This is a genomic window from Actinoplanes lobatus, assembly GCF_014205215.1.
Taxonomy (GTDB): Bacteria; Actinomycetota; Actinomycetes; order Mycobacteriales; family Micromonosporaceae; genus Actinoplanes; species Actinoplanes lobatus.
Map to the genome: position 1 here is coordinate 8,001,090 of NZ_JACHNC010000001.1, position 114,591 is coordinate 8,115,680.

104 protein-coding genes and 1 pseudogene (2 of these 105 running past the window's edge) are annotated in these 114,591 nt (G+C 71.0%); 51 read left to right on the plus strand and 54 right to left on the minus strand.

Translation table 11 applies throughout. The features are described 5' to 3' along the window. The 4 genes from BJ964_RS36760 to BJ964_RS36775 form a co-directional block, all read right to left on the minus strand. On the minus strand, positions 1-1,445 hold the 5' portion of the coding sequence (locus BJ964_RS36760; RefSeq protein WP_188124954.1) for a serine/threonine-protein kinase. 364 nt of this gene lie to the left of the window's left edge; 1,445 of the gene's 1,809 nt are visible here — the first part of the coding sequence; its start codon is at positions 1,443-1,445; its stop codon lies beyond the left edge, outside the window. Between the two features lie 592 nt (positions 1,446-2,037). Next, positions 2,038-2,331: a hypothetical protein gene (locus BJ964_RS36765; RefSeq protein ID WP_188124955.1), complete on the minus strand. Its 294-nt coding sequence runs from the start codon at positions 2,329-2,331 to the stop codon at positions 2,038-2,040. Positions 2,332-2,367: 36 nt separating this feature from the next. Next, the gene (locus BJ964_RS36770) at positions 2,368-2,694 is read right to left on the minus strand and encodes a hypothetical protein (RefSeq protein WP_188124956.1); all 327 of its coding nucleotides are present in this window, start codon (positions 2,692-2,694) and stop codon (positions 2,368-2,370) included. Positions 2,695-2,707: 13 nt separating this feature from the next. After that, positions 2,708-3,412, minus strand: coding sequence for a DinB family protein (locus BJ964_RS36775; RefSeq protein WP_188124957.1), 705 nt, complete (start codon positions 3,410-3,412; stop codon positions 2,708-2,710). A gap of 131 nt (positions 3,413-3,543) precedes the next feature. On the opposite strand from BJ964_RS36775, the pseudogene BJ964_RS49625 reads away from it, so the two are divergent. Beyond that, a pseudogene (locus tag BJ964_RS49625) lies at positions 3,544-3,921 on the plus strand (DedA family protein); the annotation flags it as partial. Positions 3,922-4,083: 162 nt separating this feature from the next. On the opposite strand, the gene BJ964_RS36785 reads toward BJ964_RS49625, so the two are convergent. Both BJ964_RS36785 and BJ964_RS36790 read right to left on the minus strand, forming a co-directional pair. Further along, complete coding sequence (locus BJ964_RS36785) at positions 4,084-4,866, minus strand: class I SAM-dependent methyltransferase (protein WP_188124958.1); 783 nt, start codon at positions 4,864-4,866, stop codon at positions 4,084-4,086. Positions 4,867-4,933: 67 nt separating this feature from the next. Further along, the gene (locus BJ964_RS36790; RefSeq protein WP_188124959.1) at positions 4,934-5,794 is read right to left on the minus strand and encodes a hypothetical protein; all 861 of its coding nucleotides are present in this window, start codon (positions 5,792-5,794) and stop codon (positions 4,934-4,936) included. A gap of 160 nt (positions 5,795-5,954) precedes the next feature. On the opposite strand from BJ964_RS36790, the gene BJ964_RS36795 reads away from it, so the two are divergent. Then, on the plus strand, positions 5,955-6,326 hold the full coding sequence (locus BJ964_RS36795) for a nuclear transport factor 2 family protein (protein ID WP_188124960.1): 372 nt from the start codon (positions 5,955-5,957) through the stop codon (positions 6,324-6,326). 4 nt (positions 6,327-6,330) lie between these two features. On the opposite strand, the gene BJ964_RS36800 is transcribed toward BJ964_RS36795, so the two are convergent. The 5 genes from BJ964_RS36800 to BJ964_RS36820 form a co-directional block, all read right to left on the minus strand. Beyond that, positions 6,331-6,792 (minus strand): SRPBCC domain-containing protein, encoded by a 462-nt coding sequence (locus BJ964_RS36800; RefSeq protein ID WP_188124961.1) that lies wholly within the window; start codon positions 6,790-6,792, stop codon positions 6,331-6,333. Further along, positions 6,789-7,127: an ArsR/SmtB family transcription factor gene (locus tag BJ964_RS36805; RefSeq protein ID WP_188124962.1), complete on the minus strand. Its 339-nt coding sequence runs from the start codon at positions 7,125-7,127 to the stop codon at positions 6,789-6,791. Before BJ964_RS36805 ends, BJ964_RS36800 begins: the two co-directional genes overlap by 4 nt. A 953-nt stretch (positions 7,128-8,080) precedes the next feature. Then, positions 8,081-9,031, minus strand: coding sequence for a hypothetical protein (locus tag BJ964_RS36810; RefSeq protein WP_188124963.1), 951 nt, complete (start codon positions 9,029-9,031; stop codon positions 8,081-8,083). Positions 9,032-9,099: 68 nt separating this feature from the next. Further along, positions 9,100-10,404: a M20/M25/M40 family metallo-hydrolase gene (locus BJ964_RS36815; protein WP_188124964.1), complete on the minus strand. Its 1,305-nt coding sequence runs from the start codon at positions 10,402-10,404 to the stop codon at positions 9,100-9,102. Further along, positions 10,401-11,672, minus strand: a complete 1,272-nt coding sequence (locus tag BJ964_RS36820) for a radical SAM protein (protein ID WP_229806656.1) — start codon at positions 11,670-11,672, stop codon at positions 10,401-10,403. The genes BJ964_RS36815 and BJ964_RS36820 overlap by 4 nt, the downstream gene beginning before the upstream one ends. Positions 11,673-11,779: 107 nt before the next feature. Between BJ964_RS36820 and BJ964_RS36825 the strand changes: the two genes are divergently transcribed. Continuing rightward, the gene (locus BJ964_RS36825) at positions 11,780-12,307 is read left to right on the plus strand and encodes a flavin reductase family protein (RefSeq protein ID WP_229806657.1); all 528 of its coding nucleotides are present in this window, start codon (positions 11,780-11,782) and stop codon (positions 12,305-12,307) included. Between the two features lie 77 nt (positions 12,308-12,384). Here BJ964_RS36825 and BJ964_RS36830 read toward each other — a convergent pair whose 3' ends face one another. The 3 genes from BJ964_RS36830 to BJ964_RS36840 form a co-directional block, all read right to left on the minus strand. Continuing rightward, a complete protein-coding gene (locus tag BJ964_RS36830; protein WP_223149673.1) occupies positions 12,385-13,179 on the minus strand; it encodes an alpha/beta fold hydrolase in 795 nt (264 codons plus the stop codon). 78 nt (positions 13,180-13,257) lie between these two features. Then, positions 13,258-14,151, minus strand: coding sequence for a serine hydrolase (locus BJ964_RS36835; RefSeq protein WP_307838008.1), 894 nt, complete (start codon positions 14,149-14,151; stop codon positions 13,258-13,260). Positions 14,152-14,323: 172 nt separating this feature from the next. Further along, entirely contained in the window at positions 14,324-14,770 is a 447-nt protein-coding gene (locus tag BJ964_RS36840) for an NUDIX domain-containing protein (RefSeq protein WP_188124966.1), read from the minus strand. Positions 14,771-14,843: 73 nt separating this feature from the next. Here BJ964_RS36840 and BJ964_RS47545 point away from each other — a divergent pair, with 73 nt between their 5' ends. Further along, entirely contained in the window at positions 14,844-17,873 is a 3,030-nt protein-coding gene (locus BJ964_RS47545) for a serine/threonine-protein kinase (RefSeq protein WP_229806658.1), read from the plus strand. Here BJ964_RS47545 and BJ964_RS36850 read toward each other — a convergent pair. Continuing rightward, complete coding sequence (locus BJ964_RS36850) at positions 17,870-18,547, minus strand: DUF4190 domain-containing protein (protein WP_188124967.1); 678 nt, start codon at positions 18,545-18,547, stop codon at positions 17,870-17,872. The two genes, BJ964_RS47545 and BJ964_RS36850, sit on opposite strands and share 4 nt — an antisense overlap. Positions 18,548-18,579: 32 nt before the next feature. Between BJ964_RS36850 and BJ964_RS36855 the strand changes: the two genes are divergently transcribed. Together BJ964_RS36855 and BJ964_RS36860 are read left to right on the plus strand one after the other, a co-directional pair. Then, positions 18,580-18,972 (plus strand): hypothetical protein, encoded by a 393-nt coding sequence (locus BJ964_RS36855; protein ID WP_229806675.1) that lies wholly within the window; start codon positions 18,580-18,582, stop codon positions 18,970-18,972. A gap of 108 nt (positions 18,973-19,080) precedes the next feature. Then, positions 19,081-20,064, plus strand: a complete 984-nt coding sequence (locus BJ964_RS36860; RefSeq protein ID WP_188124969.1) for an Hsp70 family protein — start codon at positions 19,081-19,083, stop codon at positions 20,062-20,064. Between the two features lie 6 nt (positions 20,065-20,070). Here BJ964_RS36860 and purU read toward each other — a convergent pair whose 3' ends face one another. Beyond that, positions 20,071-20,988: a formyltetrahydrofolate deformylase gene (gene purU / locus BJ964_RS36865; protein WP_188124970.1), complete on the minus strand. Its 918-nt coding sequence runs from the start codon at positions 20,986-20,988 to the stop codon at positions 20,071-20,073. Between the two features lie 186 nt (positions 20,989-21,174). Further along, a complete protein-coding gene (locus tag BJ964_RS36870) occupies positions 21,175-22,359 on the minus strand; it encodes an RCC1 domain-containing protein (RefSeq protein WP_188124971.1) in 1,185 nt (394 codons plus the stop codon). Positions 22,360-22,668: 309 nt separating this feature from the next. Here BJ964_RS36870 and BJ964_RS36875 point away from each other — a divergent pair, with 309 nt between their 5' ends. Continuing rightward, complete coding sequence (locus tag BJ964_RS36875) at positions 22,669-23,307, plus strand: hypothetical protein (protein ID WP_188124972.1); 639 nt, start codon at positions 22,669-22,671, stop codon at positions 23,305-23,307. Here BJ964_RS36875 and BJ964_RS36880 read toward each other — a convergent pair. The 3 genes from BJ964_RS36880 to BJ964_RS49335 are packed head-to-tail and all read right to left on the minus strand — an operon-like array spanning position 23,298 to position 26,033. Next, positions 23,298-24,266, minus strand: coding sequence for an asparaginase (locus tag BJ964_RS36880; protein WP_188124973.1), 969 nt, complete (start codon positions 24,264-24,266; stop codon positions 23,298-23,300). The genes BJ964_RS36875 and BJ964_RS36880 overlap by 10 nt on opposite strands. 4 nt (positions 24,267-24,270) lie before the next feature. Then, a complete protein-coding gene (locus tag BJ964_RS36885; protein ID WP_188124974.1) occupies positions 24,271-24,909 on the minus strand; it encodes a response regulator in 639 nt (212 codons plus the stop codon). Further along, positions 24,906-26,033 carry a sensor histidine kinase gene (locus tag BJ964_RS49335; RefSeq protein ID WP_188124975.1) on the minus strand — a complete coding sequence of 376 codons (1,128 nt, stop codon included), beginning with the start codon at positions 26,031-26,033 and terminating at the stop codon, positions 24,906-24,908. Before BJ964_RS49335 ends, BJ964_RS36885 begins: the two co-directional genes overlap by 4 nt. A 91-nt stretch (positions 26,034-26,124) precedes the next feature. Between BJ964_RS49335 and BJ964_RS36895 the strand changes: the two genes are divergently transcribed. Next, complete coding sequence (locus BJ964_RS36895) at positions 26,125-26,778, plus strand: GAP family protein (protein ID WP_188124976.1); 654 nt, start codon at positions 26,125-26,127, stop codon at positions 26,776-26,778. 7 nt (positions 26,779-26,785) lie between these two features. Here the strand turns inward: BJ964_RS36895 and BJ964_RS36900 are convergent, their stop codons facing one another. Continuing rightward, positions 26,786-28,345, minus strand: coding sequence for an ATP-binding cassette domain-containing protein (locus BJ964_RS36900; RefSeq protein WP_229806659.1), 1,560 nt, complete (start codon positions 28,343-28,345; stop codon positions 26,786-26,788). A 229-nt stretch (positions 28,346-28,574) separates the two neighbouring features. On the opposite strand from BJ964_RS36900, the gene BJ964_RS36905 reads away from it, so the two are divergent. Genes BJ964_RS36905 through BJ964_RS36920 form a run of 4 tightly spaced genes read left to right on the plus strand, consistent with a single transcriptional unit; the run spans position 28,575 to position 32,221 of the window. Next, positions 28,575-29,744 (plus strand): helix-turn-helix domain-containing protein, encoded by a 1,170-nt coding sequence (locus BJ964_RS36905; protein ID WP_188124978.1) that lies wholly within the window; start codon positions 28,575-28,577, stop codon positions 29,742-29,744. After that, the gene (locus BJ964_RS36910; RefSeq protein ID WP_188124979.1) at positions 29,741-30,322 is read left to right on the plus strand and encodes a transcriptional regulator; all 582 of its coding nucleotides are present in this window, start codon (positions 29,741-29,743) and stop codon (positions 30,320-30,322) included. The genes BJ964_RS36905 and BJ964_RS36910 overlap by 4 nt, the downstream gene beginning before the upstream one ends. Beyond that, positions 30,319-31,824 carry a PEP/pyruvate-binding domain-containing protein gene (locus tag BJ964_RS36915; protein ID WP_188124980.1) on the plus strand — a complete coding sequence of 502 codons (1,506 nt, stop codon included), beginning with the start codon at positions 30,319-30,321 and terminating at the stop codon, positions 31,822-31,824. The genes BJ964_RS36910 and BJ964_RS36915 overlap by 4 nt, the downstream gene beginning before the upstream one ends. A gap of 4 nt (positions 31,825-31,828) precedes the next feature. Beyond that, positions 31,829-32,221 carry a VOC family protein gene (locus BJ964_RS36920; RefSeq protein ID WP_188124981.1) on the plus strand — a complete coding sequence of 131 codons (393 nt, stop codon included), beginning with the start codon at positions 31,829-31,831 and terminating at the stop codon, positions 32,219-32,221. Here BJ964_RS36920 and BJ964_RS36925 read toward each other — a convergent pair. Beyond that, a complete protein-coding gene (locus tag BJ964_RS36925) occupies positions 32,212-32,739 on the minus strand; it encodes a hypothetical protein (protein ID WP_188124982.1) in 528 nt (175 codons plus the stop codon). The genes BJ964_RS36920 and BJ964_RS36925 overlap by 10 nt on opposite strands. Positions 32,740-32,792: 53 nt before the next feature. Here BJ964_RS36925 and BJ964_RS36930 point away from each other — a divergent pair, with 53 nt between their 5' ends. Further along, positions 32,793-33,512, plus strand: coding sequence for an aspartate/glutamate racemase family protein (locus tag BJ964_RS36930; RefSeq protein ID WP_188124983.1), 720 nt, complete (start codon positions 32,793-32,795; stop codon positions 33,510-33,512). Between the two features lie 43 nt (positions 33,513-33,555). Here the strand turns inward: BJ964_RS36930 and BJ964_RS36935 are convergent, their stop codons facing one another. Then, positions 33,556-33,936, minus strand: coding sequence for a winged helix-turn-helix transcriptional regulator (locus tag BJ964_RS36935; RefSeq protein WP_229806660.1), 381 nt, complete (start codon positions 33,934-33,936; stop codon positions 33,556-33,558). A 96-nt stretch (positions 33,937-34,032) separates the two neighbouring features. Between BJ964_RS36935 and BJ964_RS36940 the strand changes: the two genes are divergently transcribed. Beyond that, positions 34,033-34,380 (plus strand): DoxX family protein, encoded by a 348-nt coding sequence (locus tag BJ964_RS36940; protein ID WP_188124985.1) that lies wholly within the window; start codon positions 34,033-34,035, stop codon positions 34,378-34,380. 139 nt (positions 34,381-34,519) lie between these two features. Here the strand turns inward: BJ964_RS36940 and BJ964_RS36945 are convergent, their stop codons facing one another. Beyond that, positions 34,520-35,161: an HAD family hydrolase gene (locus BJ964_RS36945; RefSeq protein ID WP_188124986.1), complete on the minus strand. Its 642-nt coding sequence runs from the start codon at positions 35,159-35,161 to the stop codon at positions 34,520-34,522. Between the two features lie 413 nt (positions 35,162-35,574). On the opposite strand from BJ964_RS36945, the gene BJ964_RS36950 reads away from it, so the two are divergent. The 4 genes from BJ964_RS36950 to BJ964_RS36965 all read left to right on the plus strand — a co-directional run bounded on the left by BJ964_RS36950 (position 35,575) and on the right by BJ964_RS36965 (position 37,946). Then, a complete protein-coding gene (locus BJ964_RS36950) occupies positions 35,575-36,030 on the plus strand; it encodes a hypothetical protein (protein ID WP_188124987.1) in 456 nt (151 codons plus the stop codon). Continuing rightward, on the plus strand, positions 36,027-36,521 hold the full coding sequence (locus tag BJ964_RS36955) for a hypothetical protein (protein WP_188124988.1): 495 nt from the start codon (positions 36,027-36,029) through the stop codon (positions 36,519-36,521). The genes BJ964_RS36950 and BJ964_RS36955 overlap by 4 nt, the downstream gene beginning before the upstream one ends. Positions 36,522-36,703: 182 nt before the next feature. Next, entirely contained in the window at positions 36,704-37,465 is a 762-nt protein-coding gene (locus tag BJ964_RS36960; RefSeq protein WP_188124989.1) for a hypothetical protein, read from the plus strand. A gap of 61 nt (positions 37,466-37,526) precedes the next feature. Then, entirely contained in the window at positions 37,527-37,946 is a 420-nt protein-coding gene (locus tag BJ964_RS36965; RefSeq protein ID WP_188124990.1) for an SRPBCC family protein, read from the plus strand. Here BJ964_RS36965 and BJ964_RS36970 read toward each other — a convergent pair. Both BJ964_RS36970 and BJ964_RS49340 read right to left on the minus strand, forming a co-directional pair. After that, a complete protein-coding gene (locus BJ964_RS36970; RefSeq protein WP_188124991.1) occupies positions 37,930-38,565 on the minus strand; it encodes a class I SAM-dependent methyltransferase in 636 nt (211 codons plus the stop codon). The genes BJ964_RS36965 and BJ964_RS36970 overlap by 17 nt on opposite strands. Before the next feature lie 189 nt (positions 38,566-38,754). Then, a complete protein-coding gene (locus BJ964_RS49340) occupies positions 38,755-39,465 on the minus strand; it encodes a GNAT family N-acetyltransferase (protein ID WP_188124992.1) in 711 nt (236 codons plus the stop codon). Between the two features lie 42 nt (positions 39,466-39,507). Here BJ964_RS49340 and BJ964_RS36980 point away from each other — a divergent pair, with 42 nt between their 5' ends. The 3 genes from BJ964_RS36980 to BJ964_RS36990 are packed head-to-tail and all read left to right on the plus strand — an operon-like array spanning position 39,508 to position 42,704. After that, entirely contained in the window at positions 39,508-40,179 is a 672-nt protein-coding gene (locus BJ964_RS36980; protein ID WP_188124993.1) for a hypothetical protein, read from the plus strand. Positions 40,180-40,232: 53 nt separating this feature from the next. After that, complete coding sequence (locus BJ964_RS36985) at positions 40,233-42,005, plus strand: substrate-binding and GGDEF domain-containing protein (protein ID WP_188124994.1); 1,773 nt, start codon at positions 40,233-40,235, stop codon at positions 42,003-42,005. 30 nt (positions 42,006-42,035) lie between these two features. Continuing rightward, positions 42,036-42,704 carry a GTP pyrophosphokinase gene (locus tag BJ964_RS36990; protein ID WP_229806661.1) on the plus strand — a complete coding sequence of 223 codons (669 nt, stop codon included), beginning with the start codon at positions 42,036-42,038 and terminating at the stop codon, positions 42,702-42,704. A 185-nt stretch (positions 42,705-42,889) separates the two neighbouring features. Here BJ964_RS36990 and BJ964_RS36995 read toward each other — a convergent pair whose 3' ends face one another. Genes BJ964_RS36995 through BJ964_RS37015 form a run of 5 tightly spaced genes read right to left on the minus strand, consistent with a single transcriptional unit; the run spans position 42,890 to position 48,827 of the window. Beyond that, positions 42,890-44,302 carry an RICIN domain-containing protein gene (locus tag BJ964_RS36995; protein WP_188124995.1) on the minus strand — a complete coding sequence of 471 codons (1,413 nt, stop codon included), beginning with the start codon at positions 44,300-44,302 and terminating at the stop codon, positions 42,890-42,892. A gap of 13 nt (positions 44,303-44,315) precedes the next feature. Beyond that, entirely contained in the window at positions 44,316-45,704 is a 1,389-nt protein-coding gene (locus tag BJ964_RS37000) for a pectinesterase family protein (protein ID WP_229806662.1), read from the minus strand. Between the two features lie 30 nt (positions 45,705-45,734). Next, on the minus strand, positions 45,735-46,622 hold the full coding sequence (locus BJ964_RS37005; RefSeq protein ID WP_188124997.1) for a carbohydrate ABC transporter permease: 888 nt from the start codon (positions 46,620-46,622) through the stop codon (positions 45,735-45,737). 10 nt (positions 46,623-46,632) lie between these two features. Further along, complete coding sequence (locus BJ964_RS37010; RefSeq protein WP_188124998.1) at positions 46,633-47,511, minus strand: carbohydrate ABC transporter permease; 879 nt, start codon at positions 47,509-47,511, stop codon at positions 46,633-46,635. Continuing rightward, positions 47,508-48,827, minus strand: a complete 1,320-nt coding sequence (locus BJ964_RS37015) for an ABC transporter substrate-binding protein (protein WP_188124999.1) — start codon at positions 48,825-48,827, stop codon at positions 47,508-47,510. Before BJ964_RS37015 ends, BJ964_RS37010 begins: the two co-directional genes overlap by 4 nt. A gap of 132 nt (positions 48,828-48,959) precedes the next feature. Here BJ964_RS37015 and BJ964_RS37020 point away from each other — a divergent pair, with 132 nt between their 5' ends. The 6 genes from BJ964_RS37020 (at position 48,960) to BJ964_RS37045 (ending at position 56,290) form a co-directional block, all read left to right on the plus strand. Next, positions 48,960-49,808: a DUF6807 domain-containing protein gene (locus tag BJ964_RS37020; protein ID WP_188125000.1), complete on the plus strand. Its 849-nt coding sequence runs from the start codon at positions 48,960-48,962 to the stop codon at positions 49,806-49,808. Continuing rightward, positions 49,805-51,289, plus strand: a complete 1,485-nt coding sequence (locus BJ964_RS37025; RefSeq protein WP_188125001.1) for a glycoside hydrolase family 43 protein — start codon at positions 49,805-49,807, stop codon at positions 51,287-51,289. The genes BJ964_RS37020 and BJ964_RS37025 overlap by 4 nt, the downstream gene beginning before the upstream one ends. Next, positions 51,286-53,403 (plus strand): pectinesterase family protein, encoded by a 2,118-nt coding sequence (locus BJ964_RS37030; protein ID WP_188125002.1) that lies wholly within the window; start codon positions 51,286-51,288, stop codon positions 53,401-53,403. Before BJ964_RS37025 ends, BJ964_RS37030 begins: the two co-directional genes overlap by 4 nt. 8 nt (positions 53,404-53,411) lie before the next feature. Next, on the plus strand, positions 53,412-54,302 hold the full coding sequence (locus BJ964_RS37035) for a DUF6807 domain-containing protein (RefSeq protein ID WP_203832420.1): 891 nt from the start codon (positions 53,412-53,414) through the stop codon (positions 54,300-54,302). Then, positions 54,299-55,537 carry an ROK family transcriptional regulator gene (locus tag BJ964_RS37040; protein ID WP_188125003.1) on the plus strand — a complete coding sequence of 413 codons (1,239 nt, stop codon included), beginning with the start codon at positions 54,299-54,301 and terminating at the stop codon, positions 55,535-55,537. The genes BJ964_RS37035 and BJ964_RS37040 overlap by 4 nt, the downstream gene beginning before the upstream one ends. Positions 55,538-55,678: 141 nt before the next feature. After that, complete coding sequence (locus tag BJ964_RS37045) at positions 55,679-56,290, plus strand: hypothetical protein (RefSeq protein ID WP_188125004.1); 612 nt, start codon at positions 55,679-55,681, stop codon at positions 56,288-56,290. On the opposite strand, the gene sigJ is transcribed toward BJ964_RS37045, so the two are convergent. Further along, on the minus strand, positions 56,267-57,136 hold the full coding sequence (gene sigJ, locus BJ964_RS37050) for an RNA polymerase sigma factor SigJ (RefSeq protein WP_229806663.1): 870 nt from the start codon (positions 57,134-57,136) through the stop codon (positions 56,267-56,269). The genes BJ964_RS37045 and sigJ overlap by 24 nt on opposite strands. A 96-nt stretch (positions 57,137-57,232) precedes the next feature. Here sigJ and BJ964_RS37055 point away from each other — a divergent pair, with 96 nt between their 5' ends. Further along, on the plus strand, positions 57,233-58,348 hold the full coding sequence (locus BJ964_RS37055) for an amidohydrolase family protein (protein WP_188125005.1): 1,116 nt from the start codon (positions 57,233-57,235) through the stop codon (positions 58,346-58,348). 29 nt (positions 58,349-58,377) lie between these two features. Here the strand turns inward: BJ964_RS37055 and BJ964_RS37060 are convergent, their stop codons facing one another. Together BJ964_RS37060 and BJ964_RS37065 are read right to left on the minus strand one after the other, a co-directional pair. Then, positions 58,378-59,562 (minus strand): threonine synthase, encoded by a 1,185-nt coding sequence (locus BJ964_RS37060; RefSeq protein ID WP_188125006.1) that lies wholly within the window; start codon positions 59,560-59,562, stop codon positions 58,378-58,380. Further along, positions 59,549-60,985, minus strand: coding sequence for an MFS transporter (locus tag BJ964_RS37065; RefSeq protein WP_188125007.1), 1,437 nt, complete (start codon positions 60,983-60,985; stop codon positions 59,549-59,551). The genes BJ964_RS37060 and BJ964_RS37065 overlap by 14 nt, the downstream gene beginning before the upstream one ends. Positions 60,986-61,061: 76 nt before the next feature. Between BJ964_RS37065 and BJ964_RS37070 the strand changes: the two genes are divergently transcribed. After that, positions 61,062-61,730 carry a TetR/AcrR family transcriptional regulator gene (locus BJ964_RS37070; protein ID WP_188125008.1) on the plus strand — a complete coding sequence of 223 codons (669 nt, stop codon included), beginning with the start codon at positions 61,062-61,064 and terminating at the stop codon, positions 61,728-61,730. Here BJ964_RS37070 and BJ964_RS37075 read toward each other — a convergent pair. From BJ964_RS37075 to BJ964_RS37085, 3 genes are all read right to left on the minus strand, one after another. Further along, positions 61,712-61,948: a hypothetical protein gene (locus BJ964_RS37075; protein WP_188125009.1), complete on the minus strand. Its 237-nt coding sequence runs from the start codon at positions 61,946-61,948 to the stop codon at positions 61,712-61,714. The two genes, BJ964_RS37070 and BJ964_RS37075, sit on opposite strands and share 19 nt — an antisense overlap. A gap of 65 nt (positions 61,949-62,013) precedes the next feature. Then, positions 62,014-62,205, minus strand: coding sequence for a helix-turn-helix transcriptional regulator (locus tag BJ964_RS37080; protein ID WP_188125010.1), 192 nt, complete (start codon positions 62,203-62,205; stop codon positions 62,014-62,016). Between the two features lie 190 nt (positions 62,206-62,395). Next, positions 62,396-62,839, minus strand: coding sequence for a MarR family winged helix-turn-helix transcriptional regulator (locus BJ964_RS37085; protein WP_188125011.1), 444 nt, complete (start codon positions 62,837-62,839; stop codon positions 62,396-62,398). 31 nt (positions 62,840-62,870) lie between these two features. Here BJ964_RS37085 and BJ964_RS37090 point away from each other — a divergent pair, with 31 nt between their 5' ends. Continuing rightward, positions 62,871-63,905, plus strand: coding sequence for a GNAT family N-acetyltransferase (locus BJ964_RS37090; RefSeq protein ID WP_188125012.1), 1,035 nt, complete (start codon positions 62,871-62,873; stop codon positions 63,903-63,905). Between the two features lie 130 nt (positions 63,906-64,035). On the opposite strand, the gene BJ964_RS37095 is transcribed toward BJ964_RS37090, so the two are convergent. Beyond that, the gene (locus BJ964_RS37095; protein WP_203832422.1) at positions 64,036-66,291 is read right to left on the minus strand and encodes an Orn/Lys/Arg family decarboxylase; all 2,256 of its coding nucleotides are present in this window, start codon (positions 66,289-66,291) and stop codon (positions 64,036-64,038) included. A gap of 193 nt (positions 66,292-66,484) precedes the next feature. Here BJ964_RS37095 and BJ964_RS37100 point away from each other — a divergent pair, with 193 nt between their 5' ends. From BJ964_RS37100 to BJ964_RS37125, 7 genes are all read left to right on the plus strand, one after another. Then, positions 66,485-67,771, plus strand: coding sequence for an APC family permease (locus BJ964_RS37100; RefSeq protein ID WP_188125013.1), 1,287 nt, complete (start codon positions 66,485-66,487; stop codon positions 67,769-67,771). Between the two features lie 715 nt (positions 67,772-68,486). Then, positions 68,487-68,990: an ArsR/SmtB family transcription factor gene (locus BJ964_RS37105; RefSeq protein WP_188125014.1), complete on the plus strand. Its 504-nt coding sequence runs from the start codon at positions 68,487-68,489 to the stop codon at positions 68,988-68,990. Between the two features lie 126 nt (positions 68,991-69,116). After that, on the plus strand, positions 69,117-69,530 hold the full coding sequence (locus BJ964_RS37110) for an SHOCT domain-containing protein (RefSeq protein WP_188125015.1): 414 nt from the start codon (positions 69,117-69,119) through the stop codon (positions 69,528-69,530). 365 nt (positions 69,531-69,895) lie between these two features. Beyond that, positions 69,896-70,243, plus strand: a complete 348-nt coding sequence (locus BJ964_RS47550) for an effector-associated constant component EACC1 (RefSeq protein ID WP_223149675.1) — start codon at positions 69,896-69,898, stop codon at positions 70,241-70,243. Positions 70,244-70,245: 2 nt separating this feature from the next. Next, positions 70,246-73,587, plus strand: coding sequence for a caspase, EACC1-associated type (locus BJ964_RS48630; protein ID WP_229806677.1), 3,342 nt, complete (start codon positions 70,246-70,248; stop codon positions 73,585-73,587). Between the two features lie 147 nt (positions 73,588-73,734). Then, positions 73,735-74,301: a DinB family protein gene (locus BJ964_RS37120; RefSeq protein ID WP_188125017.1), complete on the plus strand. Its 567-nt coding sequence runs from the start codon at positions 73,735-73,737 to the stop codon at positions 74,299-74,301. A gap of 108 nt (positions 74,302-74,409) precedes the next feature. Then, positions 74,410-74,886: a hypothetical protein gene (locus BJ964_RS37125; protein WP_188125018.1), complete on the plus strand. Its 477-nt coding sequence runs from the start codon at positions 74,410-74,412 to the stop codon at positions 74,884-74,886. A gap of 160 nt (positions 74,887-75,046) precedes the next feature. On the opposite strand, the gene BJ964_RS37130 is transcribed toward BJ964_RS37125, so the two are convergent. Both BJ964_RS37130 and BJ964_RS37135 read right to left on the minus strand, forming a co-directional pair. Beyond that, positions 75,047-77,029 carry a beta-1,3-glucanase family protein gene (locus tag BJ964_RS37130; RefSeq protein WP_188125019.1) on the minus strand — a complete coding sequence of 661 codons (1,983 nt, stop codon included), beginning with the start codon at positions 77,027-77,029 and terminating at the stop codon, positions 75,047-75,049. Between the two features lie 103 nt (positions 77,030-77,132). Further along, positions 77,133-78,125 carry a LacI family DNA-binding transcriptional regulator gene (locus BJ964_RS37135; RefSeq protein WP_188125020.1) on the minus strand — a complete coding sequence of 331 codons (993 nt, stop codon included), beginning with the start codon at positions 78,123-78,125 and terminating at the stop codon, positions 77,133-77,135. Positions 78,126-78,287: 162 nt separating this feature from the next. On the opposite strand from BJ964_RS37135, the gene BJ964_RS37140 reads away from it, so the two are divergent. The 9 genes from BJ964_RS37140 to BJ964_RS37180 all read left to right on the plus strand — a co-directional run bounded on the left by BJ964_RS37140 (position 78,288) and on the right by BJ964_RS37180 (position 88,196). Further along, on the plus strand, positions 78,288-79,595 hold the full coding sequence (locus tag BJ964_RS37140) for an ABC transporter substrate-binding protein (protein WP_188125021.1): 1,308 nt from the start codon (positions 78,288-78,290) through the stop codon (positions 79,593-79,595). After that, positions 79,595-80,521, plus strand: a complete 927-nt coding sequence (locus tag BJ964_RS37145; RefSeq protein WP_188125022.1) for a carbohydrate ABC transporter permease — start codon at positions 79,595-79,597, stop codon at positions 80,519-80,521. Before BJ964_RS37140 ends, BJ964_RS37145 begins: the two co-directional genes overlap by 1 nt. Further along, positions 80,518-81,351 (plus strand): carbohydrate ABC transporter permease, encoded by an 834-nt coding sequence (locus tag BJ964_RS37150; RefSeq protein ID WP_188125023.1) that lies wholly within the window; start codon positions 80,518-80,520, stop codon positions 81,349-81,351. Before BJ964_RS37145 ends, BJ964_RS37150 begins: the two co-directional genes overlap by 4 nt. A 21-nt stretch (positions 81,352-81,372) precedes the next feature. After that, positions 81,373-83,610, plus strand: a complete 2,238-nt coding sequence (locus BJ964_RS37155; RefSeq protein WP_188125024.1) for an alpha-L-rhamnosidase — start codon at positions 81,373-81,375, stop codon at positions 83,608-83,610. A gap of 15 nt (positions 83,611-83,625) precedes the next feature. Then, positions 83,626-85,782, plus strand: coding sequence for a beta-glucosidase (locus BJ964_RS37160; RefSeq protein ID WP_229806664.1), 2,157 nt, complete (start codon positions 83,626-83,628; stop codon positions 85,780-85,782). A 439-nt stretch (positions 85,783-86,221) separates the two neighbouring features. Then, positions 86,222-87,394: a helix-turn-helix domain-containing protein gene (locus BJ964_RS37165; protein WP_188125025.1), complete on the plus strand. Its 1,173-nt coding sequence runs from the start codon at positions 86,222-86,224 to the stop codon at positions 87,392-87,394. Positions 87,395-87,547: 153 nt separating this feature from the next. Beyond that, positions 87,548-87,715, plus strand: a complete 168-nt coding sequence (locus tag BJ964_RS37170; protein WP_188125026.1) for a hypothetical protein — start codon at positions 87,548-87,550, stop codon at positions 87,713-87,715. Next, entirely contained in the window at positions 87,712-87,957 is a 246-nt protein-coding gene (locus tag BJ964_RS37175; RefSeq protein WP_188125027.1) for a hypothetical protein, read from the plus strand. The genes BJ964_RS37170 and BJ964_RS37175 overlap by 4 nt, the downstream gene beginning before the upstream one ends. Then, positions 87,954-88,196: a hypothetical protein gene (locus tag BJ964_RS37180; RefSeq protein ID WP_188125028.1), complete on the plus strand. Its 243-nt coding sequence runs from the start codon at positions 87,954-87,956 to the stop codon at positions 88,194-88,196. The genes BJ964_RS37175 and BJ964_RS37180 overlap by 4 nt, the downstream gene beginning before the upstream one ends. Here BJ964_RS37180 and BJ964_RS37185 read toward each other — a convergent pair. From BJ964_RS37185 to BJ964_RS37210, 6 genes are all read right to left on the minus strand, one after another. Further along, on the minus strand, positions 88,186-88,956 hold the full coding sequence (locus BJ964_RS37185) for a MerR family transcriptional regulator (RefSeq protein WP_188125029.1): 771 nt from the start codon (positions 88,954-88,956) through the stop codon (positions 88,186-88,188). The two genes, BJ964_RS37180 and BJ964_RS37185, sit on opposite strands and share 11 nt — an antisense overlap. Beyond that, the gene (locus tag BJ964_RS37190; RefSeq protein WP_188125030.1) at positions 88,953-90,026 is read right to left on the minus strand and encodes a serine hydrolase domain-containing protein; all 1,074 of its coding nucleotides are present in this window, start codon (positions 90,024-90,026) and stop codon (positions 88,953-88,955) included. The genes BJ964_RS37185 and BJ964_RS37190 overlap by 4 nt, the downstream gene beginning before the upstream one ends. Before the next feature lie 93 nt (positions 90,027-90,119). Continuing rightward, positions 90,120-91,187: a hemolysin family protein gene (locus BJ964_RS37195; protein WP_188125031.1), complete on the minus strand. Its 1,068-nt coding sequence runs from the start codon at positions 91,185-91,187 to the stop codon at positions 90,120-90,122. Between the two features lie 73 nt (positions 91,188-91,260). After that, complete coding sequence (locus BJ964_RS37200; RefSeq protein WP_188125032.1) at positions 91,261-92,622, minus strand: hemolysin family protein; 1,362 nt, start codon at positions 92,620-92,622, stop codon at positions 91,261-91,263. Positions 92,623-92,640: 18 nt separating this feature from the next. Next, positions 92,641-97,461: a DUF4011 domain-containing protein gene (locus BJ964_RS37205; protein WP_188125033.1), complete on the minus strand. Its 4,821-nt coding sequence runs from the start codon at positions 97,459-97,461 to the stop codon at positions 92,641-92,643. A 66-nt stretch (positions 97,462-97,527) separates the two neighbouring features. Beyond that, a complete protein-coding gene (locus BJ964_RS37210) occupies positions 97,528-99,351 on the minus strand; it encodes a nucleoside-diphosphate sugar epimerase/dehydratase (RefSeq protein WP_188125034.1) in 1,824 nt (607 codons plus the stop codon). Positions 99,352-99,439: 88 nt separating this feature from the next. Here BJ964_RS37210 and BJ964_RS37215 point away from each other — a divergent pair, with 88 nt between their 5' ends. Genes BJ964_RS37215 through BJ964_RS37225 form a run of 3 tightly spaced genes read left to right on the plus strand, consistent with a single transcriptional unit; the run spans position 99,440 to position 103,283 of the window. Next, entirely contained in the window at positions 99,440-100,819 is a 1,380-nt protein-coding gene (locus tag BJ964_RS37215) for a polysaccharide biosynthesis tyrosine autokinase (RefSeq protein ID WP_188125035.1), read from the plus strand. Beyond that, entirely contained in the window at positions 100,816-102,093 is a 1,278-nt protein-coding gene (locus tag BJ964_RS37220; protein ID WP_188125036.1) for a lipopolysaccharide biosynthesis protein, read from the plus strand. The genes BJ964_RS37215 and BJ964_RS37220 overlap by 4 nt, the downstream gene beginning before the upstream one ends. Continuing rightward, positions 102,090-103,283, plus strand: coding sequence for an O-antigen ligase family protein (locus BJ964_RS37225; RefSeq protein WP_188125037.1), 1,194 nt, complete (start codon positions 102,090-102,092; stop codon positions 103,281-103,283). The genes BJ964_RS37220 and BJ964_RS37225 overlap by 4 nt, the downstream gene beginning before the upstream one ends. On the opposite strand, the gene BJ964_RS37230 is transcribed toward BJ964_RS37225, so the two are convergent. Genes BJ964_RS37230 through BJ964_RS37245 form a run of 4 tightly spaced genes read right to left on the minus strand, consistent with a single transcriptional unit; the run spans position 103,202 to position 106,892 of the window. After that, positions 103,202-104,473 carry a glycosyltransferase family 4 protein gene (locus tag BJ964_RS37230; RefSeq protein ID WP_188125038.1) on the minus strand — a complete coding sequence of 424 codons (1,272 nt, stop codon included), beginning with the start codon at positions 104,471-104,473 and terminating at the stop codon, positions 103,202-103,204. The genes BJ964_RS37225 and BJ964_RS37230 overlap by 82 nt on opposite strands. 13 nt (positions 104,474-104,486) lie before the next feature. Beyond that, positions 104,487-105,119 carry a NeuD/PglB/VioB family sugar acetyltransferase gene (locus tag BJ964_RS37235; protein WP_188125039.1) on the minus strand — a complete coding sequence of 211 codons (633 nt, stop codon included), beginning with the start codon at positions 105,117-105,119 and terminating at the stop codon, positions 104,487-104,489. After that, positions 105,112-105,753: a sugar transferase gene (locus BJ964_RS37240; protein WP_188125040.1), complete on the minus strand. Its 642-nt coding sequence runs from the start codon at positions 105,751-105,753 to the stop codon at positions 105,112-105,114. The genes BJ964_RS37235 and BJ964_RS37240 overlap by 8 nt, the downstream gene beginning before the upstream one ends. Next, positions 105,753-106,892 carry a DegT/DnrJ/EryC1/StrS family aminotransferase gene (locus tag BJ964_RS37245; protein ID WP_188125041.1) on the minus strand — a complete coding sequence of 380 codons (1,140 nt, stop codon included), beginning with the start codon at positions 106,890-106,892 and terminating at the stop codon, positions 105,753-105,755. The genes BJ964_RS37240 and BJ964_RS37245 overlap by 1 nt, the downstream gene beginning before the upstream one ends. Before the next feature lie 174 nt (positions 106,893-107,066). Between BJ964_RS37245 and BJ964_RS37250 the strand changes: the two genes are divergently transcribed. Continuing rightward, on the plus strand, positions 107,067-108,554 hold the full coding sequence (locus tag BJ964_RS37250; RefSeq protein WP_229806665.1) for a Na+/H+ antiporter NhaC family protein: 1,488 nt from the start codon (positions 107,067-107,069) through the stop codon (positions 108,552-108,554). Here the strand turns inward: BJ964_RS37250 and BJ964_RS37255 are convergent. After that, the gene (locus tag BJ964_RS37255) at positions 108,551-109,999 is read right to left on the minus strand and encodes an FG-GAP repeat domain-containing protein (protein ID WP_229806666.1); all 1,449 of its coding nucleotides are present in this window, start codon (positions 109,997-109,999) and stop codon (positions 108,551-108,553) included. The genes BJ964_RS37250 and BJ964_RS37255 overlap by 4 nt on opposite strands. A 117-nt stretch (positions 110,000-110,116) precedes the next feature. After that, the gene (locus tag BJ964_RS37260; protein WP_188125043.1) at positions 110,117-111,760 is read right to left on the minus strand and encodes an FAD-binding protein; all 1,644 of its coding nucleotides are present in this window, start codon (positions 111,758-111,760) and stop codon (positions 110,117-110,119) included. Between the two features lie 63 nt (positions 111,761-111,823). Between BJ964_RS37260 and BJ964_RS37265 the strand changes: the two genes are divergently transcribed. After that, positions 111,824-112,390 (plus strand): TetR/AcrR family transcriptional regulator, encoded by a 567-nt coding sequence (locus tag BJ964_RS37265; protein ID WP_188125044.1) that lies wholly within the window; start codon positions 111,824-111,826, stop codon positions 112,388-112,390. A 30-nt stretch (positions 112,391-112,420) separates the two neighbouring features. Here the strand turns inward: BJ964_RS37265 and BJ964_RS37270 are convergent, their stop codons facing one another. Next, the gene (locus BJ964_RS37270) at positions 112,421-113,608 is read right to left on the minus strand and encodes a glycosyltransferase family protein (RefSeq protein ID WP_188125045.1); all 1,188 of its coding nucleotides are present in this window, start codon (positions 113,606-113,608) and stop codon (positions 112,421-112,423) included. 146 nt (positions 113,609-113,754) lie between these two features. Then, a protein-coding gene (locus BJ964_RS37275; protein WP_188125046.1) for an FAD-dependent monooxygenase crosses the window boundary here: on the minus strand, positions 113,755-114,591 show its 3' portion. The gene runs 618 nt beyond the window's last position; 837 of the gene's 1,455 nt are visible here — the last part of the coding sequence; the start codon falls outside the window, past its right edge; the stop codon is at positions 113,755-113,757.

Here is a 114,591-nt window from a genome sequence, read left to right on the forward strand (position 1 = left end):
GGCGTCACCTCCCGGGTCGAGATGATCTTCGTGCCGGTCGCGGCGGTGCGCGGCGCATGGCTGTTCTCGGGGCTCACCGCCGACGGTTGCGCGGCACCGGCGGATTCCGCCGCGACCACGGTTCCGGCCGCGCCGTCCGCGCCGTCCTCTCGCAGAAACAACCAGCCACCGGCGCCCGCGGCGATGAGCAGCGCCGCCGCAACCGCCCAGCGGGTCACCCGTGGGCGGTCGCGGGCCGCCGGTTCGCCACCCTGCGCTGCCGGTGCAGGCGGTCCGGTCAAGCCGTCCTCCGGCTCCACCACCACCGCCTTGAACGGCTTGAGCGAGTGGGCCGAGTCAACCAATCCAACCGCATCGACTGCATTGACTGGGTCGACTGCATTGACTGCACCGACTGGGTTGACTGCATTGACTAGGTCGACCGAGCCGACCGGGCCGAGCCGGCTGACCGGATTGACTGGGCTGGCCGGATTGACTGCATTGAGCGGACCCACTGGGCTGAGCGGACCCACTGGGCTGAGCGGACCCGCAGGGCTGAGCGGGCCGACCGGGCGATCTTCCGGCAACGGGCGCAATCCGGCGCTCTGCGAGAGGATCTCGGTCGCCTCCTCAGCGCTGGGCCGCTGGTCCGGGTCCTTCGCGAGACACCGGTTGCACAGGTCGATCACCCGGTCCGGCACCCCGTCCACCGGCGGCAACGGCAGCGGCGGCACGTAGAGGTGCGCCTCCAGCATCTGCCGGGTGTTCTCGCTGTTCCACGGCGACCGCCCGGACAGCATGAGATAGAGGACGACACCGAGCGCGTAGACGTCCGACGCCGGCACCACGGCGTCGCCGACGAGCCGCTCGGGCGCCAGATAGGCGGGGGTCCCCAACAGCTCACCCAGGGCGTCGTCATCCGCCCCGGACGGCGCCGGCCACTCGGGCCGCGCCGCCGCGGCGATCCCGAAGTCGACCACCTTCGCCCCGGTCGGCGACAGGATCACGTTGCCCGGCTTGATGTCGCGGTGCACCAGCCCTTCGGCATGTGCCGCAGCCAGCGCCGCCGCGATCTCCGCCCCGACGCGCATGGCGAACCCGGCCACCACCGGCCCGGCGGACAGCCGTTCCAGCAGCGTCGCGCCGGTGACCAGCTCCATCACCACGTAGGGCAGCACCCGTCCGGCGATCTCCACCTCGCCGTAGTCGTGCACATGGGCGATGTTCGGATGCGACAGCGCGCCGGCCGCCCGGGCCTCGAGACGGATCCGTTCCCGCGACCGGACGTCCACCGCCTGCCCCGGTTTGATCATTTTCACGGCGACGGACCGGGCCAGCACCGAATCGTGCGCCTGCCAGACCACCGCCATCCCACCGGTACCGATCGGCGCCAGCAAACGGTACCGGCCACCCAGCACCAGTCCTGCTCGCGCGCCGTTCTCCGATGCACCGCCGGGATCATTCATTCCCGGCATCCTGCCGTGATCCGCGCCGATTCGCATCCCACGTCGAGACAGCCCTTGGTCATTCGGCCGCAGTTGGCAGTGATCGGGGGTCTCCTAACGTTTCGTGGGCCGGTTTCCGGATCGTCCGGGCAGTGGCGAGGCAGAGTCCGGGCAGTGGCAAGACAGAGACGGCCACGGCGCAGCATAGCGATGGCGATGAGCGCGTTCGCGAGGTGGTGACCGTAGCCCCGGCGGGCCGGACTCCTCGCCGGCCCCGGCGTGTCCCGCTCACCCAGCGCTGCACACCTGGACCCGGCGGTGCCGGCACCACGGTGCTTCGGCAGATCGCCGATCTTCTGCGAAGAGTGCACCAGGGCGTTTCCGGTGAGCCCGCCGAAGGTCGGCGACGTGGTCGCCGTTCTCGACGTGGGCGGTCACGGGGAGCGTGGGTGAGCGGCGGCAGGGCCGAAAGCGGACACCCGGGCCGGCCCGCCCGGGCACCGATCTGAGCCCGGCGGGCGCGGCACAGGCGCGAGCGGGCAGCCCGCTCGCGTGGCAGGGCGGAACGGTCCACAGGAACGGGACGGCGTCGGGCGTACCGAAATGTTTGGGTTCAAGAGCCGACGCCGAGGCTCATGGTCTTGCCGATCGGGTCGAGATCGAACGTGATCAGGCCCTGCTGGACGGCGGTGAGGCCGGCCAGGACGGCGGTGGCCTCGTCGGCCGACTCCGTCTCCAGGAACAGCACGACGCCGGGGACGTCGCCCACCTTGAGGGCATATTCGGTCACCACGCGGTGACGCACCAGGTTCCATGCCGCCGCCGAGAACCCGTGCTCGTCGAAGAATTCGGCGAGCTGGCTCGCCGTGACACCGTCTGCCGGACGGGAGTTCGCCATGAACCGCATACCCACCATGGTCGGCGGCCCGAGGGAGACGGGTCCTCATCCGTCGTGGGTGAGATCCGCCAGCGTGATTTCGATCAGCGCCGCCAGATCCCGGTCGTGCCCGGCGGCCGGCACCGCTCGCAGCGCGGCGGCCGCAGCCGGAGCGAGAGCAGGATCCGCCCTGGCGGAAGTGCCAATGAGATCGATACTGCTGTATATATCCGGCTTTGGGCCGTCGACGTGAAGCACCGCCTCGCAAAAGGAGTGTCCACCCGCGACGGTCCGCCGGATCCGGTCCATGTCGAACGTGCCGATCTGCTCGTGAGGCGGCAAGGTCACCTCGGCGGCACCGATCAGCGACGTGGACCCGGTCGATCTCGTCATCGAGGACGCCCACCTACGCGCGGTCGATGTCGCGGAGGGCGAAGCGGAGGTGTTCCCACTCCTCGGCGAGGATCACGTGCAGGCAGTGCAGGACCGGCTCCTCGTGGTCGGGGGACCAGGGGACGACGCGGGGCTCGGCGAGCACGTCCGGGGTGGCGGTGGCGAGGAAGTCGCGGACCATCGCCTGGCGTTCGGCGCGGACGGCGAGGACTTCCGGGTACGACGGGGGCTCCTTCACAAAGATGGACAGGTCGTAGCCGTCCGATTCATATTCGACGTGCGGCTGGCCGAACCGGTGGAACGGCTCCGGACGGCGCAGGATGCCCTTGCCGAGCCACGCGTCGGTGGCGAACGCCAGGTGGCGCAGCGTCTGCGCGAACGACCACTCGCCGTCGACCGACACGTCCGCGGCGCCGGGCGGCATCGCCGCGACCTGGGCGAGCGCGGACCGCCAGGCCGCCTCGACCGCCGCCCACGCCGCCCGCAACCCGTCCGGATCGGTCGCCGTGCGCAGGTCACGGCCCGGGAAGCGGCGGTTCAGCTCGGCCTCGACCAGCGGCGCGACGTCCACGCCGTTGACCAGCAGCGGGCCGTCGGCGAGCCAGGGGGCGTCGATGTCCAGCCCGCGTACGTCGACGCCGCGCATCACGGCGCCGGCCAGCGTCGAGCGTTCGAACCGGGCACCCCGTAGGTCCTGGTCGGCGAATTCGGTCACCATGTGTCCCCGTCTCCTTGGTAGTGCCAGCCCTACCTCCGAGGGGAGGCGTACACCATGGTTCAGAGTCTCTCCGATTCGTACGGTCGATGGCAGCACACCGACGGGGAGGAGAAACCATGGCGGACCATCTGATGCCGCTGATCTGCTCGCCGTGGCTGTATGTGATCGTGGCCGTGGCCGTGGCGGTCGACGGATTCCTGCCCGTCGTGCCGTCCGAGGCCGTGGTGATCGGGCTGAGCGCCCTGTCCACGGCCGGGTCGCCGCACCTGCTCTGGCTCTTTGCGGCGGTGGTGGCCGGCAGTGTGGCCGGTGACCGGGTGGCCTACCTGATCGGCAGCCGGGCGGGCGCCCGGATCAGGAACCGGGGCCTGGCGGTCGCCCGGGCGCGGGCCGAGCGGGCCCTGTCCCGGTACGGTGCGGCCGCCCTGCTGGCCGGCCGGTTCCTGCCCGGCGGGCGTACCGCCACCACCATGACGTCCGGCCAGGTGGGGCTGCCGTCGGGGCGGTTCCGGCTGTTCACCCTGGTGGCCGGGGTGGTGTGGGCGGGGTACACGATCGGGCTCGGGCGGTTGGGTGGTGCCCGGTTCGCCGACTCGCCGCTGCTCGGCGCCGCGTTCGGGATCCTTCTCGGTGGCGTTCTCACCGGGATACAGACTCTCGTGGGCCGGGGGTCAGAGCGGCGGGCGGCGGCCGGACCAGACGCACGTCCGGCGGCGCAGCAGGCCGTCGGAGAGGGGCAGGGTCAGCAGCCGCTCGCGGAAACCGGCGCGGTAGGGGTCCGGCAGATCCTCGATGAAGGCGCGGTACCCGTGCGACAGCGCCCACGCCCACAGTTGCGCGGTGTCCTCGAAGACGATCTCCACCGTGGCGTGCTCCTCGTGCAGGTCCACGAAACCGGCCCCGTCCAGCAGGTCGGCCGCGTCGATCGGGGAGCCCAGACTGCCACCGGGCGGGATGTGTGGCGCGAACTCCAGGAACAGCGAATCCACCCGGTCGGCCAGTGGGGACGACCAGACCGCCGGTTCGGCGTCGTGGTGGCGGGCGCTGCCGCCGGTCAGTGAGAACCGGCCGCCCGGGCGCAGCACCCGGAAGGCCTCGGCCACCCCGGCCGGCGGCGAGTCCAGCACATGGATCACGAAGGAGGCCGCCACCTCGTCGAAACAACCGTCCGGCAGGGTCAGGGCCTCGGCGTCCATCACCCGGGCGTCCACCCCGGGATGGTCGGTGGCCAGCAGCGCGACCATGGTGGGCGCCGCGTCGACGGCGGTCACCAGGCATCCCCGGGCGAGCGCGGCCGCGGTGAGGGCGCCCCGGCCGGCGCCGAGATCGAGGAACCGGCTGCCCGCGGGTGGGCCGAGCACGTCGACGATGGCCGCGCCGTACTCCGCGAAGAACGGCACCACCGTGTCGTAGTCGGCCGCCACCCGATCGAAGATCCTCCACGTCGATACCATGCCGCCATCCGACAACGCCGCCGCCACGGTGGCAACCCGACCGGCGGGCGCGGCTGTCGGCGGAGCCTCACCCGCCGCGGTGGTGCTTCTTCACGAAGGTGTAGCCGGGCTCCAGCGTGAAACCGTCGATCTCCTCGGTCTCCATGGCCTGCTGATGCAGGTTGAGCTGCTTCTTCGACGCGTTGGCGCCGGCCGGCAGCCGCCGGACGAATCCGCTGACCCAGTGCGCCCGATGCTCCCCGCCGGCGCCGTCGCCGTGCTCGCCGGGCTCCCCCGGCAGCGACGCCGGCTCGACCAGCGGCGCGTAGAAGAGCAGGTCGAGGGTCTCCTCACCGTCGACGGCCGGATAGTTGAGCTCGCCGTCCGGCCCGGTGCTGCCGGCCACCCGGGTGACGTAGCCCTCCCGCAGCAGCTGGTCGACGGCGTTCCGGAGCAGGAACTGCCCCTTCTTGCCACGGCCCAGCCCGCAGTGGGCCGGCAGTTCGGCCTCGGCGAAGACGGCGCTGCCGTCCTCGAAGACCCGGCCGAGCCGCCGCACCGCGTTGAGCACCTGACCGCGATTGGACACTCCCGGGTCGAACTCGCGGGTGATCACCCGAGGGTCGTACTCATGGAAGTAGTCGACGCCGTCCACCCGCATCGGCTCGTCCAGCGTGACGGTCCGCAGATGCACCTGCTGGTCCCGCACGCTGATGGTGACCAGCACCCCGGCGTGCAGGTCGGCGGGCCAGGCGATCCCGGTGAGCCGCCACCCCGGGTCCTGGACGACCCCGGCCTCGTACGTCTCCCGGCCGGGCGCCATCCCCAGCGCCCGATGGTCGAGCACCACGGCGACCGTCTCCGGCAACGTCTCGCCGAGATCGTCGGGCAGCGGGCACACGGCCTGATCCAGGTCCGCCCGCACCAGGGGAAACCTGCGCGTTCTCACGCAGAGAAAGATACCTCCCACCTGGTCAGGGCAGCCCGTCCGCGTCGTCACGCCGGTCGCCACCACCGTCACGCGCGGTTTCACCACAGGATTGTCCTTCAGCGCCGCGACAGGGCAGGATGGCCAGAAGTAGAACGCGTTCTATATCGGGAGGGGCGCCATGACCATCCGTGACCTGGCACGGCGATCGCAGGCGGCGGCCGGGGCGAAGGACCGCGAGGGCTGGCTGGGGCTGTTCGCCGAGGACGCGGTCGTAGAGGACCCGGTCGGGCCGTCACCGCTGTGCCCGGACGGTCGAGGGCATCACGGGGCGGCGGCCATCGCGAAGTTCTACGACACCGTGATCGGGATGGTCGACGGGATGCGCTTCGAGATCGAGCGCTCCTACCTGTGCGGTGACGAGGTCGCCGACGTCGGCAGCATCCACATCACCCTCCCCGGCGGTCAGGCCGCCCAGGTGAACGGCGTCTTCACCTACCGGGGCGACGGCGCGGGCCGGATCGCCGCACTGCGGGCCTACTGGGAGTTCTGACCCGCTACTCGACGGACTGGGCGAGCTGCGTGGTGACCATGTTCCAGCCGTCGAAGAAGCCGAGCTTCTCGTGCCGCTCACGGGCGGACGGGTCACCGTGCCGGACCACGACCCGGTAGTCGGTGCCCTCCGGATGATCGGCCAGCACGATCTCGGCGGTCATCGGCACCGGCGCGGGCAGGGCCGGCCGCCAGGCGCTGTCGATCGCGTTGGTGAAGACGATCCGTTCCAGATTGTCGACGACCAGGAAGATCGCGTCGACGTGCGGGACGAACGCCACGCCGTCCTCGCTCATCCGGGTCACGAGGGCGCCGCCGGGCCGGGCCTCCAGCCGGTCGACGACGCACACCATGGGCGCCGGAATGAACCACTTCGCGAAGCGGTCCGGGTCGGTCCAGGCGCTCCACACGACGGCCCGCGGGGCGCGGATGGTCCGTTGCAGGGTCAGGTCCAGGTCGGGGTTCATGACGGATCCTCCTCGGTGCCGGCGACGAACTGTTCGAGCCGGTCGGTGCGTTCTTCCCAGATGCGGCGCTGCTCGGCCAGCCAGTCCTCGGCGAGCGCGAGACGCTCCCGGTTGAGCACACAGGTGCGGACCCGGCCGGCCTTGCTCGTCCGAATGATCCCGGCGGATTCGAGCGCCCGCACGTGTTTCAGGAACGACGGGAGCGTCATCGGGAACTCGCCGGCGAGATCACCCACGCTGGCCGGGCCGCGCCCGAGCCGCCGGATGACCCCACGCCGCGTCGGATCGGCAAGGGCGTCGAACAGCCCGTCCAACTGAGCCGAATACTGTGCCACGCGGCTAAGTATTGCCCGGCCGGATAGTTAGCGCAAGGGCTAACTATTGAAACGCCGGCAAGGCCACACCGACATGAACCACATCCGGTACGCGTGTCCTCGTCGCCGTCTCACCAGGGCCGTTCCGTCCGCCCGGCCCCTCTCGCTGCCCGCTCCAGCCTGTGCCGCTCCCGCCGGGCGTAGACCGGTGGGACACCCCCGCATGTGCCGCCGCTCGCGCCGGGTGGGTGGTTGCGGTCGTGCTCGCCAGGCACCCTGGGCGCCGCTCCCGGCCGTCCCGCCGCTCACGCCGGGTGGGTGATGGCGCTTGGTGCCGGTCGCGCCACAGGAACCCGCCGGAAGTCACTCACCGTGACCGTAATCTTGGGGTATGTGAGGGTGCGTGGTACATCCGTGCTGTTCTGGCTACCTTTATCCTCCACAAGAGCCGGTGAACCGGCTTCATCGCTCACGCGGAGTTCCGGCCGGCCGGGCTTTCGGCGGTGAACGCACACGAAAGCCGCCACGTGGGCGGCCATCGCCCCGATAGGGCACGTAGGCGACCACGACACCGCCACCGTGCGCGCCCACCCACCCTCAGGCAAGCGCGACCACCCGCACCGGGCGACCGGCGTGACGGCCGCAAGCGGGCAGCCCCGTTGCCTGGCCAGCAAACCGCAACCACCCACCCAGCCCGACCGGCGCAACGGCCGCAAGCAGGCACCCCGTGCCTGGCCAGCACAACCGCAACCACCCACCCGGGCGACCGGCGCTACGGCAGAGGGCAACCCGGGAGCCCGGCCGGCAACACCGCGACCACCCGCCCAGCGTGACCGAAAGCAGGGGCACCCGCCCAGGCACCGATCTCCGCCCGGCGGGCGCGGCACAGGCCGGAGCGGGCAGCGAGATCGCGCCGACCGGACGGGACGGCCCTGATAGAGGCGGGACGAGGACACGCGTACCGGGAAGGAGTTCTAGCGTGGGGTCTCCACGCCCGCGCTGGACGGCTCGGGTTCGCCGGACAACTCAGGCGGGAGGGTCATCGCGTTCGGGCCGCCGGCGAAGGGGGCCAGCGCGGGCGGGGTGAGGCTCCGTACGGTGACGCCGTCGTCGAAGCCGCGGTGGTCGCAGCCGGAGTAGCGGACCACGATCTCCGAGACGCCGGCGGCCGAGCCCACCCGCAGCACGATCGTGTCGTCGCCGTAGGAGACCTCGGGCAGGCACTGGTCCGCGTGGTCGGGGCCGCCACCGGCCGGGGCCGCGGCGATGACCTCGACCGCCCGGGCGGCGGCCGCCCCGTCCAGACGCAGGCTGGACTCCAGCATCGCCGGGGCGCCGAGCATGTATTTGCAGGCCGAGACCGTGGTGACGGCCCGCAGCGAGGTGATGTCGACAGGGTTCGACGGGCGGGCCGCCGGGCTTCCGCTGATCGGGTGGCGGGCCGGGCAGCCGTTGTGGTCGACGGTCACCTGGTGGATGGTGGCGGAGATCCGTTCCCGCCACGCCGGCGGGGCCTGCACGATGACCTCCACCCCGGCGAGGCGGACCGTGGTGCGGTCGTCCTGCACCTCGGTGCCGTCCGGGGCGCCGGGGTCGGTGGGCTGGAATCCGACGACCCAGCCGGTGTTCTCGATCAGGGTCTCGCCCTCACCGCAGTAGATGGCCGGGACGATGCCGCTGGGCCGGGCCACAGCCGGCGGCTGGTCCTCGCCGGCCTTGATGCAGAAGGCGTCGACCCGCAGGCCGCGTTCCGCCCATTGCCAGTCGCCGGGTACGCCGACCTGGACGCCGCCGTACGACTCCCACCGCCAGCCGCCGGGCAGTGTCCCCGGGGCGACCGGCGCCGGCGGGTCCGCGACCGCCTCGCTCGCACACCCGGTGAGCAGCAGCAGTCCGGCCATGGCCAGCGTTCGCACAGCGCGCATGACATCCCCGTCTCTTGATCTTGCTGATGCAGGGTGGGACGCGGCAGCCTGTGCCTTGGTTCCCGGGGTTACAGGCGTTCGATGAGGGTGCGGTACCAGGCGATGCCCTTCAGGTAGGCGTCGACGGTGATGTGCTCGTCGTGGGTGTGGATCGACTCGCGCTGCGCCTTCGTCATCTCGAACGGCGTGAACCGGTACACCCGGTCGCTGATCCTGGTGAAGTGGCGGGCGTCGGTGGCGGCCATCATCACGTACGGCGAGGTCACCGCGTGCGGGAAGTGCTCCTCGGTGGTGGCCGCGATCAGGTCGAACGCCTCGTCCAGCGGTGAGGACGGCGACGGCTCGCCCGCGTCGACCACCCGGATCTTCACCTCCGGGTCGTCGATCACCTTGCGGACGTGCGCGATCGCCTCGGACATCGTGTCGCCGACCAGGATCCGGATGTTCACCCCGGCGGTGGCCCGGGCGGCGACCACGTTGAGCGCCGGCGAGCCGCTGAGTGTCGTGACCGCGATCGTGGTGCGGGCCATGGCCGCCGGCTCGGGCCCGGCCAGGAGCAGCAGCCGGGTCAGCAGCGCACGGCTGCGGACGGCGGCGCTCAGCGCGTACCGTATCGGGGTCTTGGCATGGGGTGCCGCCCGGCGGAAGAGTTCGACGGTGGCGTCCGGCGCGGAAGCCCGCATGGGCGACCGGTCGAGCCGGGTGATGGCCCGCGCGAGCCGGGCGGTCGGCCCCATGGGGGCCGGGGTGGAGGCGTGCCCGCCGCGGCCGTCGACGCACAGTTCGAGGGAGGTGACGCCCTTCTCGGTGACGCCGATGACCGCGATCGGCTTCTCGACGCCGGGGAAGGCGCCGTACGCGACCGCGCCGCCCTCGTCGAGCACGAACCACGGGATCACTCCGCGCCGCCGCAGCTCCTCGACGGCGAGCGGGGCCGCGTCCCCGGCGACCTCCTCGTCGCAGCCGAACGACAGCCACACGTCCTGCGCCGGGGTGTGCCCGCCGGCGAGCAGGTCCTCGACGGCCTGGCAGATCGCGGCGAGGCTGCCCTTGCAGTCGAGGGTGCCGCGGCCCCAGATGATGCCGTCCTCGACGACCGCATCGAACGGCGGATGGGTCCACTCGCCCTCGACCGGCACGACGTCGATGTGGGCCATCAGGACGACCGGCCGGTCCCTCGACGTGCCCGCCCAGTGGAAGAGCAGGCCGTGGCTGCCCACGCGCGTCAACGAAAGATGTTTGTGCAGCAGGGGGAACAGTTCACGTAAAGACGAGTGGAACGCGTCGAAGGCCTCGTGGTTCCAGGCCTCCGCATCCCGGGTGGAGACGGTCGGGATGCGGAGCAGGGCCTGGAACGATGCGATCGGTGTCACTCGGCGGGCAGGCTGTCCATGAAGGAGCTGACCGAGAAGACCGCGTTGCCGGCGCCGGGGGGACCGTAGCCGGGCGGGCTGGACAGCCCGTTGGCCTCCATGGTCGCCCTGTACGCCTCCAGGAGCCGGATGTGGTACTCCAGCGGGGCGCCCTCCGGGTTCATCTTGCCCAGCGGGGTGGTCGGCTCCGGGCACCAGGTGGTGAACCGCGGCGTGATCCCCCGGGACATGAAATATTGCAGGCCCTCGGTGGTCGACTTGATCGCCTCGTCGACGGTGGTGAAGCCGAACGGCGCGGCCATCTCGATGCCGGCCACGAAGTTCGGGATCACGTTGCGGGGCCCGAAGACCTCGGCCGAGGTGAGGATGCGGCGGTGCCACTCCTCCCGGCCGACATACCGCTCCTTACCGGGGCAGTAGCGCTCGAAGAGGTATTTGTCCCACACCTCGTAGTTCGGGTGGTAGATCCGGATGCCGTAGTCGTAGAAGCGCTGCACATCCTCCTTCGGCAGCGCCTGGGCCACGACCTTGCCGATCCACCGGCCGGGGAAGCGCTCCTCGATGGCCTGCGCGTACCGCCCGTAGAAGTCGGCCTCGGCCAGCCCGTCGACCTTGCTGGTGACACTGCCGCCGGTCAGCGTGTAGGCGTGCGACGTCTTGGCGGTGTCGTACTTGTCGATGATCGCCAGCGCCTCGAGCACCTCGTCGACCGGCTTCACACCCGTGTAGGGGCGGCCGGCCGCCTTGTGCTGGCGCCAGTTGTGGTTGATGTCGCAGTACTGGCACTCCTCCTTGGCGCCGAAGTACTGGCACACCCGGAAGACCGTCAGATAGACCAGGTAGCCCCACTGGATCGTCGGGGCGACCTCCATCACCTGCTTGCCGTTGGCGAGCGTGTGCCGGTAATAGTCCGGCATCGGCGGCAGCCCGACCTCGGCGATCTCCCGCCCGTCCAGGAACAGCTTGAGCTGCCCGTCGTCGCCCGGCTTCACCCGGTACGGCGAGGTGGGGTTGATCCGCACCGACACCACGGTGCGGCGCAGGTCGTAGGGCCCGCCGGTGAGCACGATCTCCTCCGGCGGCCGGCGCAGCGCCGCCTCACCCAGCTCGGGCAGGGTGCGGTGGTCGAACGAGAAGATGAAGTACGACTTCGGCTTCACGTCACCGTTCTCGTTGTCGGTGAGCGCCGAGTCGTCGAACGCCAGCCCGCCCCGCAACAGGTCTTCCTTGATCACCGCCTCGCGCGGCACATGCGGGAACCGCCCCATGAGATCTTCAATGAGATCCGTACGCGTCTGCATTGTTGACGTCCTCCCGCGTCGGACCGTAACACGCCAGTTGACCTCAACCGGGCTTGAGGTTCTACCGTTGCCCCGTGTCAAGTATCACGGTGCGTCCCCCGGAGTCCCAGGTCAGCGAATTGTTCCGCGCCGCCTTCCGCCGCCACGCCGCGGGGGTGGCGGTGATCACCGCCGCGGGCCCGGCCGGCCTCACCGTCTCCAGCGTGGCGTCCGTCTCAGCCGCCCCGCCCGCGCTGTCCTTCTCCGTGATGGGCTCCCGCTCCGGCCGCGCCCTCCTCGAAGCGCCCAGCCTGGTGATCAACCTGCTCGGCCCCGGGCACGCCACGCTGGCCCGCGACTTCGCCTCCTCCGGCGGCGCCCGTTTCACCCCCGGCCAGGGCTGGGCCGACCTCCCGACCGGCGAGCCCTATCTGCCGGACGCGGTCGCCGCGCTGCGCGCCACTCCCCTGCACCGCATCCCGGTCGGCGAATCCACCCTGGTCATCGCCGAGGTCGTCGCGGTCCTCCTGGGAGAACCGGACCACCCTCTCATTCATCACAACAAAGACTTCTTCATCGGTACGGGCAAACCAGCCCCCCACCACATCAACCCCGCCCCGTAGCGCACGGCGACCCGGCCGCCCCTCCAGCCCGTGCCGCCCGCGCCGGGCTGAGCTGCCCCTCCGGCCGCTGCGCGGCCTCACCCGTGCACCACCCGGTCGAGCCACTCGTGCATCAGCGCCTCGAACAGGGCCGGCTGGTCGATCTGGAGGTTGTGCCCGGCCACGTCGAGGATCGCGAAGGTGGCGCGTGGGTAGTGCGGCAGCAGCGCGACATGGTCCGCCCAGCCGACGACGTGGTCCTGCCGCCCGGTGAGGATCAGCGCCGGCCGGGTGAACGGGTCGCCGCCCTCCGGTGGGCTGCTCAGCTGCCACCGCCGCTCGACACGGGCGATCGCCTCCTGATCGCCGATGCGCAGGCCGACCATGATCTCGTCGCGGAAGCGGGCGGCCGTCTCCGGGCTCTGCACCACCGCCATCTCGGTGAAGGCGGTGGCCGTCGCCTCGTCCAGCCCGGCGACCGCGGCCGGGTCGGGCCGCAGCACCTCCGGGCCGGGCAGTGTGCGGCGGGAGCGCTGCACCTCGGTGCCGATCGGGCAGATCAGCGCCAGGCCGAGCACCTGATCACGGCGGTCCCGGGTGACGGCCCGGCTCAGATAGCCGCCGTACGACTCCCCCACCAGCAGGAACGGCTCGTCGCCGAGCACCTCGCCGATGAACTCGTGCACGGCCGCCAGCTGATCGTCGGAACCGGCCAGTGCGGGCGCCGCGGGCGAGTGGCCCATCCCTGGCAGGTCGAGGTAGATCCGCCGGTAGCCGGGCCGGCCGGCGAAGACCGGCTCCAGGCACCCGAGCATCAGCCGGTGATCGGCCGTCCACCCGTGCACGGCCACCACCGGGACCCCGGCCCCGAACTCCACATGGTTCAACGTCACCCGAGGATGCTCCCACCCGGGTACGACAACTGGCCGTCTCCGGTCCTGCGCCGACGGTCACGCCGGGCGCAAACGATCTCAGTACTTGAGGTGGGTCCGGGTCAGCTTGGCGATCTTCTCGACCAGGGTGACGCCCGCGGTCATCGTCCTGTTGTTGTGGGAGAGGACGGCGACGGACACGTCCACGGCGCCGTTCTTCGTGGTGATCCGGCCGATCGTGTTGACCGCCCACAGACCACCGTCGGCCGACCGGGTGTCCCAGCCGTTCTTGACCGTGAAGATCTCGCCCTTGCGGGCGACCGCCGGAACACCCCAGTCCTGCGCCTTGTCCACGGTGTTCATCAGGGTGAACGCGGTCTTGCGGGACGACGCGCTGAGCGGCCCCTTGGTGTCGACCAGTTCGGACAGCAGCCGCACCTGGTCGGCCGCGGTGGTCCGGGTGAGACCCCACCGGCTGTTCACGACCGTGCTCGTCAGGCCGAGCCGCTTGTTGCACCTGGTGACCGCGGTCCGCCCGCCGAGCTTGTTGTAGAGGCTGGTGGTGGCGTTGTTGTCGCTGAGCCGGATCATCGGCTTGGCCAGCGCCATCTCGGCCGACGTGGGCTTGCGGCCGGCGTCCTGGGCCTTGAGCAGCATGCAGGTGAGGATCTGCACCTTGACGATGCTGGCCGTGTCGAACCTGACCTTGCCCCGGTAGTAATAGGACCGGCCGGTCTTGCGGTCGAGGACCGCCACCGAGAAGTCGGGGGTGGCGCCGGCCAGCTTCTTCAGCGCGGCGTCCAGCTGCTTGACCTGTTTCGCCCGGTCGGCGGCCGCGAGTTCGGCCACGGTCGGCGTGGGCATCGGCATCACGACCGCCACGGTCGTCGTCGCCGGTTCCGCCCCGCTGTCCGTCCGGGTCACGTCAAGGCCGCCGCCGCCCACGACCGCGGCCACAGTCACTCCCAGGATCACGAATCGGGTGAACGCCACGGCGGACACTCTATCGACCGGGCCCGCCCGCCGGCGGGAACTCACCGGTCCGGCGGCCGGCCCTGACCGAAACCGCCCACTCACGCCCGGCGGGCGCGGCACGGTCCGGACCCGCGCCGGCTCGCGGAAATTCACGATCGGGTACGCGTAGCGCGTACGAAATCGTGGTTTGTCACCAGCCGCTGAGCCGCAGCGGCGCCGCCGAACGCCAGCCCTCGACGCAGGCCGCGGAATAGGGGTAGGTCTCGGGTGGGAGGGCGTCCCAGCGGAACCAGGCGATTCGCGCGCATTTGTGGGGTTCGGCGTTGACCGGGCGGCCGTGGCGTTCGGGCGTGAACGTGACCGCGAAGGCCAGGCCGATGCGGGCGTGCCCGGACGGGGTCCGATGGTGGACGGTGGTGACGAGCCGGGGTTCGTCGGGGGTGAGGCGCAGGCCGATCTCCTCGGCGGTCTCCCGGCGTACGGCGGTCAGGGCGCTCTCGCCGTGTTCCATCTTGCCGCTGGGCAGGTTCCACCGGCCGTCGGCGTAGCCGGTGCCGGAGCGCAGTGCCAGCAGGACGCGGTCGCCGTCGGCGAGGATCAGCAGGACGTCGACCGGGTGCAGCGGCGAGGCGGCCATCGCTCCAGGTTAGGCGGTCGGCGTTGACTCCGGGGGCGGTGGCTGCCGAGACTTCTGGTATGAGGGCAGACGCGTGCCGGTGACCCCGCTGGTGGCCGGCGACCCGGCCCGGCTCGGCGACGTCGTGCTGCTCGGGCGGCTCGGGTCGGGTGGCATGGGGACCGTCTACCTGGGACGGGATCCGGACGGGCGGCAGGTCGCGGTCAAGGTGGTGCGGCCCGAGGTGTCGGCGGATCCGAGGTTTCTGGCCCGGTTCCGCAGCGAGGTGAAACGGGCCCGGCAGGTGCCGCCGTTCTGCACGGCCGCGGTGCTGCACTCGGATCTGGAACACGATCCGCCCTATCTGGTGGTCGAGTTCGTGGACGGGCCGAGCCTGGCCGAGGTGGTCCGGGACCGCGGCGCGCTGACCCCCACCGATCTGTACGCGGTGGCCGTCGGCGTGGCCACCGCGCTGGTCGCCATCCACGGCGCGGGCGTCGTGCACCGGGATCTGAAGCCGGCCAACGTACTGCTCGCCGTCGGCCTGCCCAAGGTGATCGACTTCGGGATCGCACGGGGCGAGGACCTGAGCGCGGATCTGACCGGTCCGGATCAGGTGGTCGGGACGATCGGCTATCTGGCGCCGGAGTGCCTGGACACCGGTGATCGCGGACGGGTCGGTCCGGCCGCCGACGTGTGGGCGTGGGGTGTGCTGGTCGGGTACGCGGCGACCGGCCGGACCCCGTTCGACGGGGACTCGCCGCTGGCCACGATCGGCCGGATCCTCACCCAGCCGCCGGTGCTGGACGGACTGACCGGTCCGCTGCGGCACCTGGTCGAGCGGGCGCTCGCCAAGGACCCGGAGCGGCGGCCCGCCGCCCACGAGCTGCTGGACGCGCTGCTGACCGCCGGGCGGCCGGGGCCGGACATGACGCCGGAACTGCGGAAGGTGGCGCTGGCCGCGCAGGCCGCCGGGCGCCCGGCCCGCCGGTGGATCGCCTGGTCGCTGGCGGCCGGCCTGGTCACCGCGCTGGTGGCCGGGTCGGGGGTGGCGCTGGCCCGCTCCTACGACCGGGCCGAACGGCAGGACCGGGCGCTGGTGCAGCGGGACCTGCTGAACCGGTCGGCGGAGGTGCTGGACACCGATCCGGGGCTGGCCGTACGGCTGGCGGTCAGCGCGGAGGCGATCAGCCCGTCGGCGCGCGGCCGGGCGGCCGTGACCCGGGCGCTGGCCACCGGCTACGACGGCGAGGTGGGCAGGTCGGCGGTCTACACGGTGGAGTACCGGCCGGACGGGGCGATGGTCGCGACCGGCGGCACCGACCGGGTGGACCTGTGGACGGTCGCCGATCACCGGTTCACCCCGGCCGCGTCGCTGCCGGCCGACGGTGGGGAGACCACCGATCTGTCGTTCAGCCCGGACGGCAAGCTGCTGGCCACGGCCGGTGGGAAGCTGCGGATCTGGGACGTGGCCGGTGCCCGGGTGCTGTCCGAGATTCCGGGCGGGGCCTGGGACAGCGTGCAGTTCAGTGGGGACGGTAAACGGCTGCTGACCGCCTCCGACCGGATCGAGCTGTGGGATGTGCGGGAGCCGGCACGGCCGCGGGCGGTGTGGCGGATGGACGCGGGCGCGGTCACCCGGGGCGGGGCACGCCTCCGCCCGGACGGGAAGGTGCTCGCGGCGGTCGCGGCCGGGGAACTGCTGACCGTCTGGTCGACGCCGCCGGACGGGCCGGCCCGGCAGATCGCGGTGATCGAGGACGCGAACGCGGTCCTGCATCTGGCGTTCAGCCCGGACGGCAGGACCCTGGCGGTGGCGACGGTCACCGACGGGATCCGGTTCTACGACGTGGGCGATCCGGCGCGGCCCCGCTATCTCGGTGCGCTCGGCGAGGAGGACGAGCCGCCCACGGCGATGGCGTTCGACCGGACCGGGACGGTGCTCGCCGTCGGGAACGGCGAACGCACCGTCGCCCTGTGGAGTGTGGCCCGGCCCGGGCAGGCGGCGCCGATCCGGATGCTGCGCCGCGACGGCGGCTGGGCGTCGTCGATCGACTTCGCGCCGGACGGCAGCCGGGTGCTGACCGCCGGATGGGAGGGGGCACGGACGTCGGCGGCGCTGTGGCGGCTGGACCCGCTCACCCCGCCACGGCTGGCCGGCCTGCCCGGCGAGGTGGACCGGTTCCGGCAGGTCACCGTCGCCGCGGACGGGGTGGTGGCGGTGTCCACGGCGGCGCGGACCACCTTCCTGGACGTACGGGATCCGGCCCACCCGGCGCAGGCGCGGGCCCCACTCGCGGTGCGCGGGGCGTCCCGGCTGCGGCTCGGGCACGACGGGACACTCGTGCTGACCGGCGGTGCGGTGATCGACCTGTCCGGAGAGAAGCCGCGGGTGCTGCTCGACGGGGTGCTCCCGGTGCTCGACCTCGATCCGGAACGGGGGCTGGCCGCCGTGCTGGACCGGGGGTCGCGGGTGCTGATCTACCGGGTGACGCCCGGCCCGGAACTCCTCGGGGCCGTTCCCGCGTCACCGAACGCGGTGGCGGTGTTCGATCCGCGTACCGGGGCGCTGGTCGTGGCCGACGACAACGGCGGCACCGAGTCGGCACTGACCATCTGGGACCTGACCGACCCGGCCGGTCCACGGCGGACGGCGTCGCTCGGCGGGCAGGGCGGCTTCCTCCAGGTCACCGCCCGCGACGGGCTGGTCGTGGGGGTGCACCGCGACGTACTGACCTGGTCGTCACGGGGCGGCGTGCCGGTGATGCGGTCCACCCCGCGCGAACGTACGCCGGGCGCCATGGTGACCACGCTGTCGCTCAGCGAGGACCGGTCGCTGCTGGCTCTCACCTCCTCCTCCGGCACCGAGCTGTGGGCGCTGCCGGAAGAGGAGGATCCGCTGCTGGTGGCGGTGCTGCCGGGCGCGCACACCGGGTCGGCGTTCAGCCCGGTCCGGCCGCAGCTGGTGGCCGCCGACGTGGACGGCATCCAGATCTTCGACCTGGCCGGGCTGCGGGCGGTGCTCACCGATCCGCTGGCGGCCGCGTGCGACCGGGCGGGCGGCCTCAGCCCCGCCGAGTGGCCGGCGCACGTGCCGTCCCTGCCGTACGAACCGGCCTGTTAGCGTTTGAGCGAGCCGGTGGTGGTGCCGGTCAGCTGGTGGGCGAAGCACAGCACGGTCGGGTCGTCCGTCGTGCCGAGTTCGGCCATCCGGGCGGTGAAGAGGAAGAATTTCGCGTCCTCCGGCACCTTCTGGCCGGTGTAGGTCTCGTACGCCTTCTCGCATCCGGCCTCGGCGGCCGCCTCCGGGTCGGTGACGCCGGTGGCCGGCAGGTCGAAGACGGCGATCACCTCGCTGCTGTGCGGCGAGGAGCAGGGCAGCACGTCGACGGAGGTGCCGGTCTGCTCCTCGAGGTCCTTGGCGCAGTCGCCGGCGCGCAGGTCGCTGAGCGAGATGGAGCGTTCGCCGCGGATGACGCCGGCCGCGTCCCGGTCGGGCCCGTCGGCGATGTCACGGGCTACGGCGACACCGATGGCGACGGCGAAGACGAGAATCCACAGCCCGGTGATGCTCAGCGCGATGATCGCGAAGACCTTGCCCCGCTTGTCGCCGTTGCGGCGGCTCTGGTTGAGGCCGACGATGCCGAAGACGATGGTGAAGATCCCGAAGCAGCCGAGGAGCGACATGGTGAGCGCGGCGATGGAGAAGCCGTTGGTCTTGCCGTTCCACTGCGGTCCGGGTGGCGGCGGCGGGGGCGCGTATCCGAACTGTGCCGGGGGATGACTCTGTTGATCCACCCGGGCACTCTACAGTCTTCGATATGTTCCGGATCTTGGTGCCGCGCTCGGTCGCGGGGTGGACGATCGCCGTCTTCGGGGTGATGGCCGTGTTCTTCGGTGTGGCCGGGTTGATCTCACCGGAGACGGTGGCGGCCGGCGCCGGTTTCGACACTGTGGACGGCGCGGGCCGCACCTTCGCGACGGCGTCGTCGATGGCGTCGCTGAACATGGGCGTCTACTACCTGGTGGCGACGGCGACCGAGTGGCGGCCGTTCTTCATGTTCACGGTGCCGTTCCGGTTGCTCACGTTCACGGTGTTCACCGGCCTGGTGGTGACCGAGGTGGCGCCGGCGGCGTTCTTCGGGGTGGCGGCGTGGGAGGCGGTCGGCGCGGTCGCCACCGGCCTGGGGTTGTGGTTCGACGCGCGGCGCCGCAGTTCATAAGTGAACAAACTATTGCTGAGCAGTGACGAAAGAGTCGATCTCTCAGCATCTGGGGAAAAATCCGGACCGAGGCCGTGAAACGTCAGTCCATTTGGGACACTTCCCGGCATGGCCGCGACAGATCTTCACCTCGTCGTCGACATCGGCGCCTGGTGGATCACCGCGGTGTTCGAGTCGGCCGGCACGGTCCAGCCACTGGTCGTCGACGGCCGCGGCCGCTCCCCCAGCGGGGTCTTCCATGACGGCCAGGCGTTCACGGCCGGCACCGCGGCGCTGACCGCCGGCGCCTTCCGCCCGGACGGCTACCGGCCCGACCCGATGACCCTGCTACGGCACGGTGGCACCTCGGACCCGAGTTTCGACCCGGTGACCGCCGTGGCCGCGGTCCTGGCCCACGTCGCCGACCACGCCGCCGGCCGGATCACCGCCCTCACCGTGGTGACCGCCCAGTCCTGGGGTCAGCCGGCCCTGCAACGGCTGTCCCGGGCCGCGGCCACGGCACGCCTGCCCCGACCACGGGTGACCACCGCGGGCGCCGCCCTCGCCGCCCTGGCCGGCACCCGGGTCGTGCTGGTCGCCCTCACCGGCACGGCCTGGCCGGAGCTGTCCGTGCTGGCCGCGGCCGACGACGGCTACCGGCAGCTGGCCGCCGCCCCGGTCCGCGCCCCCGGCGCCCCGGCCGTCGACGAGGCGCTCCTGCGGATCGCCGCGGCCCGCGCCGGCTTCGAGGCCGACCCCGACGACTGGCGGCTCACGCGCGAGATCGAGCAGACCCGGGCCCTGCTGGCGGTGCAGCCGCGGGCGCCGATGCTGCTGCCCGAACCGCATGAGGCGATCGTGCTGTCCCGCGACGACCTGGCCATCGCGGTCGCCGCCCACGTGGACCGGCTGCCCGAGGTGATCAAGCAGGTGCTGGCCGACGCCGAGGTCACCCCGGCCGAGGTCGGCGCCGTGGTGCTGGCCGGTGAGGAGACCGGGCTGGCGACCGCCCTGCGCGGGGCCGGCCTGCCCGCGCCGATCACCGTCATCGACCCGCACGCCGCCGTCCGCGGCGCCGCCCAGACGCCACGCCGCCCCTGGTGGCGACGGTAGAACCGGCTACTGGAAGACGATGGTGTGGTTGCCGTGCCGGATGACCCGGTCCTCGGCGTGCCACAGCACCGCCCGCGACAGCACGTCCCGCTCCACGTCCGCACCCCGGCGGCGCAGCTCGGCGACGGTGTGCGCGTGGTTCACCCGGACCACGTCCTGCTCGATGATCGGGCCCTCGTCGAGGTCCGCGGTCACGTAGTGCGCGGTCGCCCCGACCAGCTTGACGCCACGGTGCGCGGCCTTCGCGTACGGGTCGGCGCCGATGAACGCCGGCAGGAAGCTGTGGTGGATGTTGATGATCGGCACGCCGACCCGCTCGATGAAGCCGGCGGACAGGATCTGCATGTAGCGGGCCAGCACGATGAAGTCGACGTTGCCGGTGAGCAGCTGGAGGTGCTGCGCCTCGGCGGCCGACTTGTCCGCGCCCTGCGACGGCACGTGGAAGAACGGGATGCCGAACGAGCGGACCTCGTCGGCCGAGTGCGCGTGGTTCGAGATCACCATCGCGATGTTGATCGGCAGCTCGCCGCGCCGGTGCCGCCACAGCAGGTCGAGCAGGCAGTGGTCGGTCTTGGAGGCGAAGATCGCCACCCGCTTCGGCGCCGACAGGTCGCGCAACGTGTACTCCAGCTCGAACCCGCCGGCCAGCTCGGCACGCAGGTCCGCCTCGATCGCCGGGAGCGCCGCCTTGAGGTCGGCGCGCCCGAAGACGGTCCGCTGGAAGAACGCCCCACCGTGCGGATTGTCCGAGTACTGGTCCAGCGAGACGATGTTCGCCCCGTGCCGCCCGAGCACCGCGCTGATCGCCGCCACGATGCCGGTCCGGTCCCGTCCGTGCACGATCAGCACGGCCTGGTCGGCGGTCTGCGGCAGCTCCGCCCGCGGGTGGATGTGCGGCGCGGGAGCGTGCTGGGTCAGCGTCACGTCGAGGCGTCCTTCCTCAGGGTCGTCGGGCCGGCGGCCACGGCCACCGAAGTCTAGAAACCTATCCCGATCTTGCCGACCCCTATCCCATCAGGGCGGCGCCACGAGGTGCGGGTCACCCGAGAAGACCCATTTCCGGTACGGACGTGCCGAGTTCCGCCTGTTCGCACCGGGCCGGCTGCCGGGTCACGGCCGCGACGCGGCCGCCGGGCTTTCCGGGGTGGTCACCGCCGTCGGAACCAACCGGTACGCGTTGGTGCCGTCACCCAGCCGGCCGGCCAGCCCCTCGCCCCAGCAGTAGACCCGGACTCCGCCGACCAGCCCGCACGTGTGGCTCTCCCCGGCGGTGAGCTGGGTGAACACGACCCCGGTAGGGGTCTTCACCGCGACCGGCACCGCCCGGTTCGCCCGGCCGCCGTAGCCCAGTTCACCGGACCCGCCCTGACCCCAGCAGTAGGTCCTGGCGTCGCTGCCCAGCCCGCAGGTGTGCCCGCTGCCGGCGGCGAGCCGCACGAATCTCACCCCGGCGGGGGACTTCACCGGCACCGGCCGGGACCGGTTCACCGTCCCACCGTCACCGAGTTCACCGGACGTACCCTGGCCCCAGCAGTAGGTCTTGGCGTCGCTGCCCAGCGCGCACGTGTGATAGCGGCCGGCGGCGACCCAGGTGAGACGCACCCCGGCAGGGGCCGGCACCGCCACCGGGCGCGACCGGTTCACCGTCCCGCCGTCGCCCAGCTGACCGTAGACGCCGTTGCCCCAGCAGTAGACCCGGCCGTCACCGGCCGCCCCACAGGTGTGTACGCCACCGGCGCTGAGCTGCGTGAACCGGGCCGGGGCCGGCACCACCCCGGGCACCGACCGCCGGCCGAGCGCCCCGTCGCCCAGCTGGCCGTACTCGCCGTTGCCCCAGCAGTAGGCCCGGCCGTCGCCGCTCAGGCCGCACGTGTGGTCGTCACCGGCCGTGAGCTGAACGAAAACCGGTCCTTTCACCGCCGTCGGGGCCCGCCGGTCCGCGGTGGCGCCGTCACCCAGCTGGCCGAGCCGGCCGTCGCCCCAGCAGTAGGCCCGGGAGTTGCGGGCCAGCGCGCACGTGTGCCCGTCACCGGCGGTGATCTGGCGGAACAGGACCCCGGCCGGCGTCCGCACGGCGATCGGGCGCGACCGGTTCGCGGTGCCGCTGCTGCCCAGCTGACCCTCGTAGTTGTAGCCCCAGCAGTAGGCCCGGCCGGCGCCGTCCACCACGCACGTATGGGCGTTCCCCGCGGCCAGCCGGACGGCGGGCTCCCCCTGTCGCAGGCCGGTGGCCGATCCCGCCGTCACCGTCAGCATCATCAGGGTCCCGATCAGGGCCATGGTCGTCGTCAGCACAGGATCGACCCGATCACGACCCGCGGCTCCCCGACCGGCACCCGAAGAACTTCCACCTGTGTGGGTGCCTCTCGTAGGGTTCCGGGGTGCCCCGAACCTCACCGCCACGCCCACCGATCCCACCCGCAGAGACGGCCGTGGCCGGACCCGGCCTGGAGTCCGAGGGCCCGGATCTGATCAGGCCGGTGTCGTGGATGGCCCGGCCGCCGGCACCGTCGCGCCGTTATCGACCCGTGACCCGGGATCGCGAACCGGGTCGCCGGTGGGGGCATCGCATCTCATGACGAACAGACAGAGAGGTTGACGGAGATGCGCCGCACGATCCTGATTATCGCGACCGCCGCCGGTGTCGCCGCTGCCGCCGGTTGCGCCGGCTCACCGCAGCGGTTGGACGGTCAGGCCTCGCCGGCGGGCGCGGCCACCCCGGCACCGCCCTCCGCCACCACGGCGGCCCCGGCGGCCTCCCCGAGCGCCACGCCGTCGTCGGCGTCGCCGAAACCGTCGAAGACCTCCCGTACGCCCACGACGGCGGTGCTCGGTCCCACCGGGTTCGGCAAGCTGAGCATCGGCATGTCGATCAAGGCGGCCGCGGCCACCGGCGAGGTGGACGCCACCGGAACCGGCTGCGGCTCGGCGCCCTTGAAGTCGGCGAACGACGCGGACGTCACCGTCGTCTACTCGGACAGGGGCCTGCTCTACATCCCCGCCTACGGACGCGTCGCCACCCCCGAGGGCATTCGCATCGGCAGCACGTACGCGCAGGTGGACCGGGCCTACTCCGACTTCATTCTGCGCGCTATCGACGCCGAGGGCGGCTTCAACGGCAGCGGGACCGCCTTCGCCGGGGAGAAGGACGGGCACGAGGGCGTCCACTACCGGTTCGCCTTCAAGGACAGCAAGGTCGTCGAGCTGGCTCTCGAACACGACGACCAGAACTGCTACGAGTGAGCGAAGGCCGCCGGGATGTCGGGGTGGCCGGCGGTGAGCAGGAGTTGCAGGAGGAGCCGGGCCTTGTACGGGTCGAGGAACCCGGCCGGGATCAGCCCACGGGCGATCAGGTCGCGTTCCGCGCCGGGGTAACCGTAGGTGCTGGTCGCGACCCGGCCGCCGCCGGTGCGGGAGGCCAGGACCACGGGGATGCGGCGGGCGGCCGCTTCCAGGTGGGGCACCCAGGACTCGGGCACGTGCCCGACCCCGAGCGCGGCGATCACCAGCCCGTCGGAGCGTTCGGCGAGCAGCGGCAGCAGGTTGCCGTCGTCGCCGAGTGTGGCCGTGCAGAGGGTGACCCGGGCGGGTGCGGCGAGCGACTCGACCGGCACGGTGTGGCGGCGGGCCGGACGGTTGAGCAGGTGGGCACGGCCCTCGGCCAGGTAGCCGAGAGGGCCGCCGTTCGGGGAGGCGAACGTCGCGACGCTGGTGGTGTGGGTCTTGCGAACCCGGTCGGCGGCGTGGATCTCGTCGGCGAACACGACCAGGCAGCCGAGACCGCGCGCGCCCGGGTCGGCCGCCACCCGGACGGCGGCCAGCAGGTTGGCGGGACCGTCCGCGCCGGCCAGGGTCGGGTTGCGCATCGCTCCGGTGACGACGATCGGTTCGTCGCCGGTGTGGAGAAGGCTCAGCGCGTACGCCGTCTCCTCGATCGTGTCCGTGCCCTGGGTGACCACCGCTGCGGCCGCACCGGATGCGAAGCTCTCCCGGAGCAGTGAGAGAAGCTCGCCGAGGTCGCCGAGCGTCAGCGCGGCGCCCGGCCGGTTGCGGAACGACCGCACGTCCAGCTCGATGCCGGTCCCCGACAGTCCCGGCACGGCCTCGACCAGCTCGGACGCGGAGAGCGTGGGGGCCACTCCCCCATCCCGGTGCCCGGTCATCGCGATGGTCCCGCCGAGCCCCGCAACCATGATCCGCATCCGGTCAGGATATTCCGGCCTCCTTGGCGAGGATTGCGGCCTGTACGCGGGACGTGCAGCCGAGTTTCGCCAGGACGCGGGAGACGTGGGTCTTGGCGGTGGCCTCGGTGATGGCCAGTTCTCCTGCGAGGTCGGCGTTGGACAGCCCGCGCCCGAGGGCGGCCAGGACGTCGCGTTCCCGGTCGGTGAGGTGGTCGAGGGCTGCCGGGGCGGTGTTCGGCGCCGGGGTTTCGGCGAAGGCGCTGAGCAGGCGGCGGGTCACCTCCGGCGCGAGGATGCCGTCGCCGGCGGCGATGCGGCGGACGGCGTCGATCAGGGTGGCCGGTTCGACGGATTTGAGGAGGAAGCCGGCGGCCCCGGCGCGGAGCGCGCCGAACAGGTATTCGTCCAGGTCGAAGGTGGTCAGGACGAGGACGTCGGCGTGCCCGGCCGCGGTGATCTCGCGGGTGGCCCGGATGCCGTCGGTGCCGGGCATGCGGATGTCCATGAGCACCACGTCGGGCCGGAGCGCGGACGCCTGCCGGACGGCCACGGCCCCGTCGGCGGCCTCCCCGACGATCTCGATGTCGGTGGCTGTCTCCAGCATGAGCCGCATGCCGGCCCGTACGGTGGCGTGGTCGTCGGCCAGCAGCACCCGGATCATGTGTCTCCCCGTAGCGGCAGGGTGGCCCGGACCCGCCAGTGGTCACCGTCGCGGGCGGCGGTCAGGTCGCCGCCGAGCAGGGTGGCCCGTTCGCGGATCGAAACCAGCCCGGTGCCGGCGCTCAGCGCGTGGTGGTCGACACCGTTCCCGCTGGTCAGCGTGTTGGTGACGGTGACCGTCAGCCGGTCGCCGTCGGGTCGCACGTCGAGGGTCACCGGCGATCCGGGGGCGTGTTTGCCGGCGTTGGTGAGCGCTTCCCCGACGATCCGGTAGACGGTCTGCGCCACCACGGCGGGCACCTGCGGGACGCCGGCGATGTGGGTCTCGACGTGCGGGCCCGCGGCGGCGACCAGGTCCGGCAGCCGGTCGAGGCCGCCGGGCAGGGCCGGGTCGCGGGGCGCCGGGTCGTCGGCGCGCAGCAGCAGGATCATCGAGCGCATCTCCTCGAGGGCGGCCAGGCTGCTGGCGCGTACGGCCTGGAGCGCGGCCCGGTCCCGGTCGGTGTCGGGCGGCCGGGCCAGCGCCGCCCCGGAGTGCATGGCCGTGGTGGTGAGGTGGGCGGCGATGACGTCGTGCAGGTCGCGGGCCATGGCGGCGCGTTCGGCGACGACCGCCTCGCGGGCCGCGAGTTCCCCGAGCCGCCGCTGCTGGCGGATGTTCCCGGCCCACCACAGTGGCACGAGCAGCAGCGTCACCAGCTGGAAGCAGATGAAGACGGCGACCCGGAACTCCCCGGAGGCGAGCCCGCCGACGACGGTCGCCGTGCCGGTGATCACGAACACGGCGGTGGTGAGGGCGTTGCGGGCCCGGTCGGAGGCGAACAGCCCGGCCGAGAACAGCAGGTCGAACAGTACGAGGATGACCGCGACACTGCCGCCGAGGAGCGCGTCCACGCCGAGGATCACGGTTCCCGCGCCGAGGGCGAGCATCGGGTGGCGGCGTTTGCCGAGCATGACGAGGCAGCCGGCGAACAGGGTGACGTGGTGCCACACCGGGGAGAAGTCGGTCGGGATCCGCCACAGGCCGGTGAGGCCGACCAGGTTCAGCACCACGCCGGCCGCGAAGGTGGCCGCCGCGGTGACACGGTCCTGGAAACGCATGTCCTCGCGCCACCGTTCCGTCACCCGCACGATCCCATCCCATCACGGCGGCTGACGATGTCCGTACATCCTTCGACGGACGCGCGCCCGGGCTTCCTGATCGAAAGTCAGAGGCATGGATCTCGCGTCACTGGCCGTGCTCGCTCTCATCGACTCCACCAGCTTCGGCACCCTGCTGATCCCGATCTGGTTCCTGATCCAGCCGGGGCCGGTACGCGCCGGCCGGGTCCTGCTCTTCCTGGGTACGGTGGCGCTGTTCTACTTCGGCATCGGGGTGGCGGCCGCGCTGGGCGCCGACCGGTTCCTGCCGCAGCTGACCCGGCTGCTGGACAGCCGCCCGGTGCTGTGGGTACTGCTGGCGATCGGTGTCGGCATGTTCTTCTACAGCTTCCGGATGGACGGCCGGAAGAAGCCGCTGCCCACTCCCCCACTGGAGGGGAGCCTGCTGCCGCTGGCCGGGCTGGCGCTGGCGGCCGCCGCCGCCGAGGTGACGACGATGCTGCCGTACATCGCGGCGATCGGCCTGATCACCACCTCGTCGATGAACGCCGCGCAGATCACGCTGACGATGGCCGGCTACTGCCTCGTGATGATCACTCCGGCGATCGCGCTGCTGGGATTGCGCCTGGCCACCGGTAAGCGGCTCCTGCCGGTGCTGACCAGGTTCAGTGAGTGGCTGGCCAGCAGCGACATGATGGGCTGGGTGGTCGGGATCGTGGGTTTCCTGCTGGCCCGGTACGCGGCCGCCGGGCTTCATCTGATCGGCTGACCCGCTTTCAGTCGAGGCTCAGCCTCGGCCAGTCGGCCAGGTCGGTGAGCAGGCGGCGGTCGTGGGTGGCGACCACGACCGCGGCCGAGGTACGCCGCAGTGCCGCGGTGAGTTCGTCGACCAGAGCCGCTGACAGATGGTTGGTCGGCTCGTCGAAGATGATCAGATCCGGTCGTGGGGTCAGACGCGCCGCCAGGTCGAGGCGGCGCTGCTGGCCCAGCGACAGACGAGACACCGGGGTACGCCAGGCTTCCGCGTCGAGCAGGCCGGTCGCGTCGATGGGGCAGATCCGGCGTGCCGTGGCACCCGGCGGCCAGTCCGGGACCTCCTGTGCGACCAGGGCGACGCTCGCGGCGGGCGACCGGTGGACCGTGCCGGCGGTCGGGGCGAGGCGGCCGGCCAGGACGGCCAGGAGGGTGGACTTGCCGGAGCCGTTCGCGCCGGTGACCACGAGCCGTTGGCCGCCGGCGAGCTCCAGGGTCACCGGCTTTCGCAGGCGGGTGCTCACCCGTACCCCCTGGGTTCGAATGATCGGAAGGCCGGGCCGCGTCTCCGGCTCGGGCCACCGCAGAGCCGGCGGGGGTGGCGGCACGGTGATCCGGTGCGCGGCCAGGGCCTCGCGATCGCGATTCAGCGCCTGCACCACGCCGGGTGTGTGGGACTGGCGTTTGTGCTTGTTGACGCCCTTGTCGGGGCGCCAGCCGGTGGTCAGCCGGGCCCGGGCGCGGTCCACCGCCTGCTCCAGGCGGCGATGCTCGGCCTGCTGCTCCTCGTGCTCCTGCTCCCAGCGCTGCCGGTCGCGGCGGCGGCCGTCCTGCCAGGCGTCGTAGCCCCCGGCATGCCAGCGGGGCCGGCCGTCGCTGCTCGGGTCCAGGTCGAGAAACTCCCGGGCCACGTCGCGCAGCAGCTGACGGTCGTGGCTCACGATCGCCAGGCCGCCGGGGTGCTCGCGCAGGCGGGTGGTCAGGAAGGTCAGGCCGTCGGCGTCCAGGTGGTTGGTCGGCTCGTCCAGCAGCAGCAGGTCGTGGTGTGCGCCGAGCAGGCAGGCGAGCCGGACCCGGTAGCGCTGGCCCACCGAGAGGGTGGACAGCTCACGGTCGCGGTCGGCGCAGGCGTTCAGCGCTTCCAGGGCGACGTCGACGCGGCGGTCGGCGTCCCACGCCTCCAGCCGGGTGGCCGCCTCCAGCGCCGTCGCGTAGCGGTCGCCGGCGCCCGGGCGGCCCGCGGTCAGGTCGTCGGTGGCCTGATCGAGAGCGGTCAGGGCGGTGTGTGACGCGTGCAGGGCCCCACCGGTGAGGGTGCCGACCGTCTGGCCGGGGCCGGCCGCCAGCGCCTGCGCGGCCAAGCCGACGGTGCCGGCCCGGTGCACGGTGCCGGCGTCCGGGGTGAGCAGGCCGGCCAGGACGTGCAGCAGGGTGGTCTTGCCGCGGCCGTTCTCGCCGACGATCGCCAGACGGGACCGCGTGGAGACGGTGACCGAGACGTGGTCGAGGATCCGGCGGGCGCCGAGGGTGAGGGTGAGGTCGTCGGCGCGCAGTTGGGCGGCCGTGATGGTTTCCAGGGACACGGGGTTGCTCCGCAGCTCTCGAAGAGGAGCCGGGTAGCCGGAGAGGGCCGCCCGGCAGGACGCCGAGACGGCGGGCATGGTGCAGGTCGCGCCGCCGTCAGCGGCGGATCCGCAACCTCATGAAAGCGATCCCTGTGTGCATGGCGGCCACGCTAGCGGGGGCCGCCCGCGGCCGCCAACCATTTTCCGGATGTTCTCATCATCGGGATGGCGTGAGTATCCTGGTGGCATGGTTCGGTTGACGCGGGCGCAGCAGCAGGCGCGCACCCGGGCCGCGGTGCTGGGCGCCGCGGCGTCGGAGTTCGAGGAGCACGGTTATGCGGAGGCGAAGGTCGACCGGATCGCGGAGCGGGCCGAGCTGACCCGCGGGGCGGTGTATTCGAACTTCTCCAGCAAGCGGTCGCTCTATCTGGCGGTGCTGCTCGACGAATGGCCGCACCGGCCGATCACCGGTGCCGGCCTTCTGCCCTCTGAACCGGCGTTCGGCGTTGCGGCGGCGGCGGAGGCGTTCGCCCGGGTCTGGCTGGAGCGGCTGCCGCTCGCCGGGGACACGGCGGCCGGGGCGCGGTTGCGGGCGCGGTCGGTGGCCGGGGTGTTCGACGACGAGCCGGGGCGGCGGGTGCTCGGTGAGCTCACCCGCTTGGAAGGGCTCCTCCTCGGGCTGGCTCTGGAGTCGTGCCAGCCGCCGGGCGGGCGGCGGGTGCGGCTCGCCGAGACGATCCTCACCCTGCTGCACGGGGCCGACCACCTGGCCGAGTCCGCGCCCGGGTTCGGGGACCCGTTCGACCTGGCGCGCGCCTGCGGTCATCTGACATCCATCTCGCTGCACGATGAGTGGGACCCGCCGCACCTGCCGTTCATCCCGGCGGCGCTCACCTGCGACGACCCGTGGGAGCCACCCGAGGAGATCGACGACGGGGTGCTCGTGGTGCTCGGTGCCCGGCGGCTCGGCGCGGCCGAGGAGGCGGTGCGGGCCGTCTCCCGGGCTGCTTCCCCCGGCGCGGACCCGGCCTCTCCCGCCGCGGAGCCGGACCAGGCGGGCTCCTTTGGGGAGCCGGACCAGGCGGGCTCCTTCGCGGAGCCGGAGCAGGCGACCTCCTTCGCGGAGGCGGTGCGGGCCGCCGACAACGTCACCATCGCGGCCGTGACCAGCGATCCCGCCGAGATCGGGGCGCTCGTGCGGCTGCGGGTCAGCGGGATCATGGCCATGCTGCGGCAGATCTTCCCCGGCGGGGTGCGACCACCCGTCCGGATCATCCTCGACGGGGCGGAGGGGTTCGCCCACGCCGTCGGCGTGCCAGTGGGCGACGACACGGAGGCCGCGGTGCGGATACGGGATGGGCGCATCATCGCGCGCGCGGATGGCCGCGGCGCCGGGCATGCGGCGGCGACGGCATGACCGATCTGAAGGTGCTGCACACTCTGCGGTGCATGGGATTCACCGACCTCGGCCGGGTGGCGTCGGCCGCCGGGCTGCCGCCGGAGGAGACCGAGTCACGGTTGATCGACCTTGCGGTCGAGGGGCTCGTCACCCGTACGCCGGGGGCCTTCGGTGGGTGGGGACCGACCGAGGCCGGCAAGACCGAGGACGCCCGGCTGGTCGCCGAGGAGCTGGACAAGGCCGGGGCTCGTGCGGCTGTGAGCAGCGCGTACACCGATTTCATGATCCTGAATCCGGAGTTGATGGATCTGTCCACGGCCTGGCATCTGCGAACCGTCGACGGGGTCGCGGCGGTCAACGACCACACGGACGCGGCCTACGACAACCGGGTGCTGGCCCGCTTTGCCGATCTGGACCGGCGGGCCTCCCCCGTGTGCGCGGCGCTGACGGCGGCGCTGCCCCGGTTCGGCTCCTATCGGACCCGGCTCAGCGCGGCCCTGGCCCGCGGCGATCTGGCGGAGAGCACCGAGTCGTACCACAACGTGTGGTTCCAGCTTCACGAGGATCTGCTGGTCACGCTGGGGATCCCCCGATGAGCGAGATCCACGCGCTCTCGCCGGACCTGGCCCTGGACGCATCGGTGATCGGCGGAAAGGCTCACGGCCTGGTCGCCCTGATGCGGCTCGGGCTGCCCGTGCCACCCGGCTTCGTCATCCCCACGGCCGCCTGCCGTACGTTCCTGGAGAACGGCGTCCTCCCCGGCGGTGAGCTGGCCGGGGCCGTCCGTGAGCTGGAGGCCGTCACCGGTCGCCGCTTCGGCGACCCGGCCCGGCCGTTGCTGGTCTCGGTCCGTTCCGGGGCCGCCGTGTCCATGCCCGGCATGATGGACACCCTGCTGAACGTGGGTTCCGGCGGTGACCTGGACGCGGCGGTGCCAAGGGTGTTCGCCTCGTGGAACGCGTCGCGGGCGGTCACCTACCGGGAGTTGCACGACATCCCGCACGATCAGGGAACCGCCGTGGTGGTGCAGGCGATGGTCCTCGGCGACCGGGACGAGCACAGCGGCAGCGGGGTGGCGTTCAGCCGTGATCCGAGTACCGGGGAGCGGCGGCCCTACGGTGACGTGCTGTTCCGGAGTCAGGGCGACGCCGTGGTCTCCGGGGCGGTTCCGACCCTGCCGCTGGACGCTCTGGCCACCCGCGAGCCGGACGTGTGGGCGGAGCTGATGGATGCGCTGGACCGGGTGGAACGCCACTATCGGGACGTGTGCCATGTCGAGTTCACCGTCGAGTCCGGCTGCCTGTGGCTGCTGCAGGTCCGTCCCGGTGGGTTGAGCGGGCGCGCGGCCATCCGGGTCGCCGTCGACCTCGTGGACGAGGGGCTCATCGACCGGGCCGCCGCCGTCCGCCGGATCACACCGGGCCATCTGCGGGCGGCCGCCGTCCCACGGATCCGCGCCGCCGCCCCGCCGGCCCCGTCCGCGGATCCCTTCTCCCAGGACCCCGCGACCTGGGATCGGGCGGCTTCGGCTTCGGCACGCTCGGATCCACCGTCAACCGGGAAGTCGAGCCTGGTGACTGAGGCGGGCAGTGCCGCCTCGTCCGGCGCGGGACTGGAGGTTCTCGCTCGCGGGCTGGGAGCCGGGCCGGGGGTCGCGACCGGCCGGGTGGCGGTCACCGCGGACAGCGCCGTCCGGATGGCGGCCGGCGGGCCGGTCATCCTGGTGCGGCCGCACACGTCGCCGCTCGACCTGCACGGGCTGGCCGCCGCCGCCGGGATCGTCACCACGACCGGCGGCCTGACCAGCCACGCCGCCGTCGTCGCCCGGTCGATGGGCAAACCCGCCGTCGTGGGCGCGGCAGGCCTCGCCGTTCGCACCCACGACGTGGTCGTGACCGGGCAATCGATTCCGGACGGTGCCGGCGCCGACACCGATCAGGTGGTCGTGGACGGGCTGTCCATTCCGGAAGGGGCCGTCATCACCATCGACGGGACCGGGGGTGAGATCGTTCTCGGTGTCGCCGAGACGACCGCCGGCGGCACCGGGCCGCATGTGGATCGGCTGCTTCGCTGGGCCGCCGACGAGTCGGTAGCGTGACCGGATGCCGGAGAATCCGCCCGCTGACCGCTGGGCCCGTCACGACTGGTGGGGCGTCGTGCTGGATGCGCCTGATGTGCCCGTCCTCGCCCGCTTCTACTCCGAGTTGCGGGGCTGGGCGATCTGGAAACAGGACGCCACCGGGGCGGCCCTCGACCTGGGTGAGGGCGTCGCCTACCTGAGCATCCAGTACAACCCGGACTATGTGCGGCCCACCTGGCCGGAGACTCCGGGCCGGCAGCAGATGATGCTGCACCTCGACTTCGAGGTCACCGACCTGGAGGCGGCCGTGGCGCACGCCGTCGGCCTCGGCGCTGAGCTTCCCGGGCATCAGCCGCAGGAGAACGTCCGGGTTCTGCTGGATCCGGCCGGGCATCCGTTCTGCCTCTACACCTGAGCGGTCGCCCAGCCGGTCAGTGTGATGATCTCGGTGGCGATGCCGGTGACCGGACGGCCGCCGGTCGGGATGCGGTGGACCCAGGCCGGGGTGTTCCGGTCCAGGTCGCGCGCCATGAGGTCGCTTCGGGAGATGTGGTGCGCGAGGCCCGTACCCGTCTCGCGGATCTGAAGTCTTTGATGTGCCGTCGTGTCGTCGGCGGTGAGCAGGACCGCGGTGACGGCGGGATCGTCGCCCATCGCCGCGGTCAGGTCGGCGGTGAACCGTACGCTCACGGTGTTCGTGTAGATCATCCGGCGGTAGCCGAGCGCCCGGTAGTTGGCCCACATGGCGGCCAGGTTCCGTTCCGCCAGGCCGTGCTCCCAGGGTGGCGGATAGGCCTGGTCGAGGTTGTCGCCCTCGATCAGGCAATGCTTGACGCCCGCCCCGGACAGGAGCTGGTGGATCTCGAAGCCGACGGTGGTCTTGCCGACCCCGGCCCGGCCGCCCAGGAACAGCACCTCGCTTCGCGTCGCCATCCCGGCACGGTAGCGGAAAGGATCTCGGGCACGCGCTCGGATAGGGTCGGCGGATGCGTCTGATCGGGCTCCTCGGTGGCATGAGCTGGCAGTCCACCGCCGAGTACTACCGGCTGCTCAACGATCTGACCCACGAGCGGCTCGGTGGCCTGCACTCGGCGCGCTGCGTGCTGTACTCGGTGGACTTCGCCGCCATCGAGGTGATGCAGGCCGAGGGCCGCTGGGAGGAGGCGGGGACGGCGCTGAGCGAGGCGGCCCGGGCGCTGGAGGCGGCCGGGGCGGACTTCGTCGTGCTGTGCACCAACACGATGCACAAGGTCGCCGACCGGGTGGCGGCCGCCGTCGACATCCCCCTGCTGCACCTGGGTGACACCACGGCCGAGGCGGTGAAACGGCGGGGCGTGACCACGGTGGGGCTGCTCGGCACCCGGTTCACCATGGCGGAGGACTTCTACCGCGGGCGGCTGGCCGGGCACGGACTCACGGTGCTGGTGCCGTCCACCGAGGACCAGCGGATCGTGAACGACATCATCTACGACGAGCTCTGCCTGGGCATCGTCAAGCCGGAGTCCCGCGACGCCTACCGCCGGATCATCGCCGGGCTGATCGAGGACGGGGCCGAGGGCGTCATCTACGGCTGCACCGAGATCGAGCTGCTGGTCGGCGAGGGCGACAGCGCGGTGCCGGTCTTCCCGACGACCCGGCTGCACTGCGAGGCCGCCCTCGACCACGCGCTGCGACCCGATCCGCCGCGGCGTCCCGGCCAGCCCTGAGCGGGCGACCGGCACGGCGTGGCGGGAACGGTCGGGGCGGGGCTCAGGCCGTACCCCTCGAAGGCTTTTGATCGGCTCTTCGGGCCTCGATGCCCGGCACGTGCTCGATGGCCCACGTGGCCAGGGCGAGAGCGGGTGGGATGAGGCTCTTGCCGACCGCGGTGAGCGCGTATTCGACGCGCGGCGGCACCTCGGCGTAGACGGTGCGGAGGACCAGGCCGTCGCGTTCCAGGTTGCGCAGGGTGAGGGTGAGCATGCGCTGGGAGATGCCGGGGACCTGCTGGTGCAGGTCGCCGAAGCGCAGTGTGCCCTGGTCGAGGGTGGCGACGACCAGCAGCGTCCACTTGTTGCAGATCTGGTCGAGGATGGCGCGCAGCGTGCGGCCGCCGTCGCCGCGGATCTTGCAGGTGTGTTCGTAGTCCACCGGTGACAACTCTCTGTGCCTTAGGCACATGCGTGTGCCTTTTGTACGCCTCACTTTAGTACCGCATGATGTGGCTACTTACGAAAGGTAACTCTCATGCGTATCGCGTATTGGGTACTGGCCGTTCTGCTCGCGGTGTTCTACGCCTACTCGGGCGGCAAGAAGGTCACGCAGAGTCAGGATCAGCTGCGACCGATGATGGGGTGGGTGGATCAGATCCCGATGCGGCTGGTCCGGGTGATCGGGGCGCTGGAGCTGCTGGGGGCGGCCGGGCTGCTGCTGCCGCCGTACCTCGGCGTGGCGGCCGCCGTCGGGCTGACACTGTTGCAGGTGGGTGCGATCGTCACCCACCTGCGCCGGGGTGAGGCCCGGCTGATCGGCCTGAACATCGGCCTGCTGGTGTCGTCGGCGGTCACGGCCTGGCTGGCCACCGCCTGGCTGTGAGCCGGGTCAGAGCGCCGGCCCCGCATCGTGGGCGGTCACGGCCTGACTGTGAGCCGGTTCAGAGCGCCGGCCCCGCGTCGTGGACGGTCACGGCCTGGCTGTGAGCCGGTTCAGAGCGCCGGCCCCGCGTCGTGGACGGTCACGGCCTGGCTGTGAGCCGGTTCAGAGCGCCGGCCGCGTCGTGGGCGATGTGGGTGGGGCGGTGGCCGGGGGCCGTCCAGGGGCGGCCCGCGGAGATCCAGACGCTGGGCAGGCCGCAGGCGGCGGCGCCGGCGATGTCGGCGTGCGGGGAATCGCCGATCACCCACGCGTCGCGCAACGGCAGGCCCGCGACGGCGGCCGCGGCGTGGAAGATCTCCGGGGCGGGCTTCTTGTGACCGGCTGCCTCGGAGACGATCCAGCCGTCGACCAGCCGGTCCAGGCCGGTGTTGCGGATCTTGGTCTCCTGCTGGGCGGTGCGGCCGTTCGTGACGATCACGCACGTCCAGCCGGTCGCCCGGACGGTCGCGAGGGCGTCGGCGGTGGCCGGGGCGAGGGTGACACGGTCGGCGGCGCCGGTGTCGAGCAGGGCGCGGACCGTGGCGCCGGAGACGCCGTACCGGTTGACCATGGCGGTGCCGACCAGGTCGCGGGGCGTGTATCCGCCGGCGTCCACACCCATCAGCCAGGAAAGATCGCCGGCGGGCAGCCCGTGTGCGGCCAGGAACGCGGCGGCGGCCTCACGGAAGGCGGCGTCCCGGTCGATCAATGTGTTGTCGAGATCCACCAACAGCAATGTCACGTAGGGAGTAGACCATGGAGCCGCGGCACGACGACTCCACGCGGTGCCGCCGACCACGGCGCTGGTGGAGCTGGACTACGCCGCGGGGCTGTCTCCCGGAGGGCGCGTGGATGGTGACGTTCCGGATCCGGCAGGGCCGCGAAGATCTCACCGGCGCTGTCGTCCGGGCGGTTCACGGCCGGCTGCTCACGGAGCGTAGTGCGCACGTTTTCCGGATCCTGCCGGGCGAGCACGCCTCCCGGGTCGCCCTCGCGGGGCTCGGGCTGCGCGAGCGGGTGCTGTCCCCGGCCTTGGAGCCGCGACCCTATCCATGGTTCACATCTTGAGCGTACGTGTTGAGCGTACTTGACGGTTGAGTTGATCATCGTCAGCATTGACCGTCCTGACGTGCACGAAATCGAGGCTGAACACTGTTGAAGGCGTACCCGCTCGCACTCGTTCCGCTGATCCCGGCCGTACCCGTCGCCGCCTGGTGGCTGGTCGGCGACCTGACCGAAACCTCCGGCGACATCGTCCTGGACTACGCCTACCAGCCGGTCACGTTCGGTGAGGCCGGCGACGTGGTCCTCGGCGTCGTCGCATTCCTGACGGCGCTGGCCGCATTCGGCGTCCTGATCCACGGTGCGGTCACCGGGCGTATGCACCGCGCCTGGTGGGGTGTCGCGGTGTCGATCCTCGCGATCGGCGCCTACCTCGGATGGGCCGAGCGGATCTGGACGGCCGGGGTGATCGGCGCCAACTTCGGCGTCGGCCTGACCTTCCTGTTCGGGGTGCCGTTCGTCGTCACGTTCCTGCTGCCGTCGGTGTGGTCGCTGGTGGTCCTGCGCCGCGCCCGGCGCACCGAGGCGCAGCCGGCCGGGCGCTCGTGAGGCCGCTCGGCTGGCCGTTCGCGGTCACGCTGATCCCGCTGTTCCCGGCCGCGGCGGTCGCCTGCTGGTGGCTGCTCGGCGACCAGACCAACGACGCCGCCCGGGAACTCGCCGCCCAGGGCGTGAAGCTCGACTACGACATGGAGCCGATCACCCTCGGCCCGACCGGCGACCGGCTCCTCGGCATCGCCGGTTGCGTGGCTTTCGTGGCGCTGGTCGCGATCCTGGTCGCCGGCAGCGCCACCCGCCGGATGCACCCCGCCTGGTGGGGTATGGCCGCGTCGGTTGCACTGTTCGGCGCCTACCTCGGGCTCGTGGAACGGACCTTCACGGCGGGCGGGATCGGCGCCAACATCGGCTCGGGCCTGATCGTCCTGTTCGCCCTGCCGTGCACGGCCGCGTTCCTGGTTCCGGCCGTCGGCTCCACGGTGACGCTGGTCAGGGAACGGCGCCGCGCCCGTGCCGAGCGGTGGCCGGTGGCCGCCGCCTGAAAACGGCGCCCCGACCGCCCCGAGCAGCGGGGGTCATCGCCAGCCGAGCAGGAAACGGCGCCGCGCCCGCGCCCAGCGGTGGGTGCCGGTCACCGGCCGAGCACGACGTCAAGATGTGGGCCCGATTCGCGCGCTGCACCCCGTACCCAATTATGATCTTGATTTTATCGATGGACCCGGGGGTGCTCGTGCGAATCGGGATCGCGCTTTCCACGGTGGGTTTGCTGGCCGGATGCACGGCGCAGGTCCCGCCCGGGCCGCAGGTCGACGCCTCGCGGGTTCCGGACCCGGCCATCCGCCAGGAACTGCTGGCGGCGATCCCCGACATGGCCGACGGGGCCTACGCCTTCCGGATCAGCGGGCCCGGGGCCCCGGTGTCCGGGGTGTTCTCCGACCTGGACAGTGTCATGCAGGTCACGCAGGAGCGGACCGTACCGGGACGCGACCTCCGGATGACCGTGACCGCGCGCCGGGTCGGCGCCCCGGTGTGGGTGCGGGTGGCGCTGGAGCCGGCATCGTGGCACCGCCGGCTCGGCGTGCCCACCGGCTGGACGGCGATCGACCAGAACCGGCTGCCGGCCGAGAAGCTGTTTCCGGTGCTGGTGGACAGTGACGGCGGAGACGTCGCCGAGATCCGGGACACGGTGAGGTTCGCGACCGAGGTTTGGAAGGCGGCGCCCGGCCGGTTCACGGGCACCGTCGATCTGCGCACCGTGGACCGCACCGACTCGATCGTGCCGCGGGACGTCGTGGACCGGCTGGGCGAGCGGGCCGCCGCGGTGCCGTTCGAGGTGACCGTCACCGGCGGTGTCGCGTCGGGGATGACCGTGACGCTGCCGGACGGCGCCGTCTACCGGGTGGAGTACTCCGGATTCGGAGCCACCACGGCGCCCGGGAAGATCGATGCGGGGCGGGCGCCGAAGAGCGTCTACGCATTGCTGTGACGGCCGGCCTTCTTCGCGCACCGCCGAGGCCTGCCCGGTGAGCGCCGATTAGGGTTGGCCGGTGGCCACCGTACGCGTCGATGCCGTCCTGTCCGTTCCGGTTCAGCAGGTGTGGGAGGCGGTGGCCGACGTCGGGGCGGTCCACCAGCGGATGCTGCCGCGCCGGGTGCTGAACGTGCGGCTCGACGGCGACCACCGGATCCTGACCATGCCGGACGGTGTGGAGGTCCGCGAACTGATCGTCGCCGTCGACCACGAGTTGCGGCGGATGGCGTACACCGTGGTCGAGGGCCAGCGGATGCCGCTCACCTACCATCACGCGTCGTTCCAGGTGTTCGAGGACGAGGCCGGCAGCCGCCTGGTGTGGCAGACCGACGTGCTGCCGCACGCCATGGCCGCCCACGTCCGCCCCCGGGTGGAGGTCGGCATCCGGGAGATCCGCGACGTCATCGAAGCGGCCGCCGTCAGCGCGCAAAGCTGAACAATCGCCGCCCCGCGAGTGTGGCCACCGGCTGCGGGGCGGCGTTCAGCCGGTGCACGCCCACCCGGAAGCGGGCGTCGTCCGGGCGGGTGAACGCGACCTCCTCGAAACCGTTGCGGTCGAAGCAGGCGCGCAGCGCGTCGCTGGGGTCCGGTCCGATGCCGCCGTGCCCGCGCGTCCAGACGACCACGCCGCCGGGATGCAACAGGGCGGGAAGAGCGGCGATCGTACGGGCGGCGTCCGCTTCGGAGATGTTCCCGAAGACGCCGCACGTGGTGACGATGTGCGCTGGGGCGGCGTCGAGGTAGGTGCCGGCCAGGCCCGCGTCGCCGGTTCGCACGTCGACGCCGGTCAGGTCGAGTTCGCGGGCCGCCTCGCGGGCGCGCTGTGCCAGGCCGGGGTTCAGTTCGGCGAGGGTTGCCCTGGCCGGGCCGGGGTAGCGGGCCAGAACCGGCAGCACGTCGCGGCCGTCGCCCGCGCACAGGCTGATCACCCGGACCTCACCGGGGAACTCGGCCAGCGCCCGCGCGAGGTGCTCCCGGACGACCACGAGCCGCCGGGCCAGCGAGGAGCCGGGGTCGTCGTAGTCGCGGTGCCACCCGATCCAGTCCGTCACCATCGGGTCATCGTGCCTCATCACCCATCCCCGAGCGGCCGCTGGAGACAGCGCTGACGGCCGGCTGGGCACGATCCGCGGATGCGACGTTGGCCGGCCAACCGGTCACGCCCGGCGGGCGCGGCACGGTCCGGTGTGGCAGGGGCTCGCGGGTATTGGGGATCGGGTTCGCGTGGCCCGTACGAAATTGGGTTAAAGGATGCGGTAGTGATAGCTGTGGGAGTGCGTGAAACCGGCGGCCTCGTAGAGGCGTCTTGCCTGGTCGTTGTCGTCTTCTACCTGTAGGTAGAGGGTGTGGGCGCCGTGGGTCAGGGACCAGGCGGCGCCGGCGTGGAGGATGGCGGCGGCGTAGCCGCGGCGGCGATGGGCCGGGGCGGTGGCCATGCAGAACACGCCGGTGAGGCCGTCGCCGGCGACGAAGAGGCCGAACGCGGCGATCTCGCCGTCGACCGTGATGCTCGCGAAGCCGGTGGGGGCGGTGATGCGGGACAGGACGAGGTCGCTGACCGTCTCGGAGCCGTAGGCGGCGCGCCACGCGGGGGTCAGTTCGGGCGTGATCTCCACCGGGGTCGGCGGTGTGAGCCGGTCGGTGATCGTGGCCGCTGGGGCGGTCATGACCAGTGTGGGCGCGTCGTGGCGGTAACCGCGCTCCGCCAGCGCCGCGTCCAGCGTGGCGTGTTCCTCGGCGGGGCTCACCTGGACGATGACCGCCGCGCCGCGGGTGCGGTAGTAGGACTCGACCGCGTCGAGGGACCGCTCCGGGTGACGGTCGGCGGCCGGGGGCAGTGCGGCGTTGTTGCGGCGCCTGGTCACGCCGGGGGTGTGTCGCAGCAGCCAGCCGCCGGCCCGCTCGTTGTCGATGGCGGGCCAGGCCGTCACGGCATGCTGTTCGATCTTGATCACTTGAACACCGTAGTCGTTTGCGGTATCGGCTACCTTGAGCGCGTGCCGAACATCGATCAGTCCCGCGAATCCGATCTTCCGTGGTTTCTCTGGCCGATCCGGGCGGTCGCCATCGTCGTGGTGCTGCCGTTCCGCCTGTTGTTCGAAGCGCTCGCCTATCTGATGACGCCGGTCGTCTGGCTGTGGCGTCATCTCGTGGTCATCCCGCTCGCGTGGCTGTGGCGTCATCTCGTGGTGGTTCCGCTCGCGTGGCTGTGGCGGGCCGTGATCGCGCCGGTGCTGCGCTGGGTGGGCAAGGGTCTGCTGATCGTTTTCGCATGGCTCTGGGCGGTGCTGGCCGTGCCGCTGCGGTGGCTGTGGCGGGCCGTGATCGTGCCGGTTGCGGAGGCCTTCTATCGCTGGGTGCTGCGTCCCATCGGGATCGCGATCGCGGTGAGCCTGGAATTCGTGTGGCGGTGGGTGCTGGCCCCGGTGGGCCGGGCGCTGCTGTGGTTCCTCAAGATCGGCTGGGACGGGGCCTACCGGTTCGTGCTGCGACCGATCGGGATCGCGATCCGGTTCGTCTGGCGGTGGACGTTCGGACTGCTGTTCCAGGGCGTGGCGTGGGTGTGGCGCGCCATCGTGGCCCCGGCCGGGCGCTGGGTGCGTGACGAGGTCCTGCGGCCCGCGGGTGCGGCGGTGCGTTCCGCGCTGTCGGCGCTCGGCCTGCGCTGACCATCGTCCTGACCTGGGCATGAGCCCGCGCGGTTTGCGGAATCATGGGCGGTGTGAGTGGGCGTGTGTTCGGGATTCTCTCGCCGTTCGTCGGCGGTGACTACTACGGCGCGATCATCGAGGCGGTCAACGCGGCCGCGGTGGCCGCCGGCGACCGGGTGATGGCCGTGCAGACCCTGAACCCGGGTTCGCACAGTGCCGACCGCAGCGGTCTGCCCGATTTCGATCGGCCGCTGGGGTGGCGGCACCTGTCCGGGCTGGCGGTGCTGCCGGGCGCTGCCGCGACCGGCTACGCCACGGACGCCCGGCAGGCCGGGCTTCCGGTGGTCTTCGTCGCGCAGGAGGTGCCGGCTTCGTCGGTGGTCCTGGCCGATAACCGCAGCGGGGTACGGGACGCGGTCGCACATCTGATCGAACACGGTCACGAGCGGATCGCGTTCGCCGGCTATCTGGCGCACTTCGACCTGCGGGAACGGCATGCCGGGTACGCGGAGGCGCTCGCCGCGAACGGTCTGGAACCGCTGGTGATGGACACCGGCGACAACCACGAGAGCGGCGGGGAGGCGGTCGCCGACCTGCTGATCCGGGCCGGGATGCCGGTGTCGGCGATCGTGCTGGGCACCGACCGGAACGCGATCGGGTTGATCGGGCGGATGCGGGCGGCCGGGTACGCGGTGCCCGGCGATCTCGCGGTGGTCGGGTTCGACGACATCGCCGACGCGGCCTACCTGCGGCCGGCACTGTCCAGCGTGCGGCAGCCGCTCGACGAGCTGGGCCGGGCGGTGTACGAGCTGATGGATCAGCCGGTCACCCACCGCGAGGTGCCGACGGTGTTCGTGAACCGGGAGTCGTGCGGCTGTTCCGGTGGCGGTCTGCCGGTGTCCGAGGCACACACCCGGGCACTGTTTCAGCAGGTCAGTTACCTCCAGGAGACGTTGAACATCCAGTACGAGCTGGGTGTGGCGCTGCTCGGCGCCCAGGAGCGGGACCCGCGGGACCTGGCCTGGCTGGAGCTGACCCCGGCGACGGCCGGATGCCTCGGACTGTGGCATCCGGATCTTCCGGACACGCTGCATGTGCGAGGCGGGTACCGGTTCCCGGCCGGCGGTGTCCTCCCGGTGGATGAATTCCCGCCGGCGGACCTGTTCGAGCGGGCGTACGGCGCGGACGGGGAGATCGTGTTCGTGGTGCCGGTCCGGACCCCGGCGCAGGACTGGGGCATGTTGGCGGCGGTCGGCCGTATCCAGTCGACCACCCCGCCGGGCCGGGAGATGATGAACCATTCCGGGTCGTTGCTGGCCAAGGCTCTGGACTACGGGGTGATGCAGGAGAAGCTGCGGCAGGCGGCGCTGCGTGATCATCTGACCGGGCTGCCGAACCGGGTGCTGCTGGAGGACCGGATGGCGCAGGCGGAACGGCGGGCGGCCCGGGAGGCGGGATACCGGTTCGCTATCCTGCTGCTCGACCTGGACGGGTTCAAGGCGGTGAACGACACCCACGGTCACGCTGTCGGCGACCAGCTGCTGATACAGGTGGCGCGGCGGTTGACCAGGCGGTTGCGGCGCACCGATACGGTGGCCCGGCTGGGTGGGGACGAGTTCGTCGTACTGATCGACGGGGTGTCCGGGTCGGGTGGGGCTCACGAGGTCATCGCCGCGATCAAGGCCACCGTGACCGAACCGTTCACCATCGACGGGCACGTCGTCGAGGTGGGTCTCAGCATCGGGGCGGCGATCTCCGGCGACGGCACCTCGGACCCCGATTACCTGCTCCGCGAGGCGGACGCCGCCATGTACCGGGCGAAGTCCGTGGAGCGGCAGCGCTGACGTGCCGCTATCGGTAGAGAGAGATGCGACGTGACGACCGATTATCCCGGACAGATCGCCCGCCGGGTCCATCCCGAGACGTGGCACGAGCAGCTCACCGACCTCAACCACCTCCTCATGGTGTACAAGTTCGGGCTGGCCGAGATCAACACGAAGGTCACCATCCTGGCCGAGGAACTCGCCCATCGGGGCAGCGGTAACCCGATCGAGCACGTGTTGCCGCGGCTGAAGTCGCCGGCCAGCATCACGGCGAAGGCCCGGCGGCTGGGCTGCTCACTCACGTTCGAGGACCTGCGGGACCAGATCCGGGACATCGCCGGGATTCGGATCGTGTGCAGTTTCGTGTCGGACGTCTACACGGTGGCGAAAATGTTGACCCGGCAGCCGGACGTCCACCTGGTCGTCGAGAAGGACTACATCGCCAACCCGAAACCCAACGGGTACCGCAGCCTGCACCTGATCGTGGAGGTCCCGGTCTTCATGTCGGACCGGGTGGTGGCGGTGCCGGTCGAGGTGCAGCTGCGGACCGTGGCCATGGATTTCTGGGCCAGCCTGGAACACAAGATCTACTACAAGCACGATCCGGACGTGGTGCCGCCGCGGCTGCGTGACGAGCTGACCGCGGCGGCTGAGGATGCGGCGCGGCTCGATCTGCGGATGGAGCGGCTGCATCGCGAGATCCACGGGCCCCGGCGTTAGCGAGCCGGCCCGCGGATCGTGGGTTCCGCGGGCCGGCTCTGGAGCGAGCCGGCCCGTGGCCCGTAGGTCGGCGGGCCGGCTCGGGGTCTGCCGGGCCTGCGTGCCCGTGGGTCCGCACGCCGGTCCGGGGTCTACCGGGCCTGCGTGCCCGTGGGTCCGCACGCCGGTCCGGGTGACCGGGTCGTTCAGGTTCCGATGTTGGCCTGCGGGCCGGCGTAGGTCCGCAGCATGGCGGGCACGTCGGCGGCCGCGTCGAGGGTGTAGGAGTAGAAGCTGGCCGGGGTGAAGGCCGACCCGAGGGTGGTCTGGTTGCCGGTGCAGTTGACCAGGATGCTGCCGGACTGGCGCAGTTGTGCCGTGGAGTCCGGGTAGAAGGGGTCCTTCACCCCGTCGAAGTAGCTGTTCTCCAGGACCATCTTCGTGGCGCCGCGTGAGTAGTTGCCGTAGCCGCTGATGGTTTGCAGGTAGTTGTTGTAGAGGTGGGCGTAGGCGACGTTGTCGGTGCTGGGGTTGCGCTGGCCGGTGTTGTGGATCCAGTTGTGGTGGATCGTCATCCGGGCCGTGACGTTGTCGGTCCAGCCGATGCCGAAGGCCTTGTTGCCCTCGGCGAGGACGTTCCATGACACGGTCAGATAGCTGGTGTCCTTGCGGGAGTCGATCAGGCCGTCGTTCATGCGGGTGATGAGGTTGTGGTCGATCCAGATGTGGTCGGCGGTGTCCATCTGGATGCCGTCGTAGTCGTAGACGTCGTCGCCCGGGTCGTCGTCGGCCATCCGGGTGTCGCGGATGGTCAGGTTCCGGATGATCACGTTGCGGGTGCCGGCGCCGAGGAAGAAGCCGCCGCCGACGAGCTGTCCGCTCGTGCCGACACCGACGATCGTCTTGTTGGAGGTAACCGGGATCTCGGTGCCGATCGGGCTGATGGTGATGGCGGCCGCCACCCGGATCACGTAGGAGCCGGACGCGGCGGCGTATCGGGCCAGGTCGGCCTGGGTGGTGACGGTGACCGTGGTGCCGCCCGCTCCCCCGGTGGTGCCGCCGCCGGTCGACGCGAAGCCGTCCGGGGTCGACGGCCAGGTGCGTGCGCTCGTGGAGACGAAGCCCCACTGCTTGTTGGTGTTGGCGGTGCACGTCTCCTGGATGATCGCCGCACCTGATGCGGTGGAGGCGTCCTTGTCCGACATGCACAGGCCACTGTTCACATTGATGACCTGATACGTGTTGGATCCACTCGACACCAGTCGCCACTGTTGATTGGCTTGACTGGATACACACGTGTACTGCTGCAGTTGAGTTCCGGACGCCGTCGACCAGCCCGGCACGTCAACACACTTGCCACTGTTGACGTTCTTGATCAAGTAGTTGGAACCGGACGCCACCAACGTGAACTGCTGCCACGTCGAGTTGACCGTGCAACCCCACTGCTGCAACAGAGCACCGTTCGCGGTGGACGCGCCCGGCACGTCGAGACACATGCCGGACTTGGTCACCTTGAGCTGATAGACCACACCCGTCGCCGGGGCGGCCTGGGCCGGGGAGGGACCGAGACCGATCAATACGGACGCCACCAGCAACGCGGACGCGAAGAACCTGCGCATGATCACTCCCCTCTCATCCGACCGGGTTCCAGCCGTCGGTGCCGGCCAGATACTTCTGCGGGGTGTAGTTGACCGCGGTGGCGTCGCTCATCTGCGGCCGGTTGCCGTTGATCGTGGCGCCGGATCCGGTGTTCTTGTATTCGAAGAACCGGGCGTTGGTCCACACGTTGGAGGACATGTTGATCCACGGCTGGGCGGTGGCGATGGTGGCGCTCAGGCTGGTCTCCCGGTAGAGGACCTGGGCATCCGGTCCCCACGGGCGGCCCAGCTGCGTGGTGTTGCTGGTCGCGCCGGTGACCGTGCACTTGTAGAAGAGGAATCCGTAGGCGTTGGCGGCGTCGGTCCGGGCCGCCGTGATCGGGCCGCCGGTACTGCGTTTCTGGTAGACGGCGGTGTTCTGGAAGACGGCCGTGCCGCTGCCGAAGATGAAGTCGACGGTGCCCTCGACGTAGCTGTTCTTCACGTAGTGCCGGTAGTTGTTGACCAGCAGCGTGTCCTGGGCGCCGAGGAAGCGGACGTTGTCGAAGACCGACCGGTCGCCGTTGAGGTTGGCGGCGACGGCCTGGCTGCCCTCGCCGTAGTCGTTGGAGAGGGTCAGGTTGGTGGCGGCGAAGTTCGCACCGTTGACGAATACGGTGGCGCTGCCCGAGGTGCCGTAGCCACCGGCCGAGCTGTGGTTGTTGACGATCACCGTCTGGCCGGGGGCGCTGCCGAGGCCCTGGAGGGTGACGTAGGGCTTGTTCGACGGGATGGTGACGATCTCGCGGTAGGTGCCCGGGGCGATCGTGATGACGCGCCGGGTGGTGTTGTTGGCCGGGACGGCGTCGATGGCGGCCTGCACGGTGGTGTACTGACCGCTGCCGTCGGCCGCGACCGTCGCACCGGCCGTGCTGGTGGTGACGAAGCCCCACTGTTTGTTCGTGTTGGCGGTGCACGTCTCCTGGATGATCGCCCCACCCGACGAGGTGGAGGCGTCCTTGTCCGACATGCACAGGCCACTGTTCACATTGACGACCTGATACGTGTTGGATCCACTCGCCACCAGCCGCCACTGTTGATTGGCTTGACTGGATACACACGTGTACTGCTGCAGTTGAGTTCCGGACGCCGTCGACCAGCCCGGCACGTCAACACACTTGCCACTGTTGACGTTCTTGATCAGATAGTTCGAACCCGAGGCGACCAGCGTGAACTGCTGCCACGTGGAGTTCACGGTGCAACCCCACTGCTGGAGCAGAGCACCATCGGCCGTCGACGCGCCCGGCACGTCGAGACACATGCCGGACTTGGTCACCTTGAGCTGATAGACGACACCCGTGGACGGTGCCGCTTGGGCGGGCGCCGTGGGCATGCCGAACAGCACACCCGCGGCGAGGAGCGCGAGGACCAACACCTTGCGCATCATGGGGATCCTTCCTTCCGGGTTTGGGGGTTACCGGAGGCCGGTGGTGGCGATGCCCTTCACCAGGTATTTCTGGCCGGCGATGAAGAAGCCGATGACCGGCGCCAGGGACAGGAACGACATCGCGAACATCTCGCCCCACTGGCTCTGCCCTTCGGAGTCCATGAACTGCCGCAGGGCGAGCGGGACGGTGTACAGCTCGGGGTCGGTGAGGTAGAGCAGTGGGCCGAAGAACTCGTTCCACACCGAGATGAAGGTGAAGATCGCGGTGGTGGCGAAGGCCGGCAGGCAGAGCGGCATGATGACCTTCCAGAACGTACGGAAGGGGCCACACCCGTCGATGCGGGCCGCGTCGTCGAGCTCCTGCGGCAGCGATCGCATGAACTGGACCATCAGGAAGATGTAGAACCCGTTGGTGGCCAGGAAGTGCGGGACCAGCAGCGGGTAGTACGTGTTGAGCCATCCCAGCCGGTCGAACATGACGTACTGCGGGACGACCAGCACATGGCCGGGCAGCATCATGGTGCCGAGCATCATGGCGAAGAACAGCTTGCGGCCGGTGAAGCGCAGCCGGGCGAAGGCGTACGCGGCGAGCGAGCAGGACAGCAGGTTGCCGACGATGCTGAGGATCACGATGACCAGCGAGTTGACGAGATAGATCTCGAACGGTTCGCTGAGCGCGGTCCAGCCGCGGGAGTAGTTGCCGAAATCGAACACGGCCGGCCACAGCGATTCGTCGGTGAAGACGGTGTTGCTGGGCTTGAGCGAGCTGGAGATCATCCACAGCAGCGGGTACATCATGAGCACGCCGACCGCGCTGAGCAGCACGTGCCGGATGAAGCGGGGGCGACGGCGTTTCGGCATCGGTTGATCGACCGGCGGCTCGACGGAGGATTCCCGGGTCATGGTGAGCGTCATGAGTGCCCTGTCAGTTGTCGTAGAAGACCCAGAAGCGGGCCGCCAGGAAGTTGACCGCCGTGAACCCGGCGATGATCACCAACAGCAGCCAGGCCAGCGCGGACGCGTAGCCCATGTCGAATTCGGCGAAGCCCTTCTGGTACAGGTACAGGTTGTAGAACAGCGTGGATTCGCCGGGGCCGCCGGTGCCGTTGCTGATCACGTACCCCTGGGTGAAGGTTTGAAAGGACGCGATCAGCGCCTGCACCAGGTTGAAGAAGATGATCGGGCTGAGCAGCGGCAACGTGATCGAGCGGAACTGCCGCCACCCGGAGGCGCCGTCCATCGACGCGGCCTCGTAGTACATGGCCGGGATCTGTCGCAGCCCGGCCAGGAAGATCACCATGGGTGAGCCGAACGTCCATATGTGCAGCAGGATCAATGTGCTCAACGCGTACCGGGGATCGGAGGCCCATCCGGGGCCTTGAATGCCGAACCAGGCCAGGAAGTCGTTGACGACGCCGTTGTAGCCGAAGATGTAGCGCCACAGCATGACGATCGCGACGCTGCCGGCCAGTAGCGAGGGCAGGTAGTAGACGCTGCGGTAGATGCCCAGTCCGCGCACGCCGCGGTCGAGGACCATGGCGACGGCAAGGGCGACGATCAACGACAACGGTACGGAGACGACCGTGTAGATGATCGTTACCTTGAGTGACTGGTGCAGTTTGGCGTCGTCGAACATGCGCCGGAAGTTGTCCAGTCCGGCCCAGGTCGGTGCGGTGAGCAGGTCGTAGTCGGTGAACGCCAGGTACAGCGACGCGAAGAACGGGACGATCATGAACAGCATGCCGCCGAACCAGGGCAGCAGGAACAGGTAGCCGGCCCGGTCCTGGCGCCGGATCGCCGTCATCCGTGGATCTCCTTGCGGGCCTCGGTGATGAACCGCTCCCCGGCGGCGGCCGGCTTGAGCCGCCCGAACTCGACCTCGGTGCTGATCGTCTTGAGGATGTTGGTGAGTTTGCTGGCGCCGACCGGGTACGGGTAGGACGGCGGCAGCTTCTCGTTCTGCAGCGCGCTGAGGAACTCGGTGGCCCGCTTGTTGTCGGCGTCCAGGTCGGGCGCGATCTGCTCGGCGATCTTCCGGTTCGGCGGCACACCGCGGGTGGCGCCGCCGACCCGTGCCGCCTCCACGTCGTTGATCAGGAAGTTGAGCAGCTTGAGCGTCTCGTCGGGATGCTTCGAGGTGGCGGCGATCGACCACAGGGCCGGGGTGTCGATGGACTGCCCGCGGCGGGCGGTCTCCCCCGGGATGCGCAGCATGACGAGATTGCCGCCGGACGCCTGGTTGTAGCCGAGCAGGTTGTTCGACGGGATGATCTGCGAGGCGATCGACTTCTTGGCCAGGTAGGACTGGGCCGGTGAGGCGCCGTTGTTCTGGTCGATGAACCCGGCCGGCGGGAACGCCTTGGCGGCGCGCAGGCCCTCGGTCAACTCGAACCAGGCGGTGATGGTGCCGGCGGTGGAGCCGAGTCGGCCGTCCGCGGTGAAGAAGTCCTCGCCGCGCTGGCGGGCGAAGACGAGCAGGTTGGCGACGGTCCAGGGTTCGAAGTTGGTGCCGTAGACCTTGCCGCCGCTGGCCTTGGTGACGGCGGCGGCGAACGTCGACAGGTCCGCCCAGGTCCAGGTGTCGCCGTCCGGGATGCTCACGCCGTACTGATCGGTGATGGTCTTGTTGACGACGAAACTGATCGTGTTGAGGCCGGAGGGCACGCCGAAGATCTGCGGGCCGACCTGGCCGAGCGCCCGGGCCGGCTCGGTGAGACCGGTCAGGTCCAGGGTGCCGGCGTGTTTCGCCAGGTCGAGCAGGGTGCCGCGGTCGGCGTACTCGCGGAGGCTGTCGAAGCGCATGGCCATCAGGTCGGGCGGGTCGCCGGCCGCGAAGCGCGCGGCGAGTTTGTCCTTGTACGGCGAGCTGTCCTGGTATTCGGTGCGCACCCGGATGCCGGGGTTGGCGGTCTGGAACAGGTCCAGCGATTTCTGGGTGAACTGGGCGCGCTGGGCGTCGCCCCACCACACCATGTTGATGTCGATCCGGCCGTCGTCGTCATCGCCTCCACCGCCGAAGCCGCGGCCGCATCCGGGCAGGGTGGCGGCGGTGGCGGTGAGCCCGGCGAGGGTGAGCAGGTGGCGCCGGGTGGGCCCGGCGGTGTTGCCGATTGCGTTCACGATGGGTCCTCCCGACCGGCAAGCGGATTTGTTTCAGTGTTTTATCTATCGAGTAGCGTCCATGTCAACCGCCTCGCCGGAGTTTGTTTCAGAGGTTGACTTAAATACACCGGCGTGGATAGCTTGCCGGGCATGCCGAAGGCTCAGGCACATGAACTCCGCTGCGCCGGCCGGGTCGTCGCCCGCTACGTCTGGGATCCGCGACTGCCCGCGACCGTCTCCCCCAGGCCCTACCTGCACCCGGTCACCACGCTCGGCGGCACCACGGTCACCGGGTTCATGCCCGACGATCACGTCCACCATCTGGGCGCCAGCATCGCCTTGCCGATCGTCAACGACGTCAACTTCTGGGGCGGCAGTACATATGTAAGCGGTCATGGATCAATACGTCTGGACAACCACGGCCGACAGGACCACCACCGCTGGCTGCACCGGGACGACGACCGCGCCGAACACGAGCTGCACTGGACCGGCCGTGACGGCGTCACCCTGGCCCACGAGCGCCGTGTCCTGACCGTCCGGCAGCTCACCCACGACGCCTGGATGCTGCGTGTCACCTTCACTCTGACCAGCGCGGACGGCACCGCACTGGAGATCGACAGCCCGGCCGCCCGGGGCCGGGAAGGCGCCGGGTACGGCGGATTCTTCTGGCGTGCGCCAGCCGGCCTCGACCGGGTGCACGCCTACGGCCGCGACACCAACGGCGACGTGCACGGCAGCCGCGACCCCTGGGTGGTCCTCAGCGGCCACCACCGCGGGGGCACACCGTGGACGCTGATCTTCCTGGCCGACGAGAAGGACCCCTGGTTCGTGCGGTCCGCCGACTACGCCGGCGTGTGCTCGGCGATCGCCTGGAAACGGCTCACCGTCGCGCCCGGCGGCACCCTCACCCGCGGCCTGTCCGTGGTGATCGCCGACGGCCCACCCAGCAGCGCCATCACCGGCACCGCGATGGCGGCCATCCGCGAGGAGCCGGCATGACAGACCGATTTCACAACCCGATCCTGTACGCCGACTGGCCCGACCCCGACGTCGTCCGCCGTGGCGACGACTTCTACCTGGTCGCGTCCAGCTTCAACCGGGTTCCCGGACTGCCGTTGTTGCACTCCACCAACCTCGTGGACTGGCGGATCATCGGGCACGCCCTGACCCGGCTCGTTCCCGACGAGCACTACCGCGTGCCCCGGCCGGGTTGCGGGGTCTGGGCGCCGTCGCTGCGTCTGCACGATGGCCGGTTCTGGATCTGCTACCCGGATCCGGACTTCGGCATCTACGTGACCACCGCCGAGGACCCGGCCGGCGAGTGGAGTCCACCTCGTCTCGTCTTGACCGGACAAGGGTTGATCGACCCGTGCCCGCTGTGGGACGACGACGGCAGCGCCTACCTGGTGCACGGCTGGGCGAAGAGCCGGTGCGGGTTCAACAACCGGCTCACCGCCTACCGGATGGCCCCGGATCTCAGCCGGCCCCTCGGCGGCGGGGCGCTGATCGTCGACGGGGACGCCATTTCAGGCTGCCGCACCCTCGAGGGTCCCAAGTGGTACCGCCGCGACGGCTGGTACTGGATCTTCGCGCCCGGCGGCGGGGTGACGAACGGCTGGCAGTACGTGATGCGCTCCCGTCACGTGTTCGGCCCCTACGAGTCGCGGATCGCGCTCTCCCAGGGCGGCAGCGACGTCAACGGGCCGCATCAGGGCGCCTGGGTCTCCACGCCCGGCGGCGAGGACTGGTTCGTGCATTTCCAGGACCGGGAAGCGTACGGGCGGATCACCCACCTACAGCCGATGACCTGGGTGGACGGCTGGCCGGTCATCGGCGACCACGGCACACCGGTACGCGCGCACCGCACCCCGGACGGCCTGCCCCGGGTGCCGGTCGCACCGGCGACCAGCGACACCTTCCCACGCGGACGGCCCGGTCCGCAGTGGAGCTGGTCGGCCAACCCGTCGCCGGGGTGGATCGTCGATCACCCTGGTGACGGGTTGCGCCTCGCCTGCGTTCCGGGTGGTGACGACCTGCGTACCGCCCCGAACCTGCTGGGCCAGCCGCTGACCGGGCCGCACCTGCGCGCCGAGACGATGCTGCGGCTCAGTGGGGCCGACTCCGCGCGGGGCGGAATCACGGTGCTGGGGCGCACGTACGCCTGGATCGGCTTGGAAAGGACGCCCGGCGGAACCCGGCTGACCTGCCGGATCGCCGACGCCGAAGGCGAGGCGGAGAAAGACGCGGCGGCGCCCGTCGCGGTCCCGGACGAGGCCGGGGTGCGCCTCGCCGTGACCGTGACCGATGGAGTGGTGACCGGGTTCGCCGCCGAGTACGGCGGTGAACGGTGGGAGTGCGGCCTACCGTTCACCGCCACCCCGGGTGGCTGGATCGGCGCGACCGTCGCCCTTTTCGCCACCGGCCCGGACGGTCATGCCGACTTCGCCCACTTCCACGCCACCACCTCGGAGCAGAAATGATCACCGCCGTAGTCCTCGCCGCGGTGGCGGCCATCGTCCCGGTAAGCGCAGCCGACGTTTTCGCCGCCGGCGCCATCGACGGCAGCGCGGTCAGCACAGCCACCACGGCCGACACGGCCGGAGGGAACAACTCGGCCAGCGCGGCCAACGCGGCCGGAGGGAACAACTCGGCCAGCACGGCCAACACGGCCAACGGGGTCCAGGGGTTGACCGGAGCTGGCACGGATGACGGCCTTGCCGCGGGCGCCGTCGGCGGTGGCCTAGTCGGTCCGGCCGAAGGCTTCGTCGTGGGTGCCGCCAACGGTGGCGTGGCTGACGGGTTTGCCGCTGGGACCACCGGGGGCAGCGCGGGCGTCACGGTTCGCGCCACCACGTTCGAGCAGCTCCGGGCGTTCGCCTCGGCGGCGGATCCGCTTGTTGTCCAGGTCGTGGGCAGCATCCGGGTCGATCCGTTCGGGGACATGATCCCGGTCGCCTCGGACAAGACGATCGTCGGTGCCGGAGCGGGTGCGGAGATCGTCGGCGGTGGTCTGTTCCTCAACGGCAGCCACAACGTGATCATTCGGAACCTGACGATTCGCGACTCCTACATCCCCGGCGATTTCGACGGCAAGAGTCCCGCCAACGACAACGACGGCATCCGGCTCGACACCGCCGATCATGTCTGGATCGATCACACCAGGATCGAACGTGTCGGCGACGGCGGCATCGACATCCGCAAGGACAGCGATCACGTCACCCTGTCCTGGAACGTCGTCAGCGACATCAACAAGGCACTCGGCGTCGGGTGGACGCCGAACGTATTGACTAGGTTGACTGCACATCACAACTGGATCCGCAATACCGTTCAACGCAACTGGAGTATCGACAACACGGCGGCCGCGCATCTCTACAACAACTATCTGGAGAACGTGACCCAGTACGGCACGATGAGCCGCAACAACGCCCGCGTGCTCGTTGAGGACAGCGTGTTCGAGCAGGTCAATGACCCGCTGGTCGTCCATGGCGCCGCGGCGGGGCTCGTGCAGAGACGGAACATCCTCACCGGTACGACCGGACGCGCCGACCATGCCGGCGAGGCGTTCGAGGTGCCCTACGGCTACTCCCCCGACCTCGCCCGACGGGTCAAGGACCTGGTCACCCGGTATGCCGGGCCGCAGTCGACGGCCCGGCCCACACCGTCGACGATCACGGTGGCGCTGGACGGCAGCGGCGACTACGCCAGTCTGCTGGCGGCGCTCGGCGCCACCCGGGACGCCCGTGGACCGGTCACCATCCGGGTGGCGCCGGGCTACTACCGGGAGCAGGTGCGAGTCTGGCCCAGCCAGTCGAACGTCACCATCGCCGGGCCCGCCGACGCGGTCATCGCCTACGACCTGGACTCGGGTGGACAGAAGTTCTACGGCGGGCCGCTCGGGGACGACGCGGCCACGTTCACGCTGCTCGGCGAGGGCACGACGGTTCGAGGGCTGACCGTCACCGGCACCGCGGCGCCCGCTGTCCGGTCCGCCGGCGATCGCACGGTTCTCGCCGGCACCCGGCTGACCGGGTTCCTGGCCGGGCACGGGCGCAGCTACCTGCGGGACTGCACGGTCGCCGGCGGCGGGGATCTGATCACCGGGACGGCCGTGGCGGTTCTCGACCGGTGCACCCTCGAACCGGCCACCGGCGCGAGCGTCACCGCGGTAGCCACGCCCGCGCTTCAGCCGTACGGAATCCTGGTCTTGAAATCGATCGTCGGCTGCGCCGCGGAAACCGCAACCGATCGTCTGAGCCAGACCGGGCAAGCGCTCCACCAATCCGGCGCCAGCGCCTCCGCGGAAACCGCAACCGGCCTCCTCAGCCGGACCGGGCAAGCGCTCCACGAATCCGGCATCGGCAGCGCCGCGGATGCGGAAACGGGAACCGTTCTCCTGGGCCGGAGCGGGCAGGTGGTGGTTCGCGAATCCGTGCTCGGCCCGCGGGTCGCCGCCGCGCCGTGGCTTCCCGGTAGCGGGCGGTTCGGCGAGTACGCCAACACCGGGCCCGGCAGCGGCCGTCCGGAGATGACCCGTGAACAGGCACGGCGGTACACGATCGGCGCGTACCTCGGCGGCTGGCGTCCCCGAACCTGATCCGGCTCATGACTATCCTGCTGGGGAATCGACCGACCAGCCCGGAGGCAGCCGTGACCGGTGACGCCCCTGCGACCCTGCGTCTCGCCGACCAGGTCGTCGCCGAGTACACGTGGCGTCCTGATCTGCCCGTGGCCCTGTCGCCCCGGCCCTACCTGCATCCGGTCCGTACGCTTGGCGGGATCTGTGTCACCGAGCTGATGCCCGCCTCGCACCGCCACCATCTCGGTGTCAGCGTCGCCGTCGCCGAGGTGGACGGCGCCAACTTCTGGGGCGGGCGCACCTTCATACCCGGGCACGGTCCCGCCTGGCTCGACAACCAGGGAACCCAGGCGCACGCCCGCTGGCTGCGGCGCACCCCCGCGCAGATCGGCCACGCCCTGCGCTGGACCGGCATCGACGGCGCCCTGCTGCTGACCGAACGGCGGGAGATCACCGCCCGGCGGCTCGCCGACGACGCATGGGTGCTCGACTTCGGGTTCACGCTCTCCAACGCCGCCGACCGGGACGTGCCGGTGCTCAGTCCCGCGGTGCACGGGCGGCCGGGCGCGGGTTACGGCGGTTTCTTCTGGCGGGCGCCCGCCCCTGACTCACCGGTCCGGATCGACGCGGAGAGCGGTTCCGGACTGGAGGCGGTGCACGGGCGTACTTCTCGATGGTTGTCGGTGCGCGGTGGCGCGTGGACGCTCGTCTTCATCGGCGGGACCGAGCGGACCCGTTCCGACCGGTGGTTCGTGCGCACCCGCGACTATCTCGGCATCGGGTCGGCGCTGTCGTGGGACGAGCCGCTCGTACTGGGCCCCGGATCGGCCCTTACCCGCCGGATAGTCACGGTGATCGCCGACGGCGCGCTCCCGCCGGAGCGGGCCGCCGCCTACGCCGACGAACTGGCATCATGACCCGCCCGGTGCACCGGGTCGCGCCCGCCACCGACACGCCCGTCCGGCAGGACAGCCTTCGCGCCCACAACCTCATCCTCACGTTCCGGCAGATCGTCGGCGCGCCTGTCCCGATCTCGCGGATCGAGCTGGCGACGGCCACCGGACTGACCCGCCCGACCATCTCCCGCATCGTCGACGAGCTGCTCACGGCAGGTCTGGTCGTGGAGGCGGAGCCGGCGCGGTCCGGCAACAGCGGCCGTCCCCGGGTGGGTTTGAGCCTGGCACGGACCGGACCGGCCGGGCTGGGCCTCGACATCCGGGCGGACAGCCTCTCGGTCTGCGTCGTCGACCTCACCGGGACGGTTCGGCACCTCGACTTCGCCCCGCACCGCCAGGCGCGCGGCCGGGACCTGGATCCGGAGGACACGCTGCGGAGCCTGGCCGCCATGGCCGGGAAGGCGATCCACGCGGCGATGGCCGAGAACCTGACCGTCGTGGGCGCCACCCTCGCCGTACCGGGGCCGGTCGACGACGGCATGGTCCGCTTCGCGCCCACGCTGGGCTGGCGGGATGTCGACGCGGGCGGGATCCTGTCCACCCTGATCGGCACCGACGATCTGCCGGTCGGCGTCGACAACGACGCCGGCCTGGCCGCGCTCGGCGAGCTCTACGCGGGCGGCCCCGAACTGCGCGACTTCGTCTGTGTGAGCGGCGAATTCGACATCGGCGCCGGCCTGGTCCTCGGCGGGGTCCCGCTGCGCGGCTCCCGCGGCTGGGGAGGCGAACTCGGCCACGTCATGGTCGACAGCGCCGGCCCGGCGTGCGCGTGCGGCGCCACCGGCTGCCTGCAGTGCTACGCCGGCCTGCAACGCATCATCGACGCCGCCCCGGATCTGCCATCGTCGCCGCAGCAGCCGGCCGTCGCCATCGACACGCTCGTCTCGAACGGTTCCCCGGAGATCCTGGCCGCCCTGAACCGGGCCGCCTCCGCCCTGGGCATCGCCGTGTCCGCCCTGGTCAACCTGGTCAACGTGGACACCGTGCTGCTGGGCGGCAGCTACTCCCTCCTGACCTCGTGGCTGACCGACGGCATCGACCGCGAACTCCGCAGCCGAGTCCTGACGACCCGCTGGTCCCCCATCGAGGTCCGCCCCTCCCTGCTGGGCCCGGACGCCGCGGTGATCGGCGCGGCCTTACAGGCCATCGACCAGGTGCGGCGAGACCCCAATCCCTGGCTCGCCCGCCGCGGTTGACCTTTTTCCGGTACGGGTGAGCCCGCGCTTCCTCCCCAAGTTCCTCAGACACCGCGGCCGACATGCTGAACGGACCGCACACGACGGCCCGGGTGGCCGCCCCGTGGTCCGGTGCCCGTACCGGTTCCATAGAATTCGATCATGGGGACGGACATCATGGGCACGGTGGAGGTTCGCAATCCCTTTCATGATCCGAAGTGGTCCTGGTCCGAACCGTGGACGCCGTGCATGAATGTCAGCCTGCTTGTTCGATGGCCTCTGTATTGTGCCTACGGCTGCCTCTTCGGCGTTCGCAACTATCAGGACTGGAAACCGATCGCCCCGCAGCGGGGCCTGCCGGAAGACGTGTCCCAGCAGGTCCGTAACGACTTTGACGAAGCCGCCGCAATAGACGGCGCGGTCGGCGGCGAGACGTGGGTCGGATGGGATGAGCTGAAGGATCTCGACATGTCGGTCACCGCTCCGGTGAGTGGTGTCCTCATCCAAACCTGGAGCGATGGCTGCGGGACCGAGTGGACCGTGCACGACACGTGGCCGGAGAAGGTGGGCCGGTCACCACTCGGCCCTTCCCCGGTCGGCGCGCCCTTCGGGAAGTGGCAGGTCGGCGAGGTCACCTACGAGTTCAAGAAGCTGGACCGGCGGCACGTGCTCGGCCCAGGGACCGGGTGGGACAAGGCGTTCGACGTGCTGCGGGCGCTGGCCGCCATCCACGGCGACGACGGCGTACGTCTAGTGGTCGGGTTTGTTGGATAGTCGCACTCCGCTCATTTTGTCCGGGTTGGTGATCGAGTAGACGCCGTTCACGGCCGGGCCGTCGAACGTGAGCACCAGGACGGCCACCGGCGCCTCGCCGTCGAAGACGACGATTGCGGGGTCGCCGCCGACGATCCGGTAGCCGACGTCGAAGCCCGCGATGCCGGCCGCGACCGAGGCCAGGACACGGGCCACCGCGTCCCGGCCGTGGATTGGGCCCGGACTGGTGGCGGGACCCTTGCCGCCGCCGTCGGTCCACAGCGTCACATCCGGTGCGAGCACCCGCAGCAGCTCCTCGACGTCACCGCCGAGAGCCGCCTCCAGGAAGCGCTCGGTGACCGCCTGCCGGGTGCGCGGGTCGGGCCGGTAGCGGGGCCGCCGAGCGTGCACGTGTGACCGGGCGCGGTGGGCGACCTGCCGGACCGCGTCGGGGGCGCGGCCGACCATGTCGGCGATCTCCGTCAACGGGTACGCGAACACCTCGTGCAGCACGAACACGGCCCGCTCCAGTGGGCTGAGCGTCTCCAGGACGACGAGCAGCGCCATCGAGGCGGTGTCGCGCCGCTCGGCCGGGTCGCTGGTGACCGGGGTGACGAGTGGCTCGGGCAGCCACTGCCCCACATATGTCTCCCGCCGCCGCCCGATCTCCGCACGCCGTGCGAGGGCCTGGTTGACCGCGATCCGCACGAGGTAGGCGCGTGGGTTGTCGACCTCGCGCTCGCGGGCGGTCCAGGCGAGCCAGGTCTCCTGGAGCACGTCCTCGGTGTCGGCGACGCTGCCGAGCATGTCGTAGGCGATCGAGAACAGCAGCTCCCGATGATCGACGAAGTCCTGTGTCGCGGTCACGCCACATGAGATGACGTCAGGCTCCGGCAACGTGACGGGATGTGACCCACCTCTCCGCCCGTCACGTTCCGGGCCGGGACGCCCCTCTGGGATGGCATGACTCGCACCTTGATTCGTGACGTCCGTGTCTTCGACGGTGAGCGGACCGTCCCCCGCGCCGACATCCTCATCGACGGCGCCCGCATCATGGCGCCCGACGGCCGTCCGGTTGACACGGTGGTGGACGGCTCCGGCCGCACACTGCTGCCGGGCCTGATCGACGCGCACACCCACGTGGTCGACGGCAGCCTCGCCGCCGCCCTGGCCCACGGGGTCACCACCGAGCTGGACATGTTCTGCATGCCCGGCAATCTGGCCCGCCAGCGGCGTCTCGCCGCCGTCCGCGACGACGTCGCCGATCTGCGCAGCGCCGGGATGCTGGCGACAGCGCCGGGCGGTCACCCGACCCAGCTGCTGACGGACGCCGGGGCACTGGGCGACGCGGCCGGGGCGATCGACGCGGTGACCGGCCCGGCGGATGCGAAACGGTTCGCAGCGGACCGGGTGGCGGAGGGCGCCGACTATCTGAAGATCGTGGTGGACGACGGGACGCTGCACGGCGAGGGCTTCCCCACGCTCGCCCCGGCGACGGTGGCGGCACTGGTGGAGGCCGCCCACGCGCACGGTCTCCGGGCGATCGCGCACGCCGTGACCGCACGGGAGGTCGCCATCGCCCTCGACGCGGGTGTCGACGGGCTGGCCCATGTGCCCGCCGATCTGGCGGCCGGTCCGGAGCTGTCCGCGCTGGCCGCCCGGATCGCCGCCGCGGGCGTGTTCGTGGTGACGACGCTGGTCTACTTCGAGGCGATCACCGCACCGGCCGCGGCGGCCGACCATGCGAAACCTTCGGCTGCCGGCCACGCGGCACGGGCCCTGCACGAGGCGGGCGTGGTGCTCCTCGCGGGCACGGATGCCAATCCGTATGTTCCGGAGCACGGCATCGCGATGCACCGCGAGCTGCTGCTCCTGACCGGGGCAGGCATGCCCCCGGAGGCGGCCCTGGCTGCCGCTACGAGCATCCCGGCCCGGGTCTTCGGGCTCACCGACCGCGGGCGCATCGCTCCTGGCTTCCGTGCCGACCTGCTGCTCGTCGACGACGACCCGATCAGCGACATCAGCGCCACGAAAGCGATCGCGGCGGTCTGGCGGGGAGGCGTCCGCCTACCGGCCTGACCGGCTTCACGCCCTCCACCAAGGATCGTTCAGGCCTCGATGCCGGCCGCCTTCAGAATTCGGCTCACGTCAGACCAATCGCCGCTCACGGCCGGGAGCGGCGCCGGGAATCCGATCGGGTCCTTGAAGCCGCTGGAGGTGGAGACACAGACGACCGGCCCGTCGAGCGGGCCGCCGCTGCGCAATCCGGCCAGCCCGGCCGCGCCGGACAGCTCCACCCAGAGGCCGGAGCGGCCGAGTTCGGCCTGGGCGGTTCGCAACTGATCGTCGTCGACGGCGACGGCCCGCCCACCGCTGGAACGCACGGCGAGCACCCCGCGATAGCCGCTGACCTGCGACACGATCGAGTAGGCCGCAGTGGGCCCGATGTCGACCCGGGCGGCCGGCGCCCCGGAGCGGAGGGCTTCGACGAGCGGCGCCGCGGCGGCGGGTTCGCAGGCGATCATGCGTGGCACCCGGTCGGCGAGCCCGAGTCGTTCGAGTTCGGCGAAGCCTTTCCACACGCCGTAGAGCAGTTCGCCGTACCCGGTGGGAAGGAAGACGGCCGTGGGCGTGCCGATCTCCAGATGGATCTCGTAGGCGATGGGCTTGTAGCCCTCGGGCCCGAAGGGGTGCCCGGTGTGGGTGACGGTGGTGCTGCTGACCGGGTGCAGGCCGCCCCGCTCGGCGATCCGCCGCATCACCGGCCACCGCCGCTCCCACGGCACCGGCAGCACCACCGCACCGTAGGCCCGCAGGAAGGCCGTCACCTGCGGCGCCGGATCGGGGCCGGTGATCACCACGCAGGGCAGGCCGTTGCGGGCCGCGTAGGCGGCGGCCGAAGCCCCGTGGTTACCGGAGGAGGCGACCACGACGCCGGGCGCGCCGACGCCGACGGCCGCGCTGACCGTGCAGCGGTTGAGCCGGTCCTTGTGGCTCCACGTCGGATTGCGGGACTCGTCCTTGATGTAGACGCCCGGCTCCAGTTCGACCAGCGGCGTTCCGCCCTCGCCCAGCCCGAGAGCCGCGAGCGGTGGCAGGAGCGCCGGAAAGCGGTCGGCGGTGAGCCGGCCGGCCGGCATCCGGTCGTAGTCGTAGTCGACGTCGACCGGATAGGCGGTCTCGGTGCTGCTCGTCTCGGGGCACCCGCTGGTCAGTGGCGGCCAGAGCGGATATCCGATGCGGGTGTCCCCGAGCGAGCGCTGTCCGGTCGCGAGCGATTCAACGGCTCCCATGGTCAGCAAGGCTATGCGCCGCGCTGCGCCGGGCGGCCCATCCGGCGAGGATTACGCAGACGGCGGTGAGGACCAGGGTGGCGGTGGTGACGGCGTTCTCGAAACCGTGGGCGGCCGTGGCGTCCAGGTCGGCGAGTGAACCGGACAGTGCCGAGGCGACGATGGTGCCGGTGACGGCAAGCCCGATGCTGCTGAAGACCTCCTGTCCGGTGTCGTTCAGGGCGGCGCCGGTGGAGGTCTGGTCCGCGGGGAGGCCGCGCATCACGGTGACGGTGGCGATGACCATGACGACGCGCATGCCGGCCGCGGTGAGGACGAGGGCGGCGGCGATCGCGAGGTATCCGTACCGGCCGAGGAGCCCGTAGAGCAGCAGACCGGCGACGACGGCCGCGGCGCCGACGATCCCGGCGCGGTGGGCGCCCGCCTTCTTGACGAAGCCCTCGACCAGCGGCCCGACCGCGATCATGGTGATGACCTGCGGAAGGTTGCCGAGGGCGGCCTGGGCCGGGGACCAGCCCCAGACGAGTTGCAGCTGGAGCGAGACGCTGTAGGCGAGGACCGCCATGCCGAGCCCGAGCGCCGCCTGGTAGGCCAGTCCGGCGCCGACGAGGGGCCGCTTGAGCAGGGCGAAGTCGATGATCGGGTGGGCGGTGCGGCGTGCCCGGACGACGAATCCCACGCCGGCGGCGACGGCGCCGAGCAGCCACGGCACGGCGGCGAGGAGCCCGTCCTCGACGGCCAGGCTCGCGGTCCAGAGGGCCAGGATGATCGTGGCGGTGCCGAGCAGGGCGCCGGGCAGGTCGAGCGGCGTGCGGTTGCGGTGGGCGGGGTCGTCGGCGGGGATGCCGAACCGGATGCAGAGGGTGGCGAGCACCACGACGGGCACGTTGAGCACGAGCAGGGTCTGCCAGGGCAGGACCTGGATGATCAGGCCACCGACGGTCGGACCGACGGCCAGCCCGACGAGGCCGACCGTGGAGATGAAGCCGGTGGCGCGCATCAGCAGGTTCTCGGCGTCGAAGAGGCGGAAGCAGAGGGCCATGGTTCCGGGTGCGGTCATGGCGGCGGCCACACCGATGGCGGCGCGGACCGCGATCAGCCCGGCCGGTGTGCGGACCGCGAGGACGGCGAGGCTGGCCAGGGCGAACAGGGTCAGGCCGATCAGCATCACGCGGCGTGTTCCGTACCGGTCGGCGATGGCGCCGAAGGCGATCATCAGGCCGCCGAAGAGCAGCGAATACCCCGAGGTGACCCATTGCAGGTCGGAGGCGGTGGCGTGCAGCTCCCGGGCGATGGTGGGCAGGGCGACGTTGAGGACCGAGTTGTCGAGCATCTCCACCAGGAAGACGACCGACAACCCGAGGATGGCGGGCCACACGGCCCGCAGCGAGGTCGCACGCGCCTCGAGGACTTCGGTGCTCACAGGGCACCCCCTTCTCTGGAATGGCGTTCCATAACCAAGGATGGAACGCCATTCCAATCTGTGTCAAGATGGGGATATGTCACCGGCCCGTCGCACCGAGAGCCTCTCCCGCGAGGTCGTCGTCACCGCCGCCATCGAGCTGCTCGACGAGCACGGTGAGCGCGGGTTCACCTTCAAACTGCTGACCGAGCGGCTGCGCACCGGCGCGGGAGCGATCTACTGGCACGTGGCCAACAAGGAGGAGCTGGTGCGCCTCTGCGCCGACCGGATCCTCGGCGACGCCCTGGCCGCCGCCGGCCCGGAGCAGGATCTGCGCTCCCTCGCGCTGGCCGTCTACGACGCCCTCGACCGGCACTCCTGGGCCGCACGCCACGTCATCGTGCTGCCCAGCCTGCCCAGCGCGCTGCACCTGCTGGACCGCATCGGCACCCTGCTGACCGGCACTCCCCTGCCCGCCGAGCGCCGCTTCCTGGTCGCCACCGCGATCTTCAACTACGTGGTCAGCGTCACGGCCCAGGACGTGGTCCGGGTCGCGACGGTCGACACCTCCGCCGGCCGCGACGCCCTGCTCGCCGAGTACGCGAAGAGCTGGGAGTCACTCGACGCCCAGACCTTCCCGTTCCTCACCGGCGCGGCCGCCGACCTCCGCGAGCACGACGACCGCGACCAGTTCGTCGCCGGCCTCGACCTGCTCCTCGACGGCCTTCGCCACCAGAGCGGCGGAGGTCAGCCCGTACAAGGCTGACAGCGCCCGGCCGCGAACCACAGGAGGATGCCGATGCCCGGCGCCAGGGCGACCAGCAGGATCCAGCGGGTGAGTGATCGTCTACTCAACCCCGCCCGGACGATGCTGACGATCGTGGCGACGAACAGAGCCACCCAGCCGGCGAGCAGGACGGTCCAGAAGGCGATGCCGCCGAGGGTCGCGCCAAGGTCGGCCGCGGCGATCGGATGGAAGTTCATTGGCTGCCCTGTTCGTGAAGCAGCCACCCACGGACGGCCCGGTCCAGGATGCCAGGGCAACGCCGTCAGGGACGGCCCCGGGCCAGGCACCAGGCCTCGACCTCATCGGCCAGCCACACCCGTCCCTGGGCGAGCTGGGCGACCGGGCGCGGGAAATCGGCGCGGTTGGTGAGCTGGTAGACGCGCTGCCGGCTGATCCCGCCCAGCCGAACACGAACTTCCTGGTGACCGACCAGGTTCGGGAAAGGGAAATCCACACCGCCCAGCCTAGGCGCACGACAACCTGTCTAGTGCCTATGTCACTCGATCGGGTGAGTCGAGGGCGACGCGGTGGAGCCGTCCCCGGCCAGGCACCCATCGCACCTTCGCCACCGCGGCCGGCCCGGTCGGCAGTGGACGGCATCCCGGAGGAGTACCTGCGGAGTTGCTCCGGCATCGGGCCGAACGTCAGGGCGACTGACCCAGCCGCTCGGCGATCCGCTCGACGGCGAGGAGGTCCTCCGGGGTGAGCCGGTCGATGAAGTGGTGCCGCACCGAGGCGACGTGGATCGGTGCGGCGTCGGCGAGCGCCTCCAGCCCGTACGCGGTGAGCACGAGCAGGCAGCCCCTGCCGTCGGCCGGGTCGGGTTCGCGCCGCAGCAGCCCGCGTGTCTCCATCCGGCTGGCGTGCCGTGACAGGCGGCTGCGTGACCAGCCCATCTTGTCGGCCTGCCGGCCCAGGGTGCTGGTGTGACCGGGCTGCTCCGACAGGGTGCTGAGGACCTCGTAGTCGGGTTCGGAGAGTTCGATCGAGGCCAGGTCACGGGCCGTGCCGGTCTGCACGGCGACCATCACCCGCAGGAACGCCCGCCAGGCCCGCTCCTCGTCCGGGCTCAGCCATTTCGTTGACATGTAATCAACCTAGCATCTAACCTTCGTTTCCATGTCAACGAAACCGATCCGTGTCCTGGTGCTGACGTGCAGCACCCGCCCCGGCGCCCTCGGCCCGGACGTGAGCCGGTGGCTGACCGAGACGATCGCCCCGCGCGCCGCCGAGCTCGGCGCCGAACTCGTGCCGGTGGCCCTCGACGAGCTGAACCTGCCGTTCCTCGACGAGGAGGAGCCGGGTGTCCACCGGCACGAGCACACCCGCCGGTGGAGCGCGATCGTCGACGCGGCGGACGGCATCATCGCGATCACCCCGGAGTACAACTACGGCATGCCGGCGACCTTCAAGAACGCGCTGGACTATCTCAGCCGCGAGTGGGCGTGGAAGCCGATCGGTTTCGTCAGCTACGGCCACACGTCGGCGGGCACCCGCTCGGTGCAGCACGCCAAGCAGGTCGTCACCACGCTGCGCCTGGTCCCCCTGGGCGCCACGGTCGCGATCCGCATAGGCGACGGCCTGCGCCCCGACCCCGCCCACGACACGGCCGGCATCGCCCTGCTGGACGAACTGGTCCGTCTGGCCCACGCGCTGCGCCCGATGCGGGAACGCTCCGCGGCCGCTCCCGGGCCGCTCCCGGGATCCTATGCACGGCCGCTGACCTCGGACGACGCCTCCGAGGTCGCGGTGTTGCAGCGCTGCTGCTGGGTGGACGAGGCACTCGCCAACGACAGCCTGGCGATCCCGGCCCTGCACGAGTCGCTCGAGGACGTCCGCGAGTGGCTGTCGACCTGGCACACCACCGGCATCTGGCGCGACGGCCGCCTGCTGGGCATGGTGCGCGCCCGCCGCACCGGCACCGACTGGCACATCGGCCGGCTCGCCGTCGTCCCCGACCTCCGCGGCCAGGGCGTCGGCCGCTGGCTGCTGCGCGCCGCGGAAGCAGCCGCCGACCCCGCCTGCCACCGCGCCGAGCTCTTCACCGGCGCGAAAAGCCTGCACAACATCGCCCTCTACCACAGCGAGGGCTACCGGACGATGCCACCCGCCGGCCCCGACGGCACCACCACGCTGGCCAAACCCCTCCGCTGAAGCCGAGGTCCGTGCTTCGCTTCCGGCTTCCCTTCTCCGGTACGGCTACGCGTTCCGCCCGGGGCAGGCAGCGATCCAGCTGCCGGCTCGCGCCTTTGCCGCACGCGCCGGGCTGAGCTCGGTGGTCCAGCTATTCGCGGAGGCAGGCGACGGTGCGGTTCTCGTCGTCGCCGTCGACGCCGTGGGTGATGCCGGTGAAGCCGGGCCATCGCCGGGCCAGGATCTGCTCGTGGCGCAGGAACCGGACGATCGTCGCGCTGATGCGCTCGCCGGGGACCAGCAGCGGGATTCCCGGCGGGTAGGGCGTGAGCAGCACCGCGGTGGTGCGGCCGGCGAGTTCCGCCACCGGGACGTGTTCGACCTGCCCGGCCGCCATGGCGGTCCACGCCGTGGTGGGCAGGGTCACCTGTTCGACCGGTTCGGTGTAGATCGCGGTGGACAGTTCGGCCAGGTCGGCGTCGTGGTAAGTGGTGTGCAGGGCCTCGCAGATGTCCCGGAGACCGCGTCCCACGTATCCCGGGAAGGCGGCGGCGAAGGCCGGCATCAGCCGTTCGATCTTCGCGTTCCCGGCATAGGCGCTCTTGAATCGGTGCAGTTCCGCGATCAGCGAGTTCCAGCGGCCCTTGGTGATGCCGATGGTGAACAGGACGAACAGCGAGTACAGGCCGGTCTTCTCCACCACCACCCCGTGTTCGGCGAGATAGCGCGCCAGCACCACGCCGGGGATGCTCGGTGCGCCCGGTGGGCTGAATTCGCCGTGCACGGTGAGGCCGGGCGTGGTGAGCGTGACCTTGATCGGGTCGAGCATGGCGAATCCGTCGTCGACCCGGTCGAATCCGTGCCAGGCGGCGCCGGCCGTCAGTTCCCATTCGGATCGTTCCGGCAGTCCGGTACGGGGTGGGGTGTCCGGACCCCAGACGCCGAACCACCAGTCCGGCGATTCCGCGCCGATCCGGATGACGGTGCGGCGGAACTCCATCGCCTCGGTGATCGTCTCCTCGACGAGTGCGGGACCGCGCTTTCCGGCCATCATCTCGGCGGACACGTCACAGCTGGCGATGATGGCGTACTGCGGGCTCGTGGACGTGTGCATCCGGTACGCCTGGGCGAAGACCCGATCGTCGAAACGGCCGTCGGCGCTGTCCTGCACGAGGATCTGCGACGCCTGGGAAAGGCCCGCGAGCAGTTTGTGGGTGGACTGGGTTGCATACACCACGGTCGATGCGGTGCGGGTGCGGTCGTTGGCGACGCCGTGCATGCCCTCGTACAGGTCGTGGAAGCTGGCGTGCGGCAGCCAGGCCTCGTCGAAATGGATCGCGTCGACGACGCCGTCGAGGATCTCCCGGATCTCGTCCGCCCGGTAGATGATGCCGTCATAGGTGGACTGGGTGAGAGTCAGCAGACGGATCCGCCGGTTCTTGTCGGCGATCAGCGGGCTCGCCTCGATCTTCTCCCGCAACGCCTCGGCGGTGAATTCCCGGCGCGGAATCGGCCCGATCACGCCGGCCCGGTTCCGCGTCGGCATCAGATAGATCGGTACGGCGCCGGTGAGCACGATGGCGTGCAGCACCGACTTGTGGCAGTTGCGGTCCACCGCGACGATGTCCCCCGGCCCGACCAGCGAGTTCCACACGATCTTGTTCGAGGTGGAGGTGCCGTTGGTGACGAAGAACAGGTGGTCGGCGCGGAACGTCTTGGCGGCCAGGCGTTCACTGTCGGCGATCGGGCCGGTGTGGTCGAGCAGCTGCCCGAGTTCCTCGACCGCGTTGCAGACGTCGGCGCGCAGCAGGTTCTCGCCGAAGAAGTCGTGGAAGAGCGTACCGATCGGGCTCTTCAGGAAACCGGTGCCACCGGAGTGGCCGGGGCAGTGCCAGGAGTAGGCGCCGTCGTTGGCGTACCGCATCAGCGCCGCGAAGAAGGGTGGCGCCAGCTGGCCGAGGTAGTGGCTCACCTCCCGCTGGATCTTGCGGGCCAGGAAGTCGGGGGTGTCCTCGTAGGCGTTGACGACACCGTCGATGCGCGACAGCACCGACTGCGGAATCCTCCGGGCCGTCAGCTGCTCACCGAACAGCAGGATCGGCACCCGGTCGTTGTGCCCCCGGATGGCGTGCACGAACTCGGCCGCCGTGCGGATGGCGGCGGCGTCGGCGGGTTCCTCGGGCCCGTCCTGGGAGCGGCCCACGGTCAGGTGCAGCCCGTAGAGGACGGCCGAACTGGACCGGGCCACGTGCGCCAGCATGCCCGGCCGCTCGGTGTACCGCCCCTCGTCGCCGAGGCGCCGCAGCTCCAGCCCGGTGCGGATCAGCGCGGCCTCCAGCAGTTCCAGCTGCCGCCGCGCCCCGGCGGGCCCGTCCACGGGCGTGACGATCGTGACCGGGAACGGCAAGGCGAACGTCCTCTCGGCGGCAGGTGCATCGCCGTGACGGTAGCCAGGACGGCCCCGCTCCGGCCCGGAAACCGGTTACCGGTCCCCGGGCCGGGTGACATCACTCATCCGCGGATGAGGAGGGAAGCCACCGCCGATTCATGAAGACTCGTTGACGCGGATCCCGCGCCTGACGAGGTGAGAGTGGGCGGCGATGACATCGACGGAGACCAGATATCTGACGGTACGGCAGGCGGCGTTCATCGGTGTCGGCGCGATGGTCGGCGCCGGGATCTTCGCGCTTCTGGGCGCGGCCGGTACGGTGGCGGGCGCCGCCGTCTGGCTGTCGTTCCTCATCGCGGGCGTGATCGCGGCGTTGCAGGGCTACTCCTTCGCGAAGCTGGGCGCCCGCTATCCGTCCGCCGGCGGCCTGCTGGAGTACGTGACCAAGGGCTTCGGCACCGGGCACGTCACCGGGGTCACCGCCTGGCTCACGTACGCGGCGAACGCCATCGTCACCGCGATGGTGGCCGTCTCGTTCGGCAGCTACGCCAGCGCGATGTTCACGAACGACGATCCCGTCTGGGCGAAGGTGTTCGCCCTCCTGATCATCGTCGTGATGACCGTGGTGAACATCGCCGGATCGGCGCTGGTCGCCCGTGCCCAGACCGTCATCGTCTACCTGGTCCTGGGCATCCTGGTGGTGTTCGCCGTGGTCACGCTCGCCAACATGGACCCGTCGCTGCTCGCGTTCTCCGGCTACCCGTCGTTGCAGGACATCATCTCCAGCGTCGCGCTCACCTTCTTCGCGTTCCTCGGCTTCGGCATCATCACCTTCACCGCGAAGGACCTGAGGCGACCCGAACGAGAGCTGCCCCGGGCGATGTTCCTCGCCCTGGCCATCGCGACCGTCATCTACGTCGCCATCGCGCTGGGTGTCTTCGGCACGCTGACCGTCGACGAGGTGATCGCCTCGGGCGACACGGCGCTGGCCGTCGCCGCGCAGCCGTCACTCGGCGACACCGGCTACTGGATGATGGCGATCACGGCCCTGTTCGCCACGGCCGGCGCCACGAACGCCGGTCTGTACCCGGCTACCGGGCTCTCCGACCGGCTCGCCGAGACCGGGCAGTTCCCGGGGCTGATGGCCCGGCGCATCGGTGGCCGCGCCCCGGTCGGGCTGCTCATCCAGGCGGGGGCGTGCCTGCTGCTGGCCGCCTTCTTCGCGCTGGACGCGATCGCCTCGATCGGCAGCGCGGTCGCTCTGCTCATCTTCACGTTCATCACCGCGGCGCACTTCCGGGTCCGGCGGGAGACCGGGGCCAGCACCGCCGTTCTCACGCTGGCGATCGGTTCCGCGGCCGTGGTGCTGCTGACCTTCACCTTCACCACACTCATCCACGAACCGGCCTCGCTGATCACGCTGGCCGGGGTCCTGGTGCTGAGCATCGCCCTGGAAGTGGGCTGGCGGCGCACGGCGGCGGGCCGGGCCGCGAGGTAGCCGCGTTGCGAAACGGTTCGACGTCGGTCGGGCTTCAGCGCGGGTGGGTGCACACGGTCGGGCTGCCGAAGCCGTGGTGGCCGCACACGCAAGTCGCCGCGTACGCGGCCACCACCGCTATAGGACAAGCAGGCGACCACGACATCGCCAGCGTGTGCGCCCACCCCGCCCATCGCCGTGACGGCCGCCCACCCGGCGGCTTTCGCGCCCGCTCACTCCGAGAACCCGGCCGGCCGGAACTCCGTGTGAGCGACGGACGGGGGTATCCAACCGATCTACGCCCGGCGGGGGCGGCAAAGGCGGGAGCGGGCAGCGAGATCGCGCCGACCAGACGGGACGGGGCAGATGCGGCGGGACGACGTCACGCGTACCGGGAAAGAGCCGGAAGCGAAACGCGGACCTCAACCATGACGACGGCGCGGTGGTCTCCAGCCGCGTCGCCGGGGTCGCTCCGGCGGATCAGGTAGGGAGGTCTCCGCGGGGCCAGAGCCGGTGCCGGGCGAGACGGTCCAGGTGGTCGCGGAGTTTGCGGGAGCTTCGGCTCAGCCGTTCCCGCTCGTGGTCGGGCAGGTCGGCGAGGGCGTCCCAGACGGTCGACGAACGTTGTGCGGAGACGCTCCGGCGGGGAACCGGCCCGTGGCTCTCACGCGGCCGGCGGATGCTGCGCCGGCAAACTGGCGCATACGGTTCTACGTAATTACGATATCTTTGCGCAATGACTGACGTCGACCGATGGGACGCGCTGGAGCGGCGCGTGGCTGAACTGGAGAGACGTCTCCCGGCCTCGGAAGACCGGGCGGCAGCGACACCCGATCCGGACGTCTTCTGGGCGCTCGAGGGGCTTCTCGCCAGAGTGGACGATCCCGGCGCCGTGCTGATCACCGGGCATGTCACGCTCCCCGACGGGCGCGCCGCCCGATGGCAGGAGGGTGTCGGCGTCGAGGAACTGCTGGACGGCGACTGGTCGGAGCACGTCGCGGCGCTGGTCGCGCTCGCGCATCCGGCCCGGATCCGGCTGGTCCAGCACGTATTGCGCGGGGCCGCCACCGCACAGGAGCTGACCGGCATCGAGGGCATGGGCACCAGCGGTCAGGTCTATCACCACCTGCGCCAGCTGGTCGCCGCCGGATGGTTGCAGACGATCGGGGGCAGCCGCTACGAGGTTCCGGTCGCCCGCATCGTTTCCCTGCTCGCCACGATCCTGGGAACCCGCCGGTAGAGCGGGATCCATCCGAAGTACTCCGTCCGGGATGAGGGCGGGCGGCGCCGAACGCGGTCCACTGAAGGCCGAGAAGTCGATCCTCACGCAGACGGGATCGGCGATCCCCTTCGGAAGGAGGCCGACGTGTTCGACGACAACGGTTCATTCCTGCTCGCGATGTTCGAGTTCTTCATCTTCGTCGCCTGGTTCATGTGCCTGTTCTGGGTCTTCGGCGACCTGTTCCGGGACAAGGACCTCAGTGGCGTCGCCAAGACCCTCTGGACCCTGTTCCTGGTCTTCCTGCCGATCCTCGGCATGCTGGTCTACCTCATCGCCCGAGGCGGCGGCATGACCGAACGGGCGCTCGCCGCCCAGGCCGAGGCAGTAAAGCGGCAGAACGCCTACATCCGGGAGGTCGCGGCGCCGGCCGCCACCACCCCCACCGACGAGATCGCGTCCGCCAAGAATCTGCTCGACGCCGGCGCCATCAGCGCCGCCGAATTCGAGCAGCTGAAGGCGAGCGCCCTGGCCAAGACCACGGCCGCCGCGGCCGCCTAGCGGCGGACCGTCCAGGCGAGCCCCCGGTCGCCGCCCGTGTGCCGTATCGCGAACCAGCCGCGGTACGGCACCCGGGCGGCGGTCCTGCGGGTGAGGAGCGGCGCTGGGCCGGTGTCGTTGACGATCGGGTGGCCCGCCTCGAATTCAGGCTCGAGATTAGGAGACCCGAACGGCTGGCGGGCGGCCGCGAACAGGGTCGCACCCCCGTCGCCGCTCCGTGGCTCACCGGCTTCACCCGTGCGGGTTCGGCTATTCGGGCCGGATCCTCCTCGCTGCCTTCCCGGCCATTGGATTGGTCCGTCAGACTCCGATAGGCCGTTACCGGCAATGCGCCACAAGGGCGCACGCCGAGAAGGAATCGACACGTGCGAACAGTCAATATCACCGTCGAATCGAATGGCGGGCAGGGGCTCCGGCATCTTTCCGACTGGCTCCTCCGCGCCCCCGCGATCCGTATGCACGGAAACGTACGAACGATCATGGCCCCGCCGCAGCCTGAACGCATGACCGTCGGAGTGGCCGACTACATCGAGATGGCGCTCGGCGCGGGGCTCTCGATGGCGCAGATCATCGTCACGATCATCGGTTGGCGCCGCTCTCAGCCGCCGCATCAGCGATTGAGCGTCACGGTCACCAACGGCGAGAAGACTATCGTCATCGACACCGACGACCCTGGGATCGCCGAAGATATCGCCCGCCAATTGGGCAGTTAACAGTGATACAGCTCGCCGCCACCACCTCATCTCGCGTACTACTGATTGGAATTGACGAATACAAATCGCTGGGTGCACTGCCCGCAGTCCGCAACAATTTGTCGGATCTGCGGGAACTACTGCTCGACGAAGGCTACTGGGGGCTGCCCGAGGATCGCTGCACAGTCATTTCGGGCACCGCCACCGTCCAGGACGTGGGCCGCGCGCTGCGTGCGGCGAGCAGCGGCACCGGCGAGAACGGGCTGCTCATCATCTACTACGCGGGTCACGGGCAGCCGGACTACGCGACACCGCACGAACTGCGACTGGCCCTGTACGACGCCGATTCGGAGCTGGCCGAAGAAACGACGCTCAACTACTCGAGGATCAAGAAGCGCACCCAGGACAGCCGGGCCGGCCGAAGGCTGGTGATTCTCGACTGTTGCTTCGCCGGTCTGGCCATGGATTCCATGAACACCGACCGGATCCGGCCCTTCCCCGCCATCGAGCAGGCGACTCTGATGACCTCCGTCGGACCGACGGTCGAAGCAGTCGCGAAGTTCGGCGAAAAGCACACCGCCTACACCGGCGAACTCCTTCGTGTTCTCCATGACGGGATCCCGGACGCCCCGGAGTTTCTCGACATCGCAACCATCCATGACGCGGTGACGAACGCCCTCCACGCCAAGAACCGGCCTCTACCGGAACTCTGCGAGAAGAACCAGGGAACGACGAGCATCGCGCTGGTGCGCAACGCGTGCCATCCCGCGACCCTGTCGCACCTCGAAGTGGTGCGGGACCGGCAGATCCGTGACAACGTCGCCTCACTGATGGAGGTCGACTTCCTGCTGGAACGCGTGAACGGGATCGCGGGGATCGACGACCGGCGGCGCGACAATTTCGTACGGTTCCTCGCCACGAAGGCGATGCACGACGCCGGCACGGACGAACCGGCCTCGGCCGCCGCGATCCTCCGGCGGCACTGGTCGCCCGAGGTGGCCGACCGGCTCGGCGGCTGGCTGAGCGAACTCATGGCGCACGACACCGCCGATCAGACCGCACGCGACCTGCTCACGGTCGCGATGCGGCACCACCCGGACCGGCACGCGGCCGAGCTGCTGCTCGCCGAATTGTTGCGCCGCCGGCCCACAGCCACCAGCGAATCCCTGCTGAGCGCTCTGACCGATCTTCTCGTTCGGCTCCCGGGCGGCCTGTACCTCGGCCAGGACCTCTATCAGAGCCTGGCCGACTGGCCCGAGTTGTGCCTGCGTTTCCTCGAACGCGGAATGCGCGACGCGGAGAACAGCGACGCCATGTCGCTCGTCAACTGGATCACCCAGGCGTTGCGGGACCCGCCTGGGTGTCTGCGTCCCCTCCGTGCGGCGACGGACCTCGAATACGAGGTGGACGGCGACGACCTGCGGAGCATGGAGCGCGCGTGCCCACAGGGCTGGGCCCTTCTGCTGGCCATCGGCAAGGCCCGCGCCAACCTGGATCGGCTGCTGCCGGGCATCTGGGCATGGCTCGCACGCACCGCCGTCGCCGGCCAGCTCGACCGGGAGGTCATCGAGGACGCCCGGCGGGCAGTGCGAGATGGCTCGAACCTGGCGCGCCTGGACGTTCTGCAACTGCTGCTCGACGCTCCCCCACCGATCTCCGAACAGACCGGCGGCGTCGTCGATGAGGACTATCTCGCTGGTCTGCGCGACGTCTGGTCCCGCCCCGAACTGGACCTCGACCGCCCGGGGCTGGCCGGGAGACTGGTCGCCTGCCTCCCCCACCGCGAGCCGGGCAAGACGCCGTTCGCGGGCCTGGTTGCCGCCGCGGACGCCACCGACGGCACGGTGCGCGACCACGCCGTACGAGCCATCGCGGTGAGCTTGAACGACCTGCCCGGACTGGCCGACGAGATCCGGCTTCCCGACGACTGGATGAAGGATCTGCTCGCTCGGCCCGACATGGGCTGGATCGAGGCGTACCGGCACCTCGGCGCCGTGTGCTCGCGACGACCGGCGGCCCCGCCCGAGGACGCCGCACAGGCTGTCATCGGCGCGATCAAGGCGCGATGCGGCGACGAGCGTCTGACGACGGCGGTCGACACGTGGGTGGTGTCGGCCTCCCCCGAGCAGACGGTGACATTCCTGCGGCTGCTGGAAAAGGTGGACGACACGACCGCGGCGCGCGCCGTCGCCCGGTCTTTGCTGTCGAACCCTCGGCGCGAGGGAAAGCGGATCCGTGAGCACCTGAGACGGCAACGTGACTGGTACCAGCGACAGATCGATCTGAGCCGGCCCACCCGGCAGGCCCGGCCCTTCCCGGCGAGGTTCGCCCGGCCCGGACGGCCGCCGTTCGCGGCGGTGGCCCTCGTGCTGGCGGTCGCGGCGCTGAGCGGCGCCGCGACCGTGTGGTGGCAGTCGGCTGACGCCGTCACACCGCAGTCCGCCACGCAATCGGTGAAAGGCGGGTTCCGGGGCGCACTGACTGGGCACACCGACGCGGTGTGGGCGGCCGCCTTCTCTCCGGACGATTCCCTGCTGGCCACCGGCGGTGAAGATCGCAGCGTCCGGCTGTGGAGCACCGTCACCGGCAGGCAACTCGGCGAACCGCTCGCCAGACACAGGGACGCCATTCGTAGCATCGCCTTCTCACCTGACGGGCGGATCCTGGCCACGGCCAGCGACGACAACACCGTGGGACTGTGGAGCCTCCAGAGCCGCACGGCGATCCACCCGGGACTCCGGGGGCACACCAACGCGGTGCTCGACGTGGCGTTCAGCCCGGATGGCCGGCGGATCGCGACCGGCAGCATCGACAAGACCGTACGCCTCTGGGATGCAACGACCGGCGCACAGTTGGGTCCGGCACACTCCCATGCCGGCCAGGTGTACGCGGTGGCATTCAGTCCAGACGGTGGTGTGCTCGCATCCGCCGGCAGCGACGGCGTGGTGCACGAATGGAACAGCGCCACCGGTGCGCAGATCGGCCAGATCCGGACCGGGCATGGCGGCGCCGTACGCAGCATCGCCTTCAGCTCGGACGGCAAGAGGCTCGCAACCGGCGGCGACGACCGGACGATCCGGATCGTCAGCATGGCCGACCACGCGGCCACCGGCACGGTACTCACCGGCCACACCGACAGGGTACGGAGTGTGGCCTTCAGCCCGGACGACTCGCTGCTGGCGTCGGGGAGCTACGACCGATCGGTCACCATCTGGTCATTGACGCTTCCACGGAATCCGAGCCGGAGGCTGGGAGAGCATGAGAAGGCGGTGTTCGGCGTGACCTTCAGCGCCGACGGGCGAGCGGTCGCATCGTGCAGCGCCGACACCTCGGCACGGCTGTGGAACGCGGTCCGGCCGGAGTAGAAGGCGCGTGCTGGCCGCCTGAATCGAATACCCCACCGGTCGTCTCGGCGGGTGGTCTTGCAGGCCAGTAGTCCGCCGGCAGGCCGGGAAGGCCCTCTCCGAACGGTCACGGCGCGTGGGAGCCGCGCCGGGCCGTAGCGTGCGGGTATGAGCCTCGATTGGAACCGGGAACTGCTCGATCAGCTCGACTGGCACTGGCGTACGCATCTGCGGCCCCGCCTCGACGGGATCAGCGACGCCGAGTACCTCTGGGAGCCGGTCCCGGACTGCTGGAGCGTCCGCCCGCGGGGCCGGAGTTCGACGCCGATGGCAGCGGGAACGGGCGACCACCTGATCGACTTCGCGCTGCCGGAGCCGGTGCCGGCACCGGTGACGACGATCGCCTGGCGGCTGGGCCACCTCATCGTGGGCGTGTTCGGGATGCGGAACGCGTCGCACTTCGGCGGCCCGCCCATGGACTACGGCTCTTTCGACTACGCCGGGACCGCGGCGGAGGCGCTCCGGCAGCTCGACGAGGCCTACACACGCTGGACCGACGGCGTTCGCGGGCTGGGCGGCGACGGCCCCGCCCGGCCGTGCGGCCCGGCCGAGGGCCCGTTCGGGGAGTATCCGATGGCCACGTTGGTGCTGCACATCAACCGGGAGGCCATCCACCACGGCGCGGAGATCGCCCTGCTACGGGATCTCCATCTCCGGGCCGTGACGACTAGCTGAATTCTTCGTTACCGCACCGTGACCTTTTGGCGCGAACCAACCCGTTCGAGGGTGCATCGCACCTGATGACGAAGCGGCACACAGCCGCTGAGGAAACGGGGAAAGTAGATGTACAAGCGTCTGGCCTTCGCAGCGGTGCCCGTCGCGGTCGCGGCTCTCGCGGCCACCATGTCCGGCTCGCTGGCCGCGTCGGCGGCCACCGCTGACGACGGCCCGATCACCGCGGTGGCCGAGAACGTCCAGTTGGCCGGCGAGGTGAAGCAGACCGGCAAGCTGAAGGTCACCGTCCACAACGGCACCGAGTTCCAGGACGAGGGCCGCTTCCTGGTGCACATGCCGCAGACCGCGAGACTGGTCCCGGGCCAGCAGTGCGTGCTGTACGACTGGAACCTCTCCCAGTGGCTGTGCGAGGGCACCCGCCTGGAGGCCGGCGAGTCGCACACCACCACCCTGCGGGTGCGGTCGATCCTCGACACCACGGACTACCACGGCTACGACGTCGGCTACGTCCAGGGCCTGGCCAACAGCAACGCGAAGAGCGAGCGCCTGTGGTTCGAGATCCACTGGCCGGCCGCCCCGCAGTGATCGTCCGCTGAACGAAGTCACCGAGGACCTTGGCGGGAGTGGGCGGTGAGATAGCGCGGCAGGGCGGGACCGCCCTGACAGGAGCGGAACGGCGTCACGCGTACGAAACTCGCCGTGGATCCTGGAACGGGGATCCACGGCGAGGCGTTCGGTCGGCGGGTCAGGCCTTGGTGAACTTCTGGGCGGCGGAGCCGTTGCAGTCCCAGATCTGCAGGCGGGTGCCGTTGGCGGTGTTGCCGGACGGGGCGTCGACGCAGCGACCGGACTGCGGGTTGCTCATGCTGCCGTTGCTGTTCAGCACCCAGGTCTGGGCCGCGTTGCCGGTGCAGTCGTGCAGCTGGAGCTGGGCGCCGTTGGCGGTGCCGCCGCCGGCGATGTCCAGGCACATGCCGAGGGTGGTCAGCGACTGGCCGGTCCAGGACCAGTGCTGGTCGCGGGCGGTGAGCTGGCAGTCCCACAGCTGGACGGCGGCCCCGTCGCCGCCGGTGTCGTTGCCGGCCACGTCGACGCACTTGCTGCCGGGGGCGGCGAGGTTGGTGGCGCCGTTGTTGTAGGCGAACTTCTGCGCCGCGGAGGTGTTGCAGTCCCAGAGCTGGAGGCGGGCGCCGTTGGCGGTGCTGGCGTTGGGCGAGTCGATGCACCGGCCGGACTGCGGGTTGCGGATGGTGCCGTCGGCCTGGGTGACCCACTGCTGGCCGCCGGCGCCGTTGCAGTCGTACAGCTGGAGTTGGCTGCCGCCGGCGGTGGCGTTGCCGACGACGTCGAGGCATCGGCCCAGGGTCTGCAGGGTGCCGTTCTTGAGGGTCCAGTACTGGTCCTTGGCGGCCGACTGGCAGTCCCACAGCTGGACGGCGGTGCCGTTGCCGCCGGTGTCGTCGCCGGCGACGTCCACGCACTTGCCGCCGGGGCCGGTCACCCGGTAGCCGGTGGCCGAACCGCCGCCACCGCCACCACCGGTGAACGGGGAGAGCGTGATCCCGGCGGAGCTGGGGTTGTTGGAGTAGACCAGCGACTCCTGGGCCTGCACGTCGTCGAAGGCGAAGGCGTACGCCTTGCCGTCGGCCATGTTCGCGTGGATGATCCGCGCGTACTGGTTGGCGGGGTTGCTCTTGTAGAAGTCGGACGCCGTACCCCCGGGCTGGGTGTCGATCGTGCCGAGCGTGCCGCGGTTGAGGGCCGCGCAGAGGGTGCGGGCGATCGGGCCGACGACCAGGTCGTTGGGGGCGTGGAGGTTGCCGTCGCAGCCCCAGACGTGGGCGCTGGTCGGCTTGTTGAACGACGCGACCTGTGCGCCGGAGCTGTTGGTGAAGACCATGGTGCTGCCGGAGGTGCGGCCGAAGTACTTCGTGTTGGGCTGGTCGCCGAACGGTACGACGGTGAGCGTTTTCCCGGTGTAGGCGTTCCAGGCGGAGTTGATGTAGGAGTCGAGGTAGGTGCTGCTGAACAGTCCGGCGTCGGCGGCCTTGCCGGGTGCGAGCACGCGCAGCACGGTGCCGTCGGAGCGGGTGACGACGGTGTTGGCCCAGCCGGACTGCGCCTTGATCTGGTCGATGATGTTCTGCCGGCCGTTGGCGACCACGGCACCGGTGGTCCGGGTGCCGTCGGTGCCGGAGACGGTGACGGAGTGGGGTACGGCGAACATGTCCACCTGCGAGCTGTTGAGCCACAGCCCGGAGTCGTTGTAGGTGAACTCGCTCCAGTCGAAGAGGATGTCGTGGTTGGGGTCGCCGGACGCCCACGGCGCGGGCTGGACCAGGCCGTCCGGGGTGAGGAAGAACTTCAGCTTCTGGCCGAGCGACATGTAGAGCCGGCCGGAGAAGTTGCGGGGCAGCTGGATGGTGGTGCTGCCGCCGTTGCCGGGGCCGCCGATGGCGACGTCGGGCGCGGCCGACGGCGGGAGCGAGCCGGCCGGCCAGTTGTTGAACGTGCCGCCCGCGGTGACGTAGCCGAGGCGTCCGGTGGTGAGGTTGACGCCGATCATGTAGAGGTAGGTGGCGTCGCCGCGGCCGGTGCTGTTGTTGACGGTGAACGGCAGCAGGGCCGGGCCGACCGCCTGTGCCGCCGGGGCGGCCGCCGTCACGCCGATGGGTATCGCCGTGAGCAGCGCCGCGAGAGCGCTCAGGATCTTGCTTCGTGGGGACATGAGGACTCCTGGGAGGTGCGGGGGGACGTACGCCGGAGCGTCCGCAACGCAGAGAGCGCTCTCAGAGAATGCTTAACAAAGTTACAAGTGTCAATAGCGAATGTTACGAGGCTGTTGAGCTTCGGATCCGCAGTCGCGTCGCGGCCATGTACCGGCGCGGTTCGGTGCGGCCCTGGAACCGCTCCAGCAGCATCGTCGCTGCCTGGGCGCCCATCTCCACGCCCTGCTGATCGACCGAGGTGAGGTCGATCAGCGGATGGGCGGCCAGGTCGGTGTCGTCGTAGCCGGCCACCGCCACGGTACGGCCCACGGCGGCCAGGGCGTCGACGGCCATGTCGTCGTGACCCGCGAAGATCGCGGTCGGCGGCTCGGGCAGGGCGAGCAACGCGGCCGCGGCGCCGACGGCGTCACCGCCACTGACGTCCCGCCGGCCCACCTGGATGTTTCCGGACAGCCCGGCCTCGGCCATGCAGGCACGGTAGACCTCCAGCCGGACCGAGTGCGGGGTTCCGGAGCCGGGGATCGTCACGTTCTCCGGCTCGGTCAGGTGTGCGATGCGGCGGTGGCCCAGGCTCAGCAGATGCTCCATGACGGCCCGGGCGCCGGCGTGGTCGTCGCCGGTGACGGTGTCGTAGCCGGCCGGGGTGTCGTGGCGGCCGAGCATGACCACCGGCACGCGGCGGGCGAGGTCCTCCAGCCAGGCCTGGTCGACCAGGGGCGAGACGGCGATGATGCCGTCGACGAGACCGTCGGCCAGCGATTCGAGGGTGTCGTACTCCGGGCCGTCGGCCGGGGCCAGGATGATCTGGTACGGCGTGCCGGCCACCGCCCGCTTGGCGCCCTTGAGGATCTGGGTCATGAACCGGGCGTCGATGTGCGGGATCTCCAGGCCGAGCCGGTAACTGGAGCCGCGCAGGGCCCGGGCCGCGACGCTGGGCCGGTAGCCGAGCTGCTCGATGGTGCTCTCGACGCGCTGGCGCATGCCGGGGCTCACCCCGTACGCGTTGCGCAGCACCTTCGACACCGCAGCCCGGGAGACGCCCGCGGCCTCGGCCACGTCGCTGATCGTGACCGACCGGCCCTTCCTGATCGACATGTCCCTCACTGTAAACCGGTCTCCAACACCGGTGGCAGCCGCGTCCCCGACTTTTGAAACGTTTCGGATCCACCCTTGTGTGGCCGACGTAGATCGGTCTACCGTGACGGCTGTCACCACGTGAAGACCGATCTACAAACATTCCGGAAACCGGAGGTTCATATGCGACTCGTTACGGCGCTGGCGGCCGGAACGCTGTCGCTCGCCCTGTCCGCGTGCAGCGCGGGCTCGCTGGGATCCAGCGACGACGAGGGCGGCGGCAAGACCGAGATCACCTTCCTCACCAACAACGACCCGTCCAACGTCAAGGTGGCCGAGGCGGTCATCGCCGCGTTCGAGGCGAAGAACACCGACGTCGACGTCAAGCTGGACACCCGCCCGCAGGGCAGCGAGGGCGACAACCTCGTCAAGACCCGGCTCGCCACCGGCGACATGGCGGACGTCTTCGAATACAACTCGGGCTCGCTGCTCCAGGCCATCGCGCCGCAGACGAACCTGACGCCGGTCACCGGCGAGGCCTGGGTCGGCGACCTCGACCCCACCTTCAAGCAGGTGGTCAGCGCCGGCACCGACGTCTACGGCTCACCGTGGGGCGCCATCGTCGGCGGCGGCATCTTCTACAACAAGCCGCTCTACACCAAGCTCGGCCTCCAGGCGCCCAAGACCTGGGCCGAGTTCATGGCCAACAACGCGAAGATCAAGGCGGCCGGGGTGGCGCCGGTCGAGCAGACCTACAGTGAGACCTGGACCTCGCAGATCCTGGTGCTGGCCGACTTCCACAACGTGTCCGCGGCGCAGCCGGACTTCGCCGGGAAGTACACCAACAACCAGGCCAAGTTCGCCACCACGCCGCAGGCGCTGGCCGGCTTCCAGCACCTGGAGGAGCTGAAGAAGGCCGGGTACTGGAACGACGACTACGCCTCCGCCAAGTACAACGAGGGGCTGAACGCGGTCGCCGTCGGCAAGGCCGGGCACTATCCGATGATCACCTTCGGGGTGCCGGCGCTCGACACGGCCGCCCCGGACAATGTGAACGACGTCGGCTTCTTCGCGCTGCCCGGCGACGACGCGGCCAAGAACGGCGTCACACTGTGGGAGCCGTCCGGCATCTACATCCCGAAGAGCACCGAGGGCGGCAAGCTCACCGCCGCGAAGCGGTTCCAGGCGTTCATCGCGTCGCCCGAGGGCTGCGCGGCCAACGCGAGCGCCGCACCGGTCGGCGGGCCGTTCGCGGTCAAGACCTGCAAGCTGCCCGACACGGTCGCCCCCGCGGTCAAGGACCTGAGCGCGTACGTGGACGCCGGCGCGGCCAGCCCGGCGCTGGAGTTCCTCTCCCCGATCAAGGGCCCGGCACTGGAGCAGATCACCGTCGAGGTCGGATCCGGCATCCGGGGCGCCACCGACGGCGCGAAGCTCTACGACGAGGACGTCAAGAAGCAGGCGCAGCAGCTCGGCATCAAGGGCTGGTGATGACCACCGTCGCCCCGGCGAAAACCGCCTCCCGGCTGGACCACCAGCCGGGAGGCGGGCGCCCGACAGCACGCAAGAGCCCCTACCCGTACTGGTTCCTCGTCCCCGGCGGCCTGATCTTCACGATCTTCTTCCTGGTGCCGTCGGTGATGGCGTTCTACTTCAGCCTCACCCGCTGGACCCTGTTCGACCAGGAGTTCATCGGCCTCGACAACTACGTGCAGTTCTTCCGGGAGCCGGCGCTGGCGTCCGGGCTGTGGCACACCATCGTGTACGCCGCGGTCACCTCCGGGCTCAAGGTGGTGCTCGGCATGGCGCTGGCCGTGCTGCTGACCGGCCCGATCCTCGGGCGCGGCTTCATGCGGTCGGTGGCGTTCTTCCCGGTGCTGGTCAGCACGATCGGCGTGGGCCTGACCTTCCAGGTGCTCATGCACCCCACCAAGGGCGTCATCAACCAGGCGCTCGACCTGATCGGGATCACCGGGCCGGCCTGGCTGGTGGACCCGGACTGGGCGCTGCTGTCGGTCGCGCTGGTCGACGTCTGGCAGGGTGCCGGGCTGGCCACCGTCATCTACATGGCCGGCATCCTGTCCATCCCCGGCGAGTACTTCGAGGCGGCGAAGGTGGACGGGGCCGGGCCGTGGCAGCGGTTCCGGCACGTCACGCTGCCGCTGTCCAAACCGGCAGGAGTCTCGGTGATCATCCTGTCGCTGATCGGCGGGATGCGGAAGTTCGACCTGATCTGGGCGATGACCAAGGGCGGGCCGGGTTTCACCTCCGACGTGATGGCGTCGGTCGTCTACAAGCAGTACCAGGCCGGCTTCTACGGGCTGTCCACGGCCGGGAACGTCGTGCTGTTCCTGCTGGTCATCGTGATCGTGCTGCCGCTGTTCTGGTTCTTCAACCGCAGGGAGGACGCTCGGTGAACACCAGGACCCGGCCCAACTACTGGCTCAGCGCGCTGGCGATCGTACTGTTCGCCGTCGTCTTTCTGATCCCCTTCGCCTTCATCGTGCTGACCGCCGCGAAGAGCCAGACGGAATCCGCTCTCCTGCAGTTCTCCTGGCCGACCGAGTGGGCGTTCGTCCAGAACCTCCAGGACGTCGTCGAGGCCCGCGACTACCTGCTGATCATCGCGTTCATCAACAGCACGATCCTGACCGTGGCCAGCGTCGCGGTGGTGGTGATCCTGGCGGCGATGGCGGCGTTCGTCCTGCAACGACGGAAGGGGCGGTGGACCAGCGGGCTGAACCTGGTGGTCCTCTCCGGGCTGGTGATCCCGCCGGCCGTGGTGCCGACCATCTGGGTGTTGCAGCAGACCGGCCTGTTCAAGACCATGCCGGGGCTGATCCTCGTCGAGATCGCGTACGCCATGGCGTTCTGCGTCCTGCTGTTCCAGGCGTTCATCGCGAGCGTCCCCCGGGAACTGGACGAGGCCGCCACCATCGACGGGGCCGGACCGGTCGGCCTGTTCTTCCGCGTCGTGTTCCCGCTGCTGCGCCCGATCATCGTGACGATCGTGGTGGTGCAGTCGGTGTTCATCTGGAACGACTTCGCGAGCCCGCTCTACTTCCTGCCCGGCGACGAGAACGCCACCGTGCAGCTCACCCTCTTCAACTTCCAGGGCCAGTACACCAACGCCTACAACCTGCTCTTCATGGACATCCTGCTGGTCACGGTCCCGCCGCTGATCATGTTCATGATCTTCCAGCGCCAGATCGTCTCCGGGATGGTCGCCGGCTCGGTCAAGGGCTGACGTCGATTGAAAGGTTCCACCATGTTGCACACCGCGCGGATGATCAGCCCGGCCGTCGAGCTGGGAAGCGCTCCCCTGTTCCGCACCGAGATCACCCTGGACACCGGCCACGGCGCCGTCACCCGGGCCACCCTCACGATCAGCAGCCTCGGCGTGCACGAGGCCCGGATCGGCGGGCGGCCGGTCGGCGACGACGTACTCAGCCCCGGCTGGACCTCGTACGAGCACCGCCTGCGCCACCTCACCCACGACGTCACCGAACTGATCGCCGGGAAACCGGTTTCCGTGCTGACCGTCCTGGTCGGCAACGGCTGGTACCGGGGGCGGCTCGGGTTCATGGGCGGCAGCGCCTTCTACGGCGACCGGCTCGGGGTGATCGCCGCGTGCGAGATCACCTTCGCGGACGGGCACCGGCAGGTCGTGGTCACCGACGAGACCTGGACCGCCGGCAGCTCCGACGTCCTCGCCGACGACCTGTACGACGGGCAGACCATCGACGCGCGGCGGCGCTCCGGCAAGTGGTTCGTTCCGGACGGTGAGCCCGAGTGGTTCCTGCCGGTCCGGGTGCTCGATTTCGACACGCGCGTGCTCACCCCGTACATCGGAGAATGGGTGAGCAGGCAGGAGAGCGTGCCGCCGCGGAAGGTCTGGGAGTCGCCCACCGGGCGGGTGTTGATCGATTTCGGCCAGAACCTGGTCGGCTGGCTGCGTTTCACGGTGCGCGGACCGGCTGGTTCGGAGATCCGGATCCGGCACGCCGAGGTCCTCGAGGACGGCGAGCTGGGCGTGCGGCCGTTGCGTGACGCGCAGGCCACCGACCGGTTCGTCCTCAGCGGCGGCGACGATTTCTTCGAGCCGACCATGACGTTCCACGGTTTCCGGTACGCGGAGGTCAGCGGCTGGCCCGCCGGTGTGCCGCTGGACGTCGAGGCCGTGGTCGTGCACTCGCGGCTGGCGCGCACCGGCGACTTCGCCTGCTCCGACGAGCTGCTCAACCGGCTGCACCGCAACGTCGTCTGGAGCACCAAGGGCAACTTCCTGGACCTGCCGACCGACTGTCCGCAGCGCAACGAACGGCTCGGCTGGACCGGCGACATCGCGGTCTTCGCGCCCTCGGCCGCCTACCTGTACGACGTGCGCGGCTTCCTCGGCGACTGGCTCACCGACCTGGCCGCCGAACAGCAGGCCGCCGACGGCCTGGTCCCGTTCGTCATCCCCGACGTGCTCAAGTACCAGCCGACGCCGCCCGACTTCCCGGATCCGGACAGCACCGCCTTCTGGTCGGACGCGGCGGTGTGGGTGCCGTGGACGCTGTGGCAGGCCTACGGCGACCGCTCGATTCTGGACAAGCAGTACCCGTCGATGACCGCGCACGTCCGGCGGGTCCGCACCCTGCTGTCGCCGTCCGGGGTGTGGGACGGCTCGTTCCAGTTCGGTGACTGGCTCGACCCGGACGCGCCGGCCGACGCACCCGCCAAGGCGAAGGCCGACCCCGGAGTGGTGGCGACCGCCGCCTACTACCGCTCGCTGACGCTGGTCGCCGAGACGGCCGCGCTGCTCGGGCACGACGCCGACGCCGCCGAATTCACCGAACTGGCGGACCGGGTCCGGATCGCGTTCTCCCATGAATACGTGGACGCGGACGGCACCGTGCGGTCCGACTGCACGACGGTCTACACCCTGGCCATCGTCTTCGGGCTGCTCGACGACATGTCCTTCGCCGGGCGGCGGCTGGCCGAACTCGTCGCGGACAGCGGTTACCGGGTGTCGACCGGGTTCGCGGGGACGCCGTACATCACGGACGCGCTCACCATTACCGGACATCTCGGCGCGGCCTACCGGCTGCTGCTGGAACGCGAGTGCCCGTCCTGGCTCTACCCGGTGACGATGGGCGCCACCACCATCTGGGAACGGTGGGACTCCATGCTCCCGGACGGGACGATCAACCCGGGCGAGATGACCAGCTTCAACCACTACGCCCTCGGCGCGGTCGCCGACTGGATGCACCGGACCATCGGCGGCATCGCCCCGCTGGAGCCCGGCTACACGCGGGTGTCGATCGCGCCACGGCCCGGGGGCGGCCTGACCTGGGCCCGCGCCGGTCTGCGAACCCGGCACGGCCGCATCGAGGTCTCCTGGCGGACCGGGCCGGACGGCGAACTCACCGTCGACGTGACGCTCCCGGACGGCGTCACCGGCGTCCTGTCGCTGGACGGACGGCCCGAGGTGGAGATCCCGGCGGGCACGCATTCCTTCTGAACAGTGAGGAGAACCATGCGCTTTCGACGGATCGGCACGGCGCTGCTGCTGCTCGCCCCGATGGCCACCATCGTCACGGGCACCCCGGCACTCGCCGCGGACTGCTCCACCCACCCCTGGATGGACACGCGTAGGTCCCCCGAACAGCGGGCCCGCGCTCTCCTGGCCGCCAGCAGCCCGCACCAGATTCACCGCTGGCTGGTGGAACAGCCGGCCAACAGCCCGCAGCAGACACAGTGGGCCGGTGACGTCGTCTATCCGGTGCAGGTGCCGTGCACGCCGACCGTCGTCTACACCGACGGGCCTGACGGGATCCGGTTCACCGACGGGGTAACCGCTTTCCCGGCGACCATCGCCACCGCGTCCACCTGGAACGAGCGGCTCGCGTACGTCAAAGGCGCCGCCCAGGCCGACGAGGGCTATCAGAAGGGCAAGAACGTCGTCCTCGCGCCGGGGATCGCCGGTGGCCGCACTCCCCTGTCGGGCCGCACCCCCGAATATCTCGGTGAGGACGCCCTGCTCAGCGGGCTGATGGCGGCGGCCGGCGCGCGGGGCGTCCAGAGCGACGGCCGGGTGCTGGCGACGCTCAAACACTATGTCGCCAACGAACAGGAACTCGACCGGCAGACCAGCTCGTCCAACGCCGACGAGCGGACCCTGCGGCAGGTATACGACCTGCCGTTCGAGATCGCGGCCAAGCGTGGCGATCCGGCCGGCATCATGTGCTCCTACAACCGGATCAACGGGGTGTACGCCTGCGAGCACCCGCGACAGAACAGCGTCCTCAAGGACGACGTGGGCTTCGACGGGTATGTGATGAGCGACTTCGGCTCGGTGCACTCCACCGCCGCGAGCCTGGTCAACGGGCTCGACCAGGAGCTGAACCGGCCGATCTGGTTCACCCCGGCGAGGCTCGACGCGGCCCTCGCCGCCGGGCAGATCACCCAGGGTCGGATCGACGCGGCGGCGCTGCGCGTGATCACCGCCTACATCCGCGGCGGGCTCTTCGACCATCCGCTGCCGGCCATCCCGGTTCTGGACGCGTCCACCGCCGCGCACAAGGCCGTCGCGCGGTCGGTCGCCGAACAGGGCTCGGTGCTGCTCAAGAACATCAAGAACACACTGCCGATCAAGACCGGCTCCGGTACGCGGATCGCCGTCATCGGTTCGACAGCATCGGAGACCGCGCACTCCGTATGCAGTCTGCCCTGGAGGTTCGGGAACCCGACCACGATGCGGTGCGAGGACCTCGTCACGCCGCTGGCCGGGATCACCGCGCGGGCCGCCCGGGCCGGGGCGACCGTCACCTACGACAACGGCAGCGACCCGGCGGCGGCCGCGGTCACCGCCGCCGGGGCCGACATCGCGGTCGTCTTCGGATATCAGCGGGCCGGGGAGTTCACCGACCTGGCCGATCTGCGGTTGCAGGGCGGCGGGGACACGCTGATCTCGGCGGTCGCCGCGGCCAATCCCCGTACCGTCGTGGTGCTCCAGACCGGCAGTGCCGTCGAGATGCCGTGGCTCGACCAGGTTCCGGCCGTGCTCCAGAACTGGTACGGCGGGGAACAGATGGGCCCGGCGCTGGCGGCGCTGCTGTTCGGCGACGTCAACCCGTCCGGGAAACTGCCGATGACGTTCCCCCGGTCGCTCGCCGACACACCGACGGCCGGTGATGTCGCCCGCTACCCGGGCGTCGTGGTCGACGGGATCCGGCAGGTGTCCTACAGCGAGGGTCTCCAGGTCGGGTACCGCTGGTATGAGGCGCGGGGCATCGATCCGCTCTTCGCTTTCGGGTACGGGCTGTCGTACACGTCCTTCGCCTACCGCGACCTGGAGGTGACCGGGGACGGCCGCGACGGGATCCGGATCCGGTTCCGGTTGACCAACACCGGGAAACGCCCGGGGACCGAGGTGGCCCAGGCGTATGTCTCGTTGCCGTCGTCCACCGGCGAGCCGGCCAAGCGCCTGGCCGGATGGTCGCGCGTCGCTCTCGGCCCGGGTCGCTCCCGGACCGTCCAGATCGACCTGAGCCGCGCCGACCTGGCCGACCTGCACCTGCTCCAGTACTACGACCCGGCCCGTTCCGGCTGGGTGACGGCCCGGGGCACCTACGGCTTCACCGTCGGCGGCTCCTCCACCGCCTCCTTGCACGACACGCTCCGCGTGCGCTGATCATTCATGGACATGGCGGCCTCCCTACTCAGGGGCGGCCGCCAGGTCGGCGTTCTCAACAAGCTCGACCGGTGACGGCTTCATCTGCGTCAACATGTACCGGTCAAGATGTACGCATCGGAATGTACGGGCCGCTGTCCGGCCTGAATCGCGTCAAGATGTACGGTCCAGTTGCCGGCATGAACGGCGTCAACATGTACAGGCCACCGTCCGGCTGGACCCCGTCAAGATACATCGACCAAGATCCGGCTTGATCGCGTCAAGATGTCAGCCTCGTCGAGGCTGGTGAGACCCACGTCGACGGATCGTCATCGACGACGCCTATCCGATCGGCGGACCCCGAGTCGGCGACCGGATCGTTGACCATGGCGTACCGTCGATGTTGGTGGCCGGAGTAGCGGCCGGTCACCGCGCCCTGCCCGCTACCAGGGAGCACCTCATGGCCGAGCACATCGGTGCGCGCGTCCGGCTCTGGCGCCGCCGCCGCAAGCTGTCCCAGAGCGCCCTCGCCGGTCTCGCCGGCGTGACACAGGCCTACCTCAGCCAGATCGAGAACGGGCTCCGCGCCGTCGAGAGGCGCAGCACCCAGGTCGCCCTCGCCCAAGCCCTGGACGTGTCCGTCGCCGACCTCCTCGGCCAAACCGCCGACCCGACGGACCCGGTCCGGTCACGGGCCGCCGAGCACATCGCGGACATCCGGGTCGCGCTCGTCGAGTTGGAGGTCGGCGACATCCGCGCGCCAGGACGTAATCCTGCCGAACTGGATGACGCCATTCGCCGCATGCAGCAGCTGCGTATATCCAGCGATCATCTGGTGCTCGCCCCTGGCCTGGCCGGCCTGCTCCGCGACGCCGCCCGCCGTCCGGAGGCACTGGTTCGGGTGGCCTACACAGCGGCCTCGTGTCTGCGCTCGCTCGGATATCGCGACCTCGCCCGCCCTGCCGCCAGGATCGCGATCGATGCCGCCCGAAGCCTGGATGACCCTGCCTGGATCGGCATGGCCGAGTTCGGCTACATCCAGTCCCTGCCGATCGAAGCCGCGACGGTCGCAAGGCGCGTCGCCGACCGTGCGATCACCGAGATGCAGAACGCCGCGGCCGACCCCTCCGCCCGGCAGACCCTCGGGCAGATCCACCTGACAGCAGCACTGGCCAGTGCCACCGCGCAGCGCCACGACGACGCGTGGGCTCACCTCGCCGCAGCGCAGGCCGAGGCTGGCAGCCTCGGTGAGCCGCTGGACGGCCTTGGGTTCTTCGGTAACTTCTTCGGCCCACTGAACGTGCACCTCTGGAAGATGACGCTGCTTACCGAGATGGGCGACCACGGCAGGGTGCTCGAGATGGCCGATGGTTTGCCTGTCGACGAGATTCCGATCGCGAGCCGCAGGCAGAGCTATCACCTGGACCGCGGGCGGGCACTGGCGCACTCCGGCCGCAACGACAAGCTGGCGTTGATCGCGCTGGCGCAGGCCGAGCGGGCCGCCCCGGCACCTTTCCGCCTGAACCCGGTGATCCGCGACGTGGTGTCGACGATGATCACGCGGGCGAAGCGGAAGGCCGTGGCCGAGGACCTGACCGCGATGGCCCAGCGTCTCGGGGTAAGCCCCGTATAACACCGCGTTATGACATCGGTTCCCGCCCGCCGTTAGCTTCCGTGGCAGCGGCGGCGGGTGCCGAAGAACGTGAGCGACCTGCGCCCGTCGCCGCCGTCCCGAGCGGCGGGTCGTGACCAACAGCGGCCCGTCGCCTCCCATGGTCCGGAGGCGATGAGCATGCTGGAGAAAATCATCAGGCACCTGATCTGGCGGGGCCGGGTGGCCGCCGCCCACGCCGAGCGGGACGCCGCCCGCCGCGAGGCCGCCGAACGGTCCGCCGCCGTCCGGCGCATCCTTGACCAGGCACAGACGATGCCCGGCAGCCGGACCATCCGGTGAGCGCTTTCCAACGCGGCGACCGGGTGACGGTGCGGCCGCCCTACGACAGCCCGCACGTCGAGTGCACGCCGCACATGGTCATTGCCGGCGAATGCCCGCCACCCGATCGGCACGGCGACACCGGCTACCAGGTGACGGCGTCGACGATGCGCCACGTCGACGGTCGGCAGATGCTGTTCGGCCCGTATCCGCCGGAGCAACTCGTGGCGGGCTGGGACGAGCGAGTGGCACGGCTGCGGTGACCGTCTGCCAGGCCGCCGGGCTCGCTCACCAGCCGAACCCGTGCACCTACGACTGTCGAGGATGCGGGGAGCCGTGGCCCTGCGGCCGGGCCCGCGCCTACCTGCTGGCCACCAACGACCGGGTGTCGCTGCTGCTGCGGATGGCGATCGAACTGGAGGAGGCGTCGCTGGTCCTCACCGGCGAGGACCTCTATCAGCGTTTCGTCCTCTGGGCACGGGAAGGCTCCCCTACGGGATGAGGACGCCCGCGGCTCGGAGTCTGGCCTCGAAGAGGGCGGCCAGGCGGGCGGCGGCCGGAGTCGGCTGCTCGCCGTGGTGGGCGATCAACCGGTAGCGGGTGGCGGCCTGATTCCGGGCCCGTAGCCCGGTCACCGTACCGAGCAGGGCGGGATGGGCCAGGTAGTGGTCGGCCACCGCGGTCGCCAGCTCGTCGATGCGGGGATCGCCGGGTTCCCAGGTCGCCGCCTCGGCCGCGCGCCGGGTCAGTTCGAGGAGGTGGGGATCGCCCAGGGCGTACTCGAAATGGGTCAGATAGTCGTCGAAACCGTCGGGGACCAGGGCCCGGGCCAGCACCCACGCCTCCCGGGTGGCCGCCACCTCCTCGGCCGGGAAGCCGAGGCCGCGCATGCGTTCCAGCAGCGCCACCGCCCGGTCCGGCAGCAGGGCCCGATCCCCGTCGGCGAGCCGGTGCAGCGTGTCGCGGCGGGCCGTCAGCTCCGCGATCCGTTCGGTGAGCCGCCGCTCGACGTCGGCGAGGGTGGCGGCGAACTGGGCGGTGCCGGCGTCGAGCAGGGGGCCGATCTCGGCGAGCGGGACACCGGCGGCGGCCAGCGTACGGATCTGGACCAGCCGCAGCAGGTCGCCGGAGTCGTACCGTCGATAGCCGGAGCCGTCCCGTTCCGGTTCCCGGAGCAGGCCGAGTTTGTGATAGTGCCGGACGGTCTTCACCGTGACGCCGGCGAACTCGGCCGCCTGCCCGATCGTGACACCACGCATCATCGGCCGGTGAACACCTCGGCGAGCAGCCGCTGCTGGGCGCGCTGGAAGGCCGGCGCGATGCTGAGGCCGGCGTCGTCCACACAGCTCAGCGCGGCGGTCAGGGTCCGGCTGCCGTCGGGGGTGCTGTACATCAGGGCGGCGTGGCCGACGGCGGCGCCGTTGTGGGAGATGATCGTGCCGCCGGGAGTGGTCAGCACGAACACGCCCAGACCGTAGTCCATGTCGGGAATACCGGTGGGGTACGGGGTGCACATCTCGGCGAGCAGCGGGCCCGGCAGGAGGCGGCCGCCGGTCAGCGCCGAGATGAAGGTGTGCAGGTCCCGGGTGGTGGAGATCATGTCACCGCCGGCGGAGATCCACGAGGGATTCTGGCGGGTGACGTCGATGATGTCGCCGTCGCGGTGGTAGGCGTGGGCGAACGGCTCGGGGATCTCCGGCGACGCCTCGGGCAGCAGGGTGCCGGTCAGGCCGAGTGGTTCCAGGATCAGGCGGCGCATCTCGTCGGCGAGGCTACGGCCGGTGATGCTCTCGATGATCAGCCGGGCCAGCACGTAGTTGGTGTTGGAGTAGCTCCAGCGCTCCCCCGGCTCGAACCGCGCCGGCTGGGAGAGCGCGATCCGGACCAGTTCCCGCGGCTGATAGGTGTGGAACCGGTTGGCCAGCCACCGAGCGGCGCCAGGACCGTAGGGCACCGGGATGCCGGGCACGATCGTACCGTCGGGGTTGATCTCGCCGGTGAAATTGAAGAGCCCGCTGGTGTGCCGCAACAGCATCCGCACGGTGATCCGCTCGTCCAGCCCGGCCTCGGGCAGGTAGCCGGCCGCCGGGACGTCCAATCCGGCCCGGCCCTCGGCGACCAGGCACAGCATCAGGGTGGCGAGGAAGGTCTTGGTGTTGCTGCCGATCCGGACGTGCCCGTCGACCGACGGCTTCGCGGTCCCGCCGAGTTCGGCGACCCCGGCGCTGCCGGTCCACTCGCCACCGTCGTCGTTCACGCGCAGGGTCACCCCGTGGAAGCCCGAGCCGGCGATCTCGTCGATGGTCGCCTGTGGGGAGATGGTGATGGACATGATGGACGCTCCTTCGCAACGGTGTCTCGCTGACACCGGGAGCCTCCACCCTGACCTCGGGTCAACCTCAAGGATGATCCACGTCACCGGCGGCTAGACGGTGCGGCCGGCTCGGCGGGCGGCGTCGACCACCGGGTCGGTCTCGTCGTCGAACTGGCCGATCACCTGTTCCAGCAGGTCTTCGAGGGTGACCAGGCCGATCACCGTGTCCTGGTCGGCGACCAGGGCGAGATGGCTGCGCCGCTGCCGCATCACGGCGACCGCGTCCAGGACGGTGGTGTCGGCCGGCAGTGACAGCACCGCGGTCATCAGGTCCCGCGCCGTCACGAGCCGGTGGGCGCTGACGGCCTTGGCGGCGTCGCGGACGTGCACGACGCCGACGATCGCCCCGGCACGGTCGGTCACCGGCAGCCGGGATCGGCCGGTTTCGGTGCTGCGCACCTCGACGGCGCGGGCGTCGGCGTCGGCGGGCACGTCCAGGATCTGGCCGGTCGGGACCATCACCTCGCGTACGGGCATCGACTGCACCTGCAACATGGCGGTGAGCAGCTCGTGTTCGGCGTCCTCGATGGTGCCGTGCTGTTTGGAGGTCTCCAGCAGCATGCGCAGCTGTTCGGCGCTGTGCACCTGGGCGAGTTCGTCCTGCGGGGTCACCTTGATCAGCCGCAGGCAGGCGTTGGCGAGGCCGTTGAGGGCGGCCAGAACCGGGCGCAGGACGGTGGTGAAGCCGACGAACGGGATCGCCAGGATCTGTGCCGATTTCTCCGGGTGGCTGATCGCCCACGACTTGGGCGCCATCTCCCCGACGACCACGTGCAGGAAGCCGACCAGGGCGACGGCCAGGACGAAGGCGACCGCGTGGGCGGCGCCCTCGGGCAGACCGGCCGCGGTGAACGCCGGTTCGAGCAGGTGGGCGACCGCGGGTTTGGCCAGCGCGCCGAGCCCGAGGGTGCACAGGGTGATGCCGAGCTGGGCGCCGGCCAGCATCATCGACAGCCGCCGGGTTCCGGCCAGCGCCGCGCGGGCGCCGCGGGATCCGGCGGTGGCGGCGGTCTCGAGGCGGTGCCGTTTCGCGGCGACCAGCGCGAACTCGGCGGCGACGAAGAACCCGTTGAATGCCAGCAGCACCACGGAGATGAGCAGTGACGGGGCGGCGCTCATGCCGTCGCCTCCGCTTCGCTCCGGCGCCGGCACGAGTTCGAAACTGAGCTGAATGATTCGCTCGCAAGCTCGCTCATGTGGTCGCCTGCCCGTCGGCGTCGGGGATGACGGTGAGGGCGATCCGGTCGGGTACGAGGCGGCGGACGGCCAGGACGGTCAGCCGGGCGACACCCTGTGGGACCGGTTCCCCGTCGGCGTCGACCGTCGGGGGCAGCCGCAGGTCGACCTGTTCGCCGGCGACCGGGAGGTGGCCGAGGCGGGCGAGGATCAGGCCGGAGACGGTGTCGTACCGGTCGTCGCCGGGCAGGCGGACGCCGGTGGCGTCGGTGATCTCGTCGATGCGGGCCCGGCCCGGGATCAGCCAGTCGCCGTCGCCGGCGGGTTCGATGACCGGTTCCGGCAGGTCGTCCTCGTCGCGGATGTCGCCCACGAGTTCCTCGGCGACGTCTTCGAGGGTGATGATGCCGGCGAAGCCGCCGTATTCGTCGACGACGATCGCCATCTGCCGGTGTGCGGCCTTCAGCCGGTCCAGGACCTGGGGCAGCCCGAGCGGCTCGGGCAGCGCCACCGGTGCGGTCGCCAGCGACCCGACCGGGGTGGTGCCCCGGACGGCGGGGTCGAGGGTGACCACGTCGGCGATGGAGACGATGCCGATGACGTCGTCGAGGCCGTCGCCGATCACCGGGAACCGGGAGTGGCCGGTGTCGAGCAGGTCGACGACCCGCGACGCCGGCTCGTTCTCGCCGATCGTGGTGACGTCGACGCGGGGGCGCATCACCTCGGCGGCGGTCCGCGTCCGGAAGTCCAGGCCGTGGTCGAGCAGCCGGGCGGCGTGCGCGTCGAGGCTGCCCTCGCTGCCGGCGGCGGCGATGATCCGGTCGAGGTCCTCGGTGGTGGCGCCCTGCGGGAGTTCCTCGATCGGTTCGATGCCGACGGCGCGCAGCAGCCGGTTGGCGGTGGCGTCGAACACCCGGATGAGCGGGCCCACCACGGTCAGGTAGATCAGCGTGGACCGCGACAGCGCCCGGGCGAGGGCCTCGGGTTTGGCGATGGCGAGGTTCTTCGGCGCGAGCTCGCCGAGGACCATCTGCACCACGGTGGCGAACAGCAGCGCGAACACCATCGCGATCGACAGGCTGGCGGCCTCGGAAAGACCGGTCAGGCCGAGCAGCTCGGCGGTGCCGCGGCCCAGGTAGGGCTCGGCGACGTAGCCGGCGAGCAGGGCGGTGACGGTGATGCCGACCTGGGCGCCGGACAGCACGAACGACAGCCGCTGGGTGACCCGCAGCGCACGCGCGGCGGCCGGGTCACCGTCGGCGGCCCGTGCCCTCAGGCGTTCCCGGTCGACGGCCACGTAGGCGAACTCCTGGGCCACGAAATAGCCGGTCGCCGCGGTCAGCAGCACGATCGCCACGACTCCGATGGTGATCAGCATGAGGAGCCGTCGTAGCGGTTACCCATGGTGCGCCGGTTCGGCGTGCGGCAGGCGCGCCGGTGCCTCGACCGGTCCGGTCCGGCCCTTCCATGCGGTGGCCGCCTCCTCCAGCGCCGCCATGAGGCGGGACTCCTCGCCGGCCCGGTCGCGGTGCCACGCCAGCGCCCACGCCCGGTGCAGCCGCCAGCCGAGACCGGTGAGCACCTGGTCGTTCAGGTGGTCGCGGTCCCGCGCGGCCGGGCAGTCCCGGTAGCCGGGGCCGTCGCAGCGCACACCGAGCAGGTAGTCGCCGGCCGGGTCGAGGGGGTGGCGGACGGCGATGTCCACCCGTCCGCCGGCGGTGCCCAGATCGGTCCGCGCCGGATAGCCCCAGGACCGTACGGTCTCCAGCACCGAGGTGACGAACTCGCTGGCCGGGCCGGAGGCGTCGTCCCGGCCGGAGGCGCCGTCGCGTTCCACGTAGTCCAGGTAGGCGACGAGCTGGCGGACCCCCTCGTTCTCCGACTCCGGGATGTCGCGGGCCAGGATCGACGTCACGATCTCCACCCGGCGCCGGGCGCGGGTGATCGCCACGTTGAGCCGCCGCCAGCCGTTGGGGCGGTTGAGGGCGCCGAAGTTCGCGGTGATCCGGCCGGCCAGGTCGTACCCGTACCCGATCGAGAAGATCATCACGTCGCGTTCGTCGCCCTGCACCGACTCCAGGCTCTTGATGAAGAAGCCGTGCAGCCGGTCGTGGACCACCGCGCGTTGCAGGGCCGGGTGCCCGGCGGCGATCCGTTCCAGGGCCCGTTCGATCGCCTCGGCCTGGGCCACCGAGAACGTGACGACGCCCAGGGATTCGTGGGGGCGGGTGGTGAAGTGGTGCACGATCCGTTCGGCGACGCGTTCCGCCTCGACCGGGTTGTCCCGGCCGGATGACCGGCGGTAGACGCCGGCGACCGGGAACAGTTCCACACCGGTGTCCGGGCCGCCGGTGACCGGGGCTGGGAAGGTGCTCAGCCGGCCCTGGTAGAAGGCGTCGTTGGCGAACGCGACCAGGGCCTGGTGCCGGCTGCGGTAGTGCCAGGTCAGGCTCATGGCGGGGAAGGCGCCGCACGCTTTGGCCAGCTCCAGCACGGACTGGAAGTCGAGCACCTCGCTGTCCTGGCCGGTGGCCGCGAAGGACCGGTCGAAGAACGACGTGGGCGGCAGCTGCCGGTCGTCGCCTGCGGTGATCAGGGACCGGCCGCGGTAGATGCAGTTGACCGCTTCGGCCGGCGTGACCTGGGAGGCCTCGTCGAAGATGACGATGTCGAAGGTGATGTCCGGGGGCAGTGACTGGCTCACCGTCAGCGGGGAGGCGAGCACGCACGGCCGCAGGGCGAGCACGGCGTCGCGGGTCTGGGCGATCAGGTCCCGTACCGGGAGTTGCCGGCCGGCCTTCATCGCCTCGCGGCGCAGCAGGTTGGTGGCGGCGCTGTCGGCCGGAGGCCGGCGTGCCTCGATCGCGGCGATGATCTGCCGGGCCGCGAGGGCCGCGAGTTTCTCGTCGGCCTGCCGGAATTCGGCCACCAGGCGGTCGCGGTCCTCGCCCCGCCAGGTCCGCAGCCGGCTGTCGGCGCGGACCACCGCGTCCACCCAGCCGTGCAGCAGCGCCCGGCGCAGGACCGCGGGCACCTGCGCCCGGTCCAGGTGCTGGTCGGCGCAGTACTCGACGGCCGCGTCCAGGCCGTGGGCGGCGAGCACCTCGCGGGCGTCGAGGCAGGCGAACCACTCCTCCTGGCCGCTGCTGTCGTCGCGCAGCCGCCGCAGCAGGGTCCCGGCCCGCCGGTAGTCGTCGAACTGCCGGCGCAGCTCGTCCTGCCGATGCGGCGCGAACCCGGCGAGCACCGCCCGGCCGGCCTCGGCCCATTCCCGGGCCCGTTCGGCCAGTCCGGGCACCGGTTTCAGGTCGTCGAGGGCGGCGGCCTGCGCCTCGGTCAGCGGCCCGCCGGCCATCTCCCGGGTCCGCGCGGCCCAGGCGACGGCCGCGGCGAGCGCGGCCGGATCGGTTTCCGGCATCTCCCCGGTACGGTCCTCAGCCGCCGTCTGCGCCTGTTCCGCCGCCGTACGCAGCCGGGCCAGCCGGAGTGTCTCCGCGTAGTCCAGGGTCCGCCCGGTCGCCGCGTCGTACGCCCGGACCGTCTCCGCCACCGCGTGCAGGGTCACGGTGTGCCCGGTCAGCCAGGTCAGCGCGTCGCCGATCGGCCAGGTCACGAGTTCCGGCCGGGCCGCCGGGCCGGGCGCCGGCCGCAGTGTGGCCTGCCAGCGCAGCAGCGCGTCGCGGGCCTCCTTGACGACCCGGCCCGGCGCCGGGTCGGGGGCCGGCCCGCAGAGATGTCCGAGGACGGCCTCGACCACGGCGGGCGGGACCGTGGCGAGTGCGGTGGCGGCCACCGCGATCGCGTCGTCGAGGGCGGTGAAGTCGGTGCCGCGGCCCTGCCAGTACCGGCCGAGCACGGGGGCGTACGTCTGTTCGGCGGCCGTCAGGTCCTGGAGTGCCCGTTTCCAGGCGACGGCGGTGCCGATGCGGGCGACCGCGTCCCCGAGGTTCGCGGTGGGCAGCACGGATCCGGCCACCTGCCGCCGGTCCCGCCGGTACGCCGCCCGCAGTCTCCCCAGCCCCCGATGCACCGTGGTGAACCGTTCGGCGAGCTCCTCGACCGGCTGGCCCAGGATGGCCTCGGAGAAGTACGGCCGGGCCTGGATCTCGGCGGCGACCAGCGCCTCCAGTGCCCGCCGCAGGACGCCGGCCCCGGTCCGTACCGCGGGCAGCGTGCCGGGCCGGAACCAGAACCGCTCCGGCTTGTGCGGCCGGTCGCCCAGTTCGACGATCGTGGCGACGCGCGAGATGTCCTGGACGGTGTGGACCGGTGGCAGCCCGAGGCGGGCGGTGACCCGGTCGACCGCGCGGCGGCGTGCGTCGATCTGTTCGGCGGCCCGGGTGAACGAGCGGGCGAGTTCGTCGGCGGCGCCGGCGGTCAGCGTGGTGATGTCGACCGGCGCGGGCAGCGCGTCCAGGGGCGGGACGACCGGCAGGCCGGTGGCCGGGGGCAGCGCGGTCCAGGGCACTCCGGCGTGCTGTTCGGCCAGCGCGGCGGCCTGGGCGGCGGCGGTGAGCCCGGTGGTGTGCCGGTCGGCGGCCCTGCGGATCGGGTCGAGGTCGCCGGCGGTGAGCCAGGAGGCGGCGATCCGGCCGGGGCGGGCGCCGGCGTGGTCGGCGAGCCGGGCGAGGGCCTCCGCGTCGCCCGGCCGTCGCAGCCGGAACGCGGTGGCCGCCGGCTCGGCGGTGCGGGCCGCCCGCGCCAGCGCGGCGAGGGCCTTCTCGGCGCGGCTGAGTACGGCGTCGAGCGGCTCCCGGGTGGTCACGTCGCGCCACACCGGGCCGGGGTCGGACATCGACCGCCAGGAGCGGGACAGCTGGTCGGTGGCCTCCCGGATGCGGTGCATGGCGTCCGGGGTGAGGTCGCCGGGGTCGATCGCGGGGACCGGTGCGGCGGGGGTCCGGGAGAGGGCCGCGCAGTGGCCGATCACCTGGTGCAGGCTGGCGCCGAGGGGGTGGCGGGTCTCGTTCATGGCGTACGCGAAGGCGGTCAGTTGCTCGCGGAGTTCCCGCAGTGTGCCCAGGTCGACGGTGGGCGCCGCGGCCGGGGTGTCCGGGATCTCGTCGACGGCCGCGGCGAGCAGGGTCGCGACCTCACGGCGGCCCGCCTTCTGGCCGTGCAGTTCCAGCAGGTAGCGGCCGAGCCCGGCCTCGGTGAGCCGGTGCTGGACGACGTCGAGGGCGGCGACCTTCTCGGAGACGAAGAGCACGCTCTTCCCGGCGTGCAGCAGTGCCCCGATCATGTTGGCGACGGTCTGTGACTTGCCGGTGCCGGGTGGCCCGTCCATCACGAAGCTGTGCCCGGCGAGCGCCGCAGCGACGCAGGCCCGCTGCGACGAGTCGGCGTCCAGGACCAGGGGCACGTCCTCGGGCGGGGCGAGCCGGTCGGTGTCCTCCGGTCTGATCGGGGTGAACCGGAACCGGCTGGTCTGCCGCCGGCTGTCGGTGACGGCCAGGGCGCGGACGGCCGGGTGGGCCAGGATGCGTTCCTCGTTGTCCTGGAGGTCCCGGAAGATCGCCTCCTTGTGGAAGGTGAGACAGGTCAGGACGGCGGCCGGTTCGATGTGCCATCCGTTGCGGCGGGCCACGGTGTCGGTGAAGCCGGCCCAGAAGCGGGTGACGTCGAGTTCGTCGCCCGGTTCCAGCGGCGGCACGCTGATGCCGGCCCGCTTGAGCCGTAGCGCCAGGGCCGGGTTGAACACCGGTTCGGCGTCGCGCAGCCGCAGGTCCGGCGGCCGCCCCTGAACGCCTGCGACGAGTTCGGCCGGGAGCAGCAGCAGGGGGCTGGTGTAGCTGCTGGTCCGGCTCTCCGCGTCCTCGTCGTCGGCGGCCAGCCGCCAGTGCAGCAGCCCGAGCGCGAGATGCAGGACGGCCACGCCGCGGTCGAGGTGTTCCTGCTGGGCTCGCCGCATCATCCGGCGCAGCAGCGGCCCGAGGGCGCGTTCGGTGAGTTCGGTGCGGAAGGCCGGTGCCGGCCCGTCGCCGTCGCCGGGGCCGGTCAGGGCGCACCGGTCGCCGCGGGCCAGCGCGGCGACCACCTGCCCGGGTTCCGGCGAGCTGATCTCGACGGCGTCGCCGTTGCCGGTGGTGAAGTTGATCAGCCGGTTGTTGCCACCGAGGTCGACCAGACTGTCGCGCCAGGCGCGCAGAGCCTCGTGCGCACCGTTGCGGGACGGTCCCTGCTCGGAACGGTCGTCATCGTCGCACCGGATGCCCATGTACCCGATTGCAGCAGGAGACGACCCTTTCGCGCTGGTGATTGGCCTTCTTCCGCTTTGCCGGTTTCACCCCGGCGACGTCTCGTGGACCACGGTGTCCGCCGGGCTCCGGTCGGCGGCGGCGGGCCGGGCGCACATGTCGGCCAGCTGGGTGATCACCACCTCGATGTCCGCGCCGGGCGGGATCAGGTGCAGGTCGGCCGGGTCCAGGGGCGGCACCTCGACGTGCGAGATCAGCGGGTGGAACGGCCGCCGGTCGACCTCGTCGGCGCCGAACAGCGACTCGTGCAGCTTCTCCCCCGGGCGCAGCCCGGTGTAGGTGATCGGGATCTGCTTCTGGGACAGGGCGACCATCTGCGCCGCCACCTCGGCGATCCGGACCGGTTCGCCCATCTCGAGGACCAGGGCCTCGCCGTCCATGCCGATGGCCGCGGCCTGGATGACCAGGTGGACCGCCTCCTGCGTGGTCATGAAGTAGCGGCTCACGTCGGGATGGGTGAGGGTGACCGGGCCACCCTCGGCGATCTGGGCGCTGAACGTGGTGAACACCGATCCGCGGCTGCCGAGGACGTTGCCGAAGCGCACGCTCAGGAAGGTGCCCCGGTTGCGCCGGGCGGTCCAGGCGGTCAGACGTTCGGTGATCCGTTTCGCGTAGCCGAGCACACTCGTCGGGTCGGCGGCCTTGTCGGTGGAGATGTTGACGAACCGCTCGACCGAACCGGACGCCCGCAGAACGTTGAGCGTGCCGATGATGTTGGTCTTGACCGCCTCACCCGGGTAGCGCTGGAGCAGGGCCAGGTGCTTGAGGGCGGCCGCGTGGAAGACCACCTCCGGTCGCCGCTCGCGGAAGAGCTCCCGCATCCGCCCGGCGTCACGGACGTCGGCGAGGATCACCGCCGGATCGTCGAGGCGGGCGGCCGGGTCGATCGACAGCTGGACGGCGAGCAGGGACGTCTCGTCACGGTCCAGCATCATCAGCTCGGCCGGCTCGAAGTGGTGGATCTGCCGGCACAGTTCCGACCCGATCGAGCCGCCCGCTCCGGTCACCAGGATGCGTTTGCCGGTCAGGTAGCCGCCGATGCTGCTCAGATCGGTGTCGATCTGGTGGCGCCCCAGCAGGTCGGTCACCTGGACCTCGCGGATGGCGTCGACCTCGACGGGCTGGTCCATCAGCTCGCTGACCGACGGCACCACCTTGAACGTGGCGCCGGCCGCCAGGGTCAGGTCGCGGATCTCGCGGACCAGTCCGGCGTCCGCGTTGGCCACCGCGAAGATCACCAGCTCGGCGTCGGTGTCGGCGAGGACCTGGGCGAGGTCGTCGCGGTTGCCCAGGACCGGTACGCCGTGCACGCGCAGCCGGCGCTTGGCGGGGTCGTCGTCGAGCAGGCCGGCGGGCAGGTAGCGGCCCTTCGGGTCACGCAGCATCGACTGGACGAGCAGGGACCCCGCCGACCCGGCGCCGAACAGCACGACCGGGGCGGCGAACCGGCGGTCCGGGCGCAGCCGCCGGAACAGCCGGGCCCGCCACAGGTAGCGGACGCTGAGCATGATCATCAGCGCGATGATGCCGCCGAGCGCGGGGACGCCGACCGGCACCGGCGGGTGGGACAGCAGCACGATGGCCGCGGTCAGCATGAGCCCGACCAGCACGGTGGTGGTGGCGACCGCGTTCGCGTCGTCGACGCTGGCGAAGCGGTGGATACCCCGGTGCAGCTGCCGGGCGTGGTCGATCGCCGTGTGCGCGAGAACGGCCAGGACGATGACGACCAGGACACCGGCCAGTGGACGAAGATCGGGGACGAAGTCGTAGCGAATGAAGACGGCGGCGAGCAGGCCGATCACCCACGCGGCGCTGTCCACGAGTTGCCGCAGCAGGCGAGCGCGCCTCATGTTCGTCAGCGTATCAAACTCGGCTATTCCGGGATGATCCCTTTAAATCACCGTATCGTCGGTCTCGGAAAGGGTGCGGGGAGGTTCGGTGGGCCTGCGCGAATACCTCCGGGTCGTCAGGCGGCACCGGTGGATGCTGGTCGTCGCGGTCGCGGTCGCGGTCGGCGTCGCCACGATCATCAACGTCAACACCGCACCCGTGTACGCCGCGCGGGTCACGTTCTTCTTCGCCACCCCCGCCGACAACGGCGTCGACGCCTATCCGGCCAGCCTGTTCAACTTCAACCGGCTGTCCACCTACGCCGAACTGCTGACCAGCGACGAGGTCGTCACCCCGCTGGCCGAGACGCCCGGTGTCGACATGGACACCGAGCAGGTCCGGCAGGCGATCGCCGCGGAGCCCCTCCCGGACACGGTGATGATGGAGGTCATCGTGTCGGACCGGGACCGCGACCGGGCCATGCTGCTGCTCACCCATCTCACCGAGCGTTTCGAATGGGTCGTCGAGGAACTCGAGCGGCCGGCACCGACCAAGCCCACCACGGTCCGGGTCACCGTCGTCTCCGGTCCCGCGCTCGACGCGGCTCCGGTGTCGCCGGACGTGCTGAACAACCTTGCCCTCGCGCTGGTCGCCGGCCTGATCCTGGGCGCGATCGGGGTGGTCGGCCGGGAGGTGGCCGACCGCACCGTACGCACCGCCAAGGCACTCGAGGTCCTCACCTCGGCGCCGGTGCTGGCCCAGGTGCCGAAGGACCCGGGTGACCCCGTCGTCTCGCGGGGCGCCTCGGCCCGCACCGAGGCGCTGCGCGAGATCCGTACGCGGGTGCAGTGTGCCGCGGCCGCCGGTTCGGTGAAGACCCTCGCCGTGACCAGCGCGGTCCCCGGCGAGGGCCGCTCGGCCACCGCCTGCGGGCTGGCCCTGCTGTTCGCCGAGGCCGGGCAGCGGGTCCTCATCGTCGAGGCCGACCTGCGCCGTCCCCGGCTGGCCGCGTTCCTGGGGCGGGAGGAGGCGGCCGGGCTGAGCACGGTGCTGGACGGCGGCGCGAAGCTGGAACAGGTCCTCCAGCCGTGGGGCGGCGGGCTGTGGCTGCTGGCCGGCGGACCGGCCCCGCCGAACCCGAGCGAGCTGCTCAGTTCATCGCGGATGACCGAGCTGGTCGACGAGGCCCGGCGGCGGTTCGACGTGGTGATCTTCGACTGCCCGCCGCTGCTGCCGGTCACCGACGCCGGTGTCATCGCCGCCCGCGTCGACGGAACGCTACTTGTCGTACACGCCCACAGGACGACGTCGGCGCAGGTCACCGCCGCCGTCCGGACGCTGCACGCGGTCGGCGCCACGCTGCTGGGCTGCGTGCTGAACATGGTCGCCCGCAAGGGCCCGGACGCGGTGCCGAACTACGACACCTACCTGTCCGGCTCCGGGCCGGTCCGGGGCGATCAGGACGGCTGGAAGAGACCGGCCGCGTGAGCCTCCGGTCACTGCTGCGGGCCGTGCCCGCCACCGTACGCCGCGACTTCGCCGCCACGTTGCTCGTGCAGTTTCTCGTCCTGGGCATCGGGCTCTACCTGTTCCACCTGGTCGCCGAGCGCGGCAGCGTCGACGGGTTCGCGTTCTACCAGATCGCCCGGAGCGTGGTGAGCACCGTGCAGCCGGCCCTGCTGCTCGGCCTCGGCGTGAGCCTGTACCGCTTCCTGCCGCGTACCGTGCACACCACCCGGCGGCTCGCCCGGCAGGCGCTGGCCATCGAGGCGGGCCTGGTCACCGCCGCGACGCTGGCCGGCGCGGTCGCCGGGGACGAGATCGCCGCACTGCTCGGGTTGCCCGGCGGCTCCGCGACGGTCGCCGTCCTGATCACGCTGGGCGGCAGCAGCCTGTGCGCCGTCGGGCTGGCCGCCCTCCGCGGCGCCGGCCAGGTGGTGGCCTCGAATCTGGCCGCCGGGATCGGCGGCGCCGTGGTCCCGCTGGCCGCGTTCGCCGCCACCGACCGGATCGAGGACTTCCTTCTGCTCCAAGGCCTGGCCACGGCGGTGGTGGGCCTCGGGGCGACCTTCGTGGTCCGGCGGCGCCGGCCTCCGGCCCCGTCCACGTCCACGGCTCCGGAACCCGACATCAAGACCCTGATCGCGTACGGGGTACGCCGCATGCCCGGGGAACTGGCCCTGCCCGCCCTCTTCACGGTGCCCACCCTGGCCGTGGCCGTGACGACGACCGGCGGCGAGGACGCGGGCTACGTCGGATTCACCACCTCGGCGGTCACCCTGATCTGCTCGGTGTTCGCCATGCTCACCCCGGTGCTGATGCCCCGGATCAGCCGGCTCTTCCACCACGGCGGCGAGCACCGGGCGGTACGGCGGCTGCTCGCCGTGCTGCCGTTGCTGGCCGCCGTGGCCGCCACGCTGCCGACCGGCGTGATCATCCTGTTCGCCTCGCCGATGGTGCACGGCTTCCTCGGCCCCGAATTCGACGCCGCGGTGCCGGTGCTGCGGCTCGGTGTGCTCGCCGCGGTCCCGCTGGCGATGTTCTACACCGCCCGGCCGGCGCTGGACGTGCTGTTCGAGGCCAAGGCGATGAGCTGGCTGCTGGTCGCCTGCCTGATGGTGGAAGTCGTGACGACCGTCGTCGGCACCCGGTTCCTCACCCCGTCGTACGCGTCGATGCTCGGGCTTCTGTCGGCGGCCACGGTGCTGGGGCTCACCGCGGTAGGGCTCGCCGCGAACGCCCTGCGACGGTCTCCAGCATGACCGCCCTGGACAGGCCCCGGCCCGGCCTGGTCGTGCTGCTCGCGTTCGTGCTGACCCTGGCCGGCCATTTCACGCTGACCCGGGCCGGTCTGGACATCCCGGTCGTCAACGACGTACGCGTACCCCTGTTCTTGATCCTGCTGTTGTGTCTTGTTCTGGAGGCGCACCAGGTCGGCCCGTGCCCGGCCAAGGGCGGGCAGGCGCTGCTCGGCATCCTGTTGCTGTTCGGCTATCAGGGCCTTTCGGTGCTGTGGGTGCCGCCGGGCTCGGTGACCGGGCCGGGGCTCGGCGACCTGTGCGCGATCACCGGATTGCTGGTGGTCTACTTCAATCTCGCCGCCTGGGACCGTGACCGGGTCACCGAGATGACCTTCAAGATGTTCTACGTCGCGGCCTGGATCTACTTCCTGGCCGGCGCGGTCGGGCTGGGCCGCAGCGTGACCGGACGGTGGGCGGCTTTCGGCGGCGGCCCGAACGTGTTCATCCGCATCATGATCATGGGCGTCTTCACGTCGTTCTACATGTACCTGCGCAGCGGCGACAAGCTGATATGGCTGGCGCCGATCCCGGTGTTCCTGTTCGGGGCGATCGCCTCCGGCTCCCGGGGCGGCCTCATCTCCCTCGGCATCACCATCGCCGTCGCGTTGCTGGCGATCCGGCCCCGGTTCAACCTCGACCGGATCGCCAAGCCGCTCGTCCTGATGGTCGCGATGACCGCGATCATGGTGGTCACGGCCGGGCCGTCGATCGCCGACTTCGTGCGGACCCGGTTCCTCGAGGGGACCGTCGAACAGGGATACACCTCCGACCGCGACGTGCTGTACCAGATGGCGCTGCAGATCTTCTGGCAGCGGCCGCTGCTCGGCACCGGGATGAACGGCTTCCATACGATCGCCGATCTCGGCGCCGGCGAGAGTTACGTGCACAACCTGCCGCTGTCGGTCGCGGCCGAGGGCGGGTTCGTCGGGCTGGCACTGCTGGCGCTGGCGTGGCTGAGCCTGTGGCACGCCTACACCGCCGTGCCGAAGAGCGAACGCAGCCTGGAAGCCCGGTTCGCCGCCTACTGCGGCATCTTCATGGGCGCCACCAGCCTGTTCTCCGGCGACTACTACGACGCGCGACTGATGTGGATCTTCCTCTTGCTGGCCGTGGTCCGTCCCGCGCCGGCGCCGGCCCCGCTGCCGCGGTAGACGGCCCGGTTCAGGACCCGCTCGAAGTCCTCGAACAGCAGGTCACGGTCGAAACGGTCGCGGGCCAGGGCGGACGCCGCCGCCCGCGCGGACGTGCGGTCGGACGCGTCGCCCAGGAAGTCGGCGACCGCGGTGGCCGCCGCCCCGGGATCGCCGGCCGGCAGCACCAGCCCGGCGCCGCTCTCGGTGAGCAGGTCGGCGATCCACCCACCGTGGTTGACGGCCACCGGGCGGCCCGCCGCGAACGCGTCGAAGACCTTGTTCGGCGAATTGTTCCCCAGCTCGGGGATGTCGACGAACATCGATGTCGCCAGGTCGCACGCGCCGAAGAACGCCACCACCCGCTCCTTGCTGACCGGCCCCAGCAGGAACAGGTTGCGGTCCAGCACACCCAGCCCGGCGGCCAGCGACCGCAGGCTGTCGCGCATCCGGCCGTCACCGATGATCGCGACCCGGACGTCGGGAGCCGTCTCGGCCAGGCACGCCGCCATCCGGACCAGGTAGTCGACGCCGTTGGCCGGGCCGAGCGTGCCGGCGTAGAGGACCAGCGGCCGGTCCCCCAGCCACGGTGTCTCCTCCCGCAGGACCGCCCCGGCCCGGTCGGCCCCGGCGAACAGGCCGATGTCGGAGCTGTTGGGCACGACGGTGACCCCGACCCGGGGGAAGCGCCGCTGGATGCTGGCGGCCATGCCCGGGGACAGCGCGATGACGTGCGCCGCCCGGCGGTAGGCCCACGCCTCCAGCCGCTCGGCCGCCCAGCGGGCGGCCGGTGACCGGAGCGCGCCCATCGCGATCGGCAGTTCCGGCCACACGTCGCGGACCTCCAGCACCATCGGCACACGGCGGCGCAGGGCCGCGTACGCGCCGGGGATCGCCACGGTGAGCGGGGTGCTGGTCGCGAGGACGAGATCGGCCGGGATCCGGGCCGCCTCGACCGTCGACCGGCGGACGAAGTCGAGGAACGCCACGATCCGGCGACGGTACGACATCGCGTTGCTGTACGGCACCGGCAGCCAGTGCACGACGATGCCGGCCTCCCGGGTGATCCGGGCCCGGTCGCCGTCCGGATCGCCGGTGATCATGTGCACCTCGTGGCCGCGGTCGACCAGGCGCCGGGCGAACTCGTACGACCGGGTTCCGCCGGACATCCCGGGCGTCTTGAAATACTGGTGGATGTAGGTGATCCGCACGATCTCATCTCCGCTATCTGGCCGGCACGCCCTTGACGATCTGCCCGGCGCCGACGTCGCGGGCCACGCAGGCGCTCGCGCCCACCGTCGCGCCGTCACCCACCTCCCGGCCCTGGAGCACCACCGCGCCGGTGCCGATCAGCACCTCCCGCCCGATGCAGCAGTCGCCGGACACCGCCGCGAGGGGATTCACCTGCACGTGGTCGGCGAGCACCGCGTCGTGGCCGACCGTCACGTTCAGGTTGAGGTGCGTGTGCCGGCCCAGGGTCACGTTCGTGGTGACCTGGGCCCCGGCGCACAAGACCACCCCGTCGGCCAGGTGGTTGTGCGGCCCCTGGACGGCCGCCGGGTGGACGAGGGTGGCCGCGGGCCTGCCGAACGGTTCCAGCAGGGCGGTGACCGCGGCCCGGGTCCGCGGGTCGCCGATGCCGACGACGTAGTGCGCGTCCAGCTCCGCCAGCAGTTCGTTCGGGCCCAGGCAGGCGGTGCCGAGCCGGTCCAGGCGGCGCAGGTTCGTCTCGGACGGGGTGTCGTCGAGGAAGCCCAGCACCTTCCACGAGTCGCCGGCGCCGTTGATGGCCGCGATGACTCCGAAGATCTCCCGGCCGTAGCCCCCGCACCCGACGATGACGATCGGTTCAGGCATCGCCGGCGGCTTCCGACGCGGCCCGCGGAGAACCGGTGAACAGCGACATCGTCGCCTCCCCCGGCGCCGAGATGCCCTCCCGGCGGAACAGGGTCAGCACGGTCCGCAGGCAGATCTTGGCGTTCAGCGCCAGCGAGCGGTGGTCGACGTACCAGACGTCGAGGGCCAGCCGCTCCTCCCAGTCCAGCAGATTGCGGCCGCTCACCTGGGCGAGCCCGGTGACCCCCGGCCGGACCAGATGCCGCCGCGCCTGGTCCGGGCTGTACAGGTCGAGGTACTGCATGAGCAGCGGCCGGGGTCCCACCAGGCTCATGTCGCCGCGCAGCACGTTCCACAGCGTCGGCAGCTCGTCCAGGCTGGTGGAGCGCAGCGCCCGGCCCAGGCCGGTGAGCCGGTCGGCGTCGGTGACCAGGCCACGCCGCTCGTCGATGTCCCGCATGGTACGGAACTTGACCAGTGTGAACGGGCGGCCGTGCAGACCCGGCCGCCGCTGACGGAACAGCACCGGGCGCCCCAGGTTGACCGCGACCGCGGCGGCGACCCCGGCCATCACCGGCGCGGTGACGACCAGGGCGGTCGCGGACACGCCGATGTCGATGGCGCGCTGCGCCACATCGGTGAATCGGGCTCTCATCAGCGACCTTCCAGGAACTCGGTGATCTCGTCGAGGACACGGCGTACCTGGTCGTCGCCGAGCGCGGATCCGCCGGGCAGGACCAGGCCGTCGGCGAACAGGCGATCGGCGGCGCCGGACAGGAAGTTGCGGGCGTGCGCGTACGGGAGCTGGCGGTGCATGGGTTTGAAGACCGGCCGCGTCTCCACGTTGCGCGCCGCCAGGTGTACGGCAAGGTCACGGGCCCGCCAGCCGGTCCGGTCCGGATCGACGACGACGGCGGTGAGCCAGCGGTTGGCGGCCGGGTCGTCGCCGCCCAGGATGCTCACCCCGTCGACGTGCGCGAAGACCTTGGTGTACCCGTCGTGCAGCGCCCGCCGCCGTTCGATCATGGCGTCCAGGCGGCACAGCTGGGCCCGGCCCAGCGCGGCCAGCAGATTGCTGAGCCGGTAGTTGTAGCCGACGTCGCCGTGCTCGTAGTGCTCGGCCGGCAGCCGCGCCTGACCGGCCAGGTAGCGGGCCCGGTCGGCCAGCTCCGCGTCGGCGGTGACCAGCATGCCGCCACCCGACGTCGTGATGATCTTGTTGCCGTTGAACGAGAACGCCGCCGCCCGCCCGAACGAGCCGGCCGGGCGCCCGGCGTGCGCGGCCCCGAGCGACTCGGTGGCGTCCTCGACGACGGGTACGCCGTGCCGGTCGCACAGTGGCAGGATCCGCCCGTAGTCGGCGCACCGGCCGTACAGGTCGACGGTCATCACCGCCCGCACGCGTGCCCCCTCGGCGTCCAGGTCGGCGAGCGCACCGGACAGCAGACCGGGATCGAGGTTGCCGGTGTCCGGGTCGCAGTCGACGAGGACCGGTGTGGCGCCGGCGTGCACGACGGCGTTCGCGGTGGCCACGAAGGTCAGCGTGGGCACGACGACGACGTCACCGGGACCGGCGCCGACACCCATCAGGGCCAGGTGCAGGGCGGCCGTCCCCGAGTTCACCGCGACCGCGTGCGGCACCCCGGCCCGCTCGGCGATCTCCCGCTCGAACCGGTCCAGATCCGGGCCGACCGGTGCGATCCAGCCCGAGCGGAGGGCGGCCAGGACGTACTCCTGCTCCAGCTCGCCGACATCCGGTCCGGACAGCAGAACGGCGCGATCATCGGCATGCATCCCCCCACCACCCATCGTGACCGGTACGGGGGGAATGTTCGGCTCGGCGTGTCGCCAGCCATGCTAGCCCGCACGGACGGCCGGAATCCGGTCGATCGCCGTTCCCGAGGCGAGCCGTTTGCCATCCACCAAGGGTGATGCCGACCACACGGCAGGTGATTCATCCTGACCGCCATGAATGATCAACCGCCGCCGGGTGAGGGCCGGCCACCGACGATGCTCGATGCGGTGCTGCCGGTCGCCGTGCTCATCACCCTGCTCGCCAGCAGCATCATCCTGTTCGGCGCGGGCGCGATGGACGGCCCGTTGCAGGTGGCGCTGCTGTTGAGCGCGGCCTTCGCCGCCCTGATGGCGCTGAAGAACGGATTCGCGATGTCGTCGGTGGCCGATGCGGCGATCGGTGGCGTCACCACGGCCATGGGACCGATCTTCATGCTGCTCGCGATCGGCGCGCTGATCGGCACCTGGAACATGGCGGGCACCATCCCCAGCGTCGTGGACGTCGGGATCGGCCTGATGAGCCCGGCCTGGTTCTACCTCACGACAGCCGTCGTGTGCGCCGCGGTCGGCCTGGTCACCGGCAGTTCGTGGACCACGGCCGGCACCCTCGGCGTGGCGTTCGTGGCGATGTCGAAGGTGATGGGGCTACCGGTCGAGGTGACCGCCGGCGCGGTGATCTGCGGGGCGTACTTCGGCGACAAGATGACCCCACTGTCGGAGACGACGATCCTGGTGCCGAAACTCGTCGGCCGCGGCCTGACGGTCAGCCAGCACATCCGCAACGTGTTCTGGACGTCGGGCCCGGCGCTGGCGATCAGCCTGGTCATCTTCTTCGTGATGGGCCTGAACGCGCAGCCCGAGGGGCAGATCGACACGGAGGCGGCCCAGCAGGCGCTCGGCGGCGTCTTCCACCTCTCGGTGCTCAACCTGCTGCCCATGCTGCTGTTGCTGGTCTTCACGGTGAAGCAGATCCCGCCGTTCCTCGCGCTGATGGGATCGGCGCTGTTCGCCGGCGTCCTCGCGGTGTTCACCCAGCACTCCGCGGTGACGGCGTTCGTCGGCGAGCCCGGCCTCGGTCCGGTCGCCACCGGCGCGAAGGCCGTCTTCTCGGCGATGGCCAGCGGATTCGTCTGCCGCTCCGGGCAGCCGGTCATCGACGAGCTGTTCACCCGCGGCGGCATGGTGAGCATGCTGACCACGGTCTGGCTGATCCTCGGCGCGCTCTCCTTCGCCGCGGTCATGGAGTACGCCGGATTCCTGCGCCGGCTCATCGAACCCGTCGTCACCCGGGCGAAGCGGCGCGGCTCGCTGATCCTGGCCGTCAACGGGACCGGGATCGGCCTCAACGTGGTGGCCGGCGACGTGTACGTCGCCGACGTCCTGCCGAGCCGCATGTTCCGGGACGAGTTCGCCCGCCGTGGCCTGGCGCCGCAGACGCTGGCCCGCGCGGTCGAGGACGCGGGCACGGTCACGGCGGTACTGGTGCCGTGGAACACCAGCGGGGCCTACACCGCCGGGGTGCTCGGGGTGGCCACCGGCGCCTACCTGCCGTACTGCTTCTTCAACATCCTCAGCCCGCTCCTCGACGTGCTCTACGGCTTCATCGGCTTCAAGACGCCCACCGCGGAGCAGGTCGGCGCGCCGGCCGAAGACGCGGGCTAACCGCCGAGAACCACCATTTCGGTACGGCCGCTGGCGGTGCCGTCCTCCTGCACCAGCATCAGGTCCGGGCGGCGGTCGCCGTTCCACTCGGTGATCAGCAGCTCGAGATGGTGGGTGACGCCCGGGGCGGTGTCGGCCTTGAACAGCGTGCGCTGGAACCCGGTCGCCCCGTCGAGCACGCGCAGCCGGGTCCGGCCGTCGGCCCTGGCGGACGTCTCGACGATCACCAGGTCGGGCCGCCGGTCGTTGTTGAAGTCGGTCACGAGCACCCGGTGGTCGGGGTTCGCGGGCTCCGCGGTGACGATCGCCGGAGTCAGGTGCCGCTGGAAGTTCGCGGCTCCGTCGAGAAGCTGGACCTGCATCCGATTGCCGGTGGTGCCGGAGGTCTTGACGACGACGAGATCCGGGTGGGCGTCGCCGTTCCAGTCGGTCAGGGCGAACCGCCGGCGTTCGTCGTTGGCGGCCAGCGGGGTACCGGTGTGGAGCAGTTGCTGCCGGAAGGCCGACGCCCCGTCGAGGACGGTCACCTCGGCGGTGCCGCTCGTGGTGCCGGAGCGCTGCACCGCCATGAGGTCCGGCCGCTTGTCGCCGTTGACGTCGGCGATCGCGTAGGCGTACTGATCGCCGGTCTCGCCGAGCGCGGTCACCCTGGTCAGCAGGAGCGCGGCGAAGTTGGCGGCGCCGTCCATGATGCGGATCTCGGTCTTGCCGCTGGCCGTCCCGGTGCCCTCGACGACGAACAGGTCGGGCCGGCCGTCGCCGTTCCAGTCGGCCAGCGCGAGTTCGTGCCGCCCGGCCAGAGCGCCCAGCTGGGTGCCCGCCGCGGCGAGCGCCTTCTGGTACGGGCCGGACGACGCCGACGGCTGCGGTGTGGGCGCCGGACCCGCCTGCGCCCACAACCGCCCGACGATGAGCTGCGCGTCGTGGGCCTCCGGGGTGTACGCCAGCGGCAGCGCCGAGCCCTGCACCCGCTGGCAGATCGCTCCGATGTCACCGGTCATCCAGCTGCCGCCCGGGTGTTTGCGCAGCATGGCGTTGAGGAACGCGTTGGTGGCGTAGACCGGGTCCACCACCTGCGCGGGCTTTCCCCACCCTTGCGAGGGCCGCTGCTGGAACAGGCCGAGACTGTCGTGGTCGTAGGCGACGGTGTGGTTGTTCAGCGTGCTCTCGGCGATCGCGGCGGTGACCGCGATCACGGCGGCGCGCTGACCCAGCCCCCGGGACTGGACGGTGGCGATGATCGCACGGGCGCAGGCGATCCGGGGGCCGGTCACCCCGGAGCCGAGGCGGCGGCCGTTCATCATCGGCTTCAGCTGGGCGGCGATCGCCTCGTCGGCCGCCGTCACCACGCCCGGCACGCACGGGGCCAGCGAGGGATAGCCGGGGGCGGCCCACGCCGGTGCCGCCGGGGACAGCACCGCTGCCGCGATCGTCGCCGCGGACAACGCCCTGAGCATTCGGCGCCGCTGCCGTGAAACCGCCATGTCCTACCAGACCCCCGTTACTCGCCTCTGTGCCTGGCCAATGTGCCACATGACGTCACTCACCCGAAAGGCGTACTTTCACCCGCGGGCCATACGCCGGGCGGCACGCAGTCCGAAGACCACCGCGGGGCCGATCGTCGAGCCGGGACCCGGGTAGGTGCGGCCCATCACCGAGGCGGAGTTGTTGCCCGCGGCGTACAGGCCGTCGATGACGGTGCCGTCCTCGCGCAGGGCCCGGCCGTCCGGGTCGGTGAGGACGCCGCCCTTGGTGCCGAGGTCGCCGATGACCACCTTGAAGGCGGTGAACGGGCCCTTCTCCAGCGGTCCCAGACAGGGGTTGGGCCGGACCGTGGGGTCGCCGTAGTAACGGTCGTACGCGGAGTTGCCCCGGCCGAAGTCACCGTCGACGCCGCAGCGGGCGAAGCCGTTGAACCGCTCGACCGTCGCGCGCAGCCGGTCCGGCCCGACACCGATCCGGCCCGCCAGCTCGTCCAGGGTCGGCGCCTTCGCCAGGATCCCGGCCTCGCGCATGGCCTTGTTGTTGCGCGGGTCCAGGGCGAAGGTACGCAGGTAGCGGCGGGCGTGCCGGGCGTCGGCGATCATCCAGTACGTGCCGTCCTTGTCGTGTTCGAGCATGTGGTGGCCGAGGTCGACGTACGACTCGGACTCGTTGGCGAAACGGTCCCCACGGGCGTCGACGATGATCGAGTACGGCAGGGACCGCTCGCCGACGATGAAGGCCGGCACGTGCCCCGGGGTGGCCGCGACCGAGGCGCCCCACCAGGCGTCGTCCATGAGCTCCACCGCGGCGCCGGCCTTCTCGGCCAGTTCGATGGCGCCGCCGAGGTTGGCGGGATTGCCGGACGGGGCGCCGTCGATGCCGTGGAACCGGCGCCGCCACTCGGTGTTGTGGTCGAACCCTCCGGCGGCGAGCATGACGCCGCGGGTGGCGGCGACGGTCACCGGCCGGCCGTCGCGGGTGACGCGGACCCCGGCCACCCGGCCGTCGTCGTCGACGATCAGCTCCTCCAGCGGGGAGCCGAGCCACAGCGGCGCGTGGCCGTCGATGACGACCGCCCGCAGGAACGCGGTGGCCAGACCCGCGCCGATACCGGCCAGGCGGTGCCCGCGGACCAGGCCGCCGAGCACCCGGAGGACCAGCCGGGCGCCGCGGGCGAAGCCGCCGAGGGTGGACCAGGCACGCCCGAGCAGCCACACGTCGTCGGTCTTCACCGGCATCGCGGCCGGCGCGTTGCTGGTCTTCCACCAGGCGCCGGCGATGCGGGAGTTCAGCGGCTCGACCTCCAGCGAGCGGCCGATCTTCCCGCCCGGCAGCTCCGGGTAGTAGTCGGGGTAGTCGGTGGCGCGGGCGAAGACCATGCCGTGCTTCTCGGCGGTGGTGACGAAGTCGTCGACGCCGTCGACGAAGGCCTCCTTGCGCTCCCGGGAGGTGGCCCGGCCGGTGACGCCGACGGTCGCCTCCAGGTAGGTGAGCGCCTCCTCGCGGGAGTCGCGCAGCCCGGCCCGGCGCATCAGCGGGTTGTTCGGCAGCCACATGCCGCCGCCCGACATGGCGGTGCTGCCGCCCCACTTGGCGCTGCCCTCGATCAGCAGCACGCTGAGTCCCTCGTCGATCGCGCCGAGCGCGGTGGCGAATCCGGCGCCGCCGGAGCCGATCACGACGACGTCGTAGGTGTGATCCCAGCTGTCAGGGATGGTCATGGCGGCGCTCCTCAGAACATCCAAGCATCCGGACAATGTTGTCCGGTTGTTAGGGTGATCACTATGAGCACGAGTTCCGGCCGCGTCAACCGTGGCCCGGCCGCGGCCTCGGAGAACCGGCAGGCGATCCTCGACGCGGCCCGCCGGCTGTTCGCCGCACGCGGCTACCACGTGCCGCTCAGCGCGATCGCCAAGGAGGCCGGCGTCGGCCAGGGCGTGTTCTACCGGCACTTCCCCACCCGGCTGGACCTGGCCCTGGCCGTCTTCGAGGAGAACTTCGCCCAGCTCGACGCGATCTGCGCGGCACCCGACGAGCACACCTTCGGCCGCCTGTGGAAGCGCATGGTCGAGCTGACCATCGAATCCGCGGCCTTCGTCGAGATGGCCGTCGACGCCCGGCGCAGCATGCCCGACTACACCGGCCCGCAGCACATGCTCGCCCTCGTCCGGACCGCCCTGCCACCCGCCCAGGCGGCCGGGCTGGTCGACGCCCGGCTCACCGTCGACGACGTCCTGCTCGCCCACCGGATGATCTACGGCGTGGTCGCGACGGCGCCGGAACCCGCCGACATCGGACCGGCCGTGCAACGAGCGTTACGCCTGCTCGCTCCACGGCTCGGCCCGTCGTAGCCCGGCTCAGCCGGCGATCGGCCTGCCCTACTACGTCGTATGGTGCGGGCTGAGGTCGGCGGCGATGGTCGCGGCGACCGATCGCCACGACAACTCCTGCCCCGCGCGGTGGATGCGCTGCTCGAGCGCCGCAGCGTCCTCGGGTGACAGACCGGCATGACGGCGGAGGGCTTCAGCCGCCGCATCCACGTCATGGGGCGGGACGGTGTAGCCGACGCCCCACTCGGTGACGTAGTCGAGCAGGTCCGGGGGGCCCGCCGCGAGCAGCGGCCGAGAGAACGCGCGCGCCCGCTTCGCCGTCCCGCTCTCGTGCGTCATCGCCGGGTCGTAGAACGCGGACACCAGATCGGCCGCGCCGAAGTAGAGGGGGTGCTCGACCGCCGGGATGAACCGTTTATGGATCACGAGCCGGGCGCCGAGCCCGTTCGCCTCACCCAGCTGCTCCAACTCCCGGTAGGACGCGTCGCCCTCCGGGCCGGCGTGCACGAGCACCCAGTCCGGGCTGGCTGCGACGGCGCGTACCAGCGTGGACAGATCCTTGTCGCGGCGCAGCGTGCCCAACGACAGCAGGATGTTCCCGGCCGGGAGCCCGAGCACCTCCCGCGCCTTCTCCCGGGTGGGCAGCACGACTTCGGCGGGGTCGGGGGCACCGTGAGCAAGCACCCGCACCGGCGAGGTCTCGGGCAGGGACAGCTCGTCGAGGAGCCTGCGGCGCAGGTGCGGGCCGTGCACGTACACCACGGCCAGGCTGCGTGCGATTCGCCGTGCCGCCCGGGCCGAGACCCGCTTGTATGCCGTCCGCAGCACGCCCTCCCGTTCGGAGCGGAAGGTGGTGGAGTGGAAGATGCCCCCGGTGAGCCCCCCGTGGGGCCGCCGCAGATAGCGGGCGAGGCTCAGGTACTCGAACGTCTCGAACAGCACCGGGGCGTCCGGGTGCTCCGCCCTGACCCGGCTCAGCGTGGACAGCAGGCGAGGCTCCGCCAGCAGCCGGAACGCGTGCCTGCGCAGTCTCGACGGCAGGACGGCGAGCAGCCGGTCCCAGGCCGCGGAGGTGGCGGTATGCACCATGACGCCGGACAGCACCAGCGGCCCGTCGTGCGTCACGACGTGCACCTGGTAGCCCTGGTCGCACAGACCGGACCCGAGTCCGCCGACGTAGTCGAAGGCGTGACCGTAGGGCTGCAGCGCACCGGGGCTGTAAATGATGAAGGTCGCCACCCACGGAAACCTACTGAGCGGCCCGCCTCCGGGACGCGAAACGCCCGAATTGATCCCCAGCGAACCGTTCCCCGCCACAGACCGCCGAACGCGCCGGATCGCCGGCCCCTGTTGCGGGTCGCCGATCCGGCAGCGCTCGGATTACGTCAACGGCGCGGTGCCGAGGTCTCCGTGGCGGCGATCGGCCGGCCGAACCAGCGGGCGAGTTGCTCGTCCAGATCCCGCTGGTCGTCGCCGATCCAGACGACGTGACCGTCCGGGCGCACCAGGACAGCCGGTGCGTCCAGGGCCGCGGTGGGATCGCCGAGATGATCGACGCGGTCCGCCCAGCCGCCGGCGGTCAGCCGTTCGGTGCGGTCCAGCAGCAGGCCACGGCCGCGATGCAGCAGCCCGTAGAGACGGCCGGACTTCACCTCGACGTCGGGCATCCGCCGGCCGAGCAGATCGGGACCCGCACCGAAGTCGTACCGGATGTCGATCCCGGCGATCCGGCCGATCAGATACCGATTCACCTCGTCGAAATCCATCAATTCCGACAACAATTTTCGTACGGCCTGAGCACCCGGTTCGGAGGACACCAACGCCATCTGGGCGCGGGTGTTGTCCAGCACGTCCGCGGCGACCGGACGGCGTTCGGCCTCGTACGTGCCGAGCAGTGCCTCCGGCGCCCAGCCGCGGATCTGCGCGGCCAGTTTCCAGCCCAGGTTGAACGCGTCCTGCACACCCAGATTGAGGCCCTGACCGCCGATCGGCGGATGAATGTGTGCCGCGTCGCCGGCCAGCAGCACCCGCCCCACCCGGTAGCTGTCGGCCAGCCGGGTGGCATCGCCGAAACGGGACATCCAGCGCGGGGAATGCACCCCGAAATCGGTTCCCGCGACGATCTGCAACCGCTTCCTGAAATCGTCGAGAGTGGGCGGTTCGCCACGATCGCTGACACCCTCGACCGGGATCACCACACCGTAGACGCCATCGCCGGCGGG

Bases quoted from the DNA above. Each gene is read 5' to 3' on its own strand.
- BJ964_RS36765 (WP_188124955.1), bottom strand. From the start codon at position 2,331: ATGCGGTTCATGGCGAACTCCCGTCCGGCAGACGGTGTCACGGCGAGC.
- BJ964_RS36770 (WP_188124956.1), bottom strand. From the start codon at position 2,694: ATGACGAGATCGACCGGGTCCACGTCGCTGATCGGTGCCGCCGAGGTG.
- BJ964_RS36775 (WP_188124957.1), bottom strand. From the start codon at position 3,412: ATGGTGACCGAATTCGCCGACCAGGACCTACGGGGTGCCCGGTTCGAA.
- BJ964_RS36785 (WP_188124958.1), bottom strand. From the start codon at position 4,866: ATGGTATCGACGTGGAGGATCTTCGATCGGGTGGCGGCCGACTACGAC.
- BJ964_RS36795 (WP_188124960.1), top strand. From the start codon at position 5,955: ATGACCATCCGTGACCTGGCACGGCGATCGCAGGCGGCGGCCGGGGCG.
- BJ964_RS36800 (WP_188124961.1), bottom strand. From the start codon at position 6,792: ATGAACCCCGACCTGGACCTGACCCTGCAACGGACCATCCGCGCCCCG.
- BJ964_RS36810 (WP_188124963.1), bottom strand. From the start codon at position 9,031: ATGCGCGCTGTGCGAACGCTGGCCATGGCCGGACTGCTGCTGCTCACC.
- BJ964_RS36820 (WP_229806656.1), bottom strand. From the start codon at position 11,672: ATGGGGCGGTTCCCGCATGTGCCGCGCGAGGCGGTGATCAAGGAAGAC.
- BJ964_RS36840 (WP_188124966.1), bottom strand. From the start codon at position 14,770: ATGGCCGCCTCGCCGCTGCACCCGGTCGACGTCCTGCTGATCCTCGCC.
- BJ964_RS36860 (WP_188124969.1), top strand. From the start codon at position 19,081: ATGGCCGCGACAGATCTTCACCTCGTCGTCGACATCGGCGCCTGGTGG.
- BJ964_RS36875 (WP_188124972.1), top strand. From the start codon at position 22,669: ATGCGCCGCACGATCCTGATTATCGCGACCGCCGCCGGTGTCGCCGCT.
- BJ964_RS36880 (WP_188124973.1), bottom strand. From the start codon at position 24,266: ATGCGGATCATGGTTGCGGGGCTCGGCGGGACCATCGCGATGACCGGG.
- BJ964_RS36885 (WP_188124974.1), bottom strand. From the start codon at position 24,909: ATGATCCGGGTGCTGCTGGCCGACGACCACGCCACCGTACGGGCCGGC.
- BJ964_RS36895 (WP_188124976.1), top strand. From the start codon at position 26,125: ATGGATCTCGCGTCACTGGCCGTGCTCGCTCTCATCGACTCCACCAGC.
- BJ964_RS36905 (WP_188124978.1), top strand. From the start codon at position 28,575: ATGGTTCGGTTGACGCGGGCGCAGCAGCAGGCGCGCACCCGGGCCGCG.
- BJ964_RS36910 (WP_188124979.1), top strand. From the start codon at position 29,741: ATGACCGATCTGAAGGTGCTGCACACTCTGCGGTGCATGGGATTCACC.
- BJ964_RS36915 (WP_188124980.1), top strand. From the start codon at position 30,319: ATGAGCGAGATCCACGCGCTCTCGCCGGACCTGGCCCTGGACGCATCG.
- BJ964_RS36920 (WP_188124981.1), top strand. From the start codon at position 31,829: ATGCCGGAGAATCCGCCCGCTGACCGCTGGGCCCGTCACGACTGGTGG.
- BJ964_RS36925 (WP_188124982.1), bottom strand. From the start codon at position 32,739: ATGGCGACGCGAAGCGAGGTGCTGTTCCTGGGCGGCCGGGCCGGGGTC.
- BJ964_RS36930 (WP_188124983.1), top strand. From the start codon at position 32,793: ATGCGTCTGATCGGGCTCCTCGGTGGCATGAGCTGGCAGTCCACCGCC.
- BJ964_RS36940 (WP_188124985.1), top strand. From the start codon at position 34,033: ATGCGTATCGCGTATTGGGTACTGGCCGTTCTGCTCGCGGTGTTCTAC.
- BJ964_RS36970 (WP_188124991.1), bottom strand. From the start codon at position 38,565: ATGGTGACGGACTGGATCGGGTGGCACCGCGACTACGACGACCCCGGC.
- BJ964_RS36995 (WP_188124995.1), bottom strand. From the start codon at position 44,302: ATGCGCAGGTTCTTCGCGTCCGCGTTGCTGGTGGCGTCCGTATTGATC.
- BJ964_RS37000 (WP_229806662.1), bottom strand. From the start codon at position 45,704: ATGCGCAAGGTGTTGGTCCTCGCGCTCCTCGCCGCGGGTGTGCTGTTC.
- BJ964_RS37005 (WP_188124997.1), bottom strand. From the start codon at position 46,622: ATGACGCTCACCATGACCCGGGAATCCTCCGTCGAGCCGCCGGTCGAT.
- BJ964_RS37010 (WP_188124998.1), bottom strand. From the start codon at position 47,511: ATGACGGCGATCCGGCGCCAGGACCGGGCCGGCTACCTGTTCCTGCTG.
- BJ964_RS37020 (WP_188125000.1), top strand. From the start codon at position 48,960: ATGCCGAAGGCTCAGGCACATGAACTCCGCTGCGCCGGCCGGGTCGTC.
- BJ964_RS37025 (WP_188125001.1), top strand. From the start codon at position 49,805: ATGACAGACCGATTTCACAACCCGATCCTGTACGCCGACTGGCCCGAC.
- BJ964_RS37030 (WP_188125002.1), top strand. From the start codon at position 51,286: ATGATCACCGCCGTAGTCCTCGCCGCGGTGGCGGCCATCGTCCCGGTA.
- BJ964_RS37035 (WP_203832420.1), top strand. From the start codon at position 53,412: ATGACTATCCTGCTGGGGAATCGACCGACCAGCCCGGAGGCAGCCGTG.
- BJ964_RS37040 (WP_188125003.1), top strand. From the start codon at position 54,299: ATGACCCGCCCGGTGCACCGGGTCGCGCCCGCCACCGACACGCCCGTC.
- BJ964_RS37045 (WP_188125004.1), top strand. From the start codon at position 55,679: ATGGGGACGGACATCATGGGCACGGTGGAGGTTCGCAATCCCTTTCAT.
- BJ964_RS37055 (WP_188125005.1), top strand. From the start codon at position 57,233: ATGACTCGCACCTTGATTCGTGACGTCCGTGTCTTCGACGGTGAGCGG.
- BJ964_RS37060 (WP_188125006.1), bottom strand. From the start codon at position 59,562: ATGGGAGCCGTTGAATCGCTCGCGACCGGACAGCGCTCGCTCGGGGAC.
- BJ964_RS37070 (WP_188125008.1), top strand. From the start codon at position 61,062: ATGTCACCGGCCCGTCGCACCGAGAGCCTCTCCCGCGAGGTCGTCGTC.
- BJ964_RS37075 (WP_188125009.1), bottom strand. From the start codon at position 61,948: ATGAACTTCCATCCGATCGCCGCGGCCGACCTTGGCGCGACCCTCGGC.
- BJ964_RS37085 (WP_188125011.1), bottom strand. From the start codon at position 62,839: ATGTCAACGAAATGGCTGAGCCCGGACGAGGAGCGGGCCTGGCGGGCG.
- BJ964_RS37090 (WP_188125012.1), top strand. From the start codon at position 62,871: ATGTCAACGAAACCGATCCGTGTCCTGGTGCTGACGTGCAGCACCCGC.
- BJ964_RS37100 (WP_188125013.1), top strand. From the start codon at position 66,485: ATGACATCGACGGAGACCAGATATCTGACGGTACGGCAGGCGGCGTTC.
- BJ964_RS37105 (WP_188125014.1), top strand. From the start codon at position 68,487: ATGACTGACGTCGACCGATGGGACGCGCTGGAGCGGCGCGTGGCTGAA.
- BJ964_RS37120 (WP_188125017.1), top strand. From the start codon at position 73,735: ATGAGCCTCGATTGGAACCGGGAACTGCTCGATCAGCTCGACTGGCAC.
- BJ964_RS37125 (WP_188125018.1), top strand. From the start codon at position 74,410: ATGTACAAGCGTCTGGCCTTCGCAGCGGTGCCCGTCGCGGTCGCGGCT.
- BJ964_RS37130 (WP_188125019.1), bottom strand. From the start codon at position 77,029: ATGTCCCCACGAAGCAAGATCCTGAGCGCTCTCGCGGCGCTGCTCACG.
- BJ964_RS37135 (WP_188125020.1), bottom strand. From the start codon at position 78,125: ATGTCGATCAGGAAGGGCCGGTCGGTCACGATCAGCGACGTGGCCGAG.
- BJ964_RS37140 (WP_188125021.1), top strand. From the start codon at position 78,288: ATGCGACTCGTTACGGCGCTGGCGGCCGGAACGCTGTCGCTCGCCCTG.
- BJ964_RS37145 (WP_188125022.1), top strand. From the start codon at position 79,595: ATGACCACCGTCGCCCCGGCGAAAACCGCCTCCCGGCTGGACCACCAG.
- BJ964_RS37155 (WP_188125024.1), top strand. From the start codon at position 81,373: ATGTTGCACACCGCGCGGATGATCAGCCCGGCCGTCGAGCTGGGAAGC.
- BJ964_RS37160 (WP_229806664.1), top strand. From the start codon at position 83,626: ATGCGCTTTCGACGGATCGGCACGGCGCTGCTGCTGCTCGCCCCGATG.
- BJ964_RS37165 (WP_188125025.1), top strand. From the start codon at position 86,222: ATGGCCGAGCACATCGGTGCGCGCGTCCGGCTCTGGCGCCGCCGCCGC.
- BJ964_RS37170 (WP_188125026.1), top strand. From the start codon at position 87,548: ATGAGCATGCTGGAGAAAATCATCAGGCACCTGATCTGGCGGGGCCGG.
- BJ964_RS37185 (WP_188125029.1), bottom strand. From the start codon at position 88,956: ATGATGCGTGGTGTCACGATCGGGCAGGCGGCCGAGTTCGCCGGCGTC.
- BJ964_RS37190 (WP_188125030.1), bottom strand. From the start codon at position 90,026: ATGTCCATCACCATCTCCCCACAGGCGACCATCGACGAGATCGCCGGC.
- BJ964_RS37195 (WP_188125031.1), bottom strand. From the start codon at position 91,187: ATGAGCGCCGCCCCGTCACTGCTCATCTCCGTGGTGCTGCTGGCATTC.
- BJ964_RS37200 (WP_188125032.1), bottom strand. From the start codon at position 92,622: ATGCTGATCACCATCGGAGTCGTGGCGATCGTGCTGCTGACCGCGGCG.
- BJ964_RS37205 (WP_188125033.1), bottom strand. From the start codon at position 97,461: ATGGGCATCCGGTGCGACGATGACGACCGTTCCGAGCAGGGACCGTCC.
- BJ964_RS37210 (WP_188125034.1), bottom strand. From the start codon at position 99,351: ATGAGGCGCGCTCGCCTGCTGCGGCAACTCGTGGACAGCGCCGCGTGG.
- BJ964_RS37225 (WP_188125037.1), top strand. From the start codon at position 102,090: ATGACCGCCCTGGACAGGCCCCGGCCCGGCCTGGTCGTGCTGCTCGCG.
- BJ964_RS37235 (WP_188125039.1), bottom strand. From the start codon at position 105,119: ATGCCTGAACCGATCGTCATCGTCGGGTGCGGGGGCTACGGCCGGGAG.
- BJ964_RS37240 (WP_188125040.1), bottom strand. From the start codon at position 105,753: ATGAGAGCCCGATTCACCGATGTGGCGCAGCGCGCCATCGACATCGGC.
- BJ964_RS37245 (WP_188125041.1), bottom strand. From the start codon at position 106,892: ATGCATGCCGATGATCGCGCCGTTCTGCTGTCCGGACCGGATGTCGGC.
- BJ964_RS37250 (WP_229806665.1), top strand. From the start codon at position 107,067: ATGAATGATCAACCGCCGCCGGGTGAGGGCCGGCCACCGACGATGCTC.
- BJ964_RS37260 (WP_188125043.1), bottom strand. From the start codon at position 111,760: ATGACCATCCCTGACAGCTGGGATCACACCTACGACGTCGTCGTGATC.
- BJ964_RS37265 (WP_188125044.1), top strand. From the start codon at position 111,824: ATGAGCACGAGTTCCGGCCGCGTCAACCGTGGCCCGGCCGCGGCCTCG.